The organism is Virgibacillus carmonensis (assembly GCF_057836705.1).
In genome coordinates, this window is the sequence record NZ_JBYQFJ010000001.1 from 173,015 (window position 1) to 288,357 (window position 115,343).

88 protein-coding genes and 1 pseudogene (2 of these 89 running past the window's edge) are annotated in these 115,343 nt (G+C 38.2%); 66 read left to right on the forward strand and 23 right to left on the reverse strand.

The genetic code is table 11. The features are described 5' to 3' along the window. The 22 genes and pseudogenes from xylB to AC3G7N_RS00850 all read left to right on the forward strand — a co-directional run. Positions 1–876 carry the 3' portion of a xylulokinase gene (gene xylB, locus AC3G7N_RS00745; RefSeq protein WP_489420219.1) on the forward strand. The gene continues 624 nt to the left of window position 1, outside the view, so 876 of the gene's 1,500 nt are visible here — the last part of the coding sequence; its start codon lies off the left edge, out of view; it ends in the stop codon at positions 874–876. 216 nt (positions 877–1,092) lie between these two features. Continuing rightward, positions 1,093–1,668: a hypothetical protein gene (locus AC3G7N_RS00750; protein ID WP_489420220.1), complete on the forward strand. Its 576-nt coding sequence runs from the start codon at positions 1,093–1,095 to the stop codon at positions 1,666–1,668. A gap of 166 nt (positions 1,669–1,834) precedes the next feature. Beyond that, entirely contained in the window at positions 1,835–3,568 is a 1,734-nt protein-coding gene (locus AC3G7N_RS00755) for a sigma-54-dependent Fis family transcriptional regulator (RefSeq protein WP_489420221.1), read from the forward strand. Positions 3,569–3,813: 245 nt separating this feature from the next. Beyond that, on the forward strand, positions 3,814–4,797 hold the full coding sequence (locus AC3G7N_RS00760) for a 2-keto-3-deoxygluconate permease (RefSeq protein WP_489420222.1): 984 nt from the start codon (positions 3,814–3,816) through the stop codon (positions 4,795–4,797). A gap of 49 nt (positions 4,798–4,846) precedes the next feature. Continuing rightward, positions 4,847–6,148, forward strand: coding sequence for a four-carbon acid sugar kinase family protein (locus AC3G7N_RS00765; RefSeq protein ID WP_489420223.1), 1,302 nt, complete (start codon positions 4,847–4,849; stop codon positions 6,146–6,148). After that, positions 6,141–7,136, forward strand: coding sequence for a 4-hydroxythreonine-4-phosphate dehydrogenase PdxA (gene pdxA / locus AC3G7N_RS00770; RefSeq protein WP_489420224.1), 996 nt, complete (start codon positions 6,141–6,143; stop codon positions 7,134–7,136). Before AC3G7N_RS00765 ends, pdxA begins: the two co-directional genes overlap by 8 nt. A 425-nt stretch (positions 7,137–7,561) precedes the next feature. Then, a pseudogene (locus AC3G7N_RS00775) lies at positions 7,562–8,083 on the forward strand (transposase). A gap of 410 nt (positions 8,084–8,493) precedes the next feature. Continuing rightward, a complete protein-coding gene (gene putP / locus AC3G7N_RS00780) occupies positions 8,494–10,014 on the forward strand; it encodes a sodium/proline symporter PutP (RefSeq protein ID WP_489420225.1) in 1,521 nt (506 codons plus the stop codon). 155 nt (positions 10,015–10,169) lie between these two features. Beyond that, positions 10,170–11,075, forward strand: coding sequence for a DMT family transporter (locus AC3G7N_RS00785; RefSeq protein ID WP_489420226.1), 906 nt, complete (start codon positions 10,170–10,172; stop codon positions 11,073–11,075). Between the two features lie 306 nt (positions 11,076–11,381). Next, entirely contained in the window at positions 11,382–12,401 is a 1,020-nt protein-coding gene (locus AC3G7N_RS00790) for an asparaginase (protein ID WP_489420227.1), read from the forward strand. A 23-nt stretch (positions 12,402–12,424) separates the two neighbouring features. Continuing rightward, positions 12,425–14,026: a glutathione ABC transporter substrate-binding protein gene (locus AC3G7N_RS00795; RefSeq protein ID WP_489420228.1), complete on the forward strand. Its 1,602-nt coding sequence runs from the start codon at positions 12,425–12,427 to the stop codon at positions 14,024–14,026. Positions 14,027–14,088: 62 nt separating this feature from the next. Further along, positions 14,089–15,009, forward strand: a complete 921-nt coding sequence (gene gsiC / locus AC3G7N_RS00800) for a glutathione ABC transporter permease GsiC (RefSeq protein WP_489420229.1) — start codon at positions 14,089–14,091, stop codon at positions 15,007–15,009. Positions 15,010–15,068: 59 nt separating this feature from the next. Next, positions 15,069–15,935: an ABC transporter permease subunit gene (locus AC3G7N_RS00805; RefSeq protein ID WP_489420325.1), complete on the forward strand. Its 867-nt coding sequence runs from the start codon at positions 15,069–15,071 to the stop codon at positions 15,933–15,935. Between the two features lie 24 nt (positions 15,936–15,959). Continuing rightward, positions 15,960–16,955, forward strand: coding sequence for an ABC transporter ATP-binding protein (locus AC3G7N_RS00810; protein ID WP_489420230.1), 996 nt, complete (start codon positions 15,960–15,962; stop codon positions 16,953–16,955). Beyond that, on the forward strand, positions 16,955–17,917 hold the full coding sequence (locus AC3G7N_RS00815) for an ABC transporter ATP-binding protein (RefSeq protein WP_489420231.1): 963 nt from the start codon (positions 16,955–16,957) through the stop codon (positions 17,915–17,917). Before AC3G7N_RS00810 ends, AC3G7N_RS00815 begins: the two co-directional genes overlap by 1 nt. 38 nt (positions 17,918–17,955) lie before the next feature. Continuing rightward, on the forward strand, positions 17,956–19,683 hold the full coding sequence (locus tag AC3G7N_RS00820) for a sigma 54-interacting transcriptional regulator (RefSeq protein ID WP_489420232.1): 1,728 nt from the start codon (positions 17,956–17,958) through the stop codon (positions 19,681–19,683). Between the two features lie 24 nt (positions 19,684–19,707). After that, entirely contained in the window at positions 19,708–19,824 is a 117-nt protein-coding gene (locus tag AC3G7N_RS00825; protein WP_489420326.1) for a hypothetical protein, read from the forward strand. Between the two features lie 5 nt (positions 19,825–19,829). Next, positions 19,830–20,447, forward strand: a complete 618-nt coding sequence (locus AC3G7N_RS00830; protein WP_489420233.1) for a hypothetical protein — start codon at positions 19,830–19,832, stop codon at positions 20,445–20,447. Positions 20,448–21,500: 1,053 nt separating this feature from the next. Continuing rightward, positions 21,501–22,484 carry a Bug family tripartite tricarboxylate transporter substrate binding protein gene (locus AC3G7N_RS00835; protein WP_489420234.1) on the forward strand — a complete coding sequence of 328 codons (984 nt, stop codon included), beginning with the start codon at positions 21,501–21,503 and terminating at the stop codon, positions 22,482–22,484. 64 nt (positions 22,485–22,548) lie between these two features. Then, positions 22,549–23,010 (forward strand): tripartite tricarboxylate transporter TctB family protein, encoded by a 462-nt coding sequence (locus AC3G7N_RS00840; protein WP_489420235.1) that lies wholly within the window; start codon positions 22,549–22,551, stop codon positions 23,008–23,010. A gap of 41 nt (positions 23,011–23,051) precedes the next feature. Beyond that, complete coding sequence (locus AC3G7N_RS00845) at positions 23,052–24,572, forward strand: tripartite tricarboxylate transporter permease (RefSeq protein WP_489420236.1); 1,521 nt, start codon at positions 23,052–23,054, stop codon at positions 24,570–24,572. 10 nt (positions 24,573–24,582) lie between these two features. Beyond that, positions 24,583–26,193 (forward strand): gamma-glutamyltransferase family protein, encoded by a 1,611-nt coding sequence (locus AC3G7N_RS00850; protein WP_489420237.1) that lies wholly within the window; start codon positions 24,583–24,585, stop codon positions 26,191–26,193. Positions 26,194–26,494: 301 nt separating this feature from the next. Here AC3G7N_RS00850 and AC3G7N_RS00855 read toward each other — a convergent pair whose 3' ends face one another. Continuing rightward, positions 26,495–27,037, reverse strand: a complete 543-nt coding sequence (locus AC3G7N_RS00855; RefSeq protein ID WP_489420238.1) for a CotY/CotZ family spore coat protein — start codon at positions 27,035–27,037, stop codon at positions 26,495–26,497. A 233-nt stretch (positions 27,038–27,270) separates the two neighbouring features. Here AC3G7N_RS00855 and AC3G7N_RS00860 point away from each other — a divergent pair, with 233 nt between their 5' ends. Then, positions 27,271–28,554 (forward strand): glycosyltransferase family 2 protein, encoded by a 1,284-nt coding sequence (locus AC3G7N_RS00860; RefSeq protein ID WP_489420239.1) that lies wholly within the window; start codon positions 27,271–27,273, stop codon positions 28,552–28,554. A 20-nt stretch (positions 28,555–28,574) separates the two neighbouring features. On the opposite strand, the gene AC3G7N_RS00865 is transcribed toward AC3G7N_RS00860, so the two are convergent. The 3 genes from AC3G7N_RS00865 to AC3G7N_RS00875 all read right to left on the reverse strand — a co-directional run bounded on the left by AC3G7N_RS00865 (position 28,575) and on the right by AC3G7N_RS00875 (position 32,312). Then, positions 28,575–29,699, reverse strand: coding sequence for a DegT/DnrJ/EryC1/StrS family aminotransferase (locus AC3G7N_RS00865; RefSeq protein WP_489420240.1), 1,125 nt, complete (start codon positions 29,697–29,699; stop codon positions 28,575–28,577). Between the two features lie 9 nt (positions 29,700–29,708). Continuing rightward, positions 29,709–31,010, reverse strand: a complete 1,302-nt coding sequence (locus tag AC3G7N_RS00870) for a nucleotide sugar dehydrogenase (RefSeq protein WP_489420241.1) — start codon at positions 31,008–31,010, stop codon at positions 29,709–29,711. Between the two features lie 75 nt (positions 31,011–31,085). Continuing rightward, positions 31,086–32,312, reverse strand: coding sequence for a glycosyltransferase (locus AC3G7N_RS00875; RefSeq protein ID WP_489420242.1), 1,227 nt, complete (start codon positions 32,310–32,312; stop codon positions 31,086–31,088). Between the two features lie 333 nt (positions 32,313–32,645). Between AC3G7N_RS00875 and AC3G7N_RS00880 the strand changes: the two genes are divergently transcribed. Together AC3G7N_RS00880 and AC3G7N_RS00885 are read left to right on the forward strand one after the other, a co-directional pair. Further along, on the forward strand, positions 32,646–33,935 hold the full coding sequence (locus AC3G7N_RS00880; protein WP_489420243.1) for a D-glucuronyl C5-epimerase family protein: 1,290 nt from the start codon (positions 32,646–32,648) through the stop codon (positions 33,933–33,935). 36 nt (positions 33,936–33,971) lie between these two features. Next, a complete protein-coding gene (locus AC3G7N_RS00885) occupies positions 33,972–35,237 on the forward strand; it encodes a glycosyltransferase (protein ID WP_489420244.1) in 1,266 nt (421 codons plus the stop codon). Between the two features lie 602 nt (positions 35,238–35,839). On the opposite strand, the gene wecB is transcribed toward AC3G7N_RS00885, so the two are convergent. The 3 genes from wecB to AC3G7N_RS00900 all read right to left on the reverse strand — a co-directional run bounded on the left by wecB (position 35,840) and on the right by AC3G7N_RS00900 (position 38,619). Beyond that, positions 35,840–36,919: a non-hydrolyzing UDP-N-acetylglucosamine 2-epimerase gene (wecB, locus tag AC3G7N_RS00890; RefSeq protein ID WP_489420245.1), complete on the reverse strand. Its 1,080-nt coding sequence runs from the start codon at positions 36,917–36,919 to the stop codon at positions 35,840–35,842. Positions 36,920–36,999: 80 nt separating this feature from the next. Then, positions 37,000–37,680 (reverse strand): acyltransferase, encoded by a 681-nt coding sequence (locus AC3G7N_RS00895; protein WP_489420246.1) that lies wholly within the window; start codon positions 37,678–37,680, stop codon positions 37,000–37,002. Positions 37,681–37,695: 15 nt separating this feature from the next. Next, positions 37,696–38,619 carry a glycosyltransferase gene (locus AC3G7N_RS00900; RefSeq protein WP_489420247.1) on the reverse strand — a complete coding sequence of 308 codons (924 nt, stop codon included), beginning with the start codon at positions 38,617–38,619 and terminating at the stop codon, positions 37,696–37,698. A gap of 147 nt (positions 38,620–38,766) precedes the next feature. On the opposite strand from AC3G7N_RS00900, the gene AC3G7N_RS00905 reads away from it, so the two are divergent. Further along, positions 38,767–39,705: a Gfo/Idh/MocA family oxidoreductase gene (locus AC3G7N_RS00905; protein ID WP_489420248.1), complete on the forward strand. Its 939-nt coding sequence runs from the start codon at positions 38,767–38,769 to the stop codon at positions 39,703–39,705. A gap of 277 nt (positions 39,706–39,982) precedes the next feature. Here the strand turns inward: AC3G7N_RS00905 and AC3G7N_RS00910 are convergent, their stop codons facing one another. The 3 genes from AC3G7N_RS00910 to AC3G7N_RS00920 all read right to left on the reverse strand — a co-directional run bounded on the left by AC3G7N_RS00910 (position 39,983) and on the right by AC3G7N_RS00920 (position 42,392). Then, positions 39,983–40,198, reverse strand: coding sequence for a hypothetical protein (locus AC3G7N_RS00910; RefSeq protein ID WP_489420249.1), 216 nt, complete (start codon positions 40,196–40,198; stop codon positions 39,983–39,985). A gap of 18 nt (positions 40,199–40,216) precedes the next feature. Beyond that, entirely contained in the window at positions 40,217–40,375 is a 159-nt protein-coding gene (locus tag AC3G7N_RS00915) for a DUF2642 domain-containing protein (protein ID WP_489420250.1), read from the reverse strand. A gap of 613 nt (positions 40,376–40,988) precedes the next feature. Further along, positions 40,989–42,392 carry a YfcC family protein gene (locus tag AC3G7N_RS00920; RefSeq protein ID WP_489420251.1) on the reverse strand — a complete coding sequence of 468 codons (1,404 nt, stop codon included), beginning with the start codon at positions 42,390–42,392 and terminating at the stop codon, positions 40,989–40,991. A gap of 200 nt (positions 42,393–42,592) precedes the next feature. On the opposite strand from AC3G7N_RS00920, the gene AC3G7N_RS00925 reads away from it, so the two are divergent. From AC3G7N_RS00925 to AC3G7N_RS00945, 5 genes are all read left to right on the forward strand, one after another. Next, on the forward strand, positions 42,593–43,789 hold the full coding sequence (locus tag AC3G7N_RS00925; RefSeq protein WP_489420252.1) for an iron-containing alcohol dehydrogenase: 1,197 nt from the start codon (positions 42,593–42,595) through the stop codon (positions 43,787–43,789). A 372-nt stretch (positions 43,790–44,161) separates the two neighbouring features. Next, a complete protein-coding gene (locus AC3G7N_RS00930; RefSeq protein WP_489420253.1) occupies positions 44,162–45,625 on the forward strand; it encodes a CoA-acylating methylmalonate-semialdehyde dehydrogenase in 1,464 nt (487 codons plus the stop codon). A gap of 233 nt (positions 45,626–45,858) precedes the next feature. After that, complete coding sequence (locus AC3G7N_RS00935; RefSeq protein WP_489420327.1) at positions 45,859–46,578, forward strand: (Fe-S)-binding protein; 720 nt, start codon at positions 45,859–45,861, stop codon at positions 46,576–46,578. 14 nt (positions 46,579–46,592) lie between these two features. Continuing rightward, positions 46,593–48,026 (forward strand): LutB/LldF family L-lactate oxidation iron-sulfur protein, encoded by a 1,434-nt coding sequence (locus AC3G7N_RS00940; protein WP_489420254.1) that lies wholly within the window; start codon positions 46,593–46,595, stop codon positions 48,024–48,026. A 3-nt stretch (positions 48,027–48,029) separates the two neighbouring features. Then, positions 48,030–48,725, forward strand: coding sequence for a LutC/YkgG family protein (locus AC3G7N_RS00945; RefSeq protein WP_489420255.1), 696 nt, complete (start codon positions 48,030–48,032; stop codon positions 48,723–48,725). 25 nt (positions 48,726–48,750) lie between these two features. Here the strand turns inward: AC3G7N_RS00945 and AC3G7N_RS00950 are convergent, their stop codons facing one another. After that, positions 48,751–49,629: a LysR family transcriptional regulator gene (locus tag AC3G7N_RS00950; protein ID WP_489420256.1), complete on the reverse strand. Its 879-nt coding sequence runs from the start codon at positions 49,627–49,629 to the stop codon at positions 48,751–48,753. Between the two features lie 157 nt (positions 49,630–49,786). Here AC3G7N_RS00950 and AC3G7N_RS00955 point away from each other — a divergent pair, with 157 nt between their 5' ends. The 7 genes from AC3G7N_RS00955 (at position 49,787) to AC3G7N_RS00985 (ending at position 60,277) form a co-directional block, all read left to right on the forward strand. Then, positions 49,787–51,967 (forward strand): malate synthase G, encoded by a 2,181-nt coding sequence (locus AC3G7N_RS00955; protein WP_489420257.1) that lies wholly within the window; start codon positions 49,787–49,789, stop codon positions 51,965–51,967. Between the two features lie 561 nt (positions 51,968–52,528). Then, positions 52,529–53,224: a FadR/GntR family transcriptional regulator gene (locus AC3G7N_RS00960; RefSeq protein ID WP_489420258.1), complete on the forward strand. Its 696-nt coding sequence runs from the start codon at positions 52,529–52,531 to the stop codon at positions 53,222–53,224. Positions 53,225–53,284: 60 nt separating this feature from the next. Continuing rightward, positions 53,285–54,601 carry an FAD-binding oxidoreductase gene (locus tag AC3G7N_RS00965; RefSeq protein WP_489420259.1) on the forward strand — a complete coding sequence of 439 codons (1,317 nt, stop codon included), beginning with the start codon at positions 53,285–53,287 and terminating at the stop codon, positions 54,599–54,601. 1 nt (position 54,602) lies between these two features. Next, a complete protein-coding gene (locus AC3G7N_RS00970) occupies positions 54,603–55,985 on the forward strand; it encodes a (Fe-S)-binding protein (protein WP_489420260.1) in 1,383 nt (460 codons plus the stop codon). 20 nt (positions 55,986–56,005) lie between these two features. Then, positions 56,006–57,466 carry an FAD-linked oxidase C-terminal domain-containing protein gene (locus AC3G7N_RS00975; protein ID WP_489420261.1) on the forward strand — a complete coding sequence of 487 codons (1,461 nt, stop codon included), beginning with the start codon at positions 56,006–56,008 and terminating at the stop codon, positions 57,464–57,466. Between the two features lie 34 nt (positions 57,467–57,500). After that, entirely contained in the window at positions 57,501–58,265 is a 765-nt protein-coding gene (locus tag AC3G7N_RS00980) for a fumarylacetoacetate hydrolase family protein (RefSeq protein ID WP_489420262.1), read from the forward strand. Positions 58,266–58,513: 248 nt separating this feature from the next. Beyond that, positions 58,514–60,277 (forward strand): L-lactate permease, encoded by a 1,764-nt coding sequence (locus AC3G7N_RS00985; protein WP_489420263.1) that lies wholly within the window; start codon positions 58,514–58,516, stop codon positions 60,275–60,277. A 92-nt stretch (positions 60,278–60,369) separates the two neighbouring features. On the opposite strand, the gene htpX is transcribed toward AC3G7N_RS00985, so the two are convergent. The 6 genes from htpX to AC3G7N_RS01015 form a co-directional block, all read right to left on the reverse strand. Continuing rightward, entirely contained in the window at positions 60,370–61,281 is a 912-nt protein-coding gene (gene htpX, locus AC3G7N_RS00990) for a protease HtpX (RefSeq protein WP_489420264.1), read from the reverse strand. A 345-nt stretch (positions 61,282–61,626) separates the two neighbouring features. Then, the gene (locus tag AC3G7N_RS00995; RefSeq protein WP_489420265.1) at positions 61,627–62,679 is read right to left on the reverse strand and encodes a C45 family autoproteolytic acyltransferase/hydrolase; all 1,053 of its coding nucleotides are present in this window, start codon (positions 62,677–62,679) and stop codon (positions 61,627–61,629) included. Further along, positions 62,676–64,298, reverse strand: coding sequence for an amidohydrolase (locus AC3G7N_RS01000; RefSeq protein WP_489420266.1), 1,623 nt, complete (start codon positions 64,296–64,298; stop codon positions 62,676–62,678). The genes AC3G7N_RS00995 and AC3G7N_RS01000 overlap by 4 nt, the downstream gene beginning before the upstream one ends. 25 nt (positions 64,299–64,323) lie before the next feature. Next, a complete protein-coding gene (locus AC3G7N_RS01005) occupies positions 64,324–65,826 on the reverse strand; it encodes a sodium:solute symporter family protein (RefSeq protein WP_489420267.1) in 1,503 nt (500 codons plus the stop codon). After that, positions 65,826–66,044: a hypothetical protein gene (locus AC3G7N_RS01010; protein ID WP_489420268.1), complete on the reverse strand. Its 219-nt coding sequence runs from the start codon at positions 66,042–66,044 to the stop codon at positions 65,826–65,828. The genes AC3G7N_RS01005 and AC3G7N_RS01010 overlap by 1 nt, the downstream gene beginning before the upstream one ends. Positions 66,045–66,343: 299 nt before the next feature. Next, the gene (locus AC3G7N_RS01015; RefSeq protein ID WP_489420269.1) at positions 66,344–67,738 is read right to left on the reverse strand and encodes a hypothetical protein; all 1,395 of its coding nucleotides are present in this window, start codon (positions 67,736–67,738) and stop codon (positions 66,344–66,346) included. Positions 67,739–68,127: 389 nt separating this feature from the next. Between AC3G7N_RS01015 and AC3G7N_RS01020 the strand changes: the two genes are divergently transcribed. The 5 genes from AC3G7N_RS01020 to AC3G7N_RS01040 all read left to right on the forward strand — a co-directional run bounded on the left by AC3G7N_RS01020 (position 68,128) and on the right by AC3G7N_RS01040 (position 74,290). After that, complete coding sequence (locus tag AC3G7N_RS01020) at positions 68,128–69,375, forward strand: Zn-dependent hydrolase (protein ID WP_489420270.1); 1,248 nt, start codon at positions 68,128–68,130, stop codon at positions 69,373–69,375. Positions 69,376–69,436: 61 nt separating this feature from the next. Then, positions 69,437–70,813, forward strand: a complete 1,377-nt coding sequence (locus AC3G7N_RS01025) for an NAD(P)-dependent oxidoreductase (RefSeq protein ID WP_489420328.1) — start codon at positions 69,437–69,439, stop codon at positions 70,811–70,813. Positions 70,814–70,845: 32 nt separating this feature from the next. Then, on the forward strand, positions 70,846–72,126 hold the full coding sequence (gene preA / locus AC3G7N_RS01030; RefSeq protein WP_489420271.1) for an NAD-dependent dihydropyrimidine dehydrogenase subunit PreA: 1,281 nt from the start codon (positions 70,846–70,848) through the stop codon (positions 72,124–72,126). 19 nt (positions 72,127–72,145) lie between these two features. Next, the gene (gene hydA, locus AC3G7N_RS01035) at positions 72,146–73,558 is read left to right on the forward strand and encodes a dihydropyrimidinase (protein WP_489420272.1); all 1,413 of its coding nucleotides are present in this window, start codon (positions 72,146–72,148) and stop codon (positions 73,556–73,558) included. Between the two features lie 495 nt (positions 73,559–74,053). Continuing rightward, complete coding sequence (locus tag AC3G7N_RS01040) at positions 74,054–74,290, forward strand: hypothetical protein (protein WP_489420273.1); 237 nt, start codon at positions 74,054–74,056, stop codon at positions 74,288–74,290. A 174-nt stretch (positions 74,291–74,464) separates the two neighbouring features. Here the strand turns inward: AC3G7N_RS01040 and AC3G7N_RS01045 are convergent, their stop codons facing one another. Together AC3G7N_RS01045 and AC3G7N_RS01050 are read right to left on the reverse strand one after the other, a co-directional pair. Continuing rightward, positions 74,465–75,934, reverse strand: a complete 1,470-nt coding sequence (locus tag AC3G7N_RS01045; protein WP_489420274.1) for an NCS1 family transporter — start codon at positions 75,932–75,934, stop codon at positions 74,465–74,467. A 319-nt stretch (positions 75,935–76,253) separates the two neighbouring features. After that, positions 76,254–77,894 carry a PucR family transcriptional regulator gene (locus AC3G7N_RS01050; RefSeq protein WP_489420275.1) on the reverse strand — a complete coding sequence of 547 codons (1,641 nt, stop codon included), beginning with the start codon at positions 77,892–77,894 and terminating at the stop codon, positions 76,254–76,256. 238 nt (positions 77,895–78,132) lie between these two features. Between AC3G7N_RS01050 and AC3G7N_RS01055 the strand changes: the two genes are divergently transcribed. From AC3G7N_RS01055 to AC3G7N_RS01080, 6 genes are all read left to right on the forward strand, one after another. Next, positions 78,133–79,503, forward strand: coding sequence for an aspartate aminotransferase family protein (locus AC3G7N_RS01055; RefSeq protein ID WP_489420276.1), 1,371 nt, complete (start codon positions 78,133–78,135; stop codon positions 79,501–79,503). Between the two features lie 45 nt (positions 79,504–79,548). Further along, entirely contained in the window at positions 79,549–81,009 is a 1,461-nt protein-coding gene (locus tag AC3G7N_RS01060; protein ID WP_489420277.1) for a CoA-acylating methylmalonate-semialdehyde dehydrogenase, read from the forward strand. 300 nt (positions 81,010–81,309) lie between these two features. Then, positions 81,310–82,728: a sodium/proline symporter gene (locus tag AC3G7N_RS01065; protein WP_489420278.1), complete on the forward strand. Its 1,419-nt coding sequence runs from the start codon at positions 81,310–81,312 to the stop codon at positions 82,726–82,728. 5 nt (positions 82,729–82,733) lie between these two features. Continuing rightward, the gene (locus AC3G7N_RS01070; protein ID WP_489420279.1) at positions 82,734–83,225 is read left to right on the forward strand and encodes a hypothetical protein; all 492 of its coding nucleotides are present in this window, start codon (positions 82,734–82,736) and stop codon (positions 83,223–83,225) included. A gap of 268 nt (positions 83,226–83,493) precedes the next feature. Further along, positions 83,494–84,177 carry a uracil-DNA glycosylase gene (locus AC3G7N_RS01075; protein WP_489420280.1) on the forward strand — a complete coding sequence of 228 codons (684 nt, stop codon included), beginning with the start codon at positions 83,494–83,496 and terminating at the stop codon, positions 84,175–84,177. 139 nt (positions 84,178–84,316) lie between these two features. Then, on the forward strand, positions 84,317–85,657 hold the full coding sequence (locus AC3G7N_RS01080) for a C1 family peptidase (RefSeq protein WP_489420281.1): 1,341 nt from the start codon (positions 84,317–84,319) through the stop codon (positions 85,655–85,657). A gap of 48 nt (positions 85,658–85,705) precedes the next feature. On the opposite strand, the gene AC3G7N_RS01085 is transcribed toward AC3G7N_RS01080, so the two are convergent. From AC3G7N_RS01085 to AC3G7N_RS01095, 3 genes are read right to left on the reverse strand one after another with little or no spacing between them, the layout of a single operon-like run. After that, positions 85,706–86,743, reverse strand: coding sequence for a C45 family autoproteolytic acyltransferase/hydrolase (locus AC3G7N_RS01085; protein WP_489420282.1), 1,038 nt, complete (start codon positions 86,741–86,743; stop codon positions 85,706–85,708). Between the two features lie 15 nt (positions 86,744–86,758). Further along, a complete protein-coding gene (locus AC3G7N_RS01090; RefSeq protein WP_489420329.1) occupies positions 86,759–87,907 on the reverse strand; it encodes a M20 peptidase aminoacylase family protein in 1,149 nt (382 codons plus the stop codon). 20 nt (positions 87,908–87,927) lie between these two features. After that, positions 87,928–88,764, reverse strand: coding sequence for a MurR/RpiR family transcriptional regulator (locus tag AC3G7N_RS01095; protein ID WP_489420283.1), 837 nt, complete (start codon positions 88,762–88,764; stop codon positions 87,928–87,930). A gap of 673 nt (positions 88,765–89,437) precedes the next feature. On the opposite strand from AC3G7N_RS01095, the gene AC3G7N_RS01100 reads away from it, so the two are divergent. From AC3G7N_RS01100 to AC3G7N_RS01120, 5 genes are all read left to right on the forward strand, one after another. Further along, positions 89,438–90,862, forward strand: a complete 1,425-nt coding sequence (locus AC3G7N_RS01100; RefSeq protein ID WP_489420284.1) for a YfcC family protein — start codon at positions 89,438–89,440, stop codon at positions 90,860–90,862. A 170-nt stretch (positions 90,863–91,032) separates the two neighbouring features. Beyond that, a complete protein-coding gene (locus AC3G7N_RS01105; protein WP_489420285.1) occupies positions 91,033–91,467 on the forward strand; it encodes a class I mannose-6-phosphate isomerase in 435 nt (144 codons plus the stop codon). After that, the gene (locus AC3G7N_RS01110; protein ID WP_489420286.1) at positions 91,439–91,552 is read left to right on the forward strand and encodes a hypothetical protein; all 114 of its coding nucleotides are present in this window, start codon (positions 91,439–91,441) and stop codon (positions 91,550–91,552) included. The genes AC3G7N_RS01105 and AC3G7N_RS01110 overlap by 29 nt, the downstream gene beginning before the upstream one ends. 96 nt (positions 91,553–91,648) lie before the next feature. Next, the gene (locus AC3G7N_RS01115) at positions 91,649–92,950 is read left to right on the forward strand and encodes an alpha-glucosidase/alpha-galactosidase (protein WP_489420287.1); all 1,302 of its coding nucleotides are present in this window, start codon (positions 91,649–91,651) and stop codon (positions 92,948–92,950) included. A gap of 58 nt (positions 92,951–93,008) precedes the next feature. Then, entirely contained in the window at positions 93,009–93,920 is a 912-nt protein-coding gene (locus AC3G7N_RS01120) for an ROK family protein (RefSeq protein ID WP_489420288.1), read from the forward strand. Positions 93,921–94,013: 93 nt separating this feature from the next. Here the strand turns inward: AC3G7N_RS01120 and AC3G7N_RS01125 are convergent, their stop codons facing one another. Next, on the reverse strand, positions 94,014–97,100 hold the full coding sequence (locus AC3G7N_RS01125) for a beta-galactosidase (RefSeq protein WP_489420289.1): 3,087 nt from the start codon (positions 97,098–97,100) through the stop codon (positions 94,014–94,016). Between the two features lie 319 nt (positions 97,101–97,419). Here AC3G7N_RS01125 and AC3G7N_RS01130 point away from each other — a divergent pair, with 319 nt between their 5' ends. The 12 genes from AC3G7N_RS01130 to AC3G7N_RS01185 all read left to right on the forward strand — a co-directional run. Beyond that, complete coding sequence (locus tag AC3G7N_RS01130) at positions 97,420–98,043, forward strand: YesL family protein (RefSeq protein ID WP_489420290.1); 624 nt, start codon at positions 97,420–97,422, stop codon at positions 98,041–98,043. 37 nt (positions 98,044–98,080) lie between these two features. Beyond that, complete coding sequence (locus AC3G7N_RS01135) at positions 98,081–100,330, forward strand: helix-turn-helix domain-containing protein (protein WP_489420291.1); 2,250 nt, start codon at positions 98,081–98,083, stop codon at positions 100,328–100,330. A gap of 433 nt (positions 100,331–100,763) precedes the next feature. Further along, positions 100,764–101,690 (forward strand): ABC transporter permease, encoded by a 927-nt coding sequence (locus AC3G7N_RS01140; protein WP_489420330.1) that lies wholly within the window; start codon positions 100,764–100,766, stop codon positions 101,688–101,690. Between the two features lie 13 nt (positions 101,691–101,703). Further along, positions 101,704–102,609, forward strand: coding sequence for a carbohydrate ABC transporter permease (locus AC3G7N_RS01145; protein ID WP_489420292.1), 906 nt, complete (start codon positions 101,704–101,706; stop codon positions 102,607–102,609). A gap of 89 nt (positions 102,610–102,698) precedes the next feature. After that, on the forward strand, positions 102,699–104,294 hold the full coding sequence (locus tag AC3G7N_RS01150; protein ID WP_489420293.1) for an extracellular solute-binding protein: 1,596 nt from the start codon (positions 102,699–102,701) through the stop codon (positions 104,292–104,294). Between the two features lie 123 nt (positions 104,295–104,417). Then, positions 104,418–107,552, forward strand: coding sequence for an alpha-mannosidase (locus tag AC3G7N_RS01155; protein WP_489420294.1), 3,135 nt, complete (start codon positions 104,418–104,420; stop codon positions 107,550–107,552). Positions 107,553–107,564: 12 nt separating this feature from the next. Beyond that, on the forward strand, positions 107,565–108,263 hold the full coding sequence (locus tag AC3G7N_RS01160; RefSeq protein ID WP_489420295.1) for a copper homeostasis protein CutC: 699 nt from the start codon (positions 107,565–107,567) through the stop codon (positions 108,261–108,263). 18 nt (positions 108,264–108,281) lie between these two features. Continuing rightward, complete coding sequence (locus AC3G7N_RS01165) at positions 108,282–111,017, forward strand: alpha-mannosidase (RefSeq protein WP_489420296.1); 2,736 nt, start codon at positions 108,282–108,284, stop codon at positions 111,015–111,017. Positions 111,018–111,231: 214 nt separating this feature from the next. Next, positions 111,232–112,533, forward strand: coding sequence for a glycoside hydrolase family 125 protein (locus AC3G7N_RS01170; protein WP_489420297.1), 1,302 nt, complete (start codon positions 111,232–111,234; stop codon positions 112,531–112,533). A gap of 31 nt (positions 112,534–112,564) precedes the next feature. Then, positions 112,565–113,587 carry an asparaginase gene (locus AC3G7N_RS01175; protein ID WP_489420298.1) on the forward strand — a complete coding sequence of 341 codons (1,023 nt, stop codon included), beginning with the start codon at positions 112,565–112,567 and terminating at the stop codon, positions 113,585–113,587. Positions 113,588–113,647: 60 nt separating this feature from the next. Continuing rightward, the gene (locus AC3G7N_RS01180; protein ID WP_489420299.1) at positions 113,648–114,691 is read left to right on the forward strand and encodes a family 20 glycosylhydrolase; all 1,044 of its coding nucleotides are present in this window, start codon (positions 113,648–113,650) and stop codon (positions 114,689–114,691) included. A 39-nt stretch (positions 114,692–114,730) separates the two neighbouring features. Next, positions 114,731–115,343: the 5' portion of a sugar phosphate isomerase/epimerase family protein gene (locus AC3G7N_RS01185; RefSeq protein ID WP_489420300.1), read on the forward strand. Its footprint extends 260 nt past the window's final position; only the first 613 of its 873 coding nucleotides appear in the window; the start codon lies at positions 114,731–114,733; its stop codon lies beyond the right edge, outside the window.

The following is a 115,343-nucleotide window of genomic DNA, read 5'->3' on the forward strand; positions in this document are numbered from 1 at the left end:
GTAGAATCACACGAAGAAGTAGGAACACTAACTCAAGAGGTTGCTTTAGCTACTGGCCTATTAACTTCAACGAGAGTATTTGCAGGTGGAGCTGATAATGCTTGTGGGGCTATTGGTTCAGGGATTTTAGAAGATGGAAAAACGCTGTGCAGCATCGGAACTTCTGGTGTTGTCCTATCGTATGAAGCAAGTGATGATACTGACTTTCAAGGAAAAGTACATTATTTTAATCATGGTGCATCGAATGCATTTTACGCGATGGGTGTTACTCTTGCGGCTGGATACAGCTTAAGTTGGTTCAAAGATGTTTTCGCGAAAGATGAAGATTTTGATAATCTATTAGCTGAAGTAGGAACTGTCCCGGTTGGTTCGAATGGGCTATTATTTACGCCGTATATTGTTGGAGAAAGAACGCCGCATGTCGATGCGACAATACGGGGAAGTTTTATAGGAATGGACAGTTCCCATCAAAGAAAAGATTTTGTTCGAGCTATTTTGGAAGGGATTACATTTTCTCTGAATGAATCGATAGAGATTTTCCGTGAGAATGGGAAAAAAATTGATACAGTCATCTCAATTGGTGGAGGAGCAAAAAGTGAAGCTTGGTTGCAAATGCAAGCAGATATTTTCGATGCAAAAATAGTTAAACTTACAAGTGAGCAAGGTCCAGGCATGGGTGCAGCAATGCTTGCTGCAACAGGCTGCCGATGGTTTCATTCATTACAGGATTGTGCAGATGAATTTCTGAATGAAGATAAGACCTACCGACCTAATAAAGAAAATGTTGAAAAATATAAGGAATTGTTTAGCCTTTATAAAGATATCTATCCATCAACTGCTATAGTAAATAAGCGGTTAATGGAATATCGACTCTAGTGCCTGTCACTTCCCGTTTATAGAAGCTGTTAGAACTAATGCGCGATCCTATTGCCATTGGAACTAATGGCTTTTTTGACGGATTATTTTGTAGGATCTTTCATCCAATATATTTCTGGATTTAGGTGTATAAGTTTAAATTCCCTTTAAAAAGGATATTTCCTGTGTTTGTCGAATAATTATATGATATGAATTAACAAAAAGGTGGGTTAATCCTTGAATACTCTTGAATTCATTTCATCCATAATTGAATCTATTGCTTGGCCTAGTGTAATAATAGTTACCATCATAACGTTAAGAAAACCTCTTAGAAAATTACTCTTTAAAATCAACAAGGTAACGTACAGCAATGTTGCAATTGAATTTTCAGAAGAACTTAAAGCAGCAAAACAGAATCTTGAAAAAGCCAAACCTGTTTTTAGCCTTACCAATAAGCAGGATAAAAGTTTTAATAAAAAAGAAAGTGAAATTATGGAAGTTGCAAAGATATCACCGTCTGCTTCTATTACAATGTCCTGGTTAATGGTTGAAGAAGCAATTAATCAAACAATTAATCATGAGTTCCAAGATGGAGAAATAGAAGCACCTCTGCAAAGTATTCAGTTTCTTAAGGAGCAAGGGATAATCAGTTCAGAAATTGAAGTTATACTAAATAAATTAAGAAGATTAAGAAATAGCGCTGTACACGGGAATCTCAATGAAAAGCTACCCTACTCAGCAGCAATCGAATACTTCGGCCTCGCAAAAAATGTGAAAGACATACTGGGATTAGACCCGAAGAACGGCGTGTAGTGGTGCCTGTCACTTCCTGGGTTTTGTCGTAATTTGTCGAATTATTAATTTCACTGAAATTATTCGCATTTTTTGCAGTAAAAGTTATCTATGTGTATAGATGACATCAAAACCTCAATATGTAATAATAGATTTGTTGAAATATGCAACAAATGAGGGATGAATAATGATAAAGGCACTTCTAATTGCCCCATACCAAGGGCTAGCTGAGACAGCTAAGAAGGTGACTATACCGGATGACATTCAATTGGATGTAACGATAGCTAATCTAGAAGAAGGCGTTAGAAAAGCGCAATTAGCGGAAAAACAGGGATATGAACTGATCATCAGTCGTGGTGGAACTGCCACTATGATTCAGGATGTCGTTTCGATACCAGTAGTTCACATAGATATAACCGGATATGATATGTTACGTGTTTTCACCCTCATTCGTGGAATTAAAAAAGGGGTAGCCCTTGTTGGTTTTGCGAATATTTCTCAGGGTGCAGCAACGATATGCAACATATTAGAATTTGATGTGAAGATGATTACGATTAAATCGAGGGATGAAGTGAGAGGTCACTTGGAGAGGTTAAAACAACAAGGTTATTCAGTGGTTATTGGCGATGTGATCACTGTTCAAGTTGCTGAGCAGGTCGGATTGCGTGGGGTGTTAATTACATCCGGGAAAGAAGCAGTTACAGATGCTTTGGAAGAAGGGAAGCGCGTATATAACTTCTTCCGCAGGGTAAATAATCAGTTTTATTATTTTCAGGAGACCTTCAATTCCATGCCTTTCCCAGTTATTTTACTTAATAAAGATGGTGAAATAATGGAGAAAAATTTAATGTATGAACAGGATATTCAGAGTCATGAAATCGTAAAGTCGCCCGTTATTTCAACGGTAATGAAGAAAGTTCTAGAGAATGAAACGAACCAATGGGCTGAACTAGAAGGTGAAAGTCATATATATGAAATACAAGCCTTTTTGGTCAGTAAGTCTGAGGCTATTGTAGGGATAAACATTCATTCTTCATTGCTTAAAACACATACTAAAGCTGTTAAAATAATCGGCAATCCTGTGCATATCCCGATTATTGGGGAAAGTGATCAGGCTAAGCGCTTAAGAGAGACGATCCAACAATATGCACACATGGATGGGGCTGTGTGCGTTATTGGGGAGTCAGGGACAGGCAAATATACGGTTGCGCAAGAAATACATTTTGAAAAGTATGGGCAAGACGCACCTATTATTGTTATAGAGGGAAGTCGCTTAACGAATGAAATCCCGGAACTAAACAACATACAATCAAAATTGTTAGCTATAAGGCATGGTACTGTTATCGTAAAAGACATAGAATCGGTACAGGGTGCCATTCAAAACTTACTAAATTATATACCAAGTACGATGAAAGTTATTGTTCTTGCAACAGAATCGCTGGATAAACTCGTGTATGAAGGAACATTTGATGAAGCTCTTTATCACAAAATTTCTACGTACTCGTTAGATCTTTCACCATTGCACGAAAGGAAGGAAGATATTGGAGCTTTTGTCGATTATTTTTTAACTGAATTTCATCAGGAAAATGGTAATGAAACAGTGGGGATGAAACCAGAGGCAGCTAACTATCTTATGCAGTTTGATTGGCTGGGTAATCTATCCCAGTTTAAAAAGGTGATCAAGGAACTAAGTATGATGACCACAGCGAATTACATCGAACTTTCTCACGTTGAGGAATTAATGAATAAATATGAACAGAATAAAGATCAAATTGAATGTTTCCCACTCGATGGTACATTGCAAGAAATTGAACAAAAAGTAATTACGCAGGTATTGCAAGAAGAGGGGAACAATCAATCAAAAGCAGCAGCCAGGCTGGGTATTAATCGTTCCACCTTATGGCGTAAGTTGAAACAATGACTTGGTTTAATTAGACCAACCAATAGTAAGTGCCTTTTTAGAGGATCCTTGAATAGGGTTCTTTTTTTATGTTTCAAAATGCAACGTTATTGAGTGCTTTTAAATCACGTTGAAATTACCTTTTGATAATAGTGAAAAAAGTGTTGCAATTTTTATCATTATATTTTAAGATGGTATATGAAAACGCTTTATTTTTTTATTTATGTTTAATTTTTAAACGTTATTAGAAGACGAGGGGGATAAAAATGAAGATCAAAGCGACGTTAGAACGAATTCCGGGTGGCATGATGGTGGTACCATTGTTGCTTGCTGCAACACTGAATACGATTGCACCTGACTTACTTCGGATTGGAAACTTTACACAAGCATTATTTGTAGATGGGGCAAACACGTTAATTGCACTATTTTTATTATGTACAGGAGCACAAATTAATTTTCGAAATGTAGGGGTTAGCCTTGGTAAAGGTGCAACATTGTTAACAACGAAATGGGTGGTAGGTGCATCCATTGGTCTTATTGCCTATATGTTTGCTGGAAATGATGGTCTCTGGTTAGGCTTAGCGCCAATTGCCATTATTGCTGCTATGACCAATAGTAATGGTGGCTTATATGTAGCGCTAGTTGGTCAGTATGGTGATAAAACAGACCGTGCTGCATACTCGTTGCTAGCGTTAAATGATGGTCCTTTCTTTACGATGGTAGCTTTATCTATATTCGGCGCTATGGGCTTTGTTGATGGACTGTTTTCTTTCGTTTCATTTATAGCCGTGTTATTACCGATTATTGTTGGTATGGTATTAGGTAACTTAGATGAGGAAATGAGAGATTTCTTAGATAAAGGAAGTTCCATGTTAATCCCATTCTTTGCTTTTGCATTAGGTATGGGAATTGACTTTGGTGCTATTATTGAAGGTGGATTAACAGGTATTATTCTTGGATTAGCAACTGTATTCTTAACTGGTACAGCAGGTTATTTCGTATTTAAAGCATTTAAATGGAACCCGATTGCAGGTGCTGCAGAAGGTTCTACAGCAGGGAACGCAGTAGCAACACCAGCAGCAATTGCCGTTGCAAGTGCAAGCTTTGCTTCTCATGTTGATCTGGCTACCGTACAAGTTGCAGCATCAACAGTGACAACAGCTATTCTGCTTCCGATCTATATAGCATTCCTGGTAAAACGCCTAGAGAAAAAAGGTGTAAAAGTTCCAGATGACTATGTAGTTGAATAGTCTTAAAAAATGTACCTTATATAAATTTGTTAATAAATGAGGAATCAACATGAAACAACTTATAGGAATTATCGCAGACGATTTAACTGGAGCAAATGATAGTGGAGTACAGCTTACAGAAAAAGGTATAAACACTTCCGTTCTGTTTGATATCCCGCAGGATCAAGATAATCTTGATAGCGGGATTGTTATAGATACTAATTCACGTGCGCTGTCTAAAGAAAACGCAGCTTCTATGACAAAACAGGCAGGTCAATTCCTGAAGCAAGCAGGCTATTTAACGATTTATAAAAAGATGGATTCCACTTTGAGGGGACATATTGGAACCGAGCTGCACGCCCTCTATGAAGTTTTTAAACCGGAGTTTGTATTTATCGCTCCGGCTTTTCCTCCTGTTGGGAGAACAACAATAGATGGCATTCATTATGTCAACGGAGAAAAAATAGCAGAAACAGAAATATCCAACGATCCGAAACATCCTGTTACGGAATCGTTTATACCAGCGATAATCGAAAAGGAAACCGGACAGCCGGTTGGATTGGTGAAAAAAACAGATATAGAAAAAAGCTTATCTGTTTTTCAAGAAAAAATTAATACCTTTAAAGAAAATGATATAAACTATATTGTTTGTGATGCGGAAACACAGGATGACTTACAAAAAGCTGCACAAAAAATGGCTGCTGCTTCAGATAATGTTGTTTGGGCCGGATCCGCTGGTTTAGCAGAGGTGCTTCCAGAGGTTTTGGGGATCAGCCAAAAGACGGATAAACGCTCTTTCTCCAAATCTGGCCGGGTCATGACTGTTTGTGGAAGTTTATCACAGGTAACCCAGAACCAAGTGAAATATGTGACGAGACAACCAAAGGTAACAGCCATAGAATTGGATACACTGAAAGTTTTTGCGGATGATTGGAAAACACTTCGTCAGGACTTTATTAAAGCTATACGTGAAGGATTAGAAAAAGGGAATGATATCGTTCTGTATGTTCCTTCCAGTCAAGAAGTCAGGGAACAAGTGAAGCAATCAGGAAGAAGCCTAAATTTAACGAGTAATCAAATTGGGGAACGGATTTCCAGTGCTATTGGTGAAATCGTCGCAACCGTAACAGAAACAAACAAGGAACTGACGGGTCTGGTACTGACAGGTGGCGATACGGCAAAAGATACATCGCGTCATTTAGGAGGAATAGGGTTCCGTTTAATCAAGCAAGTTGAAGCGGGAATTCCATTAGGTACATTAATCGGTGCAGATAGGGAATATATAGTCGTAACAAAAGCAGGGGCATTCGGAAAAGAAGAGTCGATTTATAATGCCATGCAGGAATTGAAGGGAGTTCATGATAATGAGTAAAAAGCCAATTGTTGGTATTACGATGGGTGACGCATCAGGAGTAGGGCCAGAGATTATTGTAAAAAGTCTGCAAAGTAAACATGTATATGAACAATCGCATCCTATTGTAATAGGTGATTCAAAAATGTTAACACGCGCTGCAGAACTTTTAGAAATCGATGTAACAATTAAGGTACTAGATAACAATTCTGAGTTGACAACAACATTTGGAGAAATAGCTTGTTATGACATGGACTTACTTCCAGAAGATCTTCCATTTGGACAGGTTTCTTCAGAGGCTGGACATGCTGCCTTTGAATACTTGCGAACTGCAATTGAACTTGCCAATAATGGCCGAATTGATGCTATTTGTACAGCGCCACTGAATAAGGAAGCATTGCATAAAGGTGGCCATATTTATCCAGGTCATACAGAGATTTTAGCCGAGCTGACGGATACGAAAGATTTTTCTATGATGCTATCTTCACCTAAATTAAAGGTCATTCATGTAACGACGCATGTTGGTATCATCGATGCTATTAACATGATTGAGCCAGAACGTGTTTATAACGTCATTCGTTTAGCACATGAAACGCTTACGAATTCAGGGATTGAACAGCCAACGATTGGTGTATGTGGAATCAATCCTCATGCTGGTGAAAATGGATTATTCGGTTACGGGGAAGAGGAAGAAAAAATCATCCCAGCCATTGAGCGTGCAACGGAAGAAGGAATCAGTGTTGAAGGTCCGCTTCCTGCTGACACGTTATTCTTCCGAGCGCAACGTGGTGATTTCGATATCGTAGTTGCTATGTATCATGATCAAGGTCACGGACCAATTAAGGTATTGGGCTTGGAAGCTGGAGTGAATATAACAGTTGGTTTGCCGATAATTCGGACAAGTGTTGATCATGGTACAGCGTTTGATATCGCAGGTAAAGGGATAGTAGATGAAAGAAGTATGTTAGAAGCGCTTCGACAGGCGATTGAGTTGGCGCCTGAGAGGTAGGAGGTGTAGGTGGAGTGCCTGTCACTTCCCGGTTTTTGTTGTAATTTGTCGAATTATAATATTGAGTTTATAGAGGCTGTTAGAGGCTGGTGTGCATGAATTCTGCCACTGGAACTAGCGGTCTTTTTATTGTTTCAAAAATTACCTTTTATCACTATTTGTGCAGGTGACTTTTCAATTTCCTTCTATAGAAAAACAGATTTTAATAGCTTGTGACACTCTTAAAGTTCAATAATGCATGCTTTACTTTGACATTCAGATAGCTTATCTTATATCTATATAAAAGCTACATTCGGTTGAAAGGTGTGATATAACATGGCTACTACTAAATCTAGCATTGTCTTAAACGGTTGTGGGAAAAGGTTATTCCTTAAAACAATTCCATCTATATTTGACTAACACACAAAATGGGAAGGTTAGGTAAGATGGCAAGAAAAACAAGAATTTGGTTGCCTGATTGTTTTTATCATATTGTTTGTCGCGGTAATCGTCGGGACGCGTTGTTTAAAGATGAACAAGATTTTAAAATCTTCCTTCACATGCTTGAGCAGGTTAACAAGAAAACCACTTTCACCTGCAAATGCGCTCCAAACAACAATCCATTTCCAAAGTTATGTCACTCCTAAACAAACGGTATGCTGACTACTATAATACAAAAAACAGTATTACTGGCCATGTATTTGAAAAAACGATACTATGACAGGTTGATTGATTCAAAATAGTGCATGTTGGAGGTTAGCCGCTATATTCATTTAAATCCGGTGAAGGCTGGTATGGTGATACGTGCTGAATCCTATCAGTGGAGTAGTTATCGCTATTATTTACATACTTTGAATCATTATAGGTTGAATATGAACGTTGTTTTGGGTTTTTTTTCCGGTAGTGAAATGGAGAAAAGGCAGAAGTATCAGGAGTTCGTTTCTCAGGAAGATGTGGCGGTAAAATAAGTGAATTGTTGGTATGAAGATTTATGTATATTTTGATGATCATGATCCACCACATAGCCAAGAAATAGCGGCTTTTACATACCTTATATAAGTTGTTGCTAATAGAAAATATAAAGGTTTCATCCAGTTGTTTTGCAGTAAATGAATTGGGGATAAAGTCCCGCTAAGAATAGGTAGAATTGTTTAAAAATTCTAGTTATGTTATAGTATTAAATGTTGTATGGTTCGACAATGTATATTCTATCAATCTATTACTTTGTGGATTCATACAATACCGTAAAAAGGGGGGGTATCTCATGGAAGACTTTGCATTGACGGGTGCTACTTGGTTTTGGCTATTTGTACCGATGCCAATATTACTTATTTTATCAACCATTACTTTATTTACAGACAGGAGAGAAAAGTAAAACATGTCAACAGCTACTTTGATAACGTTTATCGTTTATTTACTGGGTATGCTCGCTATTGGGGCTATATCTTATCGTTTAACAAATAATTTATCAGATTATGTTCTTGGAGGAAGAAAGCTAGGGCCAGGTGTTGCGGCATTAAGTGCTGGGGCATCAGATATGAGCAGTTGGTTACTACTAGGTTTACCAGGTGCTGTTTATGCTTCCGGTATGGGAGGAGCTTGGCTTGCAGTAGGGCTTGCAATCGGTGCCTACTTAAATTGGCAATTTGTTGCTAAGCGTTTACGAATTTATACGGAAGTATCTAATGACTCAATTACGATTCCGGACTTTTTAGAAAATCGTTTCCGCGATACATCTCATTTATTACGTGTCATTTCCGCAATTGTAACCTTGATATTCTTCACTTTTTATACATCATCAGGCATGGTTGGTGGCGCAAAGCTATTTGAAGCGTCATTTGGTCTATCATACGATCAGGCACTTTGGATCGGCGCAATAGTTATCGTATCCTATACATTCTTAGGTGGGTTCCTTGCTGTAAGTTGGACAGACTTTGTCCAGGGGATTTTAATGTTCGTGGCACTAATTGTTGTTCCAATTCGAGCTATTTCTGTCGTTGGTGGTTGGGATGCAACTATTGACGCTGTAGGTAATATCTCACCAGGACATTTAAACATGGTGGCTGGTGTTGGTGCAATCGGTATTCTATCTTCCTTAGCATGGGGACTGGGTTACTTTGGTCAGCCTCATATTCTAGTTCGTTTTATGGCTTTACGTTCACCTAAAGATGTACCAAAAGCACGTTTCATTGGTATGACTTGGATGATTCTAGGATTATATGGTGCAATATTTGTAGGTATCGCAGGTCTTGCTTTTATTAGCACACAAGACGCTGCCTTATTATCTCAACTTGGTGCTAATGTAATAACGAATGATGCTGGTGTTCAAATACTGGCCGATCCAGAAAAAATCTTTATTGCATTTTCACAAATCTTGTTTGATCCAATCATCGCAGGTATTTTATTAGCAGCTATTCTGTCTGCCATCATGAGTACAATTGATTCTCAATTACTAGTATCATCTTCTGCAGTAGCGGAGGATTTCTATAAAGCAATCCTACGTAAAAATGCATCAGAACGTGAACTAGTATGGATTGGCCGCGCAGCCGTTGGTATTATTGCATTAATTGCTACACTTCTTGCAACAAACCCAGAAAGCTCAGTATTAGAACTAGTTAGTTATGCATGGGCAGGTTTCGGTGGTGCTTTTGGTCCAACTATTCTTTTAGCGCTGTTCTGGAAAGGTACTACAAGAAATGGTGCTTTAGCCGGTATTATTGTTGGTGCTATAACTGTTATTGTATGGGGAGGATTCCTATCAGGAGGAATTTTTGACCTTTATGAAATCGTCCCTGCTTTCTTACTCAACTTAATTGTTGCCGTAGTAGTAAGTAATCTAGGTGAAAAACCATCTGCTGAAATTGAAGCAGAGTTTGAAGAGACAGCTAGTAGAATGTAGGTTCCAGGTATAGAAGAGTCCTTCTCGATTTTCGGGAAGGACTTTTTTTAGTGCCTGTCACTTCCCGTTTTTTGTCGAATAGATTTCTAGTAATGACAGACTACTGAGAGTATTGTAGAGTAGAAGAATCTATAAGAAATTGGGTGAGCGGTTTTATGGTTAAGATTTACATTCTTTTGTTATTGGTTATGTTGATGTGGGGGTTAAATGTATCTGCGTTAAAGGTCTTGGTTGATGCAGTTGACCCGATGTTGCTGACATCGTTTCGTATCATGACGGCTGGCATTGTTGTTTTGGTGATTTGTTCTGTGATGGGGATATTCAGGTTACCTCTTAAGCACGAGTGGCTCATCATTTTTTACATAGCTGTTTTTAATGTGATTTTACACCATTCGCTTGTCGCGGTCGGTATAGAGATGACAACCGGTATTAACGCGGCGTTAATTTTGGGGATGATGCCGCTGGTTACCATGATGATGGCTGTGGTCATTTTGCGTCAGCGTGTCACGTGGATAAGAGTTTCTGGCTTCGTTTTAGGTTTTATAGGCGTGGTTGTGACGACTTTGACTGGTGCTGATGGATTGGCGGCTGTCTCGTTAGGTGACCTCATCATATTGTTAGCCGTTATCGTGCAAGGGTTTAGTTTTGTATTGATTAGCAAATTGAAACCGACATTTGACCCGCGGCTGGCAACTGGGTACATGCTTGTACTTGGAGCGATTTTTATCTTTTTGTTGAGTCAGGCTTTTGGACCGGGAATTCAGGAGATTACCTATTTGTTTGATTGGAAGCTGGGAGCAATCTTTTTATTCAGTGCAGTTTTAGCATCAGCGTTTGGCCATATGACGTATAACTACGCCATTAAAAAAGTAGGGCCAGCAGAAGCAGCAATTTTTATTAATCTCAACACACTTTTTGCGATTACTGGAGCATCTATATTTTTAAATGAAGTCATTACGATAAATCATGTGATTGGATTTATGTTAATTTTAAGTGGTGTGTTTGTCGGGACCGGCGCAGTGGAGTATATGGTTTCTAGGAGGAGGGAGAAAGAAGTGTAAGCGGTGCTTATTAAGCTATCCACTAGGCATATCCGACGTCATTCCTGCTAGGGACTCATTTTATTTTAATATGAATAGGCTTATATATATGCAGAAGTACTTTATTCCTCTAGGTTGCCAAGTGGCAAGTCCTGGGGGTTTTTTATTCCTATTTAAATTCAATAGTATTTTAAAAAGGTTAAAAAGGGTTGCAGAAACATGTTTATAAATAGTCTTTTTGAGTTTTTTAATAAATAGGTTGCAATTGGTTGTTGGGTGGTATAATATATTATTAAATTATCTGAAAACTTTGACAGGAGGGAATTCATGAAAAATTCAAACGAAGTGGAAGTTAGGAGAGGTGGCAATCTGGAAAGTTGCCATCAAGTACATGTAGCTGTTGTTGATTCTGCAGGCAATCAACTTCATCACGTAGGAAATCCAAAGGCGAAAGTCTATGCGCGTTCTTCGATGAAACCAATTCAAGCAATACCAATTGTAGAAACTGGGACTGCTGATTACTACGACTTTAGTGACGCTGACCTATCACTTTGTACTGCATCACATAATGGTGAATCCATGCATACTGAAAGAGTTTTATCTATCTTGAGAAGAACGGGTCTTGAAGACACTGCTTTGAAATGTGGAACCCATATTCCACGTTGGCAAGATACCTATAAAAACCTGATTCTTAATGGTGAAGATGTAACTGCCTTATACAATAACTGTTCGGGTAAGCATACCGGGATGTTAGCAACCGCTAAATTTATGGGAGAACCAATTGAAACCTATTATTCTGAGGACCATCCTGTTCAACAACGAATTATCCAAGCTATAAGTGAAATCTGTGAATACCCAGAAAATGAAATTGAAATTGGTATTGACGGCTGTGGAGTACCTGTACATGGATTGCCATTAGATCGTCTTGCTTATGGATTTGCGAGAATGGCCGATCCCAAAACCCTTGGAAATGAGAGGGGGAACACAGTTCAAAAAATAACAAAAGCAATGACAACAGCGCCTGAAATGGTTGGGGGAACAGATCGCTTTTGTACTGACTTTATGACAGCTGGAAAGGGGAGGTTTTTCGGAAAGGCTGGTGCTGAAGGTGTCTACTGCATTGGGGATACGGAAACGGGTTTAGGAATTTCAATAAAAGTTATGGATGGAAATGGTAGAGCAGTATATCCAGCTGCAATGGAAGTACTTACACAACTTGAGTTACTAAATGAAAATCAGGTTGAACAATTAAAAGAATATCATCACCCCAGATTACATAACGCAAGGAACGAGGTCGTAGGAGAACTAGTGCCAGTTTTACAAATGAAAAGCGCATTAGCAAATTAAATTGAAACCAGGGGGAAATAATTATGAGGAAAATTTATTATTCTAAGTTGGCAGTATTATTATTGGTTTTAATTATTGCGTTAATAGGGTGCTCTGAAACTACTACTGTTGACAAGGAAGATAAAGAAAAAGAACCGAAAAAAACTGTGGAAAAGGTAGGTAAAGATATTACTATTGGAGTGGCAGATAATTTTGTTAGTTTGGATCCACATGATACCAATGATACACTTTCGTATTCTGCTGAAAAGACCATGTTGGAAGGTCTATATGGATTTGACAAAGACATGAAGTTGGTCCCAGTCCTTGCTAAAAGTTACTCAGTAAATGAAGACGCTACAGAATTTACATTTGAACTGCAAGAAGGAGTAACTTTTCATGATGGCGCACCATTTAATGCGGAAGCTGTAAAAACCAATCTCGATCGTCTTTCAGATCCAGAAAGTACACTTATACGTTCTAGTCTATTTGCACTTATAGATGAAACTCAAGTTGTTAGCGAATATGAAGTAAAGGTAATACTTTCCGAACCATTTGGTGCAATGATTAACACATTCGCACATCCAGCCGGGATGTTAATAAGTCCGAAAGCGTTAGAAACTTATGGAGAGAAGGTTTCACAAAATCCAGTAGGGACAGGGCCATATAAATTTAAAGAATGGCAGCCTGGGGATCACTTAACTGTAGAGAAAAATGAAAACTATTGGAATGCCACTGGAAATGAAGTTGATACAATTACTTTTAAACCAACACCAGAAAATGGGACTCGTGTTGCAATGCTTCAAACAGGTGAAGCTGATTTCATCTATCCTGTTCCAACAGAACAAGCAAAAAGTATTAATGGAACAGATGGTATTGTAGTTGAAAATAAGCCATCCATTATTGTTCGATATTTATCGATGAACACCTTGATAGAACCATTTAATGATGTCCGTGTTCGTCAAGCGATCAATTACGCAATTAATAAGGAAGCATTCGTAGAAGTTGTAATGAATGGCTATGCGACTCCACTAGATTCAGTAATTGCGCCAAATACTCAATTTTATTCAGGGCAAACACTGTATGAACATAATCTAGAAAAGGCAAAAGAATTACTTAAAGAAGCTGGATATGAAGGTGGATTTAAAGCAACTGTATGGGGCAACAATAATTCATCTACAATGAAAGGTATGCAATTTGTTCAGCAACAACTTGCACAAATAAATATTGAACTCGAAGTGGTTCCAATGGAATCAGGTACACTATCAGATAGCATTTGGTCAGTAGAAAATCCAGAAGATGCAGAAGTTGAATTGTACTATGGTGGTTGGTCACCATCTACAGGAGATGCTGACTGGGGAATTCGCCCTCTTGTAGGAGGAGAAGATGCGTACCCACCAAAGTCATACAATACCGCTTATTACAATAATAAAGAAGTCAATGGTTTTATAGCTGATGGCTTGGCAACTGCAGATCCAACAGAAAGAGAGCAGGCTTATGCTGAGGCTCAAGAAATTATATGGGATGAAGCTCCATGGGCTTTCTTATCTGTCGACGATACTGTAGCTGGTAAGAAAAATTATTTAGAAGGTATATATTTAATGCCTGATGGGTCATTAAGTGTTGAAAATTTAAAAATTGTAGAATAGGTAATAAAATTGAGCGCTACAAGCTGTGGCGCTCAACTATTTTTAAGTAAGGGGTGAGTTACATGCCAATATATATAGCTAAGAGATTAATTGGAATTATACCTATTCTGTTTTTAGTCTCCATTTTTATCTTTTTATTTGTACATCTTATTCCTGGAGATCCAGCAAGGTTAGTTGCTGGTCCAGATGCTACATTGCAAGATGTTGAGACTGTACGTAAAGATTTAGGCTTGGATCAGCCTGTACATATTCAATATTTTTCTTTTGTTTCGGGTATCTTTCTTGGTGATCTTGGCACTTCTTTAAAGACAAGTAGACCTGTGTTTGATGAAATTGCAATGCGATTTATGCCAACATTTTGGTTAACGTTCTGGAGTATGCTATGGGCAGTCATAGTCGGTCTATTAATAGGAGTTATCTCTGCTACCAAACGAAACAAATGGCAAGATTACTTAGGGATGTTTACTGCGGTTTCCGGAATTTCAATGCCTTCCTTCTGGTTGGGATTACTACTTATCCAATTGTTTGCAGTCCAACTTGGTTGGCTTCCAACAGGAGGACTAGATTCCTGGAAGAGTTACATTCTTCCATCCATTACATTAGGATCAGGAGTTGCTGCGGTAGTAGCTAGATTTTCACGCTCATCACTGATGGATATATTAAAAGATGACTATATTAGAACGGGAAGAGCAAAGGGTTTAAATGAGCATAAGGTTGTCTGGGGTCATGGATTAAAAAATGCAATGATACCAGTTGTAACAATGACAGGATTACAGTTTGGATTTTTATTAGGAGGTTCAGTGGTCATAGAGACTGTATTTAGTTGGCCCGGACTCGGCAGATTGTTAATTGATTCTGTTGCATTTCGTGATTATCCGGTTATTCAGGCAGAAATGCTATTGTTTGCGCTAGAGTTTATTTTAATTAATTTAATTGTAGATGTAATATATGGATTCCTTAATCCGCAAATTCGATATGATTAAGAAAAGGGGGTGTTCAGATCATGGCTAATACAGAAACAGCAAATGTAGCTGATAAAGTGATGGTAAGCTCAGAACATATTGAGAAGGGTTCCCCAATCAGGGAATTTTGGAAAAAGTTTAAAAAGCAACGTCTTGCATTAGTAGCGGGGATTTTTGTGCTTCTTTTAGTAATAATTGCGATATTTGGACCGGCAATTGCACCATACTCATCAGAGCAACCTGACTATGAAAGTTTACTAGAAGGATCTTCATTGGAACATCTAGCTGGTACAGATGCTTTTGGGAGAGATATATTTAGTCGGATATTGGTTGGAACAAGAATCTCTTTATTTGTAGGAACAATATCAGTATTATTAGGTGCCATAATTGGTACAATCCTTGGTTTATTTAGCGCTTTTTATGGGGGTTGGGTGGATAACGTAATCATGCGAATCTGCGATGTATTATTTGCTTTTCCAGGAATATTATTAGCTATTGGTATAATTGCGATTCTCGGCCCCGGTCTTGAGAATGTTGTAATTGCAATTTCTATATTCAGTATTCCAAATTTTGCTAGAATTGTTCGTAGTAGTGCCCTCTCGACTAAAGCTACAGTCTATGTTGAGGCAACAAGGTCAATTGGTGCAAAAAATAGAAGAGTCATTTGGAAACATATTTTCCCGGGGACAGCCTCAAGCATTATTGTGAATTTTACTATGAGAATAGGAACGGCAATACTAACAGCAGCTAGTTTAAGTTTCCTAGGATTAGGAGCACAACCTCCAACACCAGAATGGGGAGCAATGCTAAGTAATGGAAGAGATTACCTGAGTATAGCCCCTCATGTTACATTTTATCCTGGTCTGGCCATTTTTTTAACTGTACTAGCCTTTAATCTTTTCGGCGATGGACTAAGAGATGCACTTGATCCAAAGATAAAGGATTAGTTTTTAAAGAAGGGGGATATTTTTATGACTGAAAAAATGTTAGAAATAACAGACTTAAAAACCTATTTTAATGGAGATGAAGGTGTAGTAAAAGCTGTTGATGGTGTAACAATTACTGTTAAAAAAGGTGAAACCGTTGGAGTTGTTGGAGAGTCAGGGTGTGGAAAAAGTGTTACTGCATTATCTATCATGCAACTTTTGCATGACACTCCAGGTGAAATAACAAGTGGATCGATAAATTTTGAAGGAAAGAGTTTATTAAATCTAAGTGAGATAGAAATGCGTAAGATTCGCGGAAACGATATTGCTATGATTTTTCAAGAACCAATGACTTCTTTGAATCCGGTATATAAGATTGGAAAACAGATTGAAGAGGTAATCAGATTACACTTAAAATACGATAAGAAACAAGCTCGGTCTCATGCCATTGAAATGTTACGATTAGTTGGGCTGCCACGTGCAGAGGAACTTATTAACGAGTTCCCCTATCAATTATCTGGTGGAATGCGTCAACGTGTCATGATTGCTATGGCGATGGCTTGTAACCCCAAATTGTTAATTGCTGATGAACCAACTACTGCGTTGGATGTAACAATTCAAGCTCAGATTCTTGACCTTATGCGAAAGTTACGCGATGAAAATGAAAGATCAATTATGCTTATTACACATGATCTTGGAGTTGTTGCTGAAATGTGTGACAGGGTAGTGGTTATGTACGCAGGGAAGGTTGTAGAAGAAACAGACGTCTATACACTCTTTGAGACACCTAAACACCCCTATACAAGGGGATTAATTGCTTCTGTTCCAAAATTAGGTCAACGTGTTGATAAATTAGATTCCATCCCAGGTAATGTCCCAAACCCGGATAATATGCCAATAGGTTGCAAGTTTGCTCCCCGGTGTGAGTTTGCCATGGATATTTGTTTGAAAGAGGATCCGAGTTTGCTACAAACAAACGAAAACCACACCTGTAGATGCTGGTTGTATCAGAACCAAGAAGTAAAATTGGAGGCGAAGTGATGACAACGCCATTAATTGAAGTAAAGAATATAAAGAAATATTTTCCAATTAAAAAAGGAATACTTGGAAGAAAGAGATCTTTTGTTAAAGCAGTTGATGATGTATCTTTTATGATTAATAAAGGGGAGACGCTTGGTTTAGTTGGAGAGAGTGGATGTGGTAAATCTACTACTGGTCGCTTGCTCATGAGTTTACTAGATCCAACTGAGGGGGAAATTTATTTTGAGGGCAAACAAATAAATGGGCTAAATGATAATCAAATTCGTAATGCACGTAAGGATTTTCAAATGATTTTTCAAGATCCTTATGCATCGCTCAATCCTAGAATGAAGGTAAGAGACATTATAAACGAGCCATTAGTTGTTCATGGTTTTGATAAGAAAGAGCGAATGAATCGTGTTAAAGAGCTATTAGAAGTTGTGGGCTTGAATGCATATCACGCAGATCGTTATCCTCATCAATTCAGTGGCGGGCAACGTCAACGAATTGGAATTGCACGAGCTTTAGCTGTTAACCCTAAGCTAATTATTGCTGATGAACCTGTTTCGGCGTTAGATGTTTCTATTCAATCCCAAATTTTGAATTTGTTAAAAGACCTTCAAAATTCATTTGATTTGACGTATTTGTTTATAGCCCATGATCTAAGTGTAGTGGAACACGTCAGTGATCGTGTAGGTGTAATGTATTTAGGAAAAATAGTGGAGATAGCGGATAAAGAAACATTGTACAAAAGTCCTCAACATCCCTATACAAAATCATTATTATCAGCTGTCCCAGTGGCGGATCCTAAGCTAAAACGCGAGCGAATAATTTTAAAAGGAGATATTCCTAGTCCTGCTAATCCACCAAATGGTTGTACGTTCCACACACGGTGTCCAATAGCAATAGATATTTGTTGCAAAGAGATACCAAAATTACGCCAAACTGACGAAGGACATTATGTATCCTGTCATCTCGTTTAAGTATGGTGCCCCCCAAACTTAAGCTGAGGAGCTGCAAAATGGAAATTAGGAAGATAAGTCTTATTGCAATTCAAGAAAGGTATCTAGAGACAATTACAAAACAAGTGAAAGAAATACTAGGTGACAAGGTAGAAATTAATTCAATAACAGTAAAGGATCTTCAAAATAATACAATAGCAAGTGGAAATATTGTAGTTATCTCGACGAATCAAATTAAAGGGCTAGTAGCTCAATTTATACCTAAAGATTGTCCGATTGTCATTGCCAAACGCGATATCAACTATACGAATACCAGGGAATTGCTAAATCTTCCGTCAGGTCAACAGATCTTGGTGGTAAATGATAATAAGCGGAACGTCGAGGAAACAGTTCAATCCCTTCGCGAAACAGTCTTCGAACATAGTTATCAAGCCTATTCATCAGAAGAGACTATTTTAAATACGGTTGATTACATTGTTACTCCTGGTGAGCGACATCTTTTACCTGGAGGATTAACAAATGTTATTGATATAGGTGCGAGGTTACTAGACATTAGCACATTTGAGGAGATAGTAAACTTACTAGAGATTGATTACCCAAAATCACAAATTGTTAAGCGTTATTTTAAAGCGTGTGTCTCGCTATCAGGTAATGATAATAAGGAAACAACTAGTAATAAAGATGTTAGAGATGGTGCTAAATACCATTTTGATGATATTATCTCTGTGAGTGAACCGATGAAACAAGCAGTCCAACTTGCTCAGCGTTATTCCAACGGCAGTGACCCTATACATATAGATGGTAATCCAGGTACTGGAAAAAGTATGTTTGTACAAGCGATTCACAATTATTCCAATAGAGCAGAACAATCATTTGTTTCAATTGATTGTGCTTCAAAAAATATTAGTGTAGTTGAGAAGGTTTTATTCGGATCAACTGAAGTGGACAGTGTCTCTTATGGAGTGTTTGAACTTGCTGAAAACGGAACTGTATGTATAGAGGAAATTGGGGAGCTTCCCTTATCCATACAGGAAAGACTCTACCGACTATTAGAAAAAGGGGAATTTCTAAGCCTAGCAAGCAATGAGTTATTACCGCTTCATTGTAGAGTGATAACCACGAGTTCAACTAATTGCAAAGAACTCGTTGAAAAAGGTTTGTTCCATCGTGACCTATATAACTTACTATGCAGATATACACTTAGGGTTCCTGCACTATCTGAACGTATGGATGATCTTCTTCTATTAATAGAAAATATCAAACAAAGAATTAAACGGAGTGATATTGAGTTTACAGAAGAAGTTATTGAATTCTTTAAGGGATACAATTGGGAAGGAAATGTTAAAGAACTCTATAATGTAATAACCTACTTGTCTTTGCTGGAAGCAGAACCTGTTGGGATGGAGTTCCTGCCCTTTCATCTTCGTTCAAAGATAGAAGAACAAAGGTTTACAAATATTGATTTAAATTATATTAACTCTAAAATAGAAGAACATGGGTTTTTAGATGAAAGTATTGAAATATTAAGTGCTTTTCTCGATGGTAAAAAGGTATACACTTCATATGGTAGAAAAGCATTAAAGAAATGTCTTGAACAAAAAGGGTTAAGTTTTTCTGAGCAACAATTACGAATGAGACTTGAAGTACTTCAAGAACTGGGTTTAACGATTGTAAGACAAGGTAGGGCAGGATCGACGATATCACGTAAGGGTGAAGAATTCCTGGAAGACTATTCTATACTTAAATCAACTAATGAAAAGACACGGAAGTCTAATAAAGTTAAATAGGAGGGGGTAAAGCTAAAACTTTACATTTCTGCTGACATTGAGGGTGTTTCTGGTGTCATCCATTCAGAACACACCGCCACTGATGGAAGAGAACATGATCGAGCTAGAATGTTGAAATCAAAAGGAACGATTTGGAGGTAAGAGACATGGAGATTTGGTATGTGAGTTATGGATCCAATCTTTGTGAGGATCGATTTTTGTGTTATATCAATGGTGATCGTCCTGTTGGATCGGATAAAAGAGAGATAGGCTGTAAAGACAAAACACCACCAAAAGAAATTAGAAAAGCTGAGTTGCCATTTCTGCTTTATTTTGCAAAAGAACGCAGTAAATGGGGAGAAGGAGGGGTAGCTTTTATTGGGCATAAGAAGGCCGAGAATGAAACCACTATCGGGAAGATGTATTTAATAACAGATGAACAGTTTTCTGAGGTGGTTGCCCAGGAAAATAAAAAACCAGGATTAGAGATTGATCTTAGAAGTGTGATAAAAAGCGGTTATCAAAAAATTGATGAAGGATGGTATGGAACTATTATCTATCTAGGTGATAAGGATGGTTCTCCAATGTTCACCTTTACAAGTAACCATCCCGAGGGTAGGGAAACGTTCATAAAACCATCGTCTGCCTATTTGTCAACCATTGCAAATGGGCTATTGGAATTAGGTATGGATAAAGAAAATATTATAAACTATTTTATCGAGAAAAGAGGAATCCAGGGTCACTTTTCTAAAGAATCACTTTCCCTTTATATGTTTCAAGAATAGGGTTGAGAAGCGAATGATGCGGTTAAAAAATAGATTTGGATGAAGCTGATTCTTATTTATGGGGACAACTGGGAGATATCGGGTGAACATTTGGCAGGAGAGTACCTTATTTAAAATGAGGTGCTTTTTTTGTTTACATATAAGTGTTTGCCATCCAAAAGTACTCGAATTGTTTCATGTGACAATTCGAGTTAGCTACCAATCGAAATCTAAATCGATTATCTAATAAAATAGTAAGAGGAATTATTAGTATCTTTAGTAGGAGAAGAAGTTATTGTAACTTTGTATTTTTAGCTTTGCAATCTTAATAATAAGTGGAATGTTTTAAAAACATTTATGCTCATCAAAAGTATTTCTTTAGCCATTATATTCTGTCTGGGAAAAGGAATATGACAACCATTACAAAGATTTTGATGTAACAATTAGAGTGTCTGAAATCGCATGAAAGCTATAGAAGATAAAGCTAAATCATGGATTTACAAAATAAATTAATGGAATATTTAATTCAATTAATAAATATAGTACAAGTATAGTTTTAATTACTTCGGGAGACATCTATTCTATGATTTTTAAATTTATGCCTGGATTATTTGCAAGAACGATCTCCGTTGGTTTATTTGCTGTACCTTTCCACTGATTATCTGTGAATTACTACAGAAACTCAAACTATTTATCCGTGGGCTTCTGTTGTCTCTCTATTAAGATTTCCAGGTATATCCATAATTTTAGATTCAGCCGTTTGATTTTATTCCCTTTATTTTTGGCTTTTTGAACTCTCTCCTATTTCGTTTTAAGAGATTTGGAGATTCGCTTAGCCTAAGGCGATTAAAAAAATCATAAATAGTTTCTGCACCAGAAGTTGAGTGTGAGGAAAGTTTGTTCGCATCTTGCTCTTGGTGTAGCAAATGTCCTAGTCAAAAGACTTAAGCTGCCAACAAAATGTATTTTCCGAGAAACTATTTTTTCATAAAGGGGGTTTAAGAATCAACGTAGTATACAATAGTCGTAATCTTGTAAGCGCTCACTAAACTTAAGCTTAAAGGGGAGAAAATAATGTTTAAAAAAGTCAGTTTTCTATTACTTGTACCATTATTACTGATACTTGCCGCGTGTGGCCCATCCGAGCCATCAGGTGGATCAGAAACAGCTTCCGGTGATTTCCCAGAACAACAAATTAAAATGATAATTCCATACGGCCCCGGTGGTGCAACTGATATTATTTTTCGTCTCATTGCTTCTCATGCAGAAGAATATCTTGGACAAACCATTGTCCCCGTAAACATGGAAGGGGCAAGTTCAACAATTGGCTCACGAGAAGTGAAAAAGGCTGACCCGGATGGATACACGATCCTTGCCAGTCATGATGTTATTCATACAGCCCATCTTGCAGGCATTGTCGATTATTCCTTTGAGGCATTTGAACCCATTGCTTTGCTTACTCAAACACCGAATATCCCAACCGTCCATGCAGATTCTGAGTGGGAAGACGCAAATGACCTAATAGACTATGTCAAGGAAAACCCCGGTAAGGTGAAATGGAGTCATACACCAGGCTCAACGGATCACTTCTTTGCCATTCAAATGTTGGAAGCTGCAGGGCTTGAAAATGATGCCGTTCAGTTGATTAACTACGAAGGTACGGGTGAACAAATTAATGCATTGCTGGCAAAACAAATTGATGTTTCCATGACCAACTACACATCAGGTAAATCATATTTTGGAAATGGGTTCGTGCCTTTAGGTGTCGCCCATGAAGAAAGATTGAAAGAATTACCGGATCTTCCTACGCTTGCAGAACAAGGTATTGATATGGAAAACGCCACAAGTAGAGGAATATTCGCACCAAAAGGAACGCCTGAGGAAGTGGTTGTCAAAATTGAAGAAGCCTTCAGAAAAGCAACGGAAAGTCCTGAGGTTCAGAAAAAAATAGCGGAACTTGGATCACTAATTAAATTTATTCCGCACGATGAGTACAAACTTTGGCTTGATGATTTGCAAGTTAAACTGGATGGTCTAGCTGAAAACATGGAATTTTAGTTGAACAGACAGGCTAGTCATGGTGCTATGATTAGCCTGTTTTCTACAAGGAAGGAAGGGGATTATGAAGAAAGAAAGAATACTTTCCATTTGCATGCTTCTTATCTGCGTTGTCTTTTATATGGAGACGTTTAACTTTTCTGAAAAAACGAGTATTCAAGTGGCTGGTCCTGCGGAGTACCCTAGAGTTCTCTTATACGCCATCGGCTTTTTCTCTATCATTATATTAATTAAGTCCTTCATAACTAAGGCGGATGGAGACCAATCAACCGATTTTAACTGGAGGGAATTTTTAACTAAATATAAAATAATAATTCTTTTATTTTTATTTTTCGGTCTTTACGTCTTTATTCTTTCCATAGTAGGTTTTATTGTCGCGACATTGCTGTTCATGTTTGGCAGTCAGGCATTGCTGATGGGTCTGAAAAAACCTAAACCAGTTATCATAAATAGTTGTGTAACACTAATAGCAACACTTTCTGTTTATTTTATCTTTACAGAGTTGTTGGGTGTTTTACTCCCTTAAACTGAGAATAGGTTTTTACAATTAAAAGAAAGGAGTACAAAATGGATAATTTCTTTGTATTAGCGGCACAGGAAGTTTTAACATGGCATGTCATATTGCTTATCATAGTAGGTACCATTTGTGGAATTATTGCTGGAGCGATACCTGGCTTTACCGTTACGATGGGAATTGTAATTGCTTTTCCGTTTACATTTGCCATGGATCCGATTAGCGGCTTAGCCTTAATGAGTTCAGTGCTCGTTGGGGGATATTCAGGAGGGTTGGTTTCTGGTGTTATGCTTGGAATACCCGGGACGCCTTCCTCTATTACTACAGTATATGACGGTTATCCTATGGCAAAAAATGGGGAGCCAGGAAGAGCACTAGGTATTGGTGTTGCTTCGTCATTTGTGGGAACGATATTTAGTGTGATAGTTCTTACGACGATCGGTCCCATTATAGCTAAATTCAGTTTAAATTTTGGCCCTTGGGAAATTGCTACTTTAGTTCTTTTTGCTTTGACGATGGTGGGCAGTTTGTCTAACGGTGCAATAAACAAAGGAATGTTATCTGGAGCCGTAGGGCTATTGGTTGCTACTACTGGCGTCAGTGCAGCTGGTCAGGTCCGTTTTGATTTTGGTTTTGATGCTTTAACGGCCGGTTTTCAGCTTCTTCCTGTATTAATTGGTGCCTTTGCGTTTTCGCAATTATTGGAGAACGTCGAAGAAATGAGGAAAAACAAAAGGCAAGGTGACTCAGTAGCGAAAGTGGATACAAACGTACACATTCCTTACGTATTAATTATGAAAGATATGATGAAGCAAAAGTTGAATTTGTTAAGGTCAAGTTTAATTGGTAGTGTTATAGGCGCAATTCCGGCGGCAGGAGGAACAGCTGCAAATTTTGTCAGCTACGACCAGGCGAAAAAATTTTCCAAAAACCCGGAGAAATTCGGGACAGGTATACCCGCAGGAATAGCTGCATCAGAGTCATCGAACAATGCTGTGATCGGGGGCGCCTTTATCCCGACATTGACTTTGGGGATACCAGGTAATGTTCCAATGGCAATTATGATGGGTGTGCTTATTTTGCACGGAATTACTCCGGGTCCAATGTTATTCAGCACACAACCTGTACTGGTAGGAAGCATTTATGTAAGTTTACTTGTAGCTGCTTTTGTATTGATTATTGCCATGTATTTTTTAATAAGGTTCTTTACCAAGATCGCCCAGGTCCCACAGTCTATTCTAGTTCCTACGGTCTTAATGTTGGCTGCGGTAGGATCGTTTGCTTTAAACAGCAGTATGTTTGATATATGGACTCTGTTTATTTTTGGAATCGTGGGCTATTTGTTTTCAAAAGTGGGTGTCCCGCTGGCTCCACTTGTACTTGCAGTGGTATTAGGACCTGAGCTTGAAAAGAATTTGTATAGAGCTTTGCAATTAGACCCTGCATGGACCACATTTATTACCCGGCCGATTTCAGGAGTAATGGTAGCTTTAACTGTCGCTTCTATCCTCTTTGCAATTTGGCAAAGTCATAAAGTTAAGAAAAGGTTGGAAAAGGCGAATGAAGCTAAATAGGGGGAGAGACATGAACTTTGAACCATTGTATTATCCTTACTCATCCCGGAGAATGACCACATATGCAAGGAATGGGGTTGTGGCTACATCCCAGCCATTAGCCGCCCAGGCCGGTTTAGAAATGTTGAAAAAGGGCGGAAATGCAATCGACGCTGCTGTAGCTACTGCGGCCGCCTTAACTGTCTTGGAGCCGACTTCAAATGGTATTGGTGGTGATGCTTTTGCACTTGTTTGGGTAAAGGATAAATTACACGGGTTAAATGCGAGTGGACCATCACCGCAAAGTATTTCCATTGATTCCGTACAAAAGAGAGGGTATACAGAAATGCCTCCACGCGGGTGGATTCCGGTTACAGTCCCTGGGACACCCAGCGCCTGGGCTGAACTGTCTGAACAATTTGGGAAATTGCCATTTGAGCAATTGTTGCAACCGGCGATTGAGTATGCCAAGAACGGTTATCCGATTTCTCCAATTTTAGGTAAGTATTGGCGAAAAGCTGTAGATTCCTTTACCAAGGAACTAAAAGGGGAAGAGTTTGCTCATTGGTTTGAGACGTTTACTGAAGCAGGGAATGCACCGGGAATTGGTCAAATGTGGTGTTCTCCAGATCATGCCAAAACATTACAATCGATTGCGGATACAAAAGCCGAGTCTTTTTACAAAGGTGAATTGGCTGAAAAAATTGATCGGTTTTCGCGAGAACATGGTGGATTTCTACGCAAGGAAGATTTAGCGACTTATAAACCGGAGTGGGTTGATCCCATTCACGTTAATTATCGGGGTTATGATGTTTGGGAGATCCCACCAAATGGGCAAGGTTTAAAAACATTATTGGCTCTAAATATCTTAAAAGGGTATGATTTCTCCGAAAAGGATTCAGTCGATACGTTTCATAAACAAATTGAGGCGATGAAACTTGCATTTACGGATGGTCAACATTATATTACAGATCAAACAAACATGATGGTTTCCGTTGAAGATCTGCTTTCAGACACTTATGCCCGGGAAAGAAGAAAGTTAATTGGAAATGAAGCTTTGACTCCAGAGCCGGGCACACCACCACAAGGCGGTACAGTTTATTTAGCTGCTGCAGATAATGAAGGAAATATGGTTTCTTTTATACAAAGCAACTATAAAGGCTTTGGATCGGGAATTGTCGTACCTGGAACGGGAATTGCTTTACAAAATCGGGGGAAAGACTTTTCATTGGATCCAGCGCACAGTAATTGTTTAGCCCCTGGAAAGAAAACCTATCACACGATTATTCCTGGGTTTTTGACAAAAGGAAATAACCCAGTCGGACCATTTGGGGTTATGGGTGGGTTTATGCAACCACAAGGACATTTGCAAGTCGTCATGAATACGGTTGATTTTAACCTAAACCCGCAAGCCAGCCTTGATGCACCACGATGGATGTGGGTTAATGGAAAAACGGTTAAGGTGGAAGCTCATTTTCCTGTTCATATTGCGCAGGCATTGGAAAGAAAAGGACATCATATCATAAGAGCAGTGGATGAGGATGGATTTGGAAGAGGTCAAATCATATGGCGTAACCCTGAAAACGGGGTACTTGCCGGTGCAACTGAACCAAGGACGGATGGTGAAGTGGCAAGCTGGTAAGAGATCACGTATCCATGAGAGAATGTGTAATTATTTACTAGAGGAATTGGAAGTAACAGCAAGTGAATAAACGAAGGATTCCAACCGAAAATAATTTTATATAAGCAAGAATCTTTTTAAAAGCTGCTAGTCCTCATGTGCATGAATTTATTTCCATAGGACTAGTGGCTTTTTTTCTTTACCTGTCACCCCACCATGAAAACATTTTTTCCATGTACAATGAGGTATGAATACCAATCCCTTCCATCACTTGTCAGAGAGTATAGTAATCCCTAATAAGGGTATTTGAGAAATAATAAACCTATTTTGGATTAATAGGTTCTAAACATGTAATACCAAGGAAGTCTTCTAGATCAACTGTTAGACATATGCCAGTAGCCATATAATTTGTAACTGGATCATCTTCTGGGAAAAACGAGCACACCTTACTCACATTATCCATGTGAGATGATTTAACTTGGTGTTCCTCTGAAATAGGTAACAGTAATTCCAGTTTTACACAGCAGTCATTGTTTTCAACAAAGTGTTTAGCTCGAAAAATTGGTGTCTCTATGCATCCAAAGAAAGTTTCTCCGTTTGTTTCTAAAGGCGCTTGAAATACTCCACTCCCTATAAACGGTTTGCAGGTATCCGCACAATAAAGAATAAATGGAATAATTGTATTTTGAGGATCAAGTCCATTTCCGTTTCCTCGTAATTGTTGAATGGAACGATAACAGCTGCTCGCACAATCGTTATCTATCAATTGATCCTGTGCCTTCACAATATTTCTTACTACGTCACATACACAATCATCATTGGAGTGTTTCGGTTTGATTATTTCTTCGTTTTTATAACAACCCATAAAAATCCCTCCTTACCAATTTGGTTGTATATCACTATTAATATATGTATGTCGTTTATAAAAGTCTGTATAGAAGTCCTAATTTCTAGTAAAAATGAGTAAGTTGTCTATGAGTTTTAGTGGATGTGTGGATATCTTGGGAAAACATCGACACTGACGGGTATAAAAGCATTTTTAAATCATACATATATCTATGCATGCTCTTAATCTTTAAAAGAACGGAGGGCTTGATGTTGAAAGATATAACCGCAATTCTTGTTCATTATTCCAATCAGGCACTATTGCATAAAGCTTTAATCTCTTTAAAAAAACTGGACTCTAGTTTAAAATCCGTTATGGTTTTTCAGGAGCAAAGTATGTCTTTAACTATGGACCATGTATATGATTGGTTTGATCGGGTTCAATTTATTCCTATTGCACATAATGACCTGGGGGAAACACTGAATAATACCATCTATAAACTAACCAGTTCTTTTGTGTTATTTCTTCATGATACCGACTACCTTTCTCCCGCTATAAGTATCGAATCCCTCGAACTTTCCCAATCCGAAACACTTTTAGGGAGCCTTTATCATAATCGAAACACCGTTACCCATCATCCTTTGCTAGTTCGCACGTCGTTTCTTAAAAAGGAAACATTTTTTTCAAACGATCAGCTGCCATTCAGGGAGGCTTTTTTTCCTGCCTGGCTTTCAACTATAGAGAATTCTTCCAACTTGTTTAAAGAGAACCTGGTGGAGCAAGGAAGGAAGAATAATTCCGCGAATACTAAAGAAAAGCAAAAAATTTTACAAAAATATCAACTGAAAAAGGTCAAAACGGAACACCCAACGCTTTCCGTTTTGATGTCAAATTATAATATGGAAAAGTATGTTGAAACTGCAATTGCTTCCTGTCTCCTGCAAAATGAACAGCTGGAACAAGTACTAATCATGGACGATGGGTCAACGGATAACTCCCATAAACACCTTCAACGATGGGATGATGGGAAACAAGTGAAAGTATTTAACAAAAAAAATGAGGGGAAAGCAAAGGCTTTGAACGATTTATTATCCCACGTTAAGTCTGACTTTATATTGGAACTTGATGCGGATGATTGGCTTGATCCTGATGCTGTTTTCGTTATTAAAAAGCATTTATCAGATCTTCCTAAGGATATTGCTGTATTGTACGGGAATCTCAGAAAGTGGAAACAGGTAGAAGAGGACGTTCTCTTTAAAGGAGTTAGTCAAGGGGTTGCCATCAACGGAAAAGCAGAATTACTGTCATATCGTTTTCCTCTTGGACCAAGAATATACCGAACTTCATTTTTAAAAGAGGAGGGGGGGTTCCCAGTGGTTGAGTTTGAAAATGGAAGGCTTTATGAAGACGTAAGTGTGTTAAACCGATTAATAAAGAACTTTCGGTTTTGTTATCATGATTTTACTGTTTATAATGTACGGGAACACAGTGAGAGCATCACAAAAAATAATGATTCGAAGTGGAATGATTTTTTGAAAACGCTAAATTCTAACTAAAGAAAACAATGGATACTTCATTATCCATTGTTCTTCATAAATTTTTTTATTGTTGAAATAACATACTCTTGCTTTTGAATAGATAGCATAGGGAAAATAGGGAGTGCCAATATTCTTTTGGCTGTCTTCTCTGCAATCGGGAAATCGTCCTCTTTATAATGAAGATAATGGAAAGCCTTCTGCAAGTGGAGGGGAATGGGATAATAAACAGCTGAAGCAATACCGTTATTTTTCAGTTCAGAAGCGAGTTCATCCCTGTCGTTCAATTCAATACAGTACTGGTGAAAAGTATGGTTTCGATCTTCTGAGATTGGTGGGGTTTTTAAGAGATTGGCAAAGTTCTCCGTGTACCTTCTAGCAATGTCTATTCTATTATCCAAAAAAGTGTCTAAATAATTTAATTTAATAAGCAAAATAGCTGCTTGAAATTCATCAAGCCTACTATTCATACCGATTGATGAGTGGTGATACTTCTTTTCACTCCCATGATTTCGAAGTTCACTGATTTTTTCATATAGACTACTTTGATTGGTTACTACTAGACCGGCGTCTCCAAATGCCCCAAGATTTTTTGATGGAAAGAAAGAAAAGCAGCCAATGTCGCCTATTGCTCCAACTCTTTTCCCATTATATTCTGTCCCAATAGCTTGGCAAGCATCTTCTATGACTCTCAGGTTATTTGTTTTAGCGATTTTCATTATTTCATTCATTTTAGCAACTTGACCATACAAGTGTACGACGATTATGGCTTTTGTATTTTGGGTTAAAGCTTCTCCTATTTTGGAAGGATCAATGTTATACGTTTCTTCTTCTATGTCAACAAAGATAGGTTTGGCCCCTACTTGTGCAATTGCTTCTCCGGTGGCAAAGAAAGTAAATGGTGTTGTGATGACTTCATCACCAGGGCCAATGTTCAATGCTTTTAGAGATAATTGCAGGGCATCTGTTCCGTTTGCTACTCCAAGCCCATAGGAAGCTCCTACATATTGGGCAACTAATTTTTCTAGCTTTTCTCCTTTTTCCCCGAAAATATATTCCCCACTATCTAAGACGTCGGTTAATGTCTCTAGTATTGGGGATCTTATTAACTTCAGTTCTTCTTTTAAATCAACCATTGGTATCTGACTAAACGCGTTATTTGGCATTTTGGTTTTTTAACCTCCTATTCGCTCATACATAATTCCCAACTGGGTTATTTCGTTTTCATTTAATTTATTACGTCCGTCTAGTACCAGCTTACATTTATTAAAACTGTTAAAGTCTATACTGCTATATTCCTGGTGAAAGGCTTGAAGGATAACCACGTCCATCTCAGTAATAAGTTTATCTTTCAAGGATAAAGGGGTAGCTCCATATTGAATAATTTCACTATCTCTAAACATAGGGTCATTTACATAGAGATTCGCCTTTTTATCCCTAAGTTGGTCAATTAACAATAAGGTAGTTGATTTTGTTGGCTCTTTTACATTTTCTCTATAGGATAAACCTAAAATAAGAATGTTTTTATCATTCAAAGATCCTATGCCTTTTTCAACTTTTGAAATTGCATAATCAGCCATGTTGTCATTGATTTGTCTGGACAATGGGGTCAGTCCCTGTTTTAATCCTTTGTTAATGAAAAAATATGGATAGATGGGAATGCAATGTCCTCCAACGCCAATGCCAGGAGAATGTAAATGCGAATAGGGTTGACTATTGCTGGCTTCGATCACTTCTGACATATTTACGCCTTTTTCTTCTGCAAACTGAGCCAGTTCATTAGCAAGAGCGATATTCACATCACGGTAAACGCACTCTGCAACCTTGGAAAATTCTGCGGTTTCTAAAGAACTTACTTCAATTAATTCGCAAGCCAATGCTTTTTTATAAAAGTTTGACGCCAGTTCAAGACTTTTCTTATTAATTCCTCCAACTACTTTTGGATAGTTTTGCAAATCTTGAATAATTCGGTTAGAGTAGACTCTTTCAGGGCTATAAGCGAGATAGAAGTCTTCCCCCAAACGCAAACCTGAAATTTCTTCTATTTTCTTCCCGAACCTATTTTTTGTGTCTCCGGGAGGAAGTGTTGTTTCAAAGATTATTAACGAGCCTTTCTTAACTCCCTTGGCTATATCTTGAACAGCCTGATCAATAAATTGGTAATCTACATTGTTTTGTTCATCAACTAGTACCGGAACAATCACCACTATTATACTCGATTGGGCAACAGCTTCGGTGTTTACAGCAGTTGCTGATAATGTTTTATTTTTATGAGCATTTAAGACTAACTGATCTAATCCCGGTTCATTTTTAATATGTGATTTACCTTGATTTATTAAATTAATGACATCTTTGTTTATGTCCGAACCGAAAACGTTAAATCCATTATTGGCAAATACAGCAGCTAAAGTCAGTCCTATCTTTCCGAGGCCAACAACGGCCACATTCGGAAATGGATGGCTTTGGTCTATTATCATATTTCAACCTCATTTCTGGTTATTAGGAATTCATTTGATAGTTTATGTGGCAGAAAATTAAAGTGATTGGACTGTTCACATGTCTTCGGCTAATCGATGATAGACAGCGAATAGTCTCTTTTCCATGTGTTCCCAGCTGAATTCTGATTCCATTACCTTGCGTGCATTTAGACTCATTTCATGGATTTTGTTTCTATTGGAATGGAGAGAGAGGAGTGCTTGAAAATAATCCTGAGCAGTGGCCTGTAATTTTTTGACGGTGTATCCACATTTATACGTTTGAATAAATCCATCCATATCTTTGCATTGATTTACTAAAACAGGGACGCCATTATTTAAATAACTAAAGAACTTATTTGGCATAGCAAAGCGGTTGTTCAGGGAGTTAGCAGCGTCTAAATCTACCCATCCTAAATCAACATCCTTCATGGCATCAGGTATTAAGTCATAGCTTACCCACCCGGTAAAGTTCACTTTATCCTCTAAGTAAGAGGGAATAGAAGGGGTACAATCTTGTTTTGACTCCTTTGTTCCTCCAATTATTTTGGCTTTTAGATCAAATGTTTTATTACACATTTCCAATACGTCCAACAGCTTATTAAAATTTCCCCTTTTCTGATTTAAAACACCTTCGTACGCGATGACAAGATCAGATCTAGTACCCTGTCCTGGTTCGTATTTGGATGCTAATGGAGGCGAATTATAAATCACTTCTATCGGAAGTTGTGGATCTATCGAGAGATACCATTCTTTAATAGACTCTGACACTGTTATTATGTAGTCTAATTCTTTTAACATATATTCAAGCATTTGTCTTTTAACTTTTTTAATATTTTGAGCTTGATAGTTTAAGGGATCAGGTTCTAATTCATGACTATCATAGATTAATTTGCAACGCTTTCCCTTTGAAGTTAATGCACGTTTGATTCCAATGCCCGAACACAGAGAATAAAACTCATGAGCATGATAGAAATCCGCCTTTTGCGCAACTCCTAATCGTGTTAATGGATCAGTAAAACGAGTGTCATTTCCAGAACGAAGATTGTAATGAAGATTTTTAATATTCTTTTCAGGAAAAATCTGTTCATACGTAATTACTTTGATCCCCTCATGAATAAAGGTTGGGGACCGAAAGCTTTCACTAAAGACACTACCATTCACGTCAAATAGATAACCGTCTTTTTTAGGAACAATCATCGTTACTTTGTAACCTTGGCTCACCAGACTTTTGGCTTCTTTTTTGAAAATACGTGCATCTAAAAAGGGATGTTCAGATACTAAGAAGCAAACGTTTTTCACCATATTAACTCCTCCCAGTCATTTCAGTTTTTCGGGAATTTCTGCATCACTTTGTTTAGTTGTAAGAGTGTTTAAACCCTATTAGTAAACGTATTAAATCCTTCGCTGAAATAGTATACAAATGTAATTTAATACTTTTGGAGGATATACGGAGCAAAGACCTGATTATACTATGCAAATTAATTCAACCATTTTCATTTTAAAGTGGTGCCTATACACAATAGAGGTTTTTATACGTTCTAACTCTGTCGCAGGATTTACCTGTTTAAGCCCTCACTCTCGTAATTTTTTTGAATATAATGCAGAAAATAATTGTTAAGGAGGAGGAAAATCTGTATGGAAATGCCTAACTTTACTCCCCGCTTAGAAACTGTTAGCAAACATAGGTATAAAATTAAATTCTTGAGCGACGGTTACCCTGGAAAGGACTTAGGTGATACAGTCGCTTGCCATCCGATTTATGGAATTTATGTAATAAGAGACTATCTATTTCAATACAAAAAAACAAAAGATATCAAGTATCAAAAAGCGGCTATGCAGGTAGCAGATGCAGCCATCCAGAGAATGGAAAGATTTATAAACTCACTTGTATTTTGGTATAAATCAGACTCTTTTTTTAATTCTACAAGTAAAGACTATTATTCAGGTTTAACCCAAGCCTATTATGCAGAAGTCTTGGCGCAATTATATGCTTCAACCAAAATAGACAAATATAAGGAGGCAGCCAAAAACATTTACAAAAGCTTAAAAATTCCAGTTTCCGAAGGCGGTGTCTTCCACCAATCTTCAAAAGGTCCAAGTATTCAAGAATATCCGATGTCCCCTAATGGTTATGTTCTAAATGGATGGCTATCAGCAATTTCTTCAGTGAAAAATTACGCTGACTTATTAAAAGAGAACGATGCAACTGCTTTTTGGCGTGAAAATTTAAATACAGTGTGTAGCTTACTTCCTTTATATGATGCCCCACTCTTTGCTAATTCCAGATACACACTCAATGGAGATACAACAATAAGGATTAACTCTACCTCTAGTAATGTTGAACTAAAAGAAGTGAAGTTAAACGTACCTGGAGAAGAAACTTTTGAATTACCAGTTGATTCAAAAAAGATGTATGCCAATTATATTGATGCGAACTCTATAGTTCAAAAAGGGGAAAAGCTTTTAATAAAAAATCATTCAGCATCCTTACATGTATTACTAAGCAGATTTTCATATCCTGAGGAAAATGAAATTGATATCAGGTTAGTGAGTAATGCCCCAGGAAGTTTAAAACTATCTATATTGCAGCCAACGTATTCCCCAAAAATCGAAATCTATAAATATCCCAAGAATAAGATATTTCTAGAGGAAATACCGATACAAAAAGGGGAAAACTTTATAAATGTAAAAATACCATGGCAACATTTACATTCTCTTGCAACGCCTACTACATTTAAGCAGCTTGGTTCCAAATGGTATAATATTTATCATTTCATACACATTAACAGACTTGAGGAATTTTATACGATCACAAAGGATAAGCGGTTGTTGACGTATATTAACAAATGGAAAAAATACGTTGATTCATGGAATGATAACCCTCTATATAAAGGGCTGGAATCGGAGCCGTATAAAAATAAATAGCGTACAGTCGCTTGAGAAACATACCGAGTAATTGTAATGGAGGATGAAATAAAAATGAAAAAAGTATGTATGTTGGTACACACCCATTCCTTTTTAGATTCAAGAATCTTTAAAAAAGAGGCCAAAGCACTACAAAAAAATGGTTATGATGTAACGATGATTGTGCCAAGAATAAAAGGAAAACTGTTTGATATAGATAAAAAACCTTTTGATAACCTTTTTTTAGAACAATCTTTTGTTCATGAAGGAATAAAAATAATTACCTATAATTTAGAAATTTTCAAGCCCTCACCAATTGAAATGCAGAGTCATATTGAAAACGGTAGCTATTCCAGTTTCAAAAACCCATTAACGGAAATTGGATTGAAAGAAAATGCTGACATTTACCATGCTCATGAATTAGCTTCGTTGTATGCAGGTATTGGTATTAAGAGAATGATGAAACAAATGCATAATAAAGAAATTAAATTAATCTACGATAGTCACGATCTTATTCCTGATCCATTCGATAATAGAACCATATCAAAAACATATAAAGCAGCCACGGTAAATCTATTAAATGGCATGATTAAGGAAATTGATCAACTTATTACTGTTTCCCATTCTATTAAATCCTGGTATCTTTCAAAAGAACCATTACTTCCTATTGAAATAATTTACAATTCTCCGCCCCTTGATAGAAATTTTGAACCCAAAAATTATGCGGATACTAAACTCACCGTTTGTTATGAAGGACATATAGCAGATAACAAAAAAGGAAGCAGTGATAAAATAGTTAAGATTACGGAATTATGCTCTAAACAAACCGACTTTAATTTCAAAATAATCGGTGGTGTTTTACACGGACATTCCTTGACCCTTCCGGAAAATATCAAAAATAATGTAGAGTTAACTGGCTGGGTTGATTACCATTCAATTTCAAAGCATATGAAGGATGTTGACATAGGCTGGATTGACTTTGATGATTTACAGCACTCACTTAATCGTTCCTATGCATTGCCAAACAAGTTTTTTAGTTATTTAAATAATGGAATCCCCGTGGTTGTTAACAAATGTCATGAAATGGAGGAATTTATTAGGACACATCAGTGCGGGCTTGTAATCAATAAGACTAAAGCGACAGCAGAAGACTATACAAAAGCGTTTCTCTATTTAAATGAAAATAAAGAGAAACTTAAACAAATGAGCGTAAATGCAAGAAGTGTAATGGAGAGGTTATATGGATGGGAAAATGTAGAGACGAGATTATTGATGATTTATGAAACATTATTAGGTGAAAGTACCAATAGATTTATTTTATAAAGCTTCTTTCATACGTACTATTTAACCCTTACGAAAAATTGTGTCATAACATACCGATCTGGAAATACACTACGCTTTCCAGGCTCTCGCTGAGCCTCCTCGCTCTTCCGAAAAGCGGAGGAGATGGAGCCGCAGCCAATCTTTTAGGAAGGCTGTTTTCTAAAAGATTGTTGTTTTTGATACAAAGGATATAAAATGCGACGTAGGCGTTAGTTGATTTCCGCTGCGGGCAGTCGCTTTCCGTGGGCGGCTGGTGAGCCTCCTCGTGCTGTCGCACTGCGGGGTCTCACCTATGCCTATCCTCCCGCAGGAGTCGACTGCCCTCCGCTCCAATCAACTGCCATAAATTGAAGGCTATTTTTATAATAAAAGCAAGCAGTGATCAAGTAAATTGAAATTGTTAAGCACAAACCCAGTGGATTTCCGGAACGGTTGTTCAATCACCAAACATGGCACTTACGTCGCATTTTTTATCAACTTCGGTGGGTATGAGCAACAAACTATACGAAAACAGGCTTTTATAAAGATATGAATATACAGAACCAGTGTACGGTAACCGGAACGAAGTACACTGGTTCTGTATATTCAATAAAGAAGGAAACTTACAATCCATCCTTGGATAATACCTTATAAATTTTGTCTGAAGTTTTACCTTCTCCAAAAAGCACAGGATAAGTATCTGGTGCTTTTTTTACTGATATTTCCCTTAAAATTTTTTGATGGTCGGAAGCACCTACGAGGTTGTTCCATTTTGCCTGGACAGTCTCGATCCATTCTGTTTCATCCCGAAGTGTGATACAAGGGATTCGAAGCATATAGGCCTCTTTTTGAACTCCACCAGAATCGGTTAAGATCATCTTCGCCTGACTTTCTAACGTGAGCATATCGAAGTAATCCAAAGGTTCAACAATATGAATATGGGATGCTGTAAGAAAGTGTTCTAATTTCCATTGTTTAATTTTACTTTTAGTCCGTGGATGTAGAGGCAGAACTACAGCTCTATCCAATTGGGATAATACCGTTAACAAATTCTGAAGTCTGTTGATATTATCTGTATTCTCTGCTCTGTGAATGGTAGCAAGGTAATAATCTTTTGCTGCAAGATTCAGCCTGGAAAGGAGGGTAGAATGTTTCAGTGCAGCCGTTTTATAATAAAGAATGGTGTCAAACATTATGTCTCCTGTTAAATGGACTCCCTCCTCTATTCCTTCTCTTTTTAAGTTAGTAACAGCGGTATCAGTAGGGCAAAATAACCAGGTAGAAAGATGGTCAGTTAGCAGCCGGTTAATTTCTTCTGGCATTTTTTTATTAAAACTGCGCAATCCGGATTCGACATGTGCTATAGGTATATGAAGCTTGGAAGCTGCTAAACTACCAGCGAGAGTGGAATTGGTATCACCATAAACAAGTACAATATCAGGTTTCTCTTTTGTTAGAAGGCTTTCAATTTCCGATAGCATCCTGGCAGTTTGCTTTCCGTGGGAGTCAGAACCGACCCCCAGGTTATAATCTGGTTTCGGAATTTGTAGTTGTTTAAAGAAAACTTCAGACATATTCGCATCATAATGCTGGCCTGTGTGTACCAATATTTCTGTTATGTTCTTGTCTTTCTGAAATAACCTTGACAGCATGGAAGCTTTAATAAATTGCGGTCTTGCTCCAACAACAGTTAGAATTTTCACCACGATGGCTCCTTTACATATCTAAATTTAGCCGAGCTTTATACGGAAGTACCAAAGAAAGGTTCAAAGTTCCCTAACAACTAAGAATCAATCTTCCTCGCTGGAACCCCTGCAGCAGTTATGTTATCTTCCACATTTTTTGTAACTACTGCCCCAGCACCTATGATGGAGTTCTTACCAACAATAATACCTGGCAGCATGGAAGCATTATTTCCAATTTTAGCTCCCTTTTTAATATAGGGTCCTTTTAGGGAGTAGTGCTTTGCACCCATGTATTTATCATTTGACATCGACACACAAGGACCGATAAAAACGTGATCCTCTAGTATAGTATCACCTGTTACATATGCCAGCGTTTGAATGGTGCAAGATCTTCCTATTCTAGTGTTTAGTTCAACAATAGCTGCTCTACCAACGATAGATTCGTTACCAATTGAAACATTTTCTCGAATACTAGCATGATCTCCTATAAAAACATTCTCACCGATACTGGAACCAGAATAGATGGATACTAAATGCCCAATTTTTACACCTGATTGAATAATGAGTTCAGTGTCAATCTTAGTAATCTTTCGCATCCTTTGATTAACACTTGGTTGAATTCCAAGGACACAATTACAACCAATTGATACGTTATCACCAATTTTGGTGCCTTGTAAGATGATGCTGTTGTGTCCTATTACAACATTTTCACCAATGGTTACATCTTTTTCTATGACAGTGTGATCTCCGAGTTGTGTACTTTTAGGAATAGTAGACAAGTGAAAACCCCCTTTTTATTTATGGAGTATACTTTCTATTTTTTTAACAAGCTGTTGAGTTCGTAGTTTAACGGAATGCCTTTGTCGGATAAAATTATACCCCTGTTCAGCAATTTTTTCCCGTTCTGCCTTATTCGCTAAAAAAGAGGTCGCCTTTTCCTTGAAATTGTTTTCGTCTATCGGTACAAAATGAAATCCAGGAATAAATCCAAGATCCTCCAACTCTTTAAAAGTTGGTGCTAACAAAAGGGTATTACAAGAAAGTGTTTCAAAGTATTTTATAACTGGGTAATTTAGGATGGATGGACAGGTAAAAAGAATTTTGGCCCGATTAATTTCTTTAGCGTATAGTTGGCCGATAAAATAGTGATGTTCTTCTTGTTCACTAAAATTTCGATAACCTGGATGATGGTGAAAAACGAAATCTGTGTTTCCTTCATACGACTTAATTATTTTTTGTCTTAATGGATAAAAGTCGTTTATAGCGCCCATCATTAATAAATTTATCTCCTTTTCCAACCCATAGTCCTTACATAATTCTATATTAACAAAGTGAGGAAACCATTCCATTTTATTCTCAAATTCCGGATATGTTTCTATAAACTTATCTCGAACAACAGTAAACAAATAAGAAATATTATTTTTAGCTATATAGTTTCTTCTAAGGCTCGTAAAACGATGAACATCATTTACAAATAGTCCTGTTGGAATATCGATATTTGCAAGTCCTTTAATCATGGGTGACATTTCTTTATCAATGTCATTTAACAGCAATATAAAGTCTGGCCTCGTTTCTAGTTGTTTCAAAATATAGCTAATGTGACCAGGTTTTCTCCATATCGTTAAATTTACTATGTTAGTAAGTTCCTGCTCTAAATAATAAAAGTTTTTGTTTAGCAGGCTAGATGTATCTTCAGCGATAAACAATACATTAATCATGTGTTCCTTTCCTCCCTTCCAAACGTCTCGTATTTGATAACAGGACAAACGCCAAATTTGTTTTTTTCGTTATGGTAGTCTATCTCACTTAATAGCTGGCGCATAGGATATAAAGTAAGCAGTAATAAAGAGTGAGGAGATTTTTTTATGAAAGTCGGTGTAATTGGAACAGGAAATATGGGAGAAAATCATGTACGAACGTACTTATCGATGCATGATCATTGCCAGCTTGTCGGTATATATGACAGTGATGAAAAAAAGGGACGTCAGATTGCTGAGAAATACAAAGTAAAGCAGTTTCAATCGATTAATGACCTTCTTAAATCCGTTGATGCTGTCAGCGTTTCTGTACCGACTGAATTCCATTATGATATTGGTTTAAGTTGTATCCAACAAAACGTACACATGTTGATGGAAAAACCAATTACGAGTACTGTCGTCCAGGCTAAGGATTTACTCCAAAAAGCCAGTAAAGCAGGAGTTAAAATTCAAGTGGGACACATAGAACTTTTTAATCCATTAATTCAAATTCTTACCAATGAATTAGAAAATGAAGATATTATCGGAATTGCTTTTCATAGAATGAGCCCCTATGACGAAAGGATTAAACATGTTGATGTAGTAAAGGATCTAATGATTCATGACCTGTATATTTTGCAAGAACTTCTTAAAGATACAATCACGGAATTTTATGCTCTTGGAAAAATCATTCAGAATACACCAAAACATGCTGTTGTCATTACTAAATCTTCACAAGGGGTTACAGCGCAATTGACGGCTAGTTTTAAATCAAAAAGAAAAGTTAGAACCATTCGAATTCTTACTGAGAGTGCTTTTATTGAAGCTGATATCTTAAAAAAGGAAATCAAAATAACACGCTCTGTAGAGGATATAACTAACACTATAGGAACATTAACTCAAAGTATTCAGGTTGATAATTCTATCCAACCATTAAGCGCTCAGTTGTTGGATTTCTTAAATTGCATTAAGTTCGAAACAGAACCTTCAGTATCAGGAGAAGATGGAATTAAAGCACTAATGATTACAAATGAAATTAGTGAGGCCATTCTTAATAGTGAAGCCTAACATTAATTAATATCTGCATAACTGATTAAACACGTTTTAGAGTACACGCTTGTGTACTCTTTTTTATTTTTATGCAATTATTAAACAGAAATAAATAGCTTATGGTTAACTCTATGAAGATAAAATAACTATTATTTCACAAAGTCCATTTTTAAATTATCAGAATCAGGATTTGTTAATAAGCAGGTCGAAATTTTATGATAGCGCACAAAAAAATAGATAATAGGATATTTAGAAAATACCCTATCTATGCCCGTTTGCCAGATTGAAATTAATTCTATGCTACTAATGGAAAACGAACGAAATTAATAGCATCTATTGAGATAAATAGGCTATTTTGCCCATAACCTCCATAACCGCCATTAACCTCAACTCGAACCGAATCTTCTGTAACATTTGAAAGAATTCCTTCAATCAAATTGTTATCTGTGGCTACTTCAACCCTTGAACCAATACGGTTGGCAAGTTCGGCAGCAAAAATCTCTTCAAACATCTAATCCCTCCTTTATAATTAACCGACAAATTCGATTTTTTCAGTTCGGACCAGTACTTGATCTCCAGAACTTTCGATAATTACGATATAATTATATTTTACGGCAATCAGTGTCCCAGTAACTGTACCAAATGGAGTAGTAACTTGTACTTGTTGATTGACTAAATTGCAAAGCACTTCTCTAAGTGGATTGGGGTTATCGCATCTATCGCACGGTTCTGGGTTGTGACACTTCTTATGGTTATCACATGAATCACACGTTTCAGATTTGTGACACTTCTTATGGTTATCACATCTATCGCACGTTTCAGGTTTGTGACACTTTTTATGGTTACCGCATCTATCGCACGTTTCAGATTTGTGACACTTCTTATGGTTATCGCATGAATCGCACGTTTCTGGCTTATGACGCATCTTAAGGTTATCGCATGAATCGCATGCTTCTGTCTTGTGACGCATTTTGTGGTACCTTTCGCTTGCTACTACTAGTCTATTATTGTGGATATATGACATATGGTCTCTCCTCCTTCTAACCGTATAATGTATAGTATGTTAAAAGGTTCAAATAGTAAGGGTGATTGTCTTAGCTTGAAGCGCCTTTTTAAGATATTCATATAATGAGGATTCAACAAAACGTGATAAGATGATAGTATTGTCGCTCCTAAAAGAAAAATGGGTGCCACTAATCTATGTCAGTAGCACCCATTTTTAAGTTGTTATATCGGGTGCTGTCACCAAGAACAATTCAGAATAGCTCAGGTGCCAGGCACTCAAAATGTTATCGTTCCGTTTAAACCGGACCCCAGTTAATTAATACTCCTATGGTCAGCATAATAACTGCAATCACTACCCAAATAAGCAATAAAGGAAGCATCCATTTTGCCCATTTTATCCAAGCTACACCAGCGACGGCAAGACTTGCCATGAGTGGTCCGGATGTAGGGAAAATGCTGTTCGTGAACCCATCCCCAAATTGATAAGCCTGTACAGCTACTTGGCGAGTGACACCAACCATGTCAGCAAGTGGCGTCAAAATAGGCATCGAAATCATTGCCTGTCCACTTCCAGAAGGTACTAAAAAATTTAGCAAGCCATTTGCTACAAACATTCCAAGAGCAGCGAATACTGGCGAGAGTTCTTCAAGCGGTATAGAAAGGGCATTTACAACAGTATCAAGAATTTGCGCATCTTCCATAACGATTAAAATAGCGCGGGCAACTCCGATAATTAAAGCGCCGTAAACTAGCTTGGCGCACCCATCTAAAAAAGTTAACGCTGTTTTATTATAGTTCATTCCGGCTATGACTCCGGAGACAAGTCCTATGATAATAAAGAAGGCAGCCATATGATTAATCGTCCACTTAAATTGAATGGTTGCGAAGACAAAAAATAGTAATGCAAGTCCAACAAAACTTAGTATCAGCTTATGTCGGATCGTAAAAGGTGCTTTTAATTCATCTTTCGAACCTTCTGATTCATCTAAAATGCCCACCATACTTTTCGAGGGGTCATCAAGTATTTTTTTTGCATACCGCCACGTATACGCAATCGTTACACCGACAATAACAACAAACGCGATAACCCGGAATAACATACCTGAGAATAGTGGAACGTCAGCAATTGATTGAGCAATTCCTACAGTGTATGGGTTGAGAAACCCAACATTAAATCCTGCAAATGTAGCGCCAAATGTGATCGCCACTGCGACAATCGCATCCAGTTTCAATGCACGTGCTATGATAATCCCAATTGCAACAAACGGAATAACGGAATTGGCCACTGCCCCAACCGCACCACCAAGTGCAAATAGTAAAGAAACTACGGCGATTAACCAGAACTCTTTACCGCGCGTTTTGTTGACAGCGCGAAGAATTCCACCCTTAATGGCCCCTGATCTCTCAATAACTTCAAATGCTCCTCCTGCAAAAAGAACTAAAAATATAAGACTGCCAGATTGAACCATACCTTCTTGCAGTGCTAGAAATATATCCATAAAGTCAATTAGGTTACCATCCACGCCACTATATGTTCCAGGAATGACTCGTTCCACTCCATCAATTGTTTCCCGCTCAAACGAACCAGATGGCACAATATAGGTTGCGATGACAGCCATTAGCAATACGATAAAAAGAATCACATATGTATCAGGCATTTCTAACTTCTGTTTTCTTTTCTTGTTTTGATCTAGTTGCATTTTTTCCATCCTTTCTTATTAATAGTTATTTGAATTTAGGAATTACTTTGTTTAGTATAGTAGTTAACTAAATAGTTTTCAAACTATTTAGATACCTATGGATCATGTAGATGTGGATTATATCCCGGTTGTTAGTAAGAGAATGCAACCAATTGGAATGGTGCAAGTATACATATGAAAGAGAAAAGGTGGGAAAGTAAATGGAAAACTATGCTGTGATTCGAATGCCAAAAACGGTTAATTATGGTCGTAATAGCTTGGAAACGGTAGGAAATGAAGCGGTATTATTAGGGAAAAAGGCACTTGTTGTTAGTGATAAGGTGATGGATCGTCTAGGCTATGTAAGTGAATGCCGCGACCTTTTATTAAAAAGTGGTGTTGAAAGTGGAGTTTATTTAGGAGTTGAATCTGAGCCAACTGATCATTACGTCGAAGAAGCATTAGAATTATTAAAAAAAGAAAATTGCAACATTGTTATTTCTTTAGGTGGTGGAAGTTGTATTGATACGGCGAAAGCAATTTCCATATTAGCAACGAATGGGGGTTATATTGGAGATTATATGGGTGGGAAGAAGTTAGCTAACGTAACACCTGTCCCACATATTGCTATTCCAACTACAGCAGGAACTGGCTCGGAAGCAACAGATGCAGTGGTGATCACTAATACTTCGAATGACGTTAAAATGATGATTAAACAACCAGCATTCATGCCAGATGTGGCTATTGTTGATCCAATGTTGACACTTTCATCACCGGAGCACGTTACTGCAGCAACAGGTGTTGATGCTCTAAGTCACGCAATTGAGGCTTATATTTCCAAACTATCTCATCCAATGACAGATATGATGGCGCTTTCAGCAATGAAATTAATCGTACGAAATATCATGACTGCTTTTGAGGATGGCGAAAATGTTGACGCAAGAGAAGCAATGTCTTTGGGTGCTTTGCAAGCCGGAATTGCTTTTTCGAATGCTTCGGTATGTTTGGTACATGGTATGTCAAGGCCAATTGGTGCACTATTTCATGTTCCACATGGGTATTCAAATGCAATGCTGCTGCCGGCAGTTTTAGAATTCAGTAAAGATTCATCCGTTAAGCGATTGGCAGATTTGGGCAGAATTTTTTCACCTGAAGCGCAAAGTTACAGCGAAGAGGAATCTGCAGAGATTGCTGTTTCATCCGTTAAAAATCTTTGTCAAAAATTGAATATTCCTAATCTGAGTGGATGGGGAATTGAAAAGCAACCATTTGAAAATGCTATCAGCAAAATGGCCGCAGATGCTTTATCCAGTGGAAGCCCAGCTAACAATCCGAAAGTACCATCCCAGCAGGAAATTGAAGAACTATATCGTGTTTGCTACGATTATCAATTTTCTGTAGAAAGTAACGTAAATTAACTAATGGAGGAATAGTTATATGATTGGAATGCTTTTATTGTAATTGGTTCCCTTAAAATTCTTGCCAATTTTATGTTCCCTACGGCAGCATTGTTGTTGGCTCTGGCAACTGGGATATTCCAGGCATGTGTGTTAAAGTTTAACTATATAAAAGAATTTTGGGAATCTTTTGCGGTAGGTACTCAAAGTGCGCTGATTGCACTATCCAATACATGTGCTGTTGTTGGGTTTGGAAGTTGAGCGGCACAATCTGCTGCATTTGATAGCTTGATAAATTCACTAGTAAACATACCTGGTCCACCTTTCTATTATTTAGCAAGTACTAAACTACTATTCATGCATTCATAAAATTAAAATCAGGAGGTTTATAGTATGACGCAATCAACAACAGTTAAAACACTTAAGAACTATGTAAATGGGGTATGGATCGAACCGAAATCAGATAAAACGGAACCTGTTTATAACCCTGCAACCGGTGAGGTGATTGCAAATGTTCCAATTTCAACTAGTGAAGACGTGGACCATGCAGTCGAAGTAGCAAATGAAGCATTTCAATCATGGAAGGACGTGCCTGTGCCAAAAAGAGCGCGTATTTTGTTTAAGTATCAACAACTACTTGTAGAGCAGTGGGATGAGCTAGCAAAATTACTAACGATTGAAAATGGGAAAAGCTTTAAGGAAGCACAAGGAGAAGTTTTGCGAGGAATTGAAAATGTTGAATTTGCAGCAGGTGCTCCATCGTTGATGATGGGCGAACAACTCCCATCGATTTCAACAGGTCTTGAGTCTGGCGTATACCATTATCCAATTGGTGTTATCGGTGGAATTACACCGTTTAACTTCCCAATGATGGTTCCAGCATGGATGTTTCCGATGGCAATTGTAACAGGTAATACATTTGTATTAAAACCGTCAGAGCGCACACCGCTACTTGCAAATCGCTTAGCAGAATTACTGGAAGAAGCGGGACTACCTAAAGGGGTATTCAATATCGTCCATGGTGCACATGATGTTGTAAACGGATTATTGGATCATAAAGACGTGGCAGCTATTTCATTTGTGGGCTCTCAACCAGTTGCTGAATATGTATACAAACGAGGTACAGACAAACTCAAACGGGTGCAGGCACTATCAGGGGCAAAAAACCATTCGATTGTATTAAAGGATGCCAACTTAGAAAATGCAGCTACACAGATTATTAGCGCTGCATTCGGGTCAGCGGGTGAACGTTGCATGGCATGTTCTGTTGTCGCAGTGGAAGATTCAATTGCGGATGAATTTGTTGAAAGACTCATTCAAAAAGCAAATGAAATCAAAATCGGAAATGGTTTGGATGAAGGTGTATTCTTAGGTCCAGTTATTCGCGACCAACATAAGGAACGCACACTACAGTATATTGAAACAGGCGAAAAAGAGGGCGCAAAGCTTGTTCGTGATGGAAGAAACGATGAGGAAATTAAAAATGAAGGTTACTTTGTCGGTCCAACGATCTTTGACAATGTGACAAGCGAGATGAAGATTTGGCAGGATGAAATCTTCGCTCCTGTATTGTCAATCAGTCGTGTGAAAGATCTCAGTGAAGCTGTTGACCTAACCAACAAATCAGACTTTGCTAATGGTTCTTGTATTTTCACAAACGATGGCGGAAGTGTACGCCAATTCCGCGAAACAGTTGATGCAGGTATGCTTGGTGTGAACATTGGTGTACCCGCTCCAATGGCATTTTTCCCATTCTCTGGCTCGAAAAGTTCCTTCTATGGAGATTTACATGTAAACGGGAAAGACGGCTTAAATTTCTATACACGGAAGAAAGTTGTCACTTCCCGCTGGGTGTAAAGGATATAGTAGCTTATTAATAAGGCCACCGCAACGTTGGATTGCGGTGGCCTTATGTGTGTTGAGAAGTAGGCGTCAACTAATTCCTATGTACCATAGTTCTGTTCCTTCTTTCAAATTCCGTTTATTTCCATTAGAATAACTATTGTGTATATTATAGAAAGAGAGAATACTTGCAAGGATATAAACTTATTTCATTAGATTTAAACTATATGATGAAGGAGTGAATAATGATGAAAGTGTCTTTATTTGTCACTTGCCTCGGGGAAATATTTTATCAAGATATCGCTAAAGATGTGGTGGAAGTCCTGGAGAGGCTTGGTTGTGAAATTGACTTACCAAGAGGACAGATATGTTGTGGCCAACCCGCATACAATAGTGGTTATAGAAAAGATGCGCAAAAAGCGGCAAAACAGATGATTACAAGTTTTGAAGACTCTGAGTATATTGTTACCCCTTCAGGTTCTTGTGCAGCAATGTTCAAAGAATATCCTGATCTCTTTAAAGATGACAAAGAATGGCAGGAAAGAGCCCAAGCTGTTGCGGATCATACATACGAGTTTACCCAGTTTATTGTGAACATTTTGGGTGTGGAGGATGTAGGAGCTGTTTATCCAGCGCAAGCTACTTACCATACCTCGTGTCACATGATTCGATTATTGCAAGAGACGGAGGCGCCATTTAAACTTTTAGAAAATGTAAAAGGTCTTGAATTGCTCCCACTTGAAAACAGTTACGATTGTTGTGGTTTCGGGGGAACATTTGCAGTGAAAATGGTACCGATTTCGGAACAAATGGTAGATGAAAAAATCAAGCATATTGAGGAATCTACGGCTGAAGTGTTGATTGCAGCTGATGGCGGATGTCTTATGAACATAAAAGGGCGAATTGATCGCAAAGAAAAACCGATTGACGTGAAGCATATCGCTCAAATTTTGAATTCGCGAGCTTAAGGGAGGTAGTATAAATGCCAATGAAAATTGGAGAAAAACCATTTTTTGATAGAGTGGACGATGCGTTGGATAATGACTTTATGCGTAATGCTATGGCTTCAGCCCAAGATAGATTGCGAGATAAAAAGCTTGATATTACAGAAAGAGATGACGAGATAGGTGATTGGGAAGAATGGCGCAGTGCGGGCGCGGAAATTCGCAGACATACGTTAGAAAACCTTGACTTTTACCTTGATCAGTTAAGTGAAAATTTCGCTGAAAAGGGTGGGCATGTGTACTTTGCCAAAACGGCAGAAGATGCTAATCGGTATATTCAAGACGTTGCCAAGAAGAAAAATGCGAAACATGTGACCAAAACGAAATCAATGGTTACGGAAGAAATAGGCCTAAACGAAGCACTGGAAGAAGTCGGTTGTCAGGTTCATGAAACTGATTTGGCAGAATATATTTTGCAAGTAGACGATAAGGATCGACCTTCACATATTGTTGTTCCTTCGCTTCATAAAAATAAAGGCCAAATTCGGGATACCTTTCAGGAAAAGGTGGGTTACACCGGTACCGAAGAACCAGGGGAACTAACTGCCTTTGCCCGAAGTCAGCTTCGTGAGGTATTTATGGAAGCAGATATTGGGATTACGGGTTGTAATTTTGCGGTCGCAGAGTCTGGTTCTATCTCCCTTGTAACCAATGAAGGGAATGCGAACATGGTTACAACCTATCCTGATACACAGATAACTGTAATGGGTATGGAGCGACTGGTTCCTACATGGGAAGAACTTGATGTCTTAATAAACCTGTTAAGTAGAAGCGCTGTTGGGCAAAAGATAACCACGTATGTGACGAATTTGACTCCTGGAGTGGAGGAAGGTTGTGTTGACGCGCCAAAGGAATTTCACCTTGTTATTTTGGATGCAGGGCGTTCGAATGCGTTAGGGACTGAGTTTCAATCCGCCCTTCATTGTATACGTTGTGCGGCTTGCGTAAATGTTTGTCCAGTTTATCGACAAATTGGCGGGCATGCTTATGGGTCAATTTATCAAGGACCGATTGGCGCTGTCCTTTCCCCTATTCTCGGTGGCTACGAAGAATATGGCGAACTGCCTTTTGCATCCAGTCTTTGTGCAGCCTGTACAGAGGCATGTCCAGTTAAAATACCACTCCATGAACAACTGATCAGACACCGGGAAAATTACGTAGCCGAACAAGGAAGAGCAAAAACGAGCGAAAAAATGGCCATGAAAGCATTTGGAATTGGTGCAAGTACACCTTCTCTTTTTCAGATAGCTGTAAAAGGTGCGCCAACGTTTATGAAACCATTAGTAAGAGATGGAAGTATTTCGAAAGGTCCAGGTCCAATGAAGCCGTGGACAGCTATTCGTGAATTTCCTGCTCCGGGAAAAGACAATTTTAGAAGCTGGTTTAAGGAACACCAAAAAGGGAGGAAGTAGCCAATGGCTAAAGGAACAATTCATAATAAAGACGTTTTTTTAAATGAAATCTCAGATAAGCTTGGACGTGAACGCAAAGATCATGTCTCTCTGCCAAAGTGGAAGCATCAACCACAATGGGAGGTTTACAAACATGATTCCCCTGAGGATTTATTGGCTACTTTCCGGAAAAACAGTAAGGCTAAACATGCAGATGTGGTAGAAACAGATAAATCGATGCTTCTGAAAACATTACAAAAGGTTATGAAGGAATACGGCGCGGAATCTATTGTCACAACGAAAGATGCAAGATTTGCCGAATACGGGCTTACGTCTGCATTTGATAACAGGCAAACACACATATGGGACACAGCGTTAGGTGAAAAAAATATTAAAATGGCTAAAGAAGCTAACTTGGGAATCTTTTTTAGTGATATTAGTTTGGCCGAGTCAGGTACCGTTGTACAATTCAATGATAAAGATATTGCCCGTTCCGTAAGTCTGTTGCCGACTACTTATGTTGCCATCGTATCAAAGTCATCCATTGTACCCCGAATGACTCAAGCTACACACGAAATCCATAAACGAGTAGAAGCTGGCAAAGAAATTCCAACGTGTGTCAATTTTATTTCAGGACCAAGCAACAGTGCTGATATTGAAATGGACATCGTTGTTGGGGTGCACGGGCCAGTGAAGGCGGTGTATTTGCTGGTGGAATAGACGAAGGCAGGACGAGGGGTAGTCCCTAAGTCCCCTCCAACATGGCGATGAATTCGCGTACAGCGTAAGGTAAGTAATTGTTCTTTCTCCAGATCATGCCTAATTCCAAATTAACAATGGGTTTGTTAAATGGAATGGCTATAATGTTTTCGTTGTTAATCTGGCTACAAATTTTACTCGGTAATAAGGCAACCCCTAATTTAGCTTCAACCATTTCAACCATAAAGTCTTTTTGTGAGCTTTCACAGACGACATTTGGATAAAAGCCATGTTTTTCGCAAGCGTCAATAATACTGTCATGCAGAGAGAAATCATGCCGGTATAAAATAAATGGCTCTTTTTCGATATGTGAAAATTCGATGGTTTTTTTTTCGACTAAAGGATTGTCTTTTTGCACAATAAGCATTAATGGATCTTTTAATAGTTTAATTGCTTCAAAGTTTTCTTTTTGAATAGGCAAATTACAAATTAAGCCAATATCCAGTGTTCCTTCATCAACCCCATGTTTAATTTTATTACTGCCAACTTCCGTTAATATCATTTCAATGGAAGGATAGGTTTCTTTGTATTTGCTAATTAATTTTGAAAAAAATGCAGCACCTATAATCGGGGGAATTCCAATTTTGATTTCACCCTTTTTTAAATCGATGACATCATTTAGTTCAGATGTTAGATTTTCAAAAGCATGAAGAACGTTTTTCGCATTGACTAAAAGGGCCTTTCCCGCATCCGTTAGATCCAATTGTTTAGCCCCCCGATAAAAAAGCGGAGCACCAAGTTCGGTCTCAAGGTTTTTAATGGTTTTGCTTAATGACGGCTGCGAAATATGTAGGACAGAAGCTGCTCTCGTAAAGTTCGACTGCTTGGCAACTTCTGCAAAATATTCTATCTGCCTTATGTCCATTATAGGCACCCTTTCAAAAAAATAATGTGAAATTGTACCCCTAGTATACGTTAAGGTATAGCCAAAAGGAATAACGATCATGCAAAACATGTATTTTTGTTTCTAATATGTACTGTAATAGAATAGTAGATAGATGAAGGAAAGGGAGGAATTATGAATGGCGGATTACGTAAAAACGGGCAATCTTCAGGTTGCAAAAGAGCTTTATGATTTTGTTAATTCGGAAGCACTTCCAGAAACAGGTCTTGACAGTGAATCGTTTTGGATGGATTTAGGGAATCTTGTGTCTGACCTGGCTCCGAAAAACAAAGCATTGTTAGCAAAACGCGATGAATTTCAAAAGCAAATTGATGGATGGCATAAAGAAAATAATGCGTTTGATTTTGAGGCGTACAAAGCATTCTTGGGGGAAATCGGTTACTTGGAGCCTGAGGTAGAAGATTTTGACATTACAACAGAGAATATTGACGATGTCATTACGGTTCAAGCAGGACCACAGCTTGTTGTGCCAATTGATAATTCGCGCTATGCAATCAATGCTGCCAATGCACGCTGGGGGTCACTTTACGATGCATTATACGGCACGGATGTAATAAGTGAAGAAGGCGGCGCTGAGAAAAAAGGTTCATACAACCCTGTCCGCGGCAGGAAGGTCATTGCTTTTGCAAAAAAGTTCCTTGATGAACATGTTCCACTTCAAGCATCATCGCATACGGAGGCAACCAAATATAAAATCAGTAACGGGAAGTTAGAAGTAACACTTAAAAACGGTGAAGGTACTGGACTTAAGGATGCTTCTTTATTTGCTGGCTACCAGGGGCAGACGGATGAGCCTAGAGCTGTCCTGCTTAAAAATAACGGATTACATTTTGAAATTCAAATTGACCGCAATCACTCGATTGGAAAAACGGACGAAGCAGGCGTGAAAGACGTTTACCTAGAGTCCGCAACCTCAAGCATAATGGACTGTGAAGATTCTGTTGCAGCTGTAGATGCCGAAGATAAAACGCTCGTATATCGTAACTGGCTAGGCCTGAACAGAGGAGATTTAACGTCTGTATTCACTAAAGGTGGAAAAGAAGTGACTCGTACATTAAATCCCGATCGTACCTATATAGCCCCAAGCGGTGAAGAGGTTACGCTTACTGGCCGGGTGCTTATGTTTATTCGTAACGTTGGTCACTTAATGACGAACAATGCGATTCTGGATGAAAACGGACAAGAAATTCCTGAAGGTATCATGGACGGTGTGTTTACAAGCTTAATGGCTAAGCACGGTCTTTTAGGCAATGGACCTTATCAAAATTCTAAGGAAGGCTCCGTTTATATCGTTAAGCCGAAAATGCATGGTTCAAAAGAAGCTGCTTTCGCAAATGAATTGTTTAACCGTGTGGAAGATATGCTTGATATGAAGCGGAATACGCTCAAAATTGGCGTAATGGATGAAGAACGCCGTACAAGCTTGAACTTGAAAAATAGTATTAATGAAGTAAAAGAAAGAATCGTTTTCATCAACACAGGCTTCTTAGACCGTACAGGTGATGAAATCCATACATCCATGGAAGCAGGTCCAATGATCCGTAAAGGTGAAATGAAATCATCCACTTGGCTGAATGCTTATGAGAAAAATAACGTACGTGTTGGACTGGATACTGGCTTGAAAGGGAAAGCGCAAATTGGAAAAGGAATGTGGGCAATGCCAGATTTGATGGCTGATATGCTTGAGCAAAAAGTGGGCCATTTAAAAGCAGGTGGCAACACTGCGTGGGTTCCATCACCAACGGCAGCGACCTTGCATGCGCTTCACTACCATGCAATTGATGTAAGAAAGGTTCAAGAGGAACTTGCAAAAGAAGTAAAAGATTACCGCGATGAAATCTTACAAATTCCAGTTGCAGAAAACGCTAACTGGTCGGCTGCGGAGATTCAAGAGGAGCTTGATAACAGCACCCAAACATTGCTTGGTTATGTTGTTCGTTGGGTTGAGCAAGGTGTTGGCTGTTCAAAAGTTCCTGACATTAACAATGTAGCACTTATGGAAGACCGTGCAACATTGCGTATTTCGAGCCAAATGATAGCCAACTGGCTTCACCATGGTATTTGTACAAAAGAGCAAACGTTACATACGCTAAGGCGCATGGCGAAAATCGTTGATGAGCAAAATGCAGGAGATGCATTATACCGTCCAATGGCGCCTAACTTCGATGAATCAATTGCTTTCCAAGCAGCTTGTGACCTTGTATTCAAAGGGAAAGAGCAGCCAAGTGGCTACACGGAACCAATTCTACACCGTCGTCGCCTTGAAGCAAAAGAAAAGTTCGCACTGAATAAATCCTAGGTAGGGTGCGAGGTGTGACTAACCTCAGGGGTACCAAAGGAATAGGTGTGAGGGGGGCTATTAGTCAGTCCCTCTTACGTCTTCCGATAAATCTCTTTACCAAGGCTCTTGGTGTGGAAGTGAAATTTAACGTATAACCAGACATACTAGTATTGTATTCAAAATCCAATTTTGAAATCCCTAACTATCCTCCTCGGTTTCGCTTCGTTCACCACCAGTCAAAGAAAAGTGAAGAACTGTGTTATATAATAGTGTGTATTGAGTTAAAAGCAAATGATAAATAGTCTAATGTTACATGCATGACCCCGAAGTTTTAATGGAATTATTTAAGCTGTTCAATCAATCCACCTTTTCAATATCTATTACAGTAAACGACGTCGCCTTTCACTTTTGTCGAAAAAACCAGAAAAAAATTTCATAAGTAACTATCTATAATATAATATTTCTGATTTTTTAAAATAATATCTTGACTTTGTTATAGTACAGTGGTTTAATGTAGATGAAGTTATCAGATATCAGATAAGTGAACTACCTAACTAGTAAAACAGAGGGGGTATTCAAATGCTCCAAGCTGAGAAAATATCGAGAAAAAAAGTATCTGAAATTGTTGTTGAGCAAATTGAAGGATGGATTCGTTCTGGTAAAGTTCAGCCTGGGGAGAAACTGCCTTCTGTTAGAGAATTATGTGACATGTTTGAAGTTGGGCGCTCCGCAATGCGTGATGCTTTAACGACATTGAAAGGAAGAGGGCTTGTTGACGTAAAGCATGGTGAAGGAACTTTTGTCTGTCGTATCGATACCAATCACCTGCTGCCGGATATATTGCTCTTTAGGAAAAACGACATTAACGAACTTTATCAGGTTCGCAAAATTTTAGAGGTTGGCATTGTTGAAATGGCTGCAGCAAATGCATCGTCTGGTCAACTTGATCAAATGAAAGAAGCATTGGGTGAATTATCATCGGCTAAAACAGTAAAAGGCTGGGAAGCGGACTATCGATTTCACCAAACGATTGCAGAAGCATGTGGGAACAATATACTAATTGATTTGGTGGAAGCGGTATCATCGACAATGAAAAAAGGGATTATGGATTGTCATCGAATTATACTGTCAGATAAAAAATTAACAGCTGAAGTTTTCATGCAGCATGTCGCCATCTATGATGCTATAAAAACAAATGATCCAGCAAAAGCGCGTGAGTCCATGTTATGGCACCTTACTTACGTTGAAGAACTACTTAACAGTCATTTACACTAACTGCTGCGGGACAAGGAGCCTGTCCCCATGTCCCGTAAAAATCAAGGGGGGTACGGCAACATGATTTCTTTAGATTTAGAAGGGATTTTGCCAAAAGAGCAAGTAAAACCTAACGATGAGGAAGGGCATCCACTTGGCAACGGTGGGTTTCAAATTATTGAAGCTCATTCTGAAGAAGATATTTCGAAAGTTCTCGCCTACGCGAACAAACACGATAAAACGGTAAATGTTGTTTCAGGGGGAACGAAACGAGGGTATGGCGGGGTGATTGAACAAGCGGATATTTTATTATCGCTTGCTAATTACAAAGGTATTGTGGAGCATTCAGTTGGTGACCTGACATTGACGGTGAGGCCCGGTACAACGTTAAGCGAAATTACCGATGAATTAGTAAAACATGGGCAGCGCGCGGCATTTGACACTTCCTGGCCGGAAATGGCGACGATTGGTGGCATTGTCGCAGCGAATGACAGTGGGGCGAAACGACTCCTTTACGGTTCTGCAAGAGATTTGGTTATCGGTACTAGAATTGTATATCCAGACGGAAGAGTTATCCGTACAGGCGGTAAAGTGGTGAAAAACGTGGCAGGTTATGACATGAATAAGCTTTTCATCGGTTCAATGGGAACGCTTGGTGTCATTAGCGAAATCACGATTAAATTACGACCACTTCCGAAATATGAAGGTTTGTCTCTTCTGCATTTCCCTAAAGGCAATGAACAAGCTATTCGTGAATTTTCTGTGCTCATTCTCGATTCTATGATGGAACCGGTCTCTCTTGAAATTTTAACCCCTTCTATCGCTGAAAAAATGACTGGCAACAATCACTATACACTTGCGATTGCATTTGAAGATCGAGAAAATGCTGTCCTTGATCAGGAGAAATGGGTAAAGGAACACTTGCCAATCGATGCCCAGCATTCTGTGCTGCATGAAGAAGAAGCAAGAGAGTGGTGGGGAAAATTCCGGCATTTCGGTCCTAATGGCTACAATGATGACAAGAACGACGCAGAGACACAAGCGGCTCTGAAAATTGGAAGCAATAATTTAGATGTTCTCGTTAACCTGGAAGAAGCTGACAAGCTTGCTAATGCGTATCATGTTTCGGTTGAAGGGCATGGTGGCCTGGGACATGGTATATCGAGGGTATATGTCAAAGGATTTCCAGAAGATATTGTTTCTTATAGTAAAGCACTAAGGACAAAGGTAGAAGAAAAGCGTGGGTATGTCGTGTGTACACATTTGCCATTTGCACTAAGGGAAGCGGCTGGCGTTTGGGGAGGAAAGCCAGGGTATTTTCCTTTATTAGAAGGCATTAAACGCACGAACGACCCGAAGGAAGTCCTAAACCGCCAACGTTTTGTAGGAGGTATATAACATGAGTGTGGATGAAAATAGGTTGAAGAATTTATTGAACAATGATAAAGATGGTGCACCCTGTCAAACGAAGAGTCTAGGAAACTATCTTTGGGAAGATATTCCTGATGAAAATAAATGGGCTGACTGTGTTCACTGTGGCATGTGCCTGGAAGCTTGTCCGACTTATCAAGAAACAGGTGAAGAACAACATTCACCGAGAGGTCGCGTTTATCTAATAAAAGCTGTTGCGGAAGGCAAAATTGATGTTAATGAAGCTTTTTCCAAACCCGTTTTTGATTGCCTTGATTGTCGTGCCTGTGAAACAGCATGTCCAGCAGACGTTCAAGTCGGTGGGCTGATTGAAGAAGCTCGTGGACAAATTCGCCAAGCGATGCCTTTAACAGGTTTTACAGGTGCGCTTAGCAAGACAGTTTTGAATGGATTATTCCCGTATCATAATCGCATGAATACACTCGGTGGCTTAATGAGATTTTACCAAAAAAGCGGTGTTCAACGTGCAGTAAGGAAAACAGGCTTGCTAAATGTAATGCCAACACACTTGAAAGACATGGAATCCGTTCTCCCGAAAGTCGGAAAACCTGTACTGGGAAGATATCCAGAGATTGTTCCGGCTGAAGGCGAGACAAAACAGCGGGTTGGAATGTTAACTGGCTGTGTCATGGATGTCATGTTCAGTGACGTTAACGAATCGACCATTCGGGTTCTCACACATAACGGGTTTGAAGTTGGCCTTCCGAAACAACAGGGCTGCTGTGGTGCTCTTCATATTCACGCAGGCGAAAGAGAAACAGGGAAAAACCTTGCGAAACAAAATATTGAAGCGTTTAAGGATTACGATAAAATACTTGTGAATGCAGCAGGGTGTGGGTGTGCGCTTCAGGAATATCATGAACTATTCAGAAATGATCCTGAAATGCTACCTTTAGCAGAGGAGTTTTCAGCGAAAATTGAGGATGTTTCCAAGTTTTTATATGACAATAATTTTAAACGTCCAAAAACAGAAATCAAAACAAAAATTACGTACCATGACGCGTGTCATCTAGCTCACGGACAGGGTATACGCTTTGAACCTCGTCAACTTTTAAAAGAAATCCCAGGAGTAGAAATGGTCGAATTACCTGATGCAGACAGATGCTGCGGAAGTGCGGGCATCTACAATCTTACACATCCGGAGATGGCAGGAAAACTTCTCGAACGTAAGATTGATGATATTCCTGACGATGTTGAAATGGTTTCGATGGGTAATCCTGGTTGCATGCTTCAAATCGCAATGGGTGTTGAAAAACATGGTAGAAGTGAAAAAGTTGTCCATACCGTCCAACTGCTTGACTTAGCTTATAAAAAAGAAAAAAAGGAAGCAAGCAAATTAGTGAAATCATAAATCAAAAGGAGGTGAAAGGCATGTTTGGAAAAAAGCATAGAAAACAAAATCCTGATGCTGTTGTTCAAGAATTAATTGATATTGTTGGTGAAAGTGAGGTTCTTTATTTGAAAGAAGATCTCATTTCATATGAGTGTGACGGTTACACGATGTCAAAAGGGATGCCAAGGGCGGTAGTATTTGTAAATAATGCAAAGCAAGTTTCAGAGATTGTGAAACGATTAAACAAAGAAAAGGTTCCTTATATTGCACGAGGAGCAGGAACAGGCTTAAGCGGAGGAGCGACTCCGTTCGGCGGTGAAGTCTTAATCAGTCTGGTTCGGATGAAAAAGATGCTTCACGTCGACTTGGAAAATAGAAAAGCAGTTGTAGAGCCAGGCTACGTTAACCTAAAGCTGACACAATCTATTTCAGATAAAGGGTACTATTACGCGCCAGACCCTTCAAGCCAGTACGCATGTACGATTGGCGGTAATGTTGCTGAAAATGCCGGTGGTGCGCACTGTTTAAAATATGGTGTAACGACGAATCATATTTTAGGGCTTGAGATTGTTCTTCCGAGTGGTGAAATTGTTGAAATTGGAGAAGAAGGGGTTCCTGATCGCCCAGGATACGATTTGCTCGGCCTCTTGACGGGATCAGAAGGAACACTTGGCATTGTGACCAAAATTACCGTGAAAGTTTTAAAAAATCCTGAAGGTAAGAAAACCGTTCTCGCTTATTATGATGATATTAATGATGCGAGCCAAGCAGTTTCAGAGATTATTTCCGCTGGTATCATTCCAGCAGCACTTGAAATGATGGATTCTATCGCTATCGAGGGCGTGGAATCGGCCGCTTATCCAGTTGGACATCCGAGAGATATTGCTGCCTTCCTGCTTATTGAAGTGGATGGAATCGCAGCTGGAATTGACGACCAAATCGATGAAATTCTTACTGTATGTAAAAGAAACCATGTGCGTGAGGTAAAAGTAGCAAAGGATGAAGCAGAGCGTGGACTTTGGTGGGCAAACCGTAAGATGGGCTTTGGTGCAATGGGGGCGATTTCTCCAGATTACCTCGTTCAGGATGGTGTGATTCCTAGAACTCGCTTGCCTGAGGTGCTTGCAAAGATTTCTGAAATCAGTGCAAAGTATGAGCTTCGTATTGCGAATATTTTCCATGCAGGCGATGGAAACCTCCACCCGCTTATTTTGTTCGACGCAAGTATTCCCGGTCAAAGTGAACGTGCTTCAAAAGCGGGATCTGATTGTTTGAAGGTTTGTGCGGATGTTGGTGGTTCAATTACTGGTGAACACGGTGTGGGGATTGAAAAGTCAGCTGAAATGCGTTTTATCTTCAGTGACGAAGAAATGGCTGCGCAAACGGATATACGTGCTGTGTTTAACCCGGGAAACCTATTAAATCCAGGGAAATTATTCCCTAGTCCCGGCCGTTGTGCCGAAGTTAAGCAAGATTTGAAAAAAGCAGAAGTACACTAGTTTACTAGTTAAAAAGAGATGAGGAGTGGAAGCAATGAAATTTGCTAGATTTAAAAAACAAAACGAGGAAACAATTTTGCAAGGAATCGTAACAGGCAACGGTATAAACCAAATTGAGGGTGACATATTTACAGGTTGGAAGCATACAGAAGTAGTACATAATGTTGAAGAGCTGGAACTATTGGAACCGTTTACACCGCGGCATGTAATCGGCATCGGTGCGAACTATGTCGGCAAAACTGAGGATTTACCTTCTGAACTGCCTGAAATACCCGTATTTTTTTATAAGCCGGTTTCTTCCGTTATTGGGAGTGGGAAACCCATTATAATCCCGGGTAAAATAGAAGAAGTAAAATTCGAATCAGAGCTTGCAGCAGTGATTGGCAAACGTGCAAGCAACATTTCTGACGAAGAGGTAACTGACTATATCTTTGGTTATACGGTAGCCAATGATGTAACGGCGCCGCAGTTTTTCCATGAAGCTGGACATTGGATGATAGGAAAGTCATTTGACACGTTTACACCGCTTGGCCCATATATCGAAACAGAACTTGATCCTGATAAAGTCAAAGTTGAAGCATACTTAAACGGTGACAAGAAGCAGGATAGTCCAACAACACAGATGATTGTTCCCATGAGAAAGATGATTGCTTACTTATCCAGCGTGATGACACTAGAACCGGGAGATGTGATTTTAACGGGGAGTCCGCTTGGTGCTGAAATGATGAATGACGGCGATGAAATCGTCTGTCAAATTGCAGGAATTGGTGAGCTTCGTAACCCTGTAAAACAAGGCTGATTTTATATAACAATATTTTATGTGCTTGTTAGGGGCAGACATGCATATTGTTATTTAATATAAAAGCAATTCAAAGGGGATGTTTAAAAAATCACCAAATGATAAACTACGAACTTCTTCGTTGGCTTGTCTTTCCGGTCCTCATGCAGCAGTAACCTACATTCTGGACCTCAAGACGTCGCCGCCTTGAATTTCTTGTTTCTAATTCGGCGACTTTTTGAACACGCATTTAAAAGGGGGATTTAAAAATGGGCAATGGAACATTAGCTATTCTGGCTTTACTTCCGATTATTGTTGTTGCAATTTTCCTGGTCGGACTTAAATGGCCAGCAAGTAAAGCGATGCCGCTTTCTTACATCGTCGCGGTTTTACTGGCACTTTTCATTTGGGATATAGCATTTCCAAAAGTCGCCGCTGCATCAGTTCATGGTCTTATCGTTGCTGTTACACTTTTATTCATTATTTTTGGTGCCATACTACTCTTGAACACACTTCAAGAAAGTGGGGGTCTTCACACCATTCGTCGCGGTTTTACAGATATTACACCAGACCGTCGCATTCAGGTAATTATCATTGCATGGCTTTTCGGTTCATTTATTGAAGGGTCAGCAGGGTTTGGTACACCTGCTGCTGTAGCAGTTCCATTATTGGTTGGACTTGGTTTTCCGGCAATGGCTGCTGTTGTAAGCGGTATGATTATTCAAAGTACACCGGTATCATTTGGAGCAGTTGGAACACCGATGATTGTGGGGGTAGGTACAGGAATTGAGCCGCTTACCCAAATTACGGATGTCTCTGCTTTCGTATTTGGTGTTGCTGGGAAAGTAGCTTTGCTCCATGCTATTGCGGGACTGCTAATTCCGCTATTTGTAGTCGCTATTTTAACGCGATTTTTCGGAAAAAACAAATCGTTCAGAGAAGGCCTGGCGGTGTGGAAATTTGCACTATTTGCATCGTTAGCGATGACAATCCCGTATCTTATCGTTGCAAATACATTAGGACCTGAATTTCCTTCCATGATTGGTGGCTTAATTGGGTTGGCAATTGTCATTCCGGCTGCTAAAAAAGGTTTCCTCATGCCAAAAGAAGATGAAATCTGGGATTTTGAAGCAAAAGACCGCTGGGATCCAACATGGACTGGACGTGTTGAACTCAAACACAGCGATATCTATGCAGGCAAAATTAGCATGATGCGTGCATGGGCTCCATACGTTTTGATTGCTGTCCTCTTACTAGTTTCAAGACTAACTGTTGTTGGAGATTGGCTCAAATCCGCCAAGATTACAATTCCAAATATTTTTGGAACAGAAATTTCTTCTAGTTGGGACATTTTATTTTCACCAGGTTTTATTTTTATCGTCGTTTCAATATTTACGTACTATATACACGGAATGAAAGGCCGAGAGTTTGCTCGGGCATGGACAGATTCCGGAAAAACAATGATTGCTGCTGGTTCAGCTCTTGTCTTTACAGTTCCAATGGTGCAAGTGTTTCTTAACTCAGGCGGCGGGGCAGCGGGCTATGAGAAAATGCCAATTGTACTAGCGGATGGCGTCGCAAATATAGCAGGTTCTATGTATCCATTTTTTGCAACGTTCATTGGTGGACTAGGTGCATTTGTAGCTGGTAGTAACACCGTCAGTAACATGATGTTCTCACTCTTCCAATATGGAGTAGGTGCGCGTATTGGTGCCGACCCGACTTGGATGGTTGCACTTCAAGCAGTCGGTGGAGCGGCTGGGAACATGATCTGCGTGCATAACGTTGTTGCTGCGTCAGCCGTTGTTGGTCTCGTAGGAAAAGAAGGGCATGTTATTCGTAAAACGCTTCTCCCGTTTATCTATTACGCGTTGTTGATTGGATCTATCGGTTATTCAATTATGTGGACAGCCGAAAAAGGTATTCTCAACATCGGGACGATTATCGCGGTTATTATTTGGGCGATTGTCTTTTACTTCATTGCAACGAACAAGAAACGTTTAAACGCCATTGAACGCGACATCGCTTCTTAAATACCGTATGATGGGACTCCTTCGAAAGTGAGGGAGTTTTTTTATGTACGGGAGGTGGGGCAAGGGGACAGTTTACTGTCCCTATGTCCCACCTAACGTTGTTCTAACCGCTTAATTCTTTCATCTATATCGGGATGAGATGAGAAAAGTGAGAGCATCCCGCCTTTTCCATTTATCTTCATGGTTTGGATAGCTGAATCGTCGGTACGGTCATTAACTCGAGCCCGACCTACATGATTTTTTAAAGAACGTAAAGCATGTGCCATCTTGTCGCGGCCAGCTAAATCAGCGCCTCCGCGGTCGGCATGATATTCACGATGACGTGAATACGCACTAACGACAAGACTTCCAAGAATGGAGAATAAAATTTGGAAGATAATAATCGCTGCAAAACGGACAATCATTTCCATCTCAGAACGTACAAACCGCGATACGATAATTGCAGCAATTCTTGAGAAAAAGACGACAAACGTGTTGACAACACCCTGCAGTAACGTCATGGTTACCATGTCGCCGTTCGCAACGTGAGCTACCTCATGGGCAATAACGCCTTCCACTGCATGATCGTCCAAGTTATTTAATAATCCTGCTGAAACAGCAACGAGGGACCGTTTTTTTGAAGGGCCTGTCGCAAATGCATTAACCTCGGGCGACTGATAAATTCCAACCTGTGGCATATGGACTAATCCAGCTGCACGAGAAAGTCGATGAACCTTCTCAACCACTGTACGTTCATGTGCCGATAATTGACCATTCGGATCCAGCACCTTGACCTTCATCATCTTTTTTGCAACAAAGCGTGATATTGCTAGTGAGAAGAATGAGCCTATGAAACCTATGAGTATGCTGAATACCATTAATGAGCCATAATTAATCCCTAAACCGGGACCGTTATTTTCAAACGTACCACTAATACCGGTATAGGTTGTTATTAGTGACCAGACGATTACAATTGTCGTCATTACTAGAATGTTTGTTAATAAAAAAAGAAATATTCGTTTCATTCGTTTGCCCCCATTTCAAATATACACTTCTATTTTACCATGATTGTACTAGGATAGAGAAGTATAAAACCATGAGAGCCTTGTGGCAAGGCATGAGATAGCCTTCATTAAGGCGGAATTTCAATACTAGAAAAAGAAATATGTAAGCTTAAGCAACAATGATTAACTTAAAAGATATTTAAAAACACGGTTCACCTTATATTCGGGAACCGTGTTTCAAATTTACATTTTTAAGAAGTTATACGTTTTGATATTTATCTGTCTAGTCCGTCTGAGATTCTAAATTAATCTATTTATGATAAAAACCAAAGCAGTTCCCATGTTTCGTGCCCAAACAAAAGGAGATTAGTTGTTAGTAAATTCACAAGGCTTTCCTTCTATCCACGATAACTCATTATCTGATAAATTCATTACTATACTGAATACAGTTTCCATTTTGTTAAGAACTGTTTGTTCTGGTGATTCATGACGGCAAATAGAATTAGGATAGTTTTCATGATTAGAAAGAACATTAAATAAATCATCTTTGTCTATTATTTCATTTAGAGATTCCATTTGTTTTGTTATTGTAGATAGGCGATTATGCGAATCCGGAAGTATGTTTTCCTTAATATTCCTTTTCATTTCCATAGAGCAGATATGGTTTGTATGCACTAATATACCATTAGTTGGTTTAATTTGTGCTGTATACACAGGTGATACTTCCATGCTTATGGCTTCTTCTGACTTGGAGCCAATGAGAAAATGAGCAGGTGAGGCCATTTGATTAGCTGTTACGTTAGAAACTGCCTCTTCCAGAGACTCGGACTCCAGAATTGCTCTTAAACCTAGATGAATAGGAACTTTCGGTTGCCATGTATCTGTTACTAAAGCATTTAGACAAACTCCTATGCCAGCACTATTGCATCCGATTTTGCCAATTATACCTGCTTCTGTAACCATCTGTAAGGTCGGTAGGTTACTTTGTTCAATTTCAAGATGGATTAAAGAATCGTTTTGTGAATTTTTCCAATCCCAATTTTGAGCTAACCATGTTTTTGTCGTTTTTGGTTTTGATAGTGCGAACGAAGTGCATCCATCTGGTGAAGTTATTAACGCTATTTCACTTCTCGCATTTAGAGCCAAAACATCTTCAAATGATACTCCGGCTCCTTTTGCTAATCCTTCCATTTCCTTTATATAATTTGAATTGTATTTTTCAATTTCTTTCACGTGTAACAAAGCTTTATTACATGCATCATTCCAGGATGTTCCAGCATATTCCTTAAACATTTTTTCGTAAGTTTGTAAACTGTTATGAACTTTTTCTTTTGCTTCTTTGCCGTGATCAAATCCAATTTCATAGGATGATCCAGACAATTTCAGTATACGATTATCTTTAGGTATCAACTCTTTCATGACTTAACTTCCACTTTGTTTTTTTTATAAATAATTTCTCCATCAATCATTGTCCATTCGACTTGTGCTTCTAGTAGCTTATCGGTATCGGTATTCATTAATGAACGGTCGAACAGAATGAGATCGGCTAATTTTCCTGGTTCTATACTTCCTTTTTTATCTTCTTCAAAGGATGCATACGCTCCATTAATCGTGTACATTCGTATAGCTTCTAAAAGAGAAATTTTTTGGTCTTCTCCGATTACTTGTCCAGAGAGAGATTGACGTGTTAATGACGTGTGTATGCCGCGAATCGGTGAAAAGTCTGTAACGGGACAGTCAGATGCAATTGCTGCTAGAACATTTTCTTTTAAATAGTCTCCTAATGGATACATGTGCTCTGCGCGCTCTCCATAATTTTCAACATAGCCATCTCCGTACTCGTAATGAAATGCAGGGTTTGGGATAGGCACTACATGTTGTTCTTTCATTCTTTTGATAAGGTCGGGTGTTGCTATACCTGCATGCTCAATTCGATGTCGAGTATCTGAGCGGGGGTATAATTGATGTGCTTTTTCAATGCATTTTAACAGCATATCAATTGCAGCGTCACCTTGTGCATGAGATGTTATTTGCCAACCCTTTTCGTGGGCAGGAATAAATAATTCATCAACTTCTTCCTGACTGAAATAATGGACACCAAAGTTTTCTGGGTCACTCGTGTAAGGATCACGTGTCCATACGGTTGGACCACTACTACTGCCATCAAGGAACAGTTTAACTGGTCCAATTTTAAATTTATTATCTCCTAATCCAGTAAATATTCCTGAATCAACCATATGTTTAACAACATCTTGAGGCTTACTTAATGCCCCAATCATTGCATAAATGCGCTGTTTAATAACACCTTTTTGTGAGTCAGCTTGTAAAGCATGTATATTATTTAGACCATAGCCTGTCGCATCATGAATAGATGTTATTCCTTTTTCCGCAAAATGTTCAGAAGCAATTTTATGTGCTTTTCCCATTTCTTTATTTGTGAAAGAGGCCACGGTAAACATTTTCATATGAGCATTTTCTATCATTAATCCCGTGAGTTCTCCGTCTTTTCTTTTTTCAAAACTTCCACCATCTGGATCAGGAGTATTCTTATCAACATCAGCCAGACGAAGTGCATAGCTATTCACAGCTGAAATATGCCCGCATGTGCGCACTACAAGAATAGGATGGTCTGTTGTAACAGTATCCAACTCTTCTTTCGTTGGAAAACGCTTTTCCGCCATATTTCCCTCTTGGTAGCCCCAAGCTCGGATCCATTCGCCCTTAGGTGTACTAGATGTTCTTTCTTTTAAGTCCTTCAATAAATCATCGATGGATTGAATATGTTCACTTTTACATGAAATTGAAAGCACATTTGTCCCATACATCGTAATATGCAGATGGGAGTCAATGAAACCAGGCATCAATGTATTGCCATTTAATTTAATAACTTCACTATTTTCATCTTTAAGTGTTAAGATATCTTCGGTTGACCCAACGGCTTGGATCTTATTACCCTTTATAGCTACTGCTTCTGTTATCTGATTGCTGCCATTAACGGTTATAACTTCTCCATCAATAAATAAAGTTTGTTTTTCCAAGAAAAATCCTCCCTTTTGGTACTGGTTATTTTGCTTCTATTGTGTTTGTCGGCGTATCTTCTTCATATAATTCATCCACCATGTCAGGAAAGAAACGTTCGATTGTTTCTCTAGACGCAGGCTTTGTCATCAATGAAACAGTGACGAAAACGGACATGTTTACCAATAACCCCCAAATTCCAGCGTGAACGCCGAGTGGGTGAGGGAACACGAAAGAAAAAAATAAGGTTACAATAAATCCTCCAAATAACCCCCAGAAGGTACCTTGCTTTGTTGCTCTAGGCCAGAAAAACATACCGACAATTGCCGGAAAGGCTTGTCCAATGAATCCATATCCTATTAGTAATATGTATACTAAACTTGCTGGCTCCATGATGGAAATAGGTGCGATAATAAAAACCATGATTGGGAATATCAATCTTCTTGTCCATTTTCCTGCAGTATGATCATCCCACTTTAAAAGTGGTTGTAGAATATCTTTGCTGTAGCTAAGGGCAGTTGCATGAATACAAGGTTCACTGGAAGACATTGCTGCCGCCAACGTACCAGCTCCAAGAAGGCCTGCGACAATTACAGGCATATTATCTACTGCCATTTGAATAGCTACTGTATCTGGATTCGCAAGATTTGGATACATAAAGATTCCAATAAAACCGACTACTATCATTGGTATGAGCACTATATAAAAAGTTGGTAGTAAAGTGGCTGCCCGTTTGATAGATTTCTTTGAATTTGCTCCCATCCACTGTATCCAGTGGGTTTGCCAAATAGAAAAAATAGAAATTAATATGGAGGTTGTCCAGAATGTAACGTTCATATCACCTAATCCTCCAGGGAGTGTCATGAATTCTGGAATATCAGCTTTTACGCGTTCAAAAATAGGTCTGAATGAGTAACCTCCAGTAAACTGCTGAGTAGCCCATAGGCCTACAAACCATGAGACAACTAACATTAATCCACCTTGAAAGGCATTGGTTACACCTATCGCTTTTAGACCACTTTTATACAAGTAGATAGAAATTACACCAAGTGATAAAAAAACACCGACCCATGTGGGAATCAAACCGTAACTCATTACATTCAAGATATAAGCGGCTCCAGTAGTCTGAAGTATTGCATAAGCCAGAATGCCAATTGACGTAACAATTGAGGCTAATCCGCCTAGTTGTTTACTTTCATAACGGTCAGATATTGCAGCTGACTGTGTAACGTGATTATATTTTTTTCCGAGTTCCCATACTTTCGGGCCGAAATACCAAGCAACGATAGCCATATACGTTAAATAAATGACAACATATAAAACAGGTACCCCTTTAGAAAAGGCCCATCCTGGTGAACCCATAAACGTATATGCACTAACTCCGCCGGCACCAATTAGAAGATACATCATAATTGGCCCCATGCTTCGGCTGCCAACACCCCATTCTTCCGCATCATCCATATTTCTACCTTTACCTGCGCTGTAACCGAGTATCACAGCAATTACCATGTAGGAAACAGTAATAATAAATGGAATGTATATACCCATTATTTAATCCCCCCGATTTTGTTGATAAACCACATAATAAAGGTTGTTAAAAAGATAATAATTACTGACCAAGTCATAAGGATAGGCATTCCCAGAATAATAGTATCATTGTTAAGTAATGGTATTACTGGCCAGCTTCCTAAAAGAATGACAAAGATAATGAGACCCAAACTAATCCAACCTTTACCTGTGTTAGGAAGTCTGAATGTGGCTTTCATTTAATCCCCTCCGCGTTTTATATTTTCTTTGATAGCAATATTCAAACTTCATTTGGATTGTTTTGAATTTGCAGAATATAGTATAACTATAAAGAAAATACTTAACAAGAACACTAATCACAGTGTTAAATATGAAGTTGGCTTGTTTTACGTTGTGTCCATGATGTACCCTATGTTTATTTTATGAGCCATCGTCTAGTAATTGGTATGTTTCAAGAGTATGGTGATTCATCGAATTCATAAAATTATTATCTAAGCAAATGTTTACCTTTTCAGTCGTTGATTCAGTGTCTGTATTCCTATGACCGCTTCACCATATCAATATAAAGTTGCTGGTACGCTTTATGTTCTGCTTCCATTCCTAGCTCGTGATAGAGTTTTGCAAGCCATTGGACGGGCTTTGGATCTTCTGCACGAAGTTCCATGTCAAAGCTCATACATTCTATCGCTTGTCTAGGGTGATGGAAGTAATGGTAAAGTTCTCCAAGGCGTTGTTGTTGGTTCGGATCTTCTGCAATAAGGTTCATCTCATCAACTTTTTGTAATATTGGTTCTGTAAGGGGAATATCTTTAAGTGGCTGTTTCCATTCTTGTATATATGAAAGGGCATGATCATTCAGTAACGAGGTAACAGCCTGATGTAACATATCGGAAGCCTGATCATCTTTTGAGTCATATAGAGTAAGTACCAGTTTTTGTAATTCCTCTGGTGGGATGGAGCCTGAAGTAATTCCTTTATGTTTTACTAGATTAATCAATTTTTGAGATTGAGATGGTTGTAGAATAAGCTTGTGTTTGCTTATTAATGTTAATACATCTTCCAGTTTTGCATGCTCCACATAGCCATTCAATAAATCCTGATGCAAAGGTTCAATGTTAAGACCACGGGCATATAAATCTTCTAGGATGTCTAACATATTTATGCCCTCATAATGTTCAAAAACGAATGATTTCAATGCATGATAATCTTCCGTCTTTTGTGTGTGAACCACTCGGGTTACATGGATAGCGACAATGTCTATCCATCGGCTTTGTTCTTTATATATAGCCATCAACTTTTGAAAAGGTTGATCGTTGTGTTTACTGGAGTATAACTTTTTCTCCACATAAATAGGGTCTCTTTCAAGTGATGCCACGTCTCCGTTTTTGTAAAGCTCATCATAGCGCATGAATTGTAAGTCACGTGAAAAATTGATAACTATATTATGGGATGGTGCAATGTCTTTGAGGATATGGAGAATGCGATAACAGGATAATAACTTCCCATCTCGACGTTCATTATAGAAAAGCATTTCGATGAAATCAGTTAATTCATCTTTTTTTATAAAGGATTCAAAGTAACTAGCTATTAACGCAGTTTCTTGAGGTGTGTAATGCCTTTGAAATTGTTTTAACAAATCGCCTGAATTATGTTTCTTAAAATGGGGGTAGGGGGAGACTACAGCTTTAATCAATGGATGGGAAGGGAATAGTGTGACACCTTTTTTAAACGAATCTTTCACATAGGAACGGGTGCTGATTTTCTCTGACGTTACATAATTTAAATAGTGATCCTTATAAAAAAAGAGATAGTAGGTCTGATCCTGTTCGTCTGTTGCTTCAATAATTTTGCTCTGTCTATAGATACTCATACGTTTAATTTCTAATTGGTTGGATTGCTGCTTATCTCGTGCAATGATCATTGGATTTTGCATAATCAACCTCCTCGGTAGCTTAATCATACCATAAAAAAGGGAAACCGTTATGAATTAGTGTACGGTAAAACCGGGTTTCTGGACAGTCAAGGAGGGATCAAGTGTGAATAGAGTACAAGCAAAGAATTCTTGAAAAATGAATACACTTGGCGTGGACTAAACGTTAAATAAAGAACCAGACTCCTATACATAGTGTACATTGTGATTATATTGTCACTATTGTAAAGTGAACTATATAACTTTTTTCCTATTTACTTGCTCTTTGTAACTAGAGGAGGAAAGTTTAATTAAATATAACAGAATCTTTTGAAGAGACTTAAAAATTTTAGGAAAACATGGTAGATTATGTAATAATTATACTATAAAAATAGTAAGAAAGGGTGTGCAAAGTGAGAAAAGAAGGGTTATTAATTAATGGGGGAAGACTAAAAAATACGGTGGAACGTTTCGCTGATTTTGGGCGGACCGAAAACAATGGAGTAACTCGTCTAGCGTTATCTGAAGAGGATGGCTTAGTGCGCGACTTTTTTTGTTCCAGTTGCGAGGAGTTAGGCCTATCGGTAAAGATTGATGACATGGGGAATATTTATGCAACTCTTGAAGGTGTCGAGAATAAGCCACCTATTGTTATAGGATCACATTTGGACTCTGTGAAGAAAGGCGGCAGATTCGATGGAGTTCTAGGTGTACTAGCTGGTTTAGAAGTAATCCGAACATTGGTGGAGAACCAGATTAAACCACAAATCCCCATCACAGTTGTAAACATTACAAATGAAGAAGGGGCAAGATTTGAGCCATCAATGATGTCATCTGGAGTTCTTTCTGGGAAATTTGAAAAGTCTACCATGATGGAAAAAGTGGATGTAAATGGGGTCACGTTTAGGGAAGCGCTGCAGAAAATTGGATACACAGGTGATATCGAGAATCGCCTTGAAGAAGCAACAGCTTTTTTAGAGTTACATATTGAACAAGGACCAATTCTTGAAAGAGAAGCTATTTCTATTGGAGTTGTTGAATGTGTACTAGGAATGGTTTGTTATGAAATAGAAGTAACTGGTGAATCTGATCATGCAGGAACAACTCCGATGGACATGAGAAAGGACGCTCTCTTCGGGACAACTAATTTAATTACAGAAGCCCGCAAGAAATTGAGTGCTCTTGATCATCATTTAGTGTATACAATGGGAAGGTTGAATGTTTACCCGAATGTACACACGGTTATCCCGAATAAAGTTGTCTTTTCACTGGAAGCAAGACACCAGAACCCTGAAACGATTAGCCAGGTTGAGGACATTATCCAGGAACTTACGCAATCTTCTTCAAAAGAAGGCTGTGATGTTAACGTTACAAAATTATGGGGACGGGATACGGTTTGGTTCAATAAGGAAGTGTGTGATCTACTAGAACAATCAACAAAGTCATTGGGATATTCGTATAAAAAAATGGTTAGTGGTGCTGGTCATGATGCACAGTTCTTAGCAAGCTATGTCCCTTCTGCAATGGTTTTTGTTCCAAGTATTAATGGGAAAAGCCATGCCGAAGATGAACTGACTGAATGGGAAGATTGTGAAAAAGGGGTCAATGTTTTGCTAGAAACTGCTTTAACAATGTCAACAAACGGAAAGTTCAGTTATTGACTTTTATTAAAACAATCTATACTAGCCCACATGTGAAAATGAGGAGGATGTCATTATGCATATGAACCGATTTAAGAATAAATCGACTTCACTGAAGGACTTATCACTAAACTTCAATGAAATCGAACCAGATTTATCGCCTAATGAAGCAATGGATGAGTCAAATCGGTGCCTTTATTGTTACGATGCACCTTGTATTACAGCCTGTCCAACTGATATTAATATTCCATCCTTTATTAAAAAGATTGCATCTGGAAATTTAAAAGGGTCAGCTAAAGTCATTATGGAGGCTAACCCAGTGGGAGCAAGTTGTGCACGGGTATGCCCAACTGAAGACTTGTGTGAAGGTGCCTGCGTGTTGAACGATGCCTCTCTGCCGATCATGATAGGAAATTTGCAGAGACATGCAACAAACTGGGCGATTAAAAATAATGAACAATTATTTGAAGCTGGTGAAGATAACGGAAAAAAGGTCGCAATTGTAGGTGGTGGGCCTGCTGGATTGTCCGCAGCCCGTGAACTTGCTCGTCTTGGATTTAACGTAACTATATTTGAAGCGAAAGAAAAAGCCGGTGGTCTTGATACATTCGGTATTGTTTCGTTCCGCTTGCCGCAAGAAGTCTCTTTATGGGAAGTGGAGCAAGTTGAAAATCTGGGTGTAGAGATTCGTACGAATACAATAATTGGCAGAGACATTTCTGTAAGTGAAATTGAAAGCGCTTACGACGCAATTGTGCTGGCTGTTGGGTTATCAAAAGTGCCGATGCTTGGTATAGAAGGTGAAGATGCAAACGGCGTATACGACGCAATTAATTTTGTTGAAACCACAAAATCACCACCGATACGTGAGGATTTTATTGGAAAGAAAGTTGCTATTATTGGTGCAGGGAATACTGCGATCGATGCCGCTACTTGTTCAGTTCGTTTAGGAGCAAGCGATGTAAAAATGTTGTACCGCCGGACGCAAGCCGAAATGACGGCATATGAATTCGAATATGAATTCGCTAAGCAAGAGAATGTGGAATTCAGATGGTTAACACAACCAATGAAGATACTGACAGATAGCGAGGGGAAAGTTAACGCGCTAGAGTGTATTCGCATGGAACTTGGAGAGGCGGATGTTTCCGGTCGCCGTCGCCCATCCCCGATTAAAGATTCAGCGTTTACGATAGAGGTGGACGCGGTTATTAAGGCGATCGGACAATCACGCTTTGTAGACCTAATTGAAGAATTTGATCTTAGTCATGACCAAGGTATTGTGACTATTGATTCTGATACACACCAAACCTCGAATCCAAAAGTATTCGCGGCAGGTGATGTGATTTTCGGTAATGGGCAAGGAGAAGCGATGGTCGTCGAAGCGGCAGAACAAGGAAAGTTAACCGCTTATTCGATTTTTAAAGAATTGATTGGTGAAAACGCGACTGTAAATGCTTAACGAATTACAAACAAGTTACGGGAGGTATTTTTGTGGCAGATTTAAGTATTAACTTTGCTGGGATAAAATCACCAAATCCATTTTGGTTGGCTTCTGCACCGCCAACAAATTCAGGGTATCAGGTGCAAAGAGCATTTGAAGCAGGATGGGGGGGAGCGGTTTGGAAAACGCTTGGAGAACCGATTTTAAATATATCCTCCCGTTTTGCGGGCACGCACTTCAATGGGCAGCGCGTTGCAGGCTTCAATAACACCGAATTAATTACTGATCGTCCACTAGAAGTAAACTTAGAAGAAATTTACGAAACGAAAAAAAGATTTCCTAATCACACCATCATTGCCTCACTAATGGTAGAACCGCAACAGGAAAAGTGGCATGAGATTGTAAAAAGGGTAGAAGCGGTGGGGGTAGATGGATTTGAATTAAACTTCGGATGCCCACACGGGATGGCGGAACGTGGCATGGGAGCAGCTTCAGGACAAGTACCTGAGCTCGTTGAGAAACAGACGATGTGGGCGAAAGAAGTAGCTGAAACGCCTGTCATTGTGAAGTTAACACCGAACATTACTGACATTACCGCAACTGCAAATGCGGCAGTTCAGGGTGGAGCGGACGCAATTAGTATGATTAATACAATCAATAGTCTTGCAGGCGTCGATCTTGATACGTGGAACACAATCCCACATGTAGCTGGAAAAGGTGCACACGGTGGGTATTGCGGTCCTGCTGTAAAACCAATCGCCCTTAACATGGTTGCTGAATGTGCTCGTAACTCAACGATCAATGTTCCTATATCTGGAATTGGAGGGATTTCAGACTGGAGAGATGCAGTCGAATTCATGTTAATGGGGGCAGGCGGTGTGCAAGTTTGTACAGCAGCTATGCACCACGGCTTTAGCATAGTAGAAGATATGGTTGATGGCCTAAACAATTACCTCGACGACAAAGGCATAGCATCCGTTGAGGACCTTGTTGGGAAGTCGGTTCCGAAGTATTCTGACTGGGGTGACCTTGATCTCAATTATAAAACGGTAGCCCGTATTAATACGGACACGTGTATTAACTGTAATAAATGCCATATTGCTTGTGAAGACACGGCACATCAATGTATCGATATGCTAAAAGCTAAAGATGGCACCAAGTACTTAAAGGTTCACGAAGAAGACTGTGTAGGTTGTAACTTATGTTCGATCGTTTGTCCAGTGGACGGCGCGATTGACATGATTGAGATTCCAAGTGATCAGCCAATGACATGGAAAGAGCGTGAGGCTGCAATCAAGCAACCATCATGTGGAATTAGTTTGGTCAAGTAACTGAAAGGGGTTGACAAGGATGAAAAAATTGATAAAAAATGGAACGATTGTAACGGCTGCTGACAAATACGAAGCTGATGTGCTGATTGAGGATGGCAAGGTGGCGGCGATTGGCACCCATCTTAATGAAGATACAGATGAAGTGATTGATGCAAAAGGGGCATACCTTTTTCCAGGGGGCGTTGACCCACACACGCATTTGGATATGCCATTTGGTGGAACGGTAACTGCTGATGACTTTGAAACAGGAACGATTGCTGCGGCTTATGGGGGTACGACAACGGTTATCGACTTTTGCTTAACGAATAAGGGAGAGCCGTTAAGAAATTCCGTTAGTCATTGGCATGAAAAATCAAAAGATAAGGCAGTCATTGATTATAGTTTCCATTTAATGATAGGTGAAGTAAATGACGCTGTACTACGTGAACTCCCTTCGATTATTGAAGAAGAAGGTATTACATCGTTTAAAGTATTTATGGCTTATAAAAATGTCTTTCAAGTGGATGACAGCGTACTGTTTCGTACACTTTTAACTGCAAAAGAACATGGTGCCCTAGTCATGGTGCATGCTGAAAATGGTGATGTCATTGATCACCTCGTAACAGAAGCATTAGACAAAGGTAACACAGATCCAATCCATCATGCATTGACGAGGCCACCAGAATTAGAGGGGGAAGCAACAGGAAGAGCTGTCGAGCTAACTGGCCTTGCAGACTCCCAACTGTACGTTGTGCATGTGACTTCTGCTGCTGCACTTGAAAAAATAACAGAAGCTCGTCGAAAGGGTTACAACGTATGGGGTGAGACTTGCCCACAGTATTTAGTATTAGACCAATCAAATTTAGAAGAGCCTAACTTTGAGGGAGCTAAGTATGTGTGCTCACCGCCATTACGTGAAAAATGGAATCAAGATGTACTCTGGAATGCATTAAAAAACGGTCAACTGCAAACGTTAGGTTCTGACCAATGCTCCTTTAATTTTAAAGGCCAGAAAGACTTAGGAAAAGGCGATTTCACGAAAATCCCTAACGGTTGTCCGATTATCGAAGATCGCTTTAGTCTCTTTTTCTCTGAAGGAGTTAAAAAAGGACGTATTTCGATCAATCAATTTGTTGATATGGTCTCGACGCAGCCAGCGAAGCTTTTTGGATTGTTTCCACAAAAAGGGACGATTGCAGTCGGCAGTGATGCTGATATCGTAATTTTTGACCCAGATCGGGAACGTACATTATCTGTTGATACGCATCATATGAACGTTGATTATAACCCATTTGAAGGAATGAAAGTCACCGGCGAACCAATATCTGTACTCTCACGTGGAGAATTTGTAATCCGCGACAAACAATTTGTTGGAAGTCCAGGAGAAGGTAACTATTTAAAACGAAAACGGTTTAATAGCGACAATAAAGTAACCGAAGAATCTTTGAGTTAAGCTATTTTCTAAAAGATGGTTTCTATTAAATAAGGCTTCTGCTTTTTCATAAGGATTATTGCTATTTAATCTACGCAGTTGATATAAACTGCGACGTAACATACCGCTCCGGAAATACACTACGCTTTCCGCGGGCTCGCGCTGAGCCTCCTCGCGAGCAAAAACCGCTCACTGCGGGGTCTCATCGTCTTCGCTGTTTCCGCAGAAGTCTTCGTGTATTTCCTCCGCTAACATGGTGTCTGGAAGCAGTACTATATAGCTCCTTTCACTATTATGGCAGTTGATTGGAGCGGAGGACCGTTGACTCCTGCGGGAACAGCACGAGTCTGAAGACCCCGCAGCGGTGGTCTTCCGCGAGGAGGCTGAAGCCGTGCCCGCGGAAAGCAACGGTCCGTAGCGGAAATCAACCAGCAATTACGTCGCAGTTTATAGATTTTGTGGCAAAGACAACAATCTTTTAGAAAAAGCCTTGAGTTAAAAAGGAGGAAATAAAAAGTGGAAAGGCCAAAGTCGCACCACAAAGAATTTCTGGGAGAAAAAGAAAAAATCGACAATTTGTATAGTAAGGGATATCAAATTACCGCGGTTAACGAAACACTAAGTGGTGCATTTGTAGAGTTTTCCCGGATCACTGAGGAAAAGGGGCTGGAAAAAGAGGAACTTCAACTATTAAATCCAGACACCAGAATTTATTTCTCAACTCTCATACGGGCCCAGCAAAAAGCACAATAAGATAAGTAAGTTGACTATTTTTGCTACGAATAAAAAGGCTACACGTAATTGAACAGTTACGTGTAGCCTTTTTAACATGTACTTTTTACTGATCCCTTTTATTAGCTATAGACCCATTTGTGAAAGCGCATACAATTATGCGTAAGCTGGCTACACGAAAATACATTGCAGTGTCTACAAGTTCGCTACATCATCTTTTGATTCTATTTCAACATCGGTATCTATTATCCAGTCCCGTCCAACTGTTATTCCTAAGTACTTTTCATCGTCTGGATCTTCTATCTCCTTCTGATTATATTTCTTGAACCACCAATATTTAGCTAAAACATAGTAAGCTGCTGATCCCACAATAAACCCAATAATGAAGGAGTAATCCAAAAATAGACACGCTACTGCTCCACCTATAATCCAGGATAAAAATCCAGCAATATTTATGCCTTTCCAATAAGAGTATTGACCATCGTTTTTGTATAAATCAGGTACATTCACTCTTCGCTTGCGCAATACATAATAGTCTACAAACAAAACCCCTGTTATAGATGATAAAATTGCCCCGATGATTAATAAAGCGGTTAATATTACGTCCATAACATTCCAGGGTTGAATGATGATCCCCACGATTCCTGCTATAAAGACAGCTACAGCATAGGAAACTTTAGGTCCTCCTGCGTTTGAATAAATAGCCGCAGCAGGAACGAGGTTGGCAGAAATATTGGTAGACCACTGCGTGAGAATAACCATGATCAATAACACCCATAGCATCCATCCAGTCGTACTATCCTGCAGGGCTATTACGGGATTATTTGTAGAAGCGGCTGTAAATGATGCAGCTCCAATCATAATCATGAAACATCCCGTCAATGGGAGTGCGATAACACTTCCAATTAGGATACCTTTATTCCGCTTAAACCAATTTCTCTCAAATTTTGGTGCCTTAATGTGTCTTGAAATGGTTGGAATGTCAGCACCTAAAGTGGCCCAAAATCCCATATTAGCGAAAACAACAACCATAAATGCTGTTATTGTTGCAACTCCAGAAACAGGACTTTCAACCCATGTCCATACACTTTTTCCTTGTTCTAGTGCTTGAGTTGATAACGTGGTGTACATCCATATGGAAACAATAATAATGAATGGTACCGAAAATTCCGCAAACCTTTCAACCCATTTTATCCCGAGTGCAGTGTTTATTAATTGAAATAAGGCAAACAAAAGAAAACAAATGAACCAATTATCGTAACCATAAAGAATAGTTAAAATTACACTAATTGCAGTTGCGCCAAAGTAAGTATTTACACCAAACCAAAATGATGCTGAGACAGCACGGATAATGGAAGGGAAATGGGTTCCGACTATACCAAATGGTGCTCTCATGTAGACTGGGAAAGATATTCCGTGTTCAATTCCGATATCCCCGATTAACGTAATAAATATGCCAATAGCAAGCGATCCTATGAAGGTTGCCGTAACGACCCAACCTAGAGGAATGCTCTGAATTCCTGCAGCACCAATCGCGAATGTTGCTAACAGAACGCTCATTCCAATCCACATGAAGAAGAAACCAGTCGTACTAATGGACTTTTCTTTATAGGAAATTGGAAGTAAATCAGGTGACTTTAGGTAATTCCCCGAATTCCGTTTCATTAATAAACCCTCCTGTTAAGATAATTCACCTATCTTATTCTGCTAACAATAAATTCAGCAAAAATACCTATCACTAGATTGTTCTTCAAGTAACAGCTCAGTTGCATTAACTAAAAAACAGGGGTCATGATTCTTTCGCATACGAATTACCGATAGACATGATTGTAACTTCAAAACGTCCTCCATTCCTTTTGAATTTGGATTTTTTAGAATTAGCAGAATATAGTTTAACTATAAAGTAAAGTGCCTTTAAGAACACTAAACACAATGTTACATATGATGATGGCTTGTTTTACATAGTGTATATTTTTTGCTAATTTCAGTGATTATTGACAGGGATATTTTTAACTAAATAATAAGCTTTAATAGCAGTTTCAAGTGCCAAACGATTCATTGGCTCCATAAATCCTTCTCCGATTAATTGTTCGATTTTTCCCAGTCGGTGATAGAGTGTCTGGCGAACAATAAACAACCGTTCGGCTGCTTCCTTTTTAGAACCGCAACAATCCAAATATATTTCTAGTGTTGTAAACAGTTCACTTTTCATTTCTTTGTCGTATTTTAATAAGGTCCCTATATAGTCGTTAATATAAGATTCAAGGTGCCCACTTTCCTGTAGTAGGAGAAGAAGTCGGTATACACCAATATTGTCGTAAAAAAATGTTTGCACTTTTTTTGATTCTTGTAAGATTAAAACATCTCTAGCTTCTTCATAACTTCTGGATAGTAGCGTACTATCTTTGTGGACGTTACTTACACCAAACATACATTTACTGCCATTCAAGATGTTGGTTTCTTTTATGTCAAGTATGGTTTGTATTATTTGTAAAAGCTTTGTATTGTCTTTTATTAAATGCTCTTCCGTAGTAAAGGAAGAAATAATTGCAAATTCATTTTTCCCGATGGATACAGCTGGAAAAAATCCATGTTGCTTGAAAAGAGACTTGACCATCATAGATCGTTGTAATTTTATTTCTTCCCAGTCTTTTTCAACTAAATTTAATTCAGGGTAATTTGTTTTGATTAGAATAACCCTATAGTACAAATTCATTGTCAGGGATGGGATGACTGTTTGAAGTTCGTTAAGGTCATACTTCTTACCTTGTAATAAATTCCGAACAAGTTCATCTTCCTGGTTTTGTTTTCTTTCTTCAATCGTTCTGTTTCTCAACATGATTTGTGCGATGGCAAGTGCAGCACAATCCATTACAGTAAAGAAAAACTCATCTAGTACGCTATCTTTTACTTGTAAGCATAAATATCCCCAAACTTGTCCTAGCCCCTTTACCGGAAACAATGCAAAGCTTTCTTCATTTAATGAAAAAAAACGTTGTTGCCTACTTTGTTCCTTGAACCCTTTAAAATAGGAACGTATTACTTCGTCCATGTCCTTAACTTCAGGAGGGTAATAGTAGGATTTAGTATCCATTGTAATAAATAAGGTGCTTTTTTTAAAGTTAGCGTATAGTTCCTGGAGAATTTTTAATATACCGTTTGGTGAAAGAGAGAGCTCATTAAATCTTTTAGAAAGTAAATTTAATCGATTCAGTTCTACATGATGTTGGTTAATAATTAATGAATGAAGGTCTTGAGTGATGTCAACAAATTTTACAACCTTTTCAAATATAATGATTGGGAAATCATGTTCATCTGCTAGTTGTATTACTTCGGATGAAATTTTATTGACATGAGTGCCAATTTCAATACAAATACCTACAGCATTTCTCTCTATTAATTTTTTAACATAGGTAGATTTGGTTTGTGAATCAAGCTCCAGGCCAGCACCGGTTGTTAGAATTAATTCGCCTCCATTTATTAAGGATTCGAATTTGTTCGTTTCCAATATATGCGTCCATTTCACCAGATTCTCCAATCCATTCCTTCCAGCTATAACTTTAGCATGTTGAAATGTATCTCTAGTTAGTACATTTTTAATGGTTAATTGGAATCCACTTATCAAGTTACATTCCTCCAAATCGTTAAGTCAAATTGTAAATGATTTAACCTTATGTAAAGTGACAATGTTGGGAATTATTTGTAAAATAAATTATGAAGTATAGTTGAATCAGTGTCAACTTCAAGTAATACAAAATTAGATGGGAAATTGGACATATGTGCCCTGTAAAGTAAACGCTTACAAAAAATGTTAGTGGACAATGCGTAAAGTCAAACGTTGTCCTGAGGAGGGAGAAGATAGCATGGAAACTGTAGAAGAACAGAACAAGAAGTTACTTACTGAAAAGGACCGTCAACATGTATGGCATCATGTTTCACCGTATAATAAAAACAATCCTGCTATGGTTGTAACGGAAGCAAAAGGATCTTGGATTACTGACCATAGTGGAAATAGGTTACTTGATGGAATGTCCGGGCTTTGGTGTGTCAACGTTGGTTATGGAAGAGAAGAGCTGGCGCTAGCGGCATATGAACAAATGAAACAGATGGCTTATGCCCCTATGATTCAAAGTCATGTCCCGGCAATAGAGCTTGCTGAAAAGATAAACGACTTATTGGATGACGATTATATGATCTTCTATTCCAACAGTGGTTCAGATGCTAATGAAGTAGCATTTAAGATTGCTCGCCAATACCATCAGCAAAATGGAGAATCTTCCAGATATAAGTTTATTTCCCGTTACCGGGCATACCATGGTAGTTCGATGGGGGCATTGTCGGCAACTGGTCAAGCATTACGAAAATACAAATACGAACCACTTTCATCTGGATTTCTGCACGTGGCACCTCCAGATAATTTTCGAAGGCCTTTAGGGCAATCCGTAGAAGAGTATAATTTATTACGAGCTGAGGAAATAGAAGAAAAAATTATATGGGAACAGAAAGAGACCATTGCAGGGATTATCATGGAACCACTAATTACTGGTGGAGGTGTGTTAATTCCGCATCCGGTATATGTGAAAAAAGTACAAGAGATCTGCAAACGACATGGTGTTTTATTAATTATTGATGAGGTTATTTGCGGGTTTGGCAGAACAGGTAAGATGTTCGGTCATATGCATTATGATAGTAAGCCGGATGTTATTACGATGGCTAAGGGACTTACAAGTGCCTATCTGCCATTGTCAATTACTGCTGTTCGTAAAGACCTTTATGAAACGTTTAAAAGTAGTGAAGAAAATAGCCACTTTCGCCATGTTAATACATTTGGAGGGAACCCGGCAGCCTGTGCAGTTGCTTTAAAAAATATCGAGATAATTGAGCAAGAAAATCTAGTGTCGAGAGCTGCAATCTTAGGGGATCGCCTCGAAAAAGAGTTAGAAGAATTGAAAGATCATCCATACATTGGAGATATTCGTAGTCTAGGATTTTTAATGGGAATCGAATTGGTAGAAGATAAAGTGACAAAAGAGCCTGCAAATGCTCAGCGGGTTGGCAAAATCATTGGGGAGTGTAAAGCCAATGGTTTAATCATTGGAAAAAATGGAGATACAGTAGCGGGATATAATAACGTTTTGACAATTTGCCCGCCGCTTTCCAGTTCGGATGAAGATTTGGATTTCATTATTACTGTATTGAAAAAGGTCTTTAAAGAAAATGAATCCTTAAACTAAAGTGAGAGCTGCTTAAACATACCAAAAATCTAGGAGGTTATTATGATGACTCAAACTATTGTAAAATCACTTAAAAACTATGTTGGCGGAAAGTGGATTGAGGCAAAATCAGAGAAAACCGAAAGCGTATATAATCCTGCCACAGGAGAAGTAATCGCACATGTACCTATTTCCTCAAAAGAAGACTTGGATCATGCAGTAGAAGTAGCTAATGATGCTTTTCAAAGTTGGAAGGAAGTTGCGGTTCCAAAACGTGCTCGTATTCTATTTAAATATCAACAATTGCTAGTTGAACACTGGGATGAACTAGCAGAATTGCTGACAACCGAAAACGGTAAAAGTCTAAAAGAAGCACAAGGGGAAGTATTGCGTGGAATAGAATGTGTCGAGTATGCATCAGGGGCACCGTCATTAATGATGGGTAGCCAATTGCCTTCGATTGCAACGGGTCTTGAATCTGGTGTCTACCGCTACCCTATTGGTGTAATAGGTGGAATTACACCATTCAATTTTCCAATGATGGTTCCATGCTGGATGTTCCCGATGGCGATTGTTACCGGTAATACGTTCATATTAAAACCATCTGAGCGTACACCGTTACTTGCAAATCGTTTAGCTGAATTACTAGAAGAAGCAGGATTGCCTAAAGGTGTATTCAATATAGTTCACGGGGCACATGATGTTGTAAATGGATTATTAGATCACAAGGATATAGCTGCTATTTCATTTGTAGGTTCACAACCAGTTGCCGAATATGTTTACAAAAAAGGTACCGAAAACCTCAAACGTGTCCAGGCGCTTGCAGGGGCAAAAAATCATTCTGTCGTACTAAACGATGCTAACCTGGAAAATGCGGCTGACCAAATAATAGGAGCTGCCTTTGGTTCGGCAGGCGAGCGCTGCATGGCATGCTCTGTTGTAGCTGTAGAAGATTCAATTGCTGATGAATTTATTGAAAAACTTGTTCAAAAAGCCAATGAAGTAAAAATTGGTAATGGATTGGATGACGGCGTATTCTTAGGTCCAGTTATTCGCGATAATCATAAAGAACGTACACTACAATATATTGAAGATGGTGAAAAAGAAGGAGCGAAACTGATTCGGGATGGTCGTAAAGATGAAAGTGCTCACCGGGAAGGCTATTTTGTCGGACCAACTATATTTGATTGTGTAACAAGTGACATGAAAATTTGGGAAGATGAAATTTTTGCTCCTGTTCTATCTGTTAGCAGAGTAAAAAACTTAGAAGAAGCGGTTGAGCTAACGAACAAATCCCGTTTTGCAAATGGTGCATGTATTTTCACAAAAGATGGCGGTAGTGTACGCACTTTCCGTGAGACGATAGACGCAGGTATGCTCGGGGTGAATATTGGTGTACCAGCTCCAATGGCATTTTTCCCATTCTCTGGATGGAAAGATTCCTTTTATGGTGACTTACATGCAAATGGTAAAGATGGCGTTGAGTTCTATACACGAAAGAAAGTAGTTACTACTCGCTGGGTGTAATTGTAGCACATCTATAAATGAGTTAAAAAGGGATAGTGACGAAGAAAGCTTTCTTCGTCACTATCTAGTCTTTGGGGCACTAACGATGCCCAATCATGGGATCAGTAATTCACTTTACTTACTCAAAGTTTGTTAGGGAGGGGTTACATATGTTCAATTTACCTGCTGAAACGTTCTGGTTAATTGTTCCATGGCCTTTTATTTGGCTAACGTTAGGTATTATTATGTATTTCATCAAAAAAAGAGATGATGAACTGGAAGACGAATTTTATTCAAAATCAGATGATAAGGAGTTGAGCCATGCAGAGCACGTCAATGAGTGGATACATGTTTCTAGGTGGTCCAGCACTAGCATTTCAACAAGGTTGGTATGCAATATGGTATGCAATCGGTGATGCGGGCGGAGGCATTGTTAACCTATCTGTTCTAGGAAAAAGAATGCGGCGTATGTCTGAGATTTTGGGTGCACTATCACCTATTGAGTATTTAGAAAAACGTTTTGAAAGCGCAGCTGTAAGCATTGTTGGATCCATTATTTCTATCATTTTTTTATTTGCTTATGTTTTTGCGCAGTTTATTGCGTCTGGCAAGGCACTGGAATCTCTAACCGGGTTGCCATATGAGTGGGCACTTATTATTGGGGTTAGTGTAATCGTAGCCTATACGGTGATCGGCGGATATTTAGCTGTAGTTTGGACAGACTTCTTCCAAGGAATTGTCATGGTTTTAGGGGTTTTGGGTATTTTGGTTATGGGGCTTATCCATGTTGGAGGACTCTCTGGCTTAAACCAGGCTCTTGGTCAAATTGATTCTTCCTACTTGAGCATATGGGGAAAAGACCTTGAATTCTATGGACAGTGGGGCGTTATTCTAGGAGCTGTTTTAATTTACTCTATTGGGTATATGGGACTTCCACATGTAGTTGTAAGACACATGTCAATGAAAAGCACGAAGACAGTGAAAACGGCTACACTTTGGACGGCGATATACAATCAGCTTTTTGCATACGCACCATATTTACTAGGGTTTATTGGAATCATTATGCTACCAAATCTGGCAGATCCGGAAATGGTTATTCCGACACTAGCATATGAATTTTTTCCAGGGATTTTTGCGGCAATACTACTTTCAGCTATAATGGCGGCAATTATGTCAACTTCTGATTCTATTTTAATGCAAGCTGGAACCATTTTATCACGAGACGTTTATCAACGATTTATTGATAAAAAAGCTAGTCAATCCAAAATGATTCGTGTCTCACGCCTTAGTATTCTTCTTGCAGGTGTAATTGGAGTCGTTGTCGCAATAAATCAGCCGCCTTCCGTATTTGCTCTCGTGATTTTTGCGTTCGGCACACTGGGGAATAGCTTTCTAGTCCCTTATGTATGTTCGGTTTATTGGAAAAATGCCAATAAAATAGGGGTATTGTGCGCAATGATTGGTGGTGGACTAACCAATATTCTTTGGACATCTTTTGATTGGCAAAGCGCTACAGCAATCCATCCGTTCCTAGGAGGATTAATGGTTTCCATCTTAGGAATGATCATTGGTAACAGGTTTGGATCTACCCCCTCTGAACCCATTCAGAAGGCATTTGATGATGCAAAAGGTCCACGGAAATTACCTAAAAATATTGAAAAGAATATAGCACGCGATATTGGGCCTGAGGCAAGAATTATTGCTGATTTTGTAGGCCAGAAAGCTCCGGTCAAAGGGTGATGTTAATGAATGAAACAGTCCAAGCAGAAGCGGTAGGTTTTAATAATCATGAAATAAAGATTTACCTTGAAAGGATGGATACGAATAGATCCTTTAAGGTGGATCAACTTGTATTTTATCCTTACTTCTTTTTTGAATATGAGCTTGAAAGAAAAAGCTTTTTTCATCCACTTGGTGGAGCGGTAGGCTGTACCGTTGACGGGATAAATGGGGTCGGTGCTGTAATTGATACATCCCCTGACTTTAAGGAACAAGCAATAACTACTGAAAAAATCATTCAAAAAAAATTAGATACAGTGGAGGCTAAGGGAATTGCGGAAAAGTTTCTGTATAACTCTATTTCCTATAAAATGAAAGTTCTCTCTATGCCAAGGTTAGAGCTAGTAAAGCAGGAAGTATTTTATCGACCATACTGGATTGCAGAAGGTGGCGCTTACTCGTCTAATCAATTTTTGCTGACAGTTGATGCAGTAACTGGAAAGTACCACCCGTTGTAACTTACATAGTTGCTTTTGGATGCCCGTCCGTTGAGGGAAGTGGCTTGTAAAGTGGAAGAGGCCATGGTTCTCAGGAGAAAAATGAGATTGCAAATAGGTTATTTCTTGTTATAATAGAATGTAGAATAGATTAGTTTAAAAAGGCGTTGCAGTTTGGTCACTGTGCCGTCTCTTTTTGTACTCTAAAAAAATATAAGCCTTTATCGGTATAAATAAAAAAATCTAAGGATTTCTCTGTTCTTGAATCTTTTTGAAAGGAAGTGTGCAGATGTCAAAACGGGTTTTGGAAAATGATTGGAAGCCGTTGTTGAGTGAGGAATTTAAGAAGCCCTACTATCTGAAATTGCGTGCATTTTTAAAAGAGGAGTATGCAGCACACACTGTGTATCCGCAAATGGATGATATTTTCAATGCGCTTCATATTACCCCTTTCCATCACGTGAAAGTAGTTATTCTTGGGCAAGATCCATATCACGGTCCAGATCAAGCGCACGGGTTGAGTTTTTCTGTGAAACCGGGTGTAGCTGTGCCACCATCTCTAAAGAACATTTTCAAAGAAATGAAAGATGATGTTGGTTGTCCCATGCCTGAAGATGGATACCTAGCTAGCTTGGCAAAACAGGGTGTGTTATTGCTAAATACAGTGTTGACCGTCCGAAAAGGACAAGCGCACTCTCATCAAGGAATGGGATGGGAGAATTTCACAGATCGGGTAATTACATTATTGAATGAAAAAGATACGCCTGTTATTTACATTCTGTGGGGGCGTGCTGCACAAAATAAACAAGCACTTATTGATACGGATAAACATTATTTGATTAAGGCCCCGCACCCGAGTCCTCTATCTGCTCATCGAGGCTTCTTTGGTAGCAAGCCTTTTTCAAAAACCAATCAATTATTAAAAGAGATTGAACTTGACGAAATTTGTTGGGGAGCAGTCAAAAAGGACTGAATAGTTGATATCTATTATGGAAGCTAGCAGATTCGCTCGTGACTAGAGTCTGCTGGTTTTTTATATTTTCAGAACTTTTGTTTTTATAAGGAAAAAAGCATACAATAAAAAAGAAATACGAATCGAAGGGGAGATACAGATGACAAAGAAAATAGCTGCGGAGATGGTTGAAACCTTTTCCAACAAGATTCATGAGTATTCTCAAAACCAGGTGATGAAACATGCAATAATGAAAAATGGAATACAGGGATCAACGGAAAATAAGGCATCTTCGGTTGCAATGAATTATGTGTTTTCCGAAGAAATTGAAACGGGGAAAGTAACGAACCAGCAACAAAGCGGGCGCTGCTGGATGTTCGCCGCATTGAATACGTTTTCACACCGAATGAATGATAGGTTCAATTTGAAGGATTTTGAGCTATCGCAGAATCATATAAACTTCTGGGATAAATTTGAAAAGGCGAATTACTTTTTGGAAAATATTCTTGAAACTACTGGCGAGCCATTGGATGGAAGATTGGTTTCCTGGATTTTGACGACACCGCAGCAGGACGGCGGGCAATGGGATATGTTAGTTTCGCTTATTGATAAGTACGGTGTTGTGCCGAAACAAGTGATGCCGGAAACTTTCCATAGCAGTAAATCTAGTGAATTAAACAATCTTATGAATGCCAAGTTGCGCAAAGATGCTATTAAACTACGACAATTGCATCAAGAAGATAAATCGGAATCAGATCTGCAGCAGGTCAAAGAAACGATGCTGTCCGAAATCTATACATTGCTGGTCTATTCTCTTGGTGAACCACCACAAACATTTGATTTCGAATACAGGGATAAAGATAAAGTTTTTCATAGAGAAGAAGGCGTCACTCCAAAAGAATTTTATAACAAATACGTGGGACTCGATTTGAATGATTATGTGAGCGTCATTAATGCTCCTACAGGGGATAAACCATACGGAAAAACGTATACGGTGCAGCATCTTGGCAACGTGGTCGGAGGTACTCCAATCAAGTATTTAAACGTAGATATGGAAACGTTAAAAAATCTTGCTATCAAGCAGATTCAGGAAAACGAAAGTGTCTGGTTCGGCTGTGATGTTGGGCAGGATTCCAACCGTAAAGACGGAATCATGGATTCATCTCTTTATGATTATGAGAAGGCGTTCGGATTTCCAATTCAAATGTCAAAAGGAGAACGTCTTGATTATCATGATGGCATGCTGACACACGCGATGGTTCTAACGGGGGTGAATATTGTAAACGGTAAGTCAAACAGATGGAAAGTCGAAAATAGCTGGGGCGAAAAAGTTGGCAATAAAGGCTATTTTGTAATGAGTGATGATTGGATGAATGACTATACGTATCAAGTGGTCGTTCATAAGAAATATCTCTCGGATGAACTAAAAAATGCCTGGGAGCAAGAACCGATTACGCTTAAACCTTGGGATCCGATGGGTTCATTAGCTATGATGAAATAAAAAAAGCCCGGTACCCGGTGAAAATCACTGGGTATCCGGGCTTTTCCATTATACTTGCTCACAAGGTCTACCTTCACTCCATTCAAGTTCATGATCCGTTAAATTCATTACAATACTGAATACGGTATCTATATCTTCATGTTCAGATTGATCCGGTTGACTGTGACGGCAGATAGAATCAGGGAAATGATCATGATTAGAAAGAATTTGAAATAGATCATCTTTTGTACTATTTTTACCTTCTAGTTTGTCTAAGAGATTATTAATTGTTGTAAGACGTGTAAAAGAGTTTGAACGTGCATCTTCTGTAATTTTTTCTTTTAGCCCGACAGAACATATGTGATTGGTGTGCGTTACGATCCCGTTATTGGGTTCTATTTTACCAGTATCTACTGGTGAAACCTCCATACCAATCATCTTCTCTGACTTGGAAGCAATCAAGAAATGTGCAGCTGATGCCATTTGATTATGATCTACTTTTGAAATTGCTTCTTCTAGTGCATACGATTCTAGTACGGCCCGTAATCCCAGATGAATGGGTACTTTTGGCTGCCAGGTGTCCGTTACTAGTGCATTGAGACAAACTCCGAGTCCTGCGCTGTTACAGCCTATTTTTCCGATGATGCCAGCTTCGGTGATCATTTGTATGGAAGGTAGCCCCTCTTGTTCAATATTTAATTGAACAAGTGCGTCTAGTTGGGAACCTTTCCAGTCCCAAGTCTGAGCCAGCCATGTTTTGGATGACTTTGGTTTTGTTAATGCAAAGGAAGTACAGCCGTCAGGTGCAGTTATTAGTGCGATTTCGCTTCTTGTATTGATTGCTAAAATATCCTCAAAGCTCACGCCAGCACCTTTAGCTAACCCTTCCATTTCTTCTAAATAACTTGAGTGATAATTCTCAATTGCATTGACGTGCAGCAATGCTTTTTCCTTGGCGTCTTTCCATGACATAGCAGCGTTTTGGTGAAACATCCTTTCATAGGTTTCTAATGTACGGTGAACTTTTTCTTTTGTTTTTTCACCATGTTTAAATCCTATTTCGTAGGATGATCCACTCAATTCTAGAATTTGTTTTCCGTTTGTCATTACCATGCACTCCCATTACGAATTTTGGTTAGTTGAGCTAGTCAGGTGTTGTAGGGTTTGCAAGACTGTATTTGTTAATATTTGTACACCTGGCAGTATCATTTTATGATCAAATGACATATTCGGATGATGTAATCCTGGTTTCAAATCACAACCTAGTCCAAGAACGGATGCTTTTATATGGCTCTTCTTCAATGTGTAAAAGTGGAAGTCTTCACTGCCAGTTGTGATTACAGGGTCTACTAAGTTTTCTTCACCCAAAACTTTTGTTATCGATTCAGCCATAAATTCCTGTGCTTGATGATCCACGATTGCTGATGCCATCATTGATTCCACAGATAACTTGATAGGTACATGGTAATAATCAGAAATGGATTCAACGGCATCCTGAACAGAAGTGGTTAATTTTTCAATCGTGTCATTGGTTTGTGCCCGTAAATCAATACTAAAACTAGCATTTCCTGGAATAATATTAGCACTATCACCACCAGCAAGAAATTTAGTGAACTTTACGGAATGTGGAATTAACGGGTCGATATGAATGTGATTTAACTTTTGGACTAATTCTGAGCCCACTTCGATAGCGTTTACACCGAGATGAGGACGTGCTCCGTGCGTATCTTCTCCTTGAATTATCCCAGTTATATGTCTTGCTGCCCCATGCAAAAGTGCTGGTGTTGCCATGCCGTTTTTCACTTCCTGAACCGGACGCAGGTGGACGCCATACAAATAATCAACATCGTCTACAACATTTTTTTCAATCATTTTTAACGCACCAGTACCTTTTTCCTCGGCTGGTTGAAAGATAAAACGAATGGTTCCATTGGAAATCCCACCCATTTCTTTAAAAGATAGAAGCACTCCAAGTACCATTGTCATATGAGAATCGTGACCACAGGAATGATTTGCTTGAAATTCTCCATCAACCTCTTGCCAGAGTGCATCTAAGTCTGCGCGGATAGCCACAACTGGTTTTCCATTTCCAATTTCTCCGATTACTCCTGTACAATCATCAAAAGTACGTACACTACAGCCGTTCTCTTTTAAAATATTTTCAATATATTTTGTCGTTTCTACCTCTTTCCAACTTATTTCAGGATGCGTGTGCAGGTGTTCAAAAATTTCCATTACCTTTGTTTCCAAATTTTTTGTATCCATATTGATCAAGTCTCCTTTACTGATGATTACAATTTAAATGTTTGTTTTAGTCGCTTTTCTTCCATTTTTATTTTATTTTGCCTGGTTCGTTCTGGCTCTTTTAGTGATATGCCTGAAACAAGCGCATTCATAAATGAAAACACAATCGGTGCTGTTTCGGAGTGACTTCTTTTTGAAAAGTAAACGGGAAACAGTAGGTCGGCGTAATCCGAAATAGGTGCTATTCCCGAATCTGTAATTCCGATAATAACCCAATCCCGCCGCTTTGCTTCTTCAGCAAGCATTAACGTTTCAATGGAATACGCGTGAAACGAAAAAACGATGAATACATGTTTTTGTGACCCAAATTCAAGGTGAGCATCCAAGTCAGGACGATATAACCTGGCATCGGTACCTATTGATTGAAGTGCATAGGTTAGCCAATGAGCCATCGAAAACGTATAACGCAGTCCCGAAATAAGTACTCGATCCGCATTTACCAGATACTTAATTGCTTCATTAAATGTTGCTTCACTTATGTTTTTAGAAGTTGATTGAATGTTAAACTGATCATTCAACATAACCTGTTCATGAAAAGGTCGACTTTTATCTTTTTCTTTGGACAGCGAATAATCCTCAAAGGTTCGTTTCTGATTAAAGACATAGGCGCGTACTTCTTTTTGAAGTTGGCTATACCCACTATATCCCAGTGTATGACAAAAACGAGTTATCATTGTTTCACTTACTCCGAGAGATTCTCCAACTTTTTTGGCTGGATTTGCTGCAAATGCTGTTGGTTCCTCAAGTAAATATTTAGCTACTTTTTTTAATCCTTTTGAAAGATCATCATACGATCGTTCTATTTTTTTGAATAAATCATCCACAAGCGTCCTCCTAAAAATAAAGGATAAATTTCAAAAACCTATTGATTTAAAAGAAATACTTTATTATAATCTATCATAACCTATTAGTTTTCACAATAATTATTCTTTTGAAAAGAAAGTGATTATTGAAAAGTATCTAGTGGGAGGGAGGTTGCACAAGTCACTTAACTAAAGGCTCTTTTCGTAAGTTTTGTTGCTATTTAATCCTTGCGAAAAATTTTGTCATAACATACCGCTCTGGAAATACACTACGCGCACCTTAGGGCTTGCGCTGAGCCTCCTCGCTCTTTCGAAAAGCGGAAGCGACTGCCCAGCGGCGTACAAATAGATAGGCAGGTGAACAGCAGGGTGCCTTTCCCCTACGTTCATCCTGACTAACTATTTGCTAGGCGCTAGGAGCCGCAGCTAGACATAGCAAAGAACGCTCACTGTGGGGTCTCATCGTCTTCGCTTTTCCCGCTGGAGTCTTCGTGTATTTCCTTCGCTAGCATGGTGTTTGACTTCCGCATCGGGCAGTCGCCTCCTGCTTAGAAAAGCAACAGCTGAAGATCCCGCAGGACAAGGAAGCGTCTGCCCTTCAACGTTGCCGCAATATGTAGTTTATTGATTTTGTGGCAAAAACAACAACAATCTTTTAGAAAACAGCCTAAATAAAAAAGGAGGCGCTTACGATATGTCTATAAAAAATAATTCTACCGATCTTCGCAAAAAGAGTAAGATGGAAATGCCTGATGCCTATATCATTATGTTGTTTATTATGCTATTGGCTGCAATATCGACCTATTTCTTACCATCAGGCGCATTCGACAGAGAGAAGCAAGGGGATATAACGGTCGTCATACCAGATAGCTTCCATGCTGTAGCTGGAAATCCAACTGGAATTCTGGATTTCTTTCTTTTCATTCAGAATGGTTTAGTTGAAACAGCAGGTATCATTTTCTTAGTATTAATTATAGGTGGGACGTTTGCAGTAATAGAATCGACTGGAGCGATAAATGCTTCGATTATGAAGGCAGTAGATAAAACAAAAAATCGGGAATATTTACTCATCATTTTTGTTGGAATTTTGCTTGCCATTGGTGGACTCACCGGTGCAATATCGAATGCAGTCATTGCATTTATTCCAATTGGGATCATCCTGGCGAAAGCATTAGATTTAGATGCTATAGCTGGTGTTGCGATTATTAAACTAACAGCATATGTCGGATTTAATACGTCATTTATGAGTCCTTTTACCGTGCTTATTGCACAAGATATTGCTGGACTTCCGTTATATTCTGGTATTATATTCAGATCAATTATGACTGTTGTTATATTTATCGTTACGATAGCTTATATCCTTTGGTATATAAAAAGGATAAAAAATGACCCTTCAAAAAGTCTTATGGGAGTGAATAGATTTCCAAAAGGCGATGAAAAAGTCAAGAAGGATGTACAACTGGAGTTTACTGGAAAGCATAAACTTATATTAGTATTTGTAGGCTTAGCAATTGTATTTTATATTGTTGGAGCATTGCAATTTGGTTGGTCACTTAACCACATGGCAGCCATTTTTCTAATTATATCGGTTGGAACTGGTATTATTGCAAAAATGTCTCCAAACTTTGTAGTGAAAGAATTCATGGCTGGTGCAAAAAACCTTGTTTACGGGGCTTTAATTATTGGACTAGCAAGAGCAATCGTACTTGTTCTGCAGAACGGTATGATTCTGGACACAATCGTTCATTGGCTGGCAGTCGCAATGGAACCTTTCTCGTCCGTGTTTGGGGCTATCGCCATGTTTATTGGGAATTCACTTTTCGCACTAGTTGTATCCTCCGGTAGTGGGAATGCAGTAGTTATGATGCCGATTTTGACACCACTCGCGGACATTATGGAGATACCTAGACAAGTTGCAGTTACAGCTTATCAGTTATCTGATGGGTTTATGAATAGTATTACGCCAGCGTCTGGTGTGCTGTTAGCTTGTTTGGCTATTGGCGGAGTTCCATGGACGAAATGGGTTAAGTTTATGATGCCTTTAATCGGTTTATGGTATGTATTATCTATGATATTTTTGGCTATTGGCGTAATTATTGGGTGGGGACCTAATTACTAATAAGTATTGTTCATATGAAATACGAAAGCTGCTAGAACTAATGTGCATGAATTAATTGCTGTTAGGACTAGCAGCTTTTCTTGAATCTGGTTTTCGTAAAGCAACTTAGTTATGCTATCAAACAGACTATTCATAAATAAGGAATTTAATATATGATAAAGTGACAATAAATGATTGATGATGGAGATTGGAATAACTTATTGAGGCGTGTAAAAGTAGAACCTGGTGATTTTATTTATGTTCCAAGTGGGGCTATACACGCAATTGGCAAGGGTATCGTTATTTTAGAGACTCAGCAAAGCTCAGATATTACTTATCGTGTGTATGACTATGATCGTATGGATGCAAATGGCCAAACAAGGGAATTACATCTAGAACGTGCGGTAGAAGTGACTACTGTTCCACATCAACTAGCTGATATAGATCAACATGTGAAAAGGAATGAGGGATTAACGATAAAGAAATTAGTAAAAGAAAAGTTTTTCACTGTCTATCATTGGCAATTAGTTGGTAAAGTTACGCAAAGGTTAATGAGTGATTTTTTGCAAGTTAGTGATAGCGGGTTAGGCAGATATAATGGTTGGTGTAGAGAATTTTACTATTGAAAAAGGCAGTAATTTTATTCTGCCATATACAATAAAGGAGTACCAGTTATCAGGAGATGCGGAGTTCATTGTTTCACATACGTAATTAGGTTCTTGTATTTGTGAAGTATACCCAAATACTAATGTATTCCTCAAACGAATATAGTAGACTGTATTTAAATGATTAATAGGAGGGTTTACCATGTCTAAAATTACCTTTCTTGGGGCAGGGAGTACCGTTTTTGCAAAAAACGTACTTGGAGATTGTATGACTGTTGATTTACTCCAAGACTTTGAATTTGCTTTATTAGATATTGATCACGAAAGATTAAAAGATTCTGAAGCGATGCTGAAAAATTTAAAAGAAAGCCTAGGTTCAACTGTTAAAGTTGTTGTATACACTGATCAAAAAGAAGCTTTAAGAGGAGCAAAATATGTTATTAATGCTATTCAGGTCGGAGGCTATGACCCAAGTACAATCATAGACTTTAAGATTCCCCAAAAATATGGTTTACGTCAAACGATTGCAGATACCATCGGAATAGGAGGGATTTTTCGAAGTCTACGAACTATCCCTGTCATGATGGACTTTGCGAGAGATATGGAAGAAGTATGTCCAGATGCTTGGTTTTTAAATTATACAAATCCAATGGCTACATTAACCGGAGCTATGTTGCGTTATACGAATATTAAAACAGTAGGACTATGCCATAGTGTTCAAGTATGTGCGAATGAATTATTAGAATTATTAGGTATGCCTACTAATAATGTGCAATGGAAAATTGCTGGAATTAACCATATGGCGTGGTTGCTGGAAATCACCCAAAAAGGAAAGGATTTATATCCAGAAATTAAGAGAAGAGCAATAGTAAAACAAAAAACAAAACATCATGACATGATTCGATTAGAATTAATGCAGCGCTTTGGGTACTATATTACCGAATCCTCCGAACATAATGCTGAATATCATCCATACTTCATTAAAAGCCATTACCCTGAATTGATTGACCATTTCAATATTCCATTAGATGAATATCCTAAACGGTGTGTAAACCAAATGACAAGCTGGAAAAATATGCGAAATGATTTAGTTCATAATAAGGGGCTTACACATTCACGAACACATGAGTATGGGTCGCATATTATTGAAGCGATAGAGTCAAACATACCATACAAGATTGGTGGAAATGTCCTAAATACAGGTGGCTTGATCAATAATTTACCCGAAAAGGCGTGTGTGGAAGTACCTTGTTTAGTTGATGCAAGTGGTATAACACCTACTTATATTGGTGACTTACCTGAACAATTAGCAGCATTAAACCGAACTAATATTAATACACAATTACTTACTATCAAAGCAGCAATGACAAGGAAAAAAGAGCATGTGTATCAGGCAGCGATGTTAGATCCGCATACATCAGCTGAATTATCTATAGATGACATAATTTCCTTGTGTAATGAAATGATTGATGCACATGGGGAATGGTTACCCAGGTTTGATTAAGCTTGGATTGAGTTTTATACATAGTGAAAATACATTTATACCAGGGGGAATAACAGTTATGAACTATTCTGTCGGAGTTGATATTGGTGGAACAAAGGTAGCTATTGCAATCGTCAATAAATATGGTGAAATTATCGAGCAAAAGATTTTGCCTACTGATTTATCTATTTTACCAGAAGCTATGATTTTACAAATAAATAATGAAATAAAAAGTATTATTGAAATATCTAGGATACCAGATGCTGACATAATTGGGATAGGGATTGGTGCGCCAGGTCCATTGGATAGTAAAAGGGGTGTGATAACCTGTCCGCCGAACTTACAGACGTGGGTTGATATTCCTATCCAAGAGCTCGTACAAAAGCATTTTCCTTATCCGGTTAGATTGGAAAACGATGCAAGTGCAGCAACGCTTGCGGAAAAATGGATTGGTGCTGCGCAAGAAAATGATAACTTTGTTTATATGACTGTTAGCACGGGAGTTGGCTCAGGGATTGTGGCTGATGGAAAGCTTTTACGGGGCCTTAAAGGTAACGCTGGTGACATTGGACACACTGTTGTTGATCCATCCTTTGGACAATGTAACTGTGGTCAATATGGTTGTTTAGAATCGATTGTCTCTGGTACAGCAATTGCTAAAAGGGGTTCTGAGATTATGGGGGAAAGTTTATCAACAAAAGAGGTATTCGATCTATATGCGGAAGGAAATAAGAAAATAGTCGCTCTTATAGAAAATGTCTTTCGGGTGCTTGGTGTAGCATGTGTTACATTGATCAACACATTTGATACAGAAAAAATTGTCATTGGTGGTGGGGTCTCAAAAGTTGGGGAGCCTTTGTTTAAATCAATTAAAAGCTATGTAGGTCAATATGCACTAAATCCTACGGGACGTGAAACTGAAATAGTTCCTGCCAAATTAGAGCAAAGCGCTGGGGTAGTAGGTGCTGCGGCATTATGTTTCGATATATAATGAATTTAATCCGGGAATTCATTTAACCAAGCTAAAAAGAAGAGGGTTGCCACAAACATGAGGCAACCCTTTATATATAATCCAAGTCTTTTATTAATTTTCAGCCATTTCTACCTCAACCTCATCGGCACGATAAATACTTGAGATGTTTCCCTTTTTATCTGTTGCAAACATGATCGTTCTTTCAGCCTCGAGTAAAAATGAATAGGTTTTGTTCGTTTCGGAATCTTTAACTTTAACAGTTGTATCCTTAGAAAACTCGGATACAAAAATTAATAATGATCCATTTTCATACGATAATTTTCTCCCGTAATTTCCTGGAATATCTCCTTTTATCCAATCTAACCGTTTATGGACTCCTGCTTTAAGCATAGCATGGTCGTATAAAGCTATTATCGACTCACTTCTATCATTTAATTCAACTGGTAATGGGCTCCAAATAATTTCTCCTTTACCATAGGGAATTTCTTTTACAGCAGTGGCATTTTGGGCAAATAGTGAAACTTCCTTCAGTGTGTCAGCAATTCGTTCTCCGCCATATGAAACAGAATAGTGCTTGTCATTAATTTCAATCATTTCTTCCCGGACGATATTTTCAATACTGGTTGATCCAATAATATCAGACATTCTTCCTGTATCATGCCAGTAATCATCTATGTTAATAGGTCCAGTAAACAATAGCGTTATACCCTGTTCTTTTACGACTTCCAAAATGTTAGTAAGTGCTTCGTTGCTAAAATTGTGTGCACTAGGTACTACAACTAGTTTTGGCGGTTCGCTTTTCAAAGCACTGAGATGGTATTCACTTAATGCGCGGAATGGTGTTTTCATCTCGTAAGCTAATGTTCTTGTAAGATTCATTGTTGCATTTAATGCAAGTCTGCGATTTGAGAAATCATTAGAATATGGGAACACGACAGCGACTTCCTCTAGTTCCCGGTTCTTGAATAAATCACGTGTTTCTTTTATGAAAGTACCAAAATCATAGGAAACATTTGTTTCAGGCTTTTCGGTCCCATCTGCACGAATTGCACCTATATTCGATTCATTAATATTGTTCATATAGTAGTTTGTATTCCATAACCATTGTACAGCCCCAGCGCCACCGGTTGAAAAAGAATAAGCGTATTTTCTTTCTAAGATATTACGTAATTCTTCTTCACTTCTTTTAGCTTGGCTATTTGGATTTTCCACGTACATAATTCCAGTTTCCTGAATTAAGTTTGGCTTATTAGGAGACTTTGTAAAAATTCCATCCCAGACCAATTGATCCAGTAACCACCAGGTGTGGTTTGTTGTATAATCAACGACATCACTATAAAATAATGGTGATGGGCGTTGTCCAGCAAGTGCTTCATCTTGCCCAACAGTAACCAGTTGCTTTGGTACTAACCTTTTGATTGTTTCGGAAAGTTCCATTGCCCAACTGTTATGGATGTCCATTGTGAAAAATGTATAGTCTAACCATTTTAAGCCTTTTTTACCTGTAATCATATCTTTGACTCCAAAGTTGATATCACTAGCCTCAGGTGGTTCAATTGAGTCAAAGGATGGTAATTCTTGATCCGTCATGTTCCATTTTTCTTGAAGTTTACGTATTGATTTATGACGGTTTTTAAGCCATTCTCTATACGCTTTTCGTTCAAACTTATCATGAAGTGTACGAGGTCCTCCAAACGTACGGTTCGGATCAAATAATGATGGTTCATTAATTAAATCCCAATTAATGTTTGTTGTATCTGTATGTCTTGAAACAATTGCTGAAATAAAACGCTTTTGAGCTTCAACACTTCGTGGGTCAAGGTATGGATTTTCTCCATCCCAGGTTTCTGGTGTGAATGAAAAGAAATTAAATGTTACTTCAAGATCATGTTTTTTGGCACACAAGATGAATGCATCAATAGAACGCAACACATTCTCGTCAACATGTCCATCTACGAACATCATATTGCGCCATGCAGTCCAAATCCCTGTACGAATATAATTTATCCCAGCACGTTTCATTTGCGCCATATCTCTATCCCAAACATGTGGATTTGGTAAGAAAAGAAAATAGCGGGCAACATCTGATGTCATATAAGTCATTCCTACAATTGGCATTGGGTGTCCATTTTTTTGAAAATAGTCTCGATCACATGTCATAATGTCACCTGTTTGTAAAAGCTTCTTGTCCATCCCCCAAAAACCTTGGTGAAGAATACGTTTTTCACCAGTACTTGACTCAGTGTGACAGGTAATCGTGTATAATCCAGGCTTGATATCAATTGGGGCGATAAAAGATAGCGAATCCAATTGTCGGGTAGAATTTATAAGCTCTTTTTTTGAAAAAATTTTGTTATCATTTTTTGTGATGGTAAATGTCAATTCCCACTCTGTTGTGACATTTTTAAAGGACTGTAATTGATAGGTTACTTTTGGGCGTTCACCTTGATCATATGTAGCGTAGTTTGTTTTTAGCCACATTTCAGTTACACCGTTTTCAACAAACTCTGAGAATTTTTGTAAGGCTTTTGCTCCTTTTTCTTTCCAAAATGCTTCATTAACTTTTTGATTAATAAAGAGCCAACGTCCTCCTGTAAAATCCCCTTTTGTATTTTCAATCATTACACTAGGTGCAGCTACCTCACGACCATTTTTTGAGACGCCTTTTAGTAATGGATAAATACGTGCGTCCATTGGTCCAGCGGATCCCATTTCAGCCTCAATTGCATTAGATTTAGTAACATGTAATATAAAGTTATGCGTATCTTCAATTGTAAAAAGATCCTTCACATTGGAAAATAAGGGAATATCCTCATTATGTTGCAATGATGTGATTGGTTTGGAAGTTACGGGGAGAACTTCATGTATGTTTAACTGTTTATGGTAGGCTGTTTGTTCACGTTCCATTTCCCATCTCCCATCCAGCCTGTAACAGGGGATGCGAAATGGTATCCCACCAATATGAATAATTCCTTTCCCATCACTAAGAAAATTATAAATTGCTTGCCAAGCACTTTTCGGGAAATAGGGTCCATGTAAATTTATAAAACAATCCACTTCACTATTAATTAAGCTTTCTTCCAAAGAAACTGCATCAACAATGGTCGTTTCATTTTTAAAGTTGTTGAAAAATGAATGATCTGGTCTATCACCATCCATTGGAAAACTGGAATCATAGAAAATAACAATCTTACCCATGATAAATACCTCCGTTTTTAAGAAATATAATATGAAAATAGTAGATATACTAAACTTAATATCTTTTAAGTATTATAGCAACAAAAACAGATAGAATTTTTATAATAATTAAATATAACAAATGTAAGCGGTTTTATAAATGTGTCACAAAATGTTCAAATATGACGATTCTTGTGCTATAATAATAAAAAAGTTAGAAAATTAAGTTAGCAAAATTTAAAAGAAATCGGCTAATCTTGCCGGTTTCTTTTAATCTAGCCCCGTGTTCATGATTTATAGGCTACCAAAAGTGTCTTCGTAAGAGAGGGAAGTGACTAAAATGACATCTATAAATGGGATTTTTAAATGGTTTTATGATATTGGAAATTGGTTAGCTAAAGTAATGTATCTCCATTTTCTTTGGGTAATTTTCACAGTAATAGGGCTGGTTGTATTTGGTATCGCACCCGCAACAACCGCTCTATTCTCAATTATTCATAAGTGGTTTGAAGAGGGTTTTGACATTCCGATATTCAAGAATTTTTATTCTGTATATAAAACTCAATTCATAAAATCCAATGGGATAGGAATTATTATGATAGCTTTAGGGTTATTTTTATATTTTGATATAAGGATTTCGAAACAATTAATTCAATCGTTCTATCTACATATTATTTTATTGGTTATTAGTTTTTTGTATTTTATTACAGCACTCTATATAATCCCTGTTTTCACGCGTTATGAGCTCAAGTTTTTCTTCTATTTTAAACAATCGTTTTTAGTTGCACTTGCAAGACCCATAGAATCGATAGCGATGATCATTAGTCTGCTTCTATTGTATTATTTATTTAGTATTTTACCGATTCTCCTAATTTTTGCGGGTTCATCAATTATTGCATATCCTCTTGCATGGTTTGCATATCGGGCATGTCTTCAAATAGAAGAAAAAAAATACCCAAAGTAGTGATTTATGCGTTATTTAGTTATAGGGAGATGAGAATTTGGTTAAGTTTAATAGGGTTAAATCCCGACTACTAGTGAAATATATTGTCTCTTATTTACTGATTTTCCTTGTCCCTTTTATGATAATGAGTACTATTATCTATTATAATTCTGTTTCAAGCCTACGCGAGGAAATTGAGAAATCAACCATTAATAAATTGCAACAAGTAGAAAGTATAACAAACGAACGCATGAAAGAATTAGAAACACTAGCAGCTAGAATTTCATATGATCCCAGACTAACACCCTACATGATTAGTCAAAACTATTACAGGGGTTTGGCAATCGAAGAATTAAATAAATATGAGGCGAATAGCTCGATCATTGAAGATGTATTTGTCTATTACTACGGTGATAATAGAATATATTCCACTAGTGGTTCGTTTTCTATTAAAACTTTACTAGATAAGTATGGATTTAATCAATGGGGAATAGATAACTTTATACAAGACCTACATACAAAAACGCCATTAATAAAGCCTATAAGCACTAATAATGAAAAATATAACGAGATGATATCCTATATATTCCCGATAAAACCAAAGAACCCCAATCCGTACGGAGCGGTCATGTATCTCATAGAAGAGTCGGAGATAACAGGTCTAATTCAAAACATATTTGGTGAATTTAAGGGGAATTCTTATATTCTCTCTGAGGATAATAAAGTACTTGCATCAACCATTAACGATCAGTCGACTAATATAAAGAATTTTAATTCTTTGCCCATTAATAATAATGGTATAGATAATGTTGAAATAAATGGAAAAGATTATTCTCTAGCATCCGTTAAGTCAGAGCTTAGTGGCTGGACTTTTATAACATTGATGAATGCAGATCAATTCTTTGAAGAGCTTGCTGATGCTAAATTATTAATTATGTTAATATTATTTACTCTTTTACTTATCGGTTTAATTTTGGCTGTTTTGCTTGGGAAAAAACAATATAAGCCAATACAAAATTTGTTTGAAATAACAAATAAAAATGATAAGTTGAATAGTGGTGTAAAAGGTATAAATGAATTAGAGACCATTCATAATGCGATTACAAATGTATTTAAAAATCATCAGACTTTGAATGAAACCATGTATAAGCAAAAACCATTTGCTAGGGATCAATTACTAGTTAAGTTATTAAAAGGTGACCTAAAAGATAATGAAGAAATAGATTCACTGTTACATTCGTTAACGATCAAAATGGAGGATGGTCACTACTTTGTGGCTATCGTATATTTCGAAAAAGGAACATTTATTGAAGACAATATGGATGAAAGGGAAGAAGTTTTTAATTTATTGTCGAATATTTCACTTGATGATGTTACATTTTATGGTATCGATTTGCTTTATAATGACGCGATTGCTCTAGTGGTAAGTATGAACACAGGAACAAATAATGCTGACAAACAACGGCTTATGCTTATACCGCAAATTCAGCGCTATATTCAAGCTGCTGCCTCAATTGACCCTACTATCGGGGTTGGAAGATTATATAATGAAAAAAACATGATCAATCGATCCTATATTGAAGCACTTGCAGCAACTGAATATAAATTTATATACCCAAAAGGTAGCATTATTTATTTTGAGGGTATTTCCTCACAATCAGCACAGGAACTAGGTTATCCGAAAGATGAACAAATAAAGCTTGTACAAAGTTTAAAACAAGGGGATCAGATTGTTGCTACAGAAACATTAAGCAATATGTTTGTGACTCTTAAAAATAAAGATTTATCCATTCAAGTACTAAAGTGTATCTGTTTTGATATTATTAATTCAATAGTAAAAGCGACTTCCGAGCTAGGGCTGACCCAACATATTCATGATTTTAATGGAATCGTTGACTTTAGCTCAATTGAACATTTAAACAAACAGCTCAACACTGTAGTTATATCTATATGTGAAGAGGTTGGTGCGAAAAAAGAAAGTCATAACGATAAATTACGAAATGATATATTAGATTACATTAAGTTAAATTATAATTTATACGATTTATCTTTAGAAAAGATAGCAATGGAGTTTCAATTATCTATTTCGTATCTTAGTAGATTTATAAAAGAACAAACTGGTGGCACATTTACACAATATGTACAAGGTTTTCGCATGGAAGAAGTGAAAAAACAATTAAAAGAAACAGATTTACCAGTAAAAAAGATTGTAACAGAAGTGGGCTATAAGGATGTTGCAAATTTCACAAGGAAATTCAGGGGGATAATCGGTGTAACACCTGGACAGTACCGTAAATTAAATAGGTAACAGTAAACTACTAGAATACCTTGTTTCTTACAGGGTATTCTTTTTTTCATTCGCAGCAAAAACATGCGCATTCGTTGTTAAAGTCAATGTAAATATGAGTATCTCTAAACAGAAAATTCACTTCTACTAATTATGGGCATACCCCAAAAATTTTCACTTTAAACGCTGTTATACAGCAGTTTGTAATCATTTATGTAAAGAAATACATAGGAAAATAAAATTGACATACTAGGCCATTAACAACCCATTAACATGTATACGTTTTCATCTTAATGGTTCTAGTTGAAACAATTTTAGCAAAATTAACATATTGATTATATTTTCTGAAAAAGATACGATGTAAGCAGTTTCATAGAAGGGGGAAGGTTATAGCATGAGCACGAGTACAGCAACAGTCTTACAACAAGAAGATGAAGAAAAACCAAAGTCCAATATGCCTAAAAAAAAGAAAAAAAAACCTAAAAAGAATAGAAAAATTCTAGAAAATTGGCAGTTATACCTATTTGTACTTCCAGCGCTTTTATATTTTGTTATCTTCCATTATATCCCTATGTATGGTTTGCAAATTGCATTTAAAGATTTTATTCCTGCATTGGGAATATGGGGAAGTGAATGGGTAGGATTTGAACATTTTGCAAGATTTTTTGACTCTTATTATTTTTGGAATCTATTAAAGAATACACTATCTATTAATGTCTATGAATTAGTTGTTGGTTTTCCATTACCAATTATTTTAGCGCTATTATTAAATGAAGTAAAAGATGGTATCTATAAAAAGAGCGTTCAAACCGTGACATATGCTCCCCATTTTATTTCGGTTGTTGTAATGGCTGGTATGATCATTGCGTTTCTATCACCAGCAACAGGTATAGTTAACCACTTTATTGAATTGCTTGGTTTTGAACCGATTCGGTTTTTGGCTGATCCCGATTGGTTTAAATCTGTATTCGTGCTTTCAGGTGTATGGCAGAATACAGGTTGGGGAACAATCATTTACCTTGCTGCTCTTGCCGGTGTTGATATGCAACAACATGAAGCCGCCATTGTAGATGGGGCATCAAGGCTGCAGCGAATATTGTACATAAATATCCCTGCACTAGTCCCAACAATGGTTATCTTATTAATATTAAACATTGGTAATTTTCTTGCGGTCGGTTTTGAAAAAATATTACTTTTACAAAATCCACTTAACCTTGAGTCTTCAAACGTTATTGCAACATTTGTCTATACTGCTGGTTTATTAGAAGCTCAGTACAGCTTTGCCGCTGCTGTAGGGTTATTCAATGCAATTATTAATGCCACTTTACTAGTTGTTGTAAATCAGATTGCTAAAAAGACAAGTGAAACAAGTCTATGGTAAGGGGGAGATTGATATGGGAGCAGTTATAAAAGAAACTAAGGCTGACAAAATTTTCAATGTATGTAATATTTCATTTCTTTTTATTGCATTAGCAGTAGTACTATATCCATTGATATATATTGTTAGTGCATCAGTAAGTGATCCATCACAAGTGAATTCTGGAGAAATGTGGCTTCTACCTAAAGGATTTACTTTGGAAGGATACAAACTAATTTTTGAAAATGACCAAATTTGGCGAGGTTATCTCAATACTATTTTTTATACCGTTCTTGGCACTTTAATTAATTTAGCGGTTACTCTTCCAGCTGCCTATGCATTGGCACGAAAAGATTTTGTCGGTAGAGGGTTTATTACGGGTCTTTTCGTACTAACCATGTTTTTCAGTGGTGGGTTAATTCCAACCTATTTACTAGTTAAAGATTTGGGCCTAATTGATACAGTTTGGGCAATGGTTTTACCTAATGCCGCTGCAGTATGGAATATTATTATTTGCCGTATATTTTTCCAGGTTACAATACCTACTGAATTGGAAGAATCAGCTCGTATCGATGGGTGTTCCAATTTTAAGATGTTTATGAAAATTGTATTGCCATTGTCTGCACCAATCATTGCTGTAATGGCGCTGTTTTATGGTGTTGGTCACTGGAACGGATATTTTAACGCATTAATCTACTTATCTGACAAAAACCTGTATCCGCTTCAATTAGTTTTAAGAGAAATACTTGTAATGCAAGAAATGTCATCATCGGCCACAAATATATCAGAAAGTATGGCCACAGCAATGCATAGTAAGGAACAATTAGCTGCAATAATCAAGTATGGGGTTATGATTGTCTCTACATTACCGATAATCATTGTTTATCCATTCTTACAACGCTATTTTGTTAAGGGTGTTATGATTGGCTCACTTAAAGGTTAGGATTTGAAATTTACTATTAAGGGGGGATGCCTTTAAAGATGGGGTAAGCTGAATTTTTAATTATAATAGTTTGAAAGGGGATGTATTAGTTGAAAAAATCACTGCGTATTATGTTTGTTGCCATTTTTGCATTATTACTTCTAGTCGCCTGCTCAGAGGAAGCGACTGAAAAAAGTGATGAGGAAGCTGTACCCGTAAACGATGAAGGGTTCCCAATTGTCGATGAAGAAGTCAAATTATCACTAATAGCACCAGGTACTGGTATGGCGGAATGGAAAGACATGCCTACATTACAAAAGTACTCAGAAATGACCAATATAAATTTTGACTATAAGACACCTCCAATGAGTGACTTCAAAACGAAATTAAATTTAGCGTTTGCTAGTGGGGATATAGAAGACATTATTTATGCAGCTGGATCTTCTAATTTGACACCTGCTATGGAAGTTGACTATGGAAAGCAAGGAGTGCTGTTACCTTTAGAGGACCTTATAGCTGAACACGCTCCAAATATTCAAAAAATGTTCGAAGAAAACCCAGCTGTCAAAAAATCTGTTACTACAGTGGATGGTCATATCTATTCATTACCGAGGGTATCTAAAGGAGATACATCTATTTGGTATAGAGGGCCAATGTGGTATAACGGGACATGGTTAGAAGCTTTGGATGTTAAGGAACTACCTAAGACCACTGAAGAATTTTACGAATTATTAAAACGATTTAAGACAGAAGATCCTAACGGTAACGGAAAAGCAGATGAAATTCCATTAACCGATGTCAAAATGGATAGTACTCGTCCATGGCTATTAGGTGCTTTTGGCATGAAAGAATGGGGTATTGAGGAAGTTGATGGAAATGTCAGGTATACCCCCATTCAATCTGAGTATAAAGAATATTTAAAGTATATGAATAAACTTTATGAAGAAAAATTATTAGATCAGGAGGTATTCGCCCAATCGGATGAGCAGAAAAAAGCAAAAGGAAAAGCGAACAGGGTTGGAGTATTCCCAGATTATTTCTCATTCTTTACACTGGGTGAAAGCCCAGAAGAGGCTCTTAATGACCCAATGTTTTTTCCATTAACTAGTCCTGTATCGGAAGAACCGCTATTTCCGCGTAGCACAGGAATTAATAGAGGTACTTTTTCAATTACGAAAAACAATCCAAATCCAGCAGCATCAATACGTTGGGTTGATTACTTCTATTCACAAGAGGGCTATGAATTTCTAAACCGAGGCCCTGAAGGACATCTCTGGACATGGGTCGACGAAGATGGGGGAGCTAAAAAGGAACTTCCTTTACCAGACGGTTTTGAAAGTCTAGAAGATTATCGTGGAACTCTTACACCTGACTATGGACTTACTACACCTGCTTTAACTGGTCCAATTGAAGGGCTGGAAAAGAGCGAGTTTGACAAGTTTATTTCATCTGAAACGAGAGATAAGGTAGAACCATATGCAGAAGTTCCTTATCCGCTTGTTTATTTAAAGGCAGAAGAACAGGAAGAGGTTTCTAGAATACAGGCTGACTTGGAGACGTATGTTCGACAAATGGAGGCTAAGTTTATAACTGGTGTTGAACCTCTATCAAATTGGGATAAATATGTCCAAACAATTAAAGATATGAACGTTGAGAGTTTAGTGAAAATTCATCAAGATGCCTATGACCGTTGGGAAAATGGCTAATTAAATCATTTAGTAAATATTTCGTATTTAAATGGTAACAGTGGCTCGAATGACCCTTTAGATAAAGGCTTTCATACGAGCCCTAATAATTATAAACTCTTCAAAGATAAAGGTGGCTTGCATATGTTTTTGACAGAAGAAAAAGCAAAATCACGTATTAATGAGATAGCGATGTATCGGTACCGAAATCCAATTAAATTGTCTGAATGGAAATTTGTTGTTGATGAAGCAGGAGAGGTTGGTAGCTACCCACCGGATGATAGTTCTTCCATTATAAAAATAGGAGAACGGTGGCAAGGGCGAGATTTATATGCATGGTTATCAACAGAGGTTAGAATTCCGAACAACTGGTCTAGCAAAAAAATTGTCGGTTTGTTTGACTTTGGTAGAACTGGGGGAGGAAATAACTCGGGATTTGAGTCCCTTTTATTTTTAAACGGAGAACCTTATCAAGGTGTAGATTCTAATCACCAGGAAGTTTTTATTTCTGAGGAGAATGCTGGGGAAAATCTAATGTTTGACTTTAGGTTATGGTCAGGCCTTGAAGGAGGGGGTCAGCCTGTAGAACAGGAGTATAAATTTCAGCGTGCAGAAGTTGTATGGCTAGATGAGCAAGTTGATAACTACTACTTTGATGCAAAAGCTGTGCTTGAAACCATACTAGTATTAAATGATAATCAGCCAGAACGACATAAGTTGTTGAACGCACTTAATCAATCTATCAATCTAATTAATTGGTTGACACCTGGTTCAAATGAATTCTATGAATCTGTATATGACGCACAATCTTATTTGGAAGAACAATTAAATGAAATGGAAAAAAACCACGCCGTAACATTTCACTGTGTAGGTCACACACATATCGATGTCGCCTGGCTGTGGCGTCTAAAACATACAAGAGAAAAATCAGCACGATCTTTTTCAACGGTATTGCGTTTAATGGAACAATATCCTGAATATATTTTCATGCAAGGTCAACCGCAATTGTATGAATATATTAAACATGATTATCCAGAAATCTATGAAAAAATGAAGGAACGTATAACAGATGGTCGGTGGGAAACAGATGGAGGAATGTGGCTTGAGGCCGATTGTAACATACCATCTGGAGAATCGCTTGTTCGCCAGTTGCTGTTAGGATCAAATTTTCTTCGCGATGAATTCAATACAGAATGTGAATATTTGTGGCTACCAGATGTGTTTGGGTACAGTTGGGCATTGCCGCAGATACTGAAAAAGTCAGGAATTAAGACGTTTATGACAACTAAAATAAGTTGGAGTCAGTACAACCGAATGCCACACGATACATTTAAATGGCGTGGTATTGATGGAAGCGAAATATTGACTCATTTTATAACCACGACAGAGCCGTGGCCAGAATCAAGATATTATACTTACAATGGCTTTATTACACCTCAAGTAGTAAAGGAATCATGGGATGCTTACAAGGATAAAAATATAAATCAAGATCTTCTGCTTTCCTATGGATATGGGGATGGTGGAGGAGGGGTTAATCGGGAGATGCTTGAAATGCGCCGGCGCATTGATAAAATCCCTGGATTACCACATGCAAAAACCTCTACTGCCGGAGATTATTTTAGAAATTTGCATAAAACAGTTGAAGAAACAGATGAATATGTCCATACGTGGGATGGAGAGTTATACCTTGAGTTTCACCGAGGGACATATACGAGCCAGGCGTATATGAAACGCATGAACCGAAAATTAGAATTACTTTATCGGGAAAGTGAATGGATAAGTGTATTAAATGGTATCCATCAAAATGAGTTATCAGCTTATCCACAAGCTAAATTGACTGAAGGTTGGAAGACGATATTACGAAATCAATTCCATGACATTATCCCTGGTTCCTCCATAAAAGAAGTATACGAAGATGCTAAAAAAGAGTATGAAGAAGCAGAGAGACTAGGTGAAAGTGTATGGGGTCAATCATCCCAATCACTATTACAGGTAACAAAAGAAAATTTATGGACTGTATTTAATTCAGCTCCTTGGAAAAGAAATGACTTGATATTTGTCCCTGAATCAAAACAACTTGGCGAAGGAATATGGAGAGGTATCGAGGGTAATAAGCTCGTTGCACAGCATACAGATAAAGGTTGGTATGTCCAGATGGAGAACATTCCGGCAATGGGATATACAAAGCTTGAGTTTTACCCGGGATCTAATCGTAGTGAGAATCCACAGCATGAATTATTTGAATTAACAAATTCTAGTATCAAGACACCACATTATGCTATTAAATGGAATAATAAAGGGCATCTAACAAGTATTTATGATCTGGAAAATAAACGAGAAGTGTTAGCTGAAAATGTATCTGGAAACGTTTTGCAGGTTTTTGAAGACAAACCACTTATGTTTGACGCTTGGGATATCGATATTTTTTACCAACAAAAAATGGAAGAAGTTGCTTCACTACAATCGGTTCAATTCTTGGAAAAAGGTGACACGCAAGCCTCTGTCCGCTTTGTTTGGAAATACGGTAGCTCGGTTATCCAACAAGATATGGTTTTATATACAACTAGCAGGAGAATTGATTTTAAAACGCATGTAGACTGGCGGGAAAAACAGCGTCTGTTAAAGGTCGCTTTTCCAGTTGAAATTCGTTCTACTGAAGCTACTTATGATATTCAATTTGGTAATGTGAAGCGCCCAACTCATTGGAATACAAGCTGGGATTATGCGCGCTTTGAAAGTGTAGGACACCAATGGGCTGATTTGTCCGAAGGTGGCTATGGGGTCAGTCTTCTTAATGATTGTAAGTATGGATATGATATCAAGGATAATGTAATAAGACTTTCCTTATTAAAAGCACCTGTCCACCCAGATCCAGACGCTGATCAAGGTCATCATGACTTTACGTATTCATTACTTCCTCATGAAGGTAGTTGGAAGAAAGGGAACACTGTCAAAGAAGCATGGTATTTAAATAACCCACTTACTTGTAATGAAGGAAGTAATAATCTTCAAGAATTATCTATGCTAGCTTGTTCTGAATCTAATATCATGATTGATGCAGTAAAAAAGGCGGAGTATAGTGACAAGATTGTTCTTAGAGTCCATGAGTTTGAAGGTATTCGTACTCAAGCAGAAATACGAAGTGATTTTACTATTGTGTCATGGCAGGAATGCGATTTAATGGAGAACCCTGTACTTGATAAAGTAAATGAAACTTGCATTAACTTCCAATTAAAACCATATGAAATTAAGACATTTTTTGTTGAATTTTCCAAATAAGGAGGCTTTAAGTTGAACTTCGAAGTAATTGCAACAAGTGTATATGATGCAAAAGTTGCTGAAGAAAACGGGGCAGACCGAATTGAACTAGTTACTGGAATTGCAGAAGGTGGTCTGACTCCTAGTTATGGGTTAATTAAAGAGGTTGTTAGAGCGGTAGATATTCCAGTAAATGTTATGATTCGGCCAAACAGTTATTCCTTTTGTTATAACAAGGAAGATCTATTCACTATGATTGAAGACGTTAAGGTTGCTCGGGAACTAGGAGCCATGGGAATCGTGTTGGGTACTCTAAAGTCTGATCATACAATTGATGAAACAGCTTTACAGAAACTTTTATCAGTAGCGGGTGAATTGAATGTAACTTTTCATCGAGCATTTGATGAAGTCGTTGACCAGGAAGCTGCTTTAACCACCTTATTAGGATTTTCTGAGGTTAATAGAATATTAACCTCAGGTGGGGAAAGAAGTGTTACCCGGGCTACAAATCAAATAAAGCGACTTAGACAACTTACTGACAATGAACCATGCGATATTATCGCGGGAAGTGGCTTAACCAGTGACAATGTTAAGGGATTTATAGAGCAAACGGGGGTTAAAGAAATACACTTTGGTTCAGGAGTTCGGTTAGATGGGCAGGCTTTAAAGCCAGTTGATCCAGAAAAGGTACGTGCAATTGTGAAAGTTATTAGAGGGTTAGAAGTTAAATAGTTTTTTGGAGGGTTAATTTTGGAGGATAAAAGATCTATACATATTATTTCTCACACCCATTGGGATAGGGAATGGTATTTACCATATGAGAAGCACCATGTCCTATTAACAAATCTGATGGATAAACTACTGGATACTTTGGAAAGAGATCCTAATTATAAAAGCTTTCATCTTGATGGGCAAACAATCATTTTAGATGATTATTTACAAATTCGTCCTGAAATGAAAGAGAAGCTTCAACGGTTTATTAAAGAAGGAAGAATACACATTGGTCCTTGGTATATTTTGCAGGATGAGTTTTTGACTAGTAGTGAAGCAAATATCCGCAATCTTCAATATGGGAGGAAGGATGCGGTACAATGGGGCAACGTTTCGAAAATCGGTTATTTTCCCGATTCATTCGGAAATATTGGTCAAGCACCACAAATTTTAAGTCAGGCTGGTATAGAACATGCAGTTTTTGGACGAGGTGTAAAACCAACAGGATTTAATAATACGGTTAGCGAAACTGATAATTATGAATCACCATATTCAGAAATGCACTGGCGCTCACCTGATGGGTCATCTGTTCTTGGTATTTTATTTGCTAATTGGTATTGCAACGGGAATGAAGTGCCAACAGACAAAACAGAAGCAAAAAAATACTGGGATCAACATCTCACATCGTTAGAAAAATACGCGTCAACAGCCCATATGCTGATGTTGAATGGTTGCGACCATCAGCCTATACAAACAAATTTACAGGAGGCAATTCAAACTGCTGAAAAATTGTATCCGAATATTGAATTCATTCATTCGAACTTTAATGATTATATTGAAAAACTTTCCACAGCGGTTCCTAAAGATTTAAAAGTGATTGATGGAGAATTACGCAGCCAACAAACAGACGGATGGGGAACGCTTGTAAATACAGCATCAGCACGTATATATATTAAACAAGTGAATCAATATTGCCAGACTCTCCTTGAGAAAGTAGCTGAACCTCTATCAACATTTGCCTACTTACAAGGAGAAAATTACAACCATCATTTGCTTGAATATGCTTGGAAAACATTGATGCAAAATCATCCACATGACAGTATTTGTGGATGTAGTGTTGACGAAGTTCATCGTGAAATGGTAACACGTTTTGAAAAAAGTAAACACGTTTCTGAAATGATAGTTGATGAAAGTCTAGAATCCATATCGAAACAAATTGATACAACAGGATTTGAAAAATGGGGTGGAAGTGCACTTCCATTTACTGTTTATAACACGACAGGGTGGAATCGTACGGGTGTAGTGTCAATTACACTGGATGTCAAAAGGGATTACTTTTCATCAGGTGTAAACAAAAAAGAGTTAAAAGAGTTTCCTTTAGGAGACAGGTTGTTAATTGATGAAGAAGGTAATGAATTTAACTGTAAAGTAGAGGATTTAGGGATCGCTTTTGATTATGATCTACCAGAAGAAAAATTCCGTCAACCGTACATGGCACGAAGAGTTCGTCTAACTTTTGAAGCGGAAAAGATTCCTGCTTTAGGCTATAAGACATTTGCATTTGTCCCAGAAGTTTCCCAACAGGATAAATCCAAAGAGGTTACTTCATTGTTTACGAATAAGGACCAAATGGAAAATGACTATTTGAAAGTAAAAATTGCAACTAATGGTTCCATAACCGTAACGGATAAAGCGAGTAGTCGTACGTTTGAAGAACTATGTGTGTATGAAGATACCGGCGATATTGGAAACGAATACATGTATAAACAACCGAACGGTGAACAAGCACGAACAACGAAAGATTTACAAGCTAAGGTGACAATAATAGAGGATACACCATTCCAAGCTAGTTTTGAGATTGTTCATGAATGGGAAATTCCAGCCAGTGCATCAGATTTACTTGATACAGAGCAAAAAGAACTTGTTTGGTTTACAGGTAGAAAATCTACACGCGTGGAAGAAAAAATTCCATTTACAATCAAAACGATTGTTACGTTAGAAAAGAATAGTAAAGGTATTGATGTGAAAACGTCCTATAACAATCAGGCAAAGGATCATCGTCTACGTGCATTGTTTCCTACGGATATTGAAACAAATGAACATCAGGCTGATTCAGCTTTTGAAGTAGTAAAACGTTTTAATGAACCATCAGAAGAGTGGGCGAATCCCGATAATTCGCAGCATCAACAAGCATTTGTCGACGTAAGCAATGACGGCGAAGGTTTAACTGTTGCCAATCTTGGATTAAATGAGTATGAAATAGTACGCGATGGTAGAAATACGATTGCGGTAACGTTATTAAGATCTGTAGGAGAGTTAGGCGATTGGGGCTATTTCCCAACACCTGAAGCACAATGTTTAGGAGAGCATTCTGTTTCATTTCGCATTTATCCACATGGAGGAAAAAAGGAAGTATCTAAGGCCTATCAAGATGCATACCAATATCAAGTTCCATGGTCGATGAAACAGACAGGTCTACATGACGGAGATTTACCAACTGTTCATTCATTTGTACAATGGGAGTCTAAAAATCTTGCCTTTTCATCAATGAAAGTAGCTAGCAAATCAGGTGATGTCATGATCCGGTGGTTTAATATGGCTGATGAGGACAGTTCTCTTCTAGTGAAATCACCGGCAAATTACAACAATGCTTATGTAAGTAATGTTATCGAAGAAAAAGAAGCGTCATTAAACGCAGACAGTAAAAACAATGTTCAGGTTTCAGTTCGTAAACATGAAATTGTTACGCTTGGGTTTGCAAAAGGTAATTCTTAATAAAGGCTGTTATCGCATAGTTTGTTGCTACCTGAGACCGCAGTTGGCATACACTCCGCTTTCCGCGGGCGGTCTGCGAGCCTCGCTGTTTCCGCAGGAGTTACGTGTATGTCAACTGCTCATAGCATCTTTCTAAGTGCAACTCGTTCAAAAACTACAATCTTTCAGAAAACAGCCTTAATAAAAATTTGTAAAAAAAGGGAGCGTGACTCAAATGCAAGGACAACTACCGGTATCCATGAAAACATTAATTGATGAAGTGAAATATACTTTCTCTGATGACCAAAAAATCCAGGCAATGTTTGAAAGTTGTTTTTCGAATACGTATGAAACAACCATTCGACCACAAGATGATGGTACAACATTTGTTGTTACAGGTGATATACCAGCAATGTGGTTAAGAGATTCTGCTGCACAAGTTCGTCCATATTTAATGTTAGCTGAAAATGACACAAAAATGGCTGATTTAATCGACGGTGTTATTAAGAAGCAATTAGCCTGCATTATCCATGATCCGTATGCTAATGCATTTAATGAAGAAGCAAACGGAAAACGATATCATGATGATAAAACGGAAATGACGCCCCTTTTATGGGAACGTAAATATGAAATAGATTCGTTATGTTATCCAATCCAGCTTGCCTATTTATTTTGGAAATCGACTGGAAGAACAACTCAGTTTAACGAACTTTTTCAGGAAGCAGTTGGAAAAATAATTGAAACGTGGAAAACTGAGCAAAACCATGAGAAGGACTCTAAATACCAGTTTGAAAGAGATAACTGCCCACCACAAGACACATTATCGCATGACGGAAAAGGAGTACCTGTCGGCTATACAGGTATGACGTGGTCTGGTTTTCGTCCGAGTGATGATGCCTGTGAATACGGTTACTTAATTCCTTCTAATATGTTTGCGGTTGTCGTTTTAAAACAATTAGCTGAAATTGCTGATGAAATCATCGACGACAAAGATTTAGCGAAAACAGCAACTGATTTGGCGAATGAAATTGATCAAGGTATTCAAAAGTTTGGCAAAGTGGAACATCCAACGTATGGAATGATTTACGCCTATGAGACAGATGGACTTGGAAATTATAATTTAATGGATGATGCAAATGTTCCTAGCCTTCTCGCACTTCCATACTTAGGGTACTGCAATATTGATGATCGAATTTATCAAAACACGAGAAATTTTATTCTCAGTGAAGATAACCCATATTACTATCAAGGGAAAGTTGCCAAAGGGGTCGGTAGTCCTCATACACCTGAAAACTATATATGGCACATTTCTCTTGCTGTTCAGGGGATGACTGCGTCAACAAACGCTGAGAAGGAAGAAATCCTTGGTCAGTTTAAAAATACAGATGCACATACAAATTGTATGCACGAAGGTTTTCATGTGGACGACCCTGGAAAATTCACGAGACCTTGGTTTTCATGGGCCAATTCAATGTTTAGTGAATTTTTATTAAGTCAATGTAATCGAATGGTAAAAGGTAGTCCATTGGCGAAGTAACATATTTGATGAAATAAATGGAGGTGAACGTATGAAGGAAGAAATTCTTGTTAGTGATTATAGAAATGGTATTCTTGAAAATATTCATCCTGGACATATTTGTGGGGTTGATGCATTCGGGAGTGTCAAGTATCAGGTAGGGAATCCAGATCATTTAACTTTTTTAAGGTCTGCATTAAAGCCGATTCAAGCAATTCCAGCGATTGCAAATAATATTCAAGAGAACTTCCAGCTTACGAATAGGGAAACAGCATTAATTGCTGCATCTCACCGGGGAGAAGAATTCCATGTTGATGAGCTCGAGAAATTACTTGATAAGGTTGGGATAAAGGAAGAGGAGTTGTTATGCCATCCAACATATCCTCTAAACCCAAGAGCAAAGGATAAGCTTGCAAAAAAAAATCAACCAAATAGAAGGCTGTACCATAATTGTTCTGGTAAACACTTGGGAATGATCGCACTTGCAAAAATTCTTGGTGTAAGTACGGAAGGTTATTTTGAACTGGAACATCCAGTACAGCAAGAGATTCTACATGCTCTCTCAAGTGTTTCTGGGTGTGAGGTTGAAACTATTCGTAGTGGGGTCGATGGATGTGGTGTTCCCGTCTATGCACTACCACTAAAGTATATTGCGAATACCTATTTGCGTTTTGCTAGACCAGAGCTTATTGAAGACCGCTTTATTCGAAAGGCAGTATTTCAAATAACATCCATGATGAATGAAAATCCAGCTATTATTTCTGGGACGAACACAATTTGTACAAGTTTGTTAATGGATGACAATATAGTCGCAAAAGGCGGAGCACAAGGTGTCTATTGTTTCGGTTTAGATGAGGAAAAAATAGGCTTTTCATTAAAAGTCATGGATGGTTCTGAAGAGCAATGGCCGTTAATTGTCGCAACTATACTAGAACAAATCAACTATAAAAATAAGGATACCATTCAAAGGCTATACGAATTGACTGATAAGGAAATATATAACGACAACAATAAGCTTGTGGGCAATAAGGAGGCTAGTTTTAAACTAAATGGAATTACCTCAGGAACTCTCTAATTAATAGAAGAAACGAATAAACCTAGATTACTAAATTCAAAGAAATGGGAGTGTATTTAAGTGAATGTAACAGAACCTGTACGTGCATTTCATTTAAGATTCGGGTCACACGACTTGGTTGAAGCCTTTAAGGAATTTATTGAGAAGGTATTGGCACCAAAAGGAATTAACCATTTACTGTTGGAATGTAATACTTCCTTTGTATTTGAGTCACATCCAGAAGTCACTGGAGGAACATTAACAAAGCAGGATGCAAGAGAATTGGCATTAGTATGTAAAAACAACGGGATACGTCTTATCCCATTGTTTCAATGTCTTGGGCACCAGGGCTGGGGCGGTTCTCGGAATTCCATACTGAGAGCATATCCTGAATTTGATGAAACACCGCATGTGCCACTGGATGCGGAATGGCCAGAGATATTCTGTAGAAGCTGGTGTCCAGAGCATCCGGATGTTAATCAGCTTATATTTGATCTAATGGATGAGCTCATCGATGCTTTTGAGACTGATGCATTTCATGTAGGCATGGACGAAGTATTTGAAATAGCAAGTGATAAGTGTCCGCGATGTAAAGGAAAGGATAGGGCGGATTTATTCGCGAAAGTTGTTAAAGAAATGCACGAACACTTGGTCAAAAAGCGTGGTGTTGAAATGTTTATGTGGGCAGATCGACTAAATGATAGTGAAAAAATGGGTTACGATGAGTGGGATGGGGATAACTTTGGAACATATAAAGCAATTAATTCCATTCCTAAGGACATTATTATGATTGATTGGCATTACGATAAATTAGATGCATATCCTTCGATTGGAAACTTTATTGAAAAAGGCTTTACCGTCATTCCTGCTTGTTGGTTTAAAACAGATGCAGCAGTAGATCTTTTAATTGAAAGTAAACGTCAGGCAAAAGACAAAGAGGCAGAGGATAAAATGCCTGGAATGGTAATGACGTCTTGGAATGGCTGGAACAAGGAGTCATTTAAAAAATTTGTTAACATGCCAAATGCATTCGGTCGTGATGAAAAATTAGAAGAGCTAAATGAATTATATCGAACAGTAGACGTAATTACAGAAAAGTTAAAGAGTAAAGGGCAGGTTTATTAAAAATAAACATAAAATTACAAAAAAGTGAGGCGTTGTTAGATGAAAGTAGGATTAAGTACGTATAGTTTGCTTGATGCAATTAAAGCAGAAGAAATGGATGTATTAGATGTTGTTCAATGGATTGCCGATAACGGTGGAGAACATATGGAAATTGTACCTTATGGATTCAGTCTAGTAGATAATTTGGAGCTAGCGGATAAAGTACGAGATAAAGCAAAAGAAGTTGGTATTGAACTATCAAACTATTCCATGCCAGCCAACTTTGTCCAAAATACAGAAGAAGAATTCGACGCGGAAGTAGAGCGACTGAAAGAACATGTTGATCTCTTAAATCGTATGGGTATCAAGCATATGCGCCATGATGTGACAGCATTTACTTTACCACCTGAGAAAATGACTATTGAATACTTTGAAAATAGCTTACCACAAATCATTGAAGGAAGCCGTCGTATCGCAGACTATGCAGTACAATTCGAGATTACAACAACAATCGAAAATCATGGGGTTGCTGTACAACATAGTGATCGTGTCCAGCGTGTCTTACAAGCGGTTGACAGACCTAACTTTAAAACAACATTGGATGTAGGGAATTTTATGTGTGTTGATGAAAATTCCGTTGTAGGTGTGAAGAAAAACCTGCCATACGCATCGC

Excerpts from the sequence above, each read along its gene's own strand:
- AC3G7N_RS00755 (WP_489420221.1), top strand. The coding sequence starts at position 1,835 with ATGATAAAGGCACTTCTAATTGCCCCATACCAAGGGCTAGCTGAGACA.
- AC3G7N_RS00760 (WP_489420222.1), top strand. The coding sequence starts at position 3,814 with ATGAAGATCAAAGCGACGTTAGAACGAATTCCGGGTGGCATGATGGTG.
- AC3G7N_RS00765 (WP_489420223.1), top strand. The coding sequence starts at position 4,847 with ATGAAACAACTTATAGGAATTATCGCAGACGATTTAACTGGAGCAAAT.
- pdxA (WP_489420224.1), top strand. The coding sequence starts at position 6,141 with ATGAGTAAAAAGCCAATTGTTGGTATTACGATGGGTGACGCATCAGGA.
- putP (WP_489420225.1), top strand. The coding sequence starts at position 8,494 with ATGTCAACAGCTACTTTGATAACGTTTATCGTTTATTTACTGGGTATG.
- AC3G7N_RS00785 (WP_489420226.1), top strand. The coding sequence starts at position 10,170 with ATGGTTAAGATTTACATTCTTTTGTTATTGGTTATGTTGATGTGGGGG.
- AC3G7N_RS00790 (WP_489420227.1), top strand. The coding sequence starts at position 11,382 with ATGAAAAATTCAAACGAAGTGGAAGTTAGGAGAGGTGGCAATCTGGAA.
- AC3G7N_RS00795 (WP_489420228.1), top strand. The coding sequence starts at position 12,425 with ATGAGGAAAATTTATTATTCTAAGTTGGCAGTATTATTATTGGTTTTA.
- gsiC (WP_489420229.1), top strand. The coding sequence starts at position 14,089 with ATGCCAATATATATAGCTAAGAGATTAATTGGAATTATACCTATTCTG.
- AC3G7N_RS00805 (WP_489420325.1), top strand. The coding sequence starts at position 15,069 with ATGGTAAGCTCAGAACATATTGAGAAGGGTTCCCCAATCAGGGAATTT.
- AC3G7N_RS00810 (WP_489420230.1), top strand. The coding sequence starts at position 15,960 with ATGACTGAAAAAATGTTAGAAATAACAGACTTAAAAACCTATTTTAAT.
- AC3G7N_RS00815 (WP_489420231.1), top strand. The coding sequence starts at position 16,955 with ATGACAACGCCATTAATTGAAGTAAAGAATATAAAGAAATATTTTCCA.
- AC3G7N_RS00820 (WP_489420232.1), top strand. The coding sequence starts at position 17,956 with ATGGAAATTAGGAAGATAAGTCTTATTGCAATTCAAGAAAGGTATCTA.
- AC3G7N_RS00830 (WP_489420233.1), top strand. The coding sequence starts at position 19,830 with ATGGAGATTTGGTATGTGAGTTATGGATCCAATCTTTGTGAGGATCGA.
- AC3G7N_RS00835 (WP_489420234.1), top strand. The coding sequence starts at position 21,501 with ATGTTTAAAAAAGTCAGTTTTCTATTACTTGTACCATTATTACTGATA.
- AC3G7N_RS00840 (WP_489420235.1), top strand. The coding sequence starts at position 22,549 with ATGAAGAAAGAAAGAATACTTTCCATTTGCATGCTTCTTATCTGCGTT.
- AC3G7N_RS00845 (WP_489420236.1), top strand. The coding sequence starts at position 23,052 with ATGGATAATTTCTTTGTATTAGCGGCACAGGAAGTTTTAACATGGCAT.
- AC3G7N_RS00850 (WP_489420237.1), top strand. The coding sequence starts at position 24,583 with ATGAACTTTGAACCATTGTATTATCCTTACTCATCCCGGAGAATGACC.
- AC3G7N_RS00855 (WP_489420238.1), bottom strand. The coding sequence starts at position 27,037 with ATGGGTTGTTATAAAAACGAAGAAATAATCAAACCGAAACACTCCAAT.
- AC3G7N_RS00865 (WP_489420240.1), bottom strand. The coding sequence starts at position 29,699 with ATGCCAAATAACGCGTTTAGTCAGATACCAATGGTTGATTTAAAAGAA.
- AC3G7N_RS00870 (WP_489420241.1), bottom strand. The coding sequence starts at position 31,010 with ATGATAATAGACCAAAGCCATCCATTTCCGAATGTGGCCGTTGTTGGC.
- AC3G7N_RS00875 (WP_489420242.1), bottom strand. The coding sequence starts at position 32,312 with ATGGTGAAAAACGTTTGCTTCTTAGTATCTGAACATCCCTTTTTAGAT.
- AC3G7N_RS00880 (WP_489420243.1), top strand. The coding sequence starts at position 32,646 with ATGGAAATGCCTAACTTTACTCCCCGCTTAGAAACTGTTAGCAAACAT.
- AC3G7N_RS00885 (WP_489420244.1), top strand. The coding sequence starts at position 33,972 with ATGGAGGATGAAATAAAAATGAAAAAAGTATGTATGTTGGTACACACC.
- AC3G7N_RS00900 (WP_489420247.1), bottom strand. The coding sequence starts at position 38,619 with ATGATTAATGTATTGTTTATCGCTGAAGATACATCTAGCCTGCTAAAC.
- AC3G7N_RS00905 (WP_489420248.1), top strand. The coding sequence starts at position 38,767 with ATGAAAGTCGGTGTAATTGGAACAGGAAATATGGGAGAAAATCATGTA.
- AC3G7N_RS00910 (WP_489420249.1), bottom strand. The coding sequence starts at position 40,198 with ATGTTTGAAGAGATTTTTGCTGCCGAACTTGCCAACCGTATTGGTTCA.
- AC3G7N_RS00920 (WP_489420251.1), bottom strand. The coding sequence starts at position 42,392 with ATGCAACTAGATCAAAACAAGAAAAGAAAACAGAAGTTAGAAATGCCT.
- AC3G7N_RS00925 (WP_489420252.1), top strand. The coding sequence starts at position 42,593 with ATGGAAAACTATGCTGTGATTCGAATGCCAAAAACGGTTAATTATGGT.
- AC3G7N_RS00930 (WP_489420253.1), top strand. The coding sequence starts at position 44,162 with ATGACGCAATCAACAACAGTTAAAACACTTAAGAACTATGTAAATGGG.
- AC3G7N_RS00935 (WP_489420327.1), top strand. The coding sequence starts at position 45,859 with ATGAAAGTGTCTTTATTTGTCACTTGCCTCGGGGAAATATTTTATCAA.
- AC3G7N_RS00940 (WP_489420254.1), top strand. The coding sequence starts at position 46,593 with ATGCCAATGAAAATTGGAGAAAAACCATTTTTTGATAGAGTGGACGAT.
- AC3G7N_RS00945 (WP_489420255.1), top strand. The coding sequence starts at position 48,030 with ATGGCTAAAGGAACAATTCATAATAAAGACGTTTTTTTAAATGAAATC.
- AC3G7N_RS00950 (WP_489420256.1), bottom strand. The coding sequence starts at position 49,629 with ATGGACATAAGGCAGATAGAATATTTTGCAGAAGTTGCCAAGCAGTCG.
- AC3G7N_RS00955 (WP_489420257.1), top strand. The coding sequence starts at position 49,787 with ATGGCGGATTACGTAAAAACGGGCAATCTTCAGGTTGCAAAAGAGCTT.
- AC3G7N_RS00960 (WP_489420258.1), top strand. The coding sequence starts at position 52,529 with ATGCTCCAAGCTGAGAAAATATCGAGAAAAAAAGTATCTGAAATTGTT.
- AC3G7N_RS00965 (WP_489420259.1), top strand. The coding sequence starts at position 53,285 with ATGATTTCTTTAGATTTAGAAGGGATTTTGCCAAAAGAGCAAGTAAAA.
- AC3G7N_RS00970 (WP_489420260.1), top strand. The coding sequence starts at position 54,603 with ATGAGTGTGGATGAAAATAGGTTGAAGAATTTATTGAACAATGATAAA.
- AC3G7N_RS00975 (WP_489420261.1), top strand. The coding sequence starts at position 56,006 with ATGTTTGGAAAAAAGCATAGAAAACAAAATCCTGATGCTGTTGTTCAA.
- AC3G7N_RS00980 (WP_489420262.1), top strand. The coding sequence starts at position 57,501 with ATGAAATTTGCTAGATTTAAAAAACAAAACGAGGAAACAATTTTGCAA.
- AC3G7N_RS00985 (WP_489420263.1), top strand. The coding sequence starts at position 58,514 with ATGGGCAATGGAACATTAGCTATTCTGGCTTTACTTCCGATTATTGTT.
- htpX (WP_489420264.1), bottom strand. The coding sequence starts at position 61,281 with ATGAAACGAATATTTCTTTTTTTATTAACAAACATTCTAGTAATGACG.
- AC3G7N_RS00995 (WP_489420265.1), bottom strand. The coding sequence starts at position 62,679 with ATGAAAGAGTTGATACCTAAAGATAATCGTATACTGAAATTGTCTGGA.
- AC3G7N_RS01005 (WP_489420267.1), bottom strand. The coding sequence starts at position 65,826 with ATGGGTATATACATTCCATTTATTATTACTGTTTCCTACATGGTAATT.
- AC3G7N_RS01010 (WP_489420268.1), bottom strand. The coding sequence starts at position 66,044 with ATGAAAGCCACATTCAGACTTCCTAACACAGGTAAAGGTTGGATTAGT.
- AC3G7N_RS01015 (WP_489420269.1), bottom strand. The coding sequence starts at position 67,738 with ATGCAAAATCCAATGATCATTGCACGAGATAAGCAGCAATCCAACCAA.
- AC3G7N_RS01025 (WP_489420328.1), top strand. The coding sequence starts at position 69,437 with ATGAACCGATTTAAGAATAAATCGACTTCACTGAAGGACTTATCACTA.
- hydA (WP_489420272.1), top strand. The coding sequence starts at position 72,146 with ATGAAAAAATTGATAAAAAATGGAACGATTGTAACGGCTGCTGACAAA.
- AC3G7N_RS01045 (WP_489420274.1), bottom strand. The coding sequence starts at position 75,934 with ATGAAACGGAATTCGGGGAATTACCTAAAGTCACCTGATTTACTTCCA.
- AC3G7N_RS01055 (WP_489420276.1), top strand. The coding sequence starts at position 78,133 with ATGGAAACTGTAGAAGAACAGAACAAGAAGTTACTTACTGAAAAGGAC.
- AC3G7N_RS01060 (WP_489420277.1), top strand. The coding sequence starts at position 79,549 with ATGACTCAAACTATTGTAAAATCACTTAAAAACTATGTTGGCGGAAAG.
- AC3G7N_RS01065 (WP_489420278.1), top strand. The coding sequence starts at position 81,310 with ATGCAGAGCACGTCAATGAGTGGATACATGTTTCTAGGTGGTCCAGCA.
- AC3G7N_RS01070 (WP_489420279.1), top strand. The coding sequence starts at position 82,734 with ATGAATGAAACAGTCCAAGCAGAAGCGGTAGGTTTTAATAATCATGAA.
- AC3G7N_RS01075 (WP_489420280.1), top strand. The coding sequence starts at position 83,494 with ATGTCAAAACGGGTTTTGGAAAATGATTGGAAGCCGTTGTTGAGTGAG.
- AC3G7N_RS01080 (WP_489420281.1), top strand. The coding sequence starts at position 84,317 with ATGACAAAGAAAATAGCTGCGGAGATGGTTGAAACCTTTTCCAACAAG.
- AC3G7N_RS01085 (WP_489420282.1), bottom strand. The coding sequence starts at position 86,743 with ATGACAAACGGAAAACAAATTCTAGAATTGAGTGGATCATCCTACGAA.
- AC3G7N_RS01100 (WP_489420284.1), top strand. The coding sequence starts at position 89,438 with ATGTCTATAAAAAATAATTCTACCGATCTTCGCAAAAAGAGTAAGATG.
- AC3G7N_RS01105 (WP_489420285.1), top strand. The coding sequence starts at position 91,033 with ATGATTGATGATGGAGATTGGAATAACTTATTGAGGCGTGTAAAAGTA.
- AC3G7N_RS01110 (WP_489420286.1), top strand. The coding sequence starts at position 91,439 with ATGGTTGGTGTAGAGAATTTTACTATTGAAAAAGGCAGTAATTTTATT.
- AC3G7N_RS01115 (WP_489420287.1), top strand. The coding sequence starts at position 91,649 with ATGTCTAAAATTACCTTTCTTGGGGCAGGGAGTACCGTTTTTGCAAAA.
- AC3G7N_RS01120 (WP_489420288.1), top strand. The coding sequence starts at position 93,009 with ATGAACTATTCTGTCGGAGTTGATATTGGTGGAACAAAGGTAGCTATT.
- AC3G7N_RS01125 (WP_489420289.1), bottom strand. The coding sequence starts at position 97,100 with ATGGGTAAGATTGTTATTTTCTATGATTCCAGTTTTCCAATGGATGGT.
- AC3G7N_RS01130 (WP_489420290.1), top strand. The coding sequence starts at position 97,420 with ATGACATCTATAAATGGGATTTTTAAATGGTTTTATGATATTGGAAAT.
- AC3G7N_RS01140 (WP_489420330.1), top strand. The coding sequence starts at position 100,764 with ATGCCTAAAAAAAAGAAAAAAAAACCTAAAAAGAATAGAAAAATTCTA.
- AC3G7N_RS01145 (WP_489420292.1), top strand. The coding sequence starts at position 101,704 with ATGGGAGCAGTTATAAAAGAAACTAAGGCTGACAAAATTTTCAATGTA.
- AC3G7N_RS01155 (WP_489420294.1), top strand. The coding sequence starts at position 104,418 with ATGTTTTTGACAGAAGAAAAAGCAAAATCACGTATTAATGAGATAGCG.
- AC3G7N_RS01170 (WP_489420297.1), top strand. The coding sequence starts at position 111,232 with ATGCAAGGACAACTACCGGTATCCATGAAAACATTAATTGATGAAGTG.
- AC3G7N_RS01175 (WP_489420298.1), top strand. The coding sequence starts at position 112,565 with ATGAAGGAAGAAATTCTTGTTAGTGATTATAGAAATGGTATTCTTGAA.